We start from the raw sequence: 113,489 nt of genomic DNA, 5'->3' as shown, positions 1-113,489 counted from the left end.
GTCGGCAGCAAAAGTAACGGCATCTCACAGCGAACCGTTAGAACCAGGCAGACTGTTTCAAGCGCACCCGCGTGCCCGCACGCGTTTCGAGAGGACCAAAGACGTGACGACCCACCGTGCCAAGCCCCGCCGCAACCGACTCTTCCGAGCGACGACCGCGGTGGTCGGCGCACTCGCCGTGGCCCTCGGCCTCGCCACCGCACCCATGGCGACCGCTGCCCCGGCCGGCAACGTGGTGGTCATGGGTGACTCCTACGCGGCGAACCCGGACCAGTACTACAACACCCTGCGCGGCATCGACGGCTTCGTCCCCGACAACTACCCGGTCGGCGGCAACTGCCTGCAGGCGCCGAACAACTGGCCGCGGCTGATGCAGCAGCGCCACGGCCTGGCGGTGACCGACTGGTCCTGCTCCGGGATGACCTCCCACAGCGCCCTGGGCCGCATCGACCGCGCCGTCAACGCCGGCGACATCCACCGCGGCACCCGCACCGTGGTGCTGAACTACGGGATGAACAACTTCGGCCCCGGTGGCACCGACAACGGCGCCAACTTCCTGGACCCGGGCGACGTGCGCAACCGCTACCTCTCGGACGTGCGCGCCGCCGCGGCGAAGGTGCGTTCCGCCGCCCCGGGTGCGCGCATCGTGATGGCCGGGCAGATGGCGATCACCTCCAACGGCATGTTCTGCTTCGCCAACGTGGTCCCGAACTTCCCCGCCGGCCTGCCGATCCCGGTGCTCAGCGACGTGGAGATCTGGCTGCGCGGCAACCAGCAGGAGGCCGCCCGCCAGATCGGCGCGTCCTTCGTGGACCTGAAGACCGAGTCCGCCGGCAACGCGACCTGCTCCCCCGACCAGAACCGGTACGTGGCGGGCATCCTCGACACCACCACCCCGAACTACAACATGATGATCCACCCGTCGCTGAAGGGCTCCACCTTCATCGCCGACCGGATGTCCCGCGCCGTCTAGATGCCCTCGCTGGTCGAGGCCCGGCTGGTCGCGCAGGGGCTGCTCTCCCCCGCGGACTCCGCCGTCGACCTGCTGGAGGCCATGGGCCCGATGCAGGGCCAGGACCTCACCGGCGTGCTGGCGTCGTTGGCGCTGCGACTGCCGAAGAGCACGGACGTGCGCGCCGCCTTCGACGCCGGGGAGGTCGTCCGCGGCTACCCGATGCGTTCCACCGTATTCGCCCTGTCCGCCCGCGACGTCGGCTGGGTCACCGAACTGTGCGCCGGCCAGCAGCGCCGTGAGTCCGCCCGGCGCTGGGAGAAGGAGGGGTTCTCCCGGGCCGAGGTGACCCGCGCACACGACGTCTTCCTGGGCTCCCCGGGCCTCACCCGTGCCGGGCTGGGCGAGCTGTGGGCCCGCCACGGTTTCCCGGACGACCGGGGTTTCCGCTACCTGATGATCCGCGACATGATGCTGCACGGCACCGCCGTCTACGGACCGTTCGACGGCGCCGACCAGCTCATCGTCCCCGCCACGGCGGTGCCGTACACCGCGGACCGCTCCCCCGCCGCCGAGCTGCTGCTGCGCTACCTCACCGGCCACGGCCCGGCGGACCTGCGCGACTTCGCGTGGTGGACGAAGCTTTCCCAGCGGGTGGTGAAGGACGCCTTCGCCGAGATCGCCGGCGAGGTCGAGACCACCGACGGGCTCCACCACCGTCCGGGCCTGTACGACGAACTCGCCGCGGTCTCCCGCCGGGCCCACGGCACCTTCGCACTGCCCGCCTTCGACGAGGTGATGCTGGGGTACCGCGACCGGTTGTCCTTCCTGGCGTCCGACCACCACGAGCAGGTCGCCCCCGGCAACCGTGGGGTGTTCCGCCGGACGGTGGTGCGCGGCGGGAAGTTCATCGCGACCTGGTCGTCCTCGTCGTCTTCCGACGTGGCCCCCTTCCGGGAGCTCAGCGCGACGGCGCGACGCGACGTCAGCCGAGCGCTGCGCGCCTACCCCGCAACCCGTCGATGAAGGTGTCGATCAACCAGTCTGCCTGACCGGGCGCGAAGCGCTCGGCCTTCTCCGGCATGGGGCGTGACACCGCCGCCAGGCCGAGGTGGAAGCGCCACGGCGACAGGTCGTCCTCCACGAAACCGCTGGAGGCGGCGAGGTCGAGGATGGTGCGGTAGGCCGCCAGGAACTCCTCGCGCACGGGCTCGGTCTCGACCCAGACCCGGCCGTCCACCGGGATCACGGCGATGGAGCGTTCTGCCAGCGCGGCGACCTTCAGCGCGGCGATCTCGTGCACGAAGTTGCGCCACCCCTCCGACCCCCCGTCCCAGTCGGCGACATGGCGTTCGATGATGGCCAGGACGCGTCCGGCCATGTCCTCGATGAGCCCGACCATGAGGTCCTCCCGGGTCGGGAAGTGCCGGTAGAGCGTGGCGATGCCCACGTCGGCCCGTGCGGCCACGGTGCGCAGCGGCACCTCGGGCCCGTCCTCGGCGAATAGGTCCCAGGCGGCGGTGAGCAGGGCCGCCCGTTTCTCCCGTGCGTCGGCTCGCATCGGCTCTCCTCTTGCATCTCGGTAACCGGAGGATTACGCTCCACAAAAACGGAGCGCCTTGTTCCATTTATCACGCTACCATGCAGGAGTCCCTCATGAAGACCACGCTCAAGCTCGGCGGCATCATCCTCGGCCTCACGGCCGCGGTCACACTGATGCTGCTCGCCTTCCTCTCCCCGCAGATGCACTCCGGCCCGTACGACATCCCGATCGCCGTCTCCGCGCCCGACGCGGTCGTCAGCCAGCTCGACGAGAAGTTCGAGGTCACCACCTACGACGACCCGTCGGACGCCCGGAACGCCGTCCTCTCCCGCGACGCCGTCGGCGCCGTCACCGTCGCGGCGGACGGCGCGACGGTCTACACCGCCTCCGGCGCGGGCACCCCCTACACGCAGGTGCTCACCGGCGTCGCCGAGGGCATGGACGCCACGGTGGAGGACGTCGCACCGACCACGCAGGACGACCCGAGCGCCGGCGGGCTCAGCGCCCTGGCGCTGCCGCTGGCCTTCGGCGGCATGGTGTCGGCGGCCGTCCTGTCGCTCACCATGAAGAAGCGCTACGGCCTGCGCATCGTCGGATCGATGGTGTTCTCGCTGGCCGCGGGCCTGGCGGTGGGTGCGATCCTGCAGTTCGGTTTCGGCACCTTCGACGGCAACTACTGGGAGACCGCCGGGGTGCTCGCACTCGGCATCGCCGGTACGTCGCTGTTCGTCCTCGGCCTGGAGGCGCTCATCGGGGCCCCCGGCCTGGGCATCGGCGCGGTGCTGACCCTGTTCGTGTCCAACCCGCTGTCCGGCATCGCCACGGGCTGGCAGTGGCTCCCCTCCCCCTGGGGCGCGATCGGCCAGTACCTGCCGATCGGTGCGGCGGGCAACGCGACCCGCTCGGTGGCCTTCTTCGACGGTGCGGGCATCGCCCACTCCGTGTGGGTCCTGCTCGCCTGGGTCGCGATCGGCTGTGCGCTGGTCGGCGCGGCGGCACTCAAGAACCGCCGCACCGTCACCCCCGCCTGATCAGGCGTGCGCCCTCAGGTCAGCTCCCCTGGACGACAGCGGAGCCGGCCCCGCTGAGCTCTGCGGCCGAGGATCCGAGGTCGAGGACGCCGGAGCCGACGGCCAGTGAGCCGTCCCCGGAGAGCACGGTGGAGCCGAGCTCCAGCGCCGAGGAGCCGAAGGCGAAGACCGATTCGATGAGGGTGACGAGAGATTCCATGACGGACCTTTCCGTAGTGTGAGCGTCCTATGACGCGGTGACGGGGTTGACACTAGGCGAACGTTTCCCCAGGAAAGGGATATTGCTGAAAATCGTCCCGCCACCCCCACCTGATCAGTCCTGCGCCTCCAGGACCGAGGAGCCGGCGGTGCTCAGGTCGATCGCCGAGGAGCCGAGCTCCAGGGTGGAGGAGCCGATGCCGATCGGGTTGCCGGTGGCGATCGACGAGCCCAGGCCGACGGTGGAGCTGAGCAGGTTGAGGATGGGTTCGAACAGGGCGTCCATGAGGGGACCTTTCCGTTGGAGGGGTATGACAGCGACAAGCATAGCCGTGCAGGCTTCGTCGCCGTCAGGTAGAAAGGGAAGGTGAACTACACCCCCGATTTGCCACGGAAGGCAGTTTCACCATGAAGTCCATTCTCAAACGCACCTTCACCGCCGTCGCCGCAGGCGGCCTCCTCCTCGGAGCGGCGGCGTGCAGCGACGACGATTCCGACAGCGTCTCGGACGCCAGCTCGGCCGCGGAGAGCGGCGCCGCCGAGGCGTCCGACGCCATGGGCGGCTCCGAATCCACCGAGGCGGAGTCCACCGAGTCCGAGAGCGCCGAGGGCTCAGAGGGCTCAGGCGACACCGAGCTCCCCGAGGGCCTGCAGGCCGCCTACGACGAGGCAGGCGGCGAGCAGGGCGAGTGGGGCGCCGTGCAGAACGTGGAGAGCGCCGACGGCGCGACCCTGGCCACGTTCGACAACGGGTGGGCCGTGGAGAACGACAGCGGCGAAGTCACCCCGCTCATCGGCATGATCGGTGAGACCTGGGCGAACGACGGCGGCCTGGAAAACGAGATCGGTCTGCCCACCGCCCCGGAGTCCGGGGACGCGATGCAGGGCTGGACCCAGCAGTTCGAGAACGGCACGATCTCCTGGATGCAGGACGAGGACGGCACCTGGGACGCCGACGTGGAGGGCAACGAGTAACACCTCCCCCACACACGAAGGAACCCGCCGGACGACCGGCGGGTTCCTTGTCTGTGGAGCTATGGGGAATCGAACCCCAGACCTTCGCATTGCGAACGCGACGCTCTACCAACTGAGCTATAGCCCCGAAGTCTCACGTGGAGACAACACCGGATATCGTACACCCGGCCGGGCCGGAGCACATAACCGGCTGACCCCGGCTCACCCCAGGTCGACCCCGGCGACGGAACCGTCGCGTCGGTGGTCCGCAGCGCCGTCGACCTGGTCGTCCCGGAGACGGATCACGCTAAGTCCGGAGTCGAAGCGTCCGGCCTCCAGGTCGTGGCCCCATTCCTCCAGCAGCCCACGCATCTTCTTCTGCTCGGCACCTCCGCGCGCGGCGTACACGCTGTTGCGGTTGGTGGCGCCGAAGTTCGGCATGTCCACCGCGTCGACCGGTCGCAGGTTCCAGTCCACCATCGCCACCAGCGCCTTGACCACGTAGGACGGGATCTTGCGCCCGCCGGGCGAACCGAGGGCCATGACCGGCTCGTCCCCGTCGAAGACGAGCACCGGCGACATCATGGTGCGCGGGTGCGCACCGGGCTCGCGGTAGTTCGGGTCACCGGGGTCGGCGTCGGCGCTGAAATTGTCCAGCGAGTTGTTCAGGAAGTAGCCGTTCTCCTGCTTCCCGCTGCCGAAGCTGCGCTGCAGCGTGGTGGTCAGGGTTGCCATGCTGCCGGCGGAGTCACGCACGGTGACCTGGGAGGTCCCCTGGTCGTCGCTGTCCTCGTACTCGCCGGTGAGACCGTCCAGGTCCTGCGGCTCGAGCCCGCTGAGCGTGGTCTTCTGACGGATGGAGTCCGCGGCGTCGTCGAGGTGCCCGTCGTCGGTGACGATCTGGTCGACGTACCCCTCGGTACCGTCACCCATCCACGTGTTGGCGTCGGTGAACGCGATACGTTCGGCCTCCATCACGAGGTGCTGCGCGGTGGCCCGCGCCGTCCCCGCCACCGGCGTCAGCCGGGCCAGGTCCAGCCGGTCCAGGATGCCGAGCGCCTCGGCGACGACCATCATGCCCGTCGCCGTGGAGTGCGACCCGCACACCGAGTGCCCCTGGTAGTCCACGCACAGCGGGTCGGACGGCTCGATCGGCTCTTCGGTGGGCTCCAGTTCCATCAGGTACTCGGCGTAGTCCGGATTCGTGAGCACGTCCCCGGCGGCGGGGAGTTCCTCGAAGATCCCGTTGCGCGCGTCCATCGCCGCGGCGAGCCGTTCGGTGACGACGAACCCGTCGGACGCCAGCCTCCGCGCCGGCTCCGTGAGCTCCGCCAGGCTCTTCACACCATGTGCCCGGCGCAGGGAGTCCATGAGCCGGTCGGTCTGCGGCACCCCCACCGCATCGTCGGACGCATCGTCCTGCGGCGCGTACACGGTGCCGTCGAAGCTGGCGGTCTCCCCCGTCTGCGCGTCGTGGTAGATCACCAGGCCGCCCCCACCGGGGCCGGAGTAGTTCGGTTCGGGCAGGCCCAGGACGTACTGGGCGGCGACCACGGCGTCGGCGGCCGTCCCACCCTCGGCGAGGACGCTGCACGCCGCGCGCGTCGCGTCCGGGTCCGGGGTGGACACCATGCCACCGCGGGAGGCGCCACGCGCCTCGAGCCCGCCGTCGAGGCAGGCGTCCGGCGACGCGGTCGGCAGCGGCTCAGGTTCGGGCGTCGAACAGCCCGTGACCATCGCAAGAACGGAGACCGTGCCGACGGTGGCACCGGCCGCCCGGCGGCTCAGCCCCACACCATCACCGGCACCGCGACCGCGGCACAACCGGCGATCGACAGTCCCATGCCGGCCGACGTGCGCTTGAACCCGTACTGGACGAGGTCGTTGGCGATGATCGCCGGCAGCACGCAGAACACCACGTTCGTCGGACCGTCGAAACGCACACCCGTGAACGACGCCATGACCAGCTCGACCAGGGTGACCATCACGAACGAGACGGTGCAGAGGATCACGAAGCGGTCCTTGCCGAACAGCGGGACCTTGCGCGAGTACGGCACGTACACGCCGAGCACCAGCAGCGTGGCTGCGGCCAGCACGACGAGGTAGCCCGGGCTCGTCAGGACGCTGACGATGACGCCGGCGGTGACGTAGCCGCCGGTGCGCAGCTTGCGCGAGCGCACCGTCCCCTCCTGCACCAGCACGGCGAAGAGCACCGACAGGGCGCTCATGAGGAAGAGCATCGGCACGGGCCGGAGGTTGGTGTCGATGATGGTGTTCGCCAGCGACCCCGGCAGGAGGGTGGAGGTCAGCATGGTGATCGCGAGCCCGGCCAGACCCGCGGCCGGCACCATCCAGGCCAGCGGGACGACGGTGCGGACCACGCCCTGCTTGATCAGGGAGTTGCACAACATGCCGGGCACGATCACGCCGACCAGTGAGAGGCCGTCGAGGGAGAGACCGCCGAGGAGCCAGCTGGTCAGGGCCATCCACACCGCACCGCAGCCCACGCCCACACCCAGGCCGATGGCGAAGATCTGACGCGGACGCGGCAGGAAGATCTTCAGGATCACGAACTTGATGAGGACGTAGCCGAGGAGCGCGGCGACCAGCGTGGACAGCACGTTGAGCGGCATGTACAGCGAGGACGCCAGGTAACCGACGGCCAGCGAGCCGCCGACGGAGATCTGCCGGCGCCGGAAGTACAGGTAGCTGATGACCAGGCCGACGAGGAAGGTGACGTGCACGTAGTCCGTGAGGAACCCAGTGGACCCGATGATCTGGTAGGTCATGCCGCCACTGCCTCGATACGCTCCTCGGCAAGCTGACCGACGTAACGCTCCATGGCGGTCACGTGGTCGGTGTGGATGTTCACCATGCCGAAGATGGCGACGTCCTCACCCTCGAAACCTGCGCGGGCACGGGCGACGAGGTCGCGGCCGTCCGCACCCTGCTCACCGTCGAGGTCGGTGGTGGTGAGGATCATGTCGTCCTCCACACCGGCGTTGAGCAGCTTCTGACGGACCACGTCCTGGATCTCGCCGTAGAGCACGACCCGGTCGATGTCGTCGGCGAGGTCGGTGGCGACGAGGTCGACGAACATCGCCGCGCGGTCGGTACGGTCGGCGCGGTTGTTCAACGCCACCACCTTCCTGCAGGACGGGAGGTCGTCGTCGACGACGTCGTGGAAGACACGGGTGGTGGACTCCCAGTCGTTCACCGCGAACATCGGGACCCAGTAGAACGGTCCGGTCTCGGAGTCGCGGACGTGGGCGATGCGGGTGGTTCCCGGGTCCGGCTCGGCGGAGAGCATGCCGCGCACCGCGACGCCGGTGTCGATGCCGAGTTCGGCGGCGACGGCGAGGCAGACGGCCACGTTCTCTTCGAACTGGCGGTAGTCGAACCGGTTGCACAGGCTGCGGGAGAGCTCCGTCTCCTCGGCGACGACGAGGCGGGAGCCGCGGGCCTCGCAGTGCTCACGGATGATCTCGACGAGTTTCGGGTCGCGCTCGCCGGTGATGACCAGCCCGTTCTCCGGGACGGTGCAGCACAGCGACGCGGCGATCTCTTCGAGCGTGTCGCCCATGTCCTCCTGGTGGTCCAGCCGGACGTTGGTGAGCACGGTGATCGGCGAGCGCAGGATCACGTCCTGGCACAACGTCTGGTACTTCGGCTTCACCGCCATGCACTCCACGACCAGGGCCTCGACCGGGTCGTCGGCACCGTCCAGCCATTCCGCGAGGAAGCGGTACTGCTCGTTGATGTTCGCCGGCCCGGTGCGCTTGATCGGGCGCTCACCGGCCTGGCTGTCGATCACGCAGGCGTAGGTTCCGGTGGTCTTCGAGATCGTGGTCTTGCCCGACTCCCGCAGCACGCCGCCGATCATGCGGGTGACCGTGGACTTCCCCCGAATTCCGTTCACGTGCACGTTGATGTCGAGACCGCCCATCCGACGACGGTGACGCACTTCCTTACGATGAAAAGCCGCCATCCCGGTTGTCGCAGCAAGTGCGGACAGGGACAGAAAAGCGAGCATGGGTAATTCTCCTTCAGGTACCCGAAATGTTAGGGCTTCGGCAAGTTCCCCTGAGACATGCCAAGTCGATCCACAGAGGTGGATCGTGACAAAGATGCTGGTAGTTGCGCCCTCTACTCCGCACACTAATGCCGAATTAAGTGTTACACCAGCACTGTTTTCTCAGTTACGAAACGCGATTTATGGACCATTAGCCGGGCTTGTGGTCCGGGACCCGTGCCCAGGGAAAACACATGATTCGACGGATGCCCCCGACACCCCTACCCTGCTGCCCGTGCCGTCCCACCGGCACGTTCATCCGCTTCGGCGCGAAAATAGCGCCCTTCGCGGGAAATTACACTCAGCCCACTGTCGTGGCCCACACCAGGCTCCTCGATGTAAGTGGCGTCACGTCCCGTCGCGCCGTAATTCGGGGCGTCCACCGCGTCCCTCGCCGACATTCCCTCGTCGACGAACCCCACGATCGTCTTGATCACGTACGACGGAATTGCCCCGCCTCCGGGGCTGCCCAGGGCGAGAACGGGTTCCCCGTCCCCGAACACGATCACCGGGCTCATCGCCGTCTTGGGCCGGACCCCGGGGGCCCGCTGGTTGATCGACTTCGAGCCGGCGCTGAAGTTGTTCAGCGAGTTGTTCAGGAAGTAGCCGTCGCGCAGGACGCCGGACCCGAAGTGCTGGTGCAGGGTGGTGGTCACGCTGGCGATACTGCCGTGGCCGTCACGCACGGTGATCTGCGAGGTCCCTTCCTCCAGGTTCGGCAGGTAGGTGCCTTCGGTGCCGACCAGTGGGTCCGGCTCGATGTACCCCAGCGTCGCGTCCGGGTCGATCCGGTCGGCCTGCTGCTGCAGGTGCCCGGGATCGGTGACCAGGGAGTCCACGTAGGCCTCGGACAGCCCGGGGTCGACCTCCGGGTCCTGCATCCAGGTGTTCCCGTTGGCCAGGGCCAGCCGCTCGGCCTCGGTGACGACGTGCCTCAGGTCGTCGCCGACGTCGGCCCGGTCGAGGATGCCCAGCGCCTCACCGACGACCATCATGCCGGTACCGGTGGAGCCCGACCCGCAGACCTGGTGGTCCCGGTAGCCGGTGCACAGCGGTGCCTCGGGCTCGATACGCCCCGTGACGTCCAGGTCGCGGAGATAGGCGGCGTAGTCGGGGTTGGTCAGCACGTCCCCCGCACGCGGAAGGTCCTGGGCGTCCACCCCCGGCCACGGCATCCCGTCGAGGACGTCGACCCGCCGGTCGAGGGCCCCGGTCAGCCGACCGCTGGCGGCGAAACCGTCTTCCGCCAGCTCGGCGACGGAGGCGAGCACCGCATCGAAGTCCAGGACACCGTAGTCGTCCTGCATGGTGCGCATCAGCTGCGGTGTCTGGGGCACTCCCGTCAGGTTGCCGCCGTCCCGCGGCGCCGGGACCGCGGCGTTCCACCTCCGGACGTGGTCGGTCGCGGCATCGTAGTAGACGGCGACGGCCCCACCGCCCGGCCCGGAGGACTGGGGTTCGGTGAGACCGAGGGTGAACTGGGCCGCGACGACGGCATCCGCGGCGCTACCTCCGTCCGCCAGCACGCGGCAGGCGATGTCGGAGGCGTAGCGGTCCGGGGTGACGACCAGGCCGGCGTCCTCGTCCCCCTTCGCCGACCGCGCGTCGGTGACGCCCCTGGAACTGCCGCAGGACGCCCCGGGGCTGAAGGTCCGCTGGAAATTCGACGTCACGGTGACGGTGACGCCGGCGAGCACGATGAAGAGAATCGCCACGATTGCCATGGTGCGTAGACTCTTCACGTGGCACTCACTTTCCCGTCGGACAGTTCCCGGCCATTATCTATCCACGGTGAAGAAAATAGTGAGACCACTACCGAGCGGGGGTGGTTCTATTCTTAGGTCGGTATTCATCCTGCTTTTCTGTAGTACCCGTTCTATACTGTGCGCGGTGGGCGTGATGAACCCGCCGATGGCGCACCTGGCATGGTGCACTACCTTTCGCCGTAGGCGCGTACCCCCCGGGTGCGCGCCTACGTGGTGGTGCCCCACGGAACACAGAAAACGGGCACCCTCCGAATCATCGGATGGTGCCCGTCACTGCTGTTTCTCCAGTGGAGCTGAGGGGAATCGAACCCCTGACCTTCTGCTTGCAAAGCAGATGCTCTACCAATTGAGCTACAGCCCCGAGGGGTCTTACTGGTGGGCCTAGGAGGACTTGAACCTCCGACCTCTTCGTTATCAGCGAAGCGCTCTAACCGCCTGAGCTATAGGCCCTCGAACGAGACAGAACTTTACCCACACAGCCCTGAACACACAAACCGTGTGGTCAGGCTACGTTTTCAACGTCCTGCGGCTCGTTCACCGACTCCGGCTCGATCGTCACGCGCAACCCGCCCACGAGCCCGGTCGCCGCGTTGTAGAGCAACGCCGTGACGGGGGCGAAGAGCGTCACCACGACGAACTCCAGCAGCCCCACACCGGCGGCCACACCGAAGTACAGGCCGGCGGAGATACGGTCCGCCCCGATGAGGTCGGCCAGCAGGTTGTTCATCCGGTCCCACACACCGCCGAGGCCCAGGAAGATGTAGATCAGGGCTGCGGCGACCATCCAGGCGGCGAACACGCACGCGCTGAGGACCGCACCGATCTTCAGCGCGCTCAGCGGCGCGATCTCCCGGAGCGAGGCCCTCATGACTTCTCCGCCGTCTGGTTGACCGCTTCCTCACCCTCGTCCTCGACGTTGCGGTCGATGGCGAGCAGTTCCACACCCTTGGCCAGGTCGACCAGACGCACACCCATCGTGGCGCGCGAGGAGCTGCGGATCTGCTTCACCGGGGTACGGATCACCCCGCCGGCGGAGGTGATGGCGAAGACCTCGTCGTCGAGGCCCACCGTCACCGCGCCGATGAGCTTGCCGCGCTTCGGGTCGTACTTGAACGTCATCACGCCCAGGGTGCCGCGCCCCTTCACGGGGTACTCCTCCACCGCGGTGCGCTTGCCGTAGCCACCGGACGTGGCGACCAGGAGGTAGGAGTTGTCGTCGGCGACGGTGAGCGCCAGGAGCTGGTCGTCACCCTTGAAACGCATGCCCTTCACGCCGGCGGTGGCACGTCCCATGGGACGCAGCGTGTCGTCGTCTGCGGTGAAGCGCAGCGCCTGGCCCTCCTCGGAGACCAGCAGCAGGTCGTCCTCCCCGGTGCACAGGCGCGCACCGATGAGCTTGTCGCCCTCGTTGAGGTTGATGGCGATCAGGCCGCCGGAGCGGGCGGTGTCGTAGTCGGTGAGGTGCGACTTCTTCACGCGGCCCTGCTGCGTGGCGAGCACCAGGTAGGGGGCGTCCTCGAAGGACTGGATCTGGATGACCTGGGCGATCTGCTCACCCGGCTGGAACTCCAGCAGGTTCGCCACGTGCTGGCCGCGTGCGGTACGGCTGGCCTCGGGCAGCTCGTAGGCCTTGAGCCGGTAGACCCGTCCGTAGTTGGTGAGGAACAGGATGATGTCGTGGGTGGAGCACACGAAGAAGTGCCGGACGATGTCGTCCTGCTTCAGCTCGGCTCCGCGCACGCCCTTGCCGCCGCGGCGCTGCGAGCGGTAGGAGTCCACCTTCGTGCGCTTGGCGTAGCCGGTGGAGGTGATCGTGACGACCACGTTCTCCCGGGCGATGAGGTCCTCCTCGGAGACGTCGCCGGTGGCGCCGACGATCTCGGTGCGGCGCTCGTCGCCGAACTTCTCCACGATCTCGGCCAGCTCGTCGTGCACGATGGTGCGCTGACGGTCGGGGGACGCCAGGATGTCCTTGAGGTCCGCGATGGTCTCCTCGATCTCGGCGAGCTCGTCGATGATCTTCTGGCGCTCCAGGGCGGCCAGACGGCGCAGCTGCATCGCCAGGATGGCGTCCGCCTGCACGTCGTCGATGTCGAGCAGGTCGCGCAGGCCCTCGCGGGCGATGTCGACGGTCTGGGAGCGACGGATCAGCGCGATGACCTCGTCCAACGCGTCCAGCGCCTTGGCCAGGCCGCGCAGGATGTGGGCCCGCTTCTCTGCCTCGTCGAGCCGGTGCTGGGTGCGCCGGACGATGACCTCGATCTGGTGCTTCACGTAGTAGCGCAGCATCTGGTCCAGGCGCAGCGTGCGCGGCACGCCCTCGACGATGGAGAGCATGTTGGCGCCGAAGCTGGTCTGCAGCTGCGAGTGCTTGTACAGGTTGTTCAGCACCACGCGCGGCACGGAGTCGCGCTTCAGGGTGACGACGATGCGCATGCCCACGCGGTCGGACGACTCGTCGTCGATCTTGGCGATGCCGGCGATCTTGCCGTCGCGGACCTGCTCGGCGATCGAGGCGACGAGGTTGTCCGGGTTGACCTGGTAGGGCAGCTCGGTGATGACGATGATCTGCCGGTTGCCCTCCTCCTCGATGGTGGTCTTGCCGCGCATACGGATCGAGCCACGTCCGGTGGTGTAGGCGTCCTTGATGCCGGTGTCGCCGACGATCATGCCCGCGGTCGGGAAGTCCGGGCCCTTGACGCGCTCCATGCAGGCGTCCAACGCGGTCTGCTCGTCCGCCTCGAAGTTCTCCAGCAGCCAGAAGACGGCCTCGGCGAGCTCGTTGAGGTTGTGCGGCGGGATGTTCGTCGCCATGCCGACGGCAATGCCGCCGGAACCGTTCATGAGCAGGTTGGGCACGCGCGACGGCAGGACGTCCGGCTCGGTCGTCTTGCCGTCGTAGTTCGGGGAGAAGTCGACGGTGTTCTCGCGGATGTCGCGGACCATCTCCAGCGCCAGCGGGGTCAGCCGGCACTCGGTGTAACGCATGGCGGCGGGGCCGTCGTTGCCGCGGGAACCGAAGTTGCCCTGCCCGTCGACCAGCGGGTAACGCATCGACCAGGGCTGCGCCATACGCACGAGGGTGTCGTAGATGGCGGTGTCGCCGTGGGGGTGGTAGTTACCCATCGTCTCGGCGACCGGCTTCGCGGACTTGACGTAGCTGCGGTCCGGGCGGAAGCCGGAGTCGTACATCGCGTACAGGACGCGGCGGTGGACGGGCTTCAGCCCGTCCCGGACCTCGGGCAGCGCACGGCCGACGATGACGCTCATGGCGTAGTCGATGTAGCTGTTCCGCATCTCCTCATTGAGGTCAATGGGGGTGATGCGGTCGAACAGCGTCTCGCCGCCGCCGTAGTTGTCGTCGCTCACTTCGGTGCGATCCCTTCCAGAAGACTAGGTATAGACCTGGCAATCTTACCACCTCATGACCCATATCCGGGTCAGGTGCGTACCATGGTCGGCGACCACCGACACCGCAGTAGAAGGAAAGCCTGTCCATGCCCCGTCCCGCCCGTCCCGTTCACTCCGCCACCGTGACCGGTTCCTCCCGGATTTCCCGCGACATGGTGCGCGTCACGCTCGCGTGCGACTCCCTGCCCTACGCCGACCTGGAGCACACCGACCATTACGTGAAGCTGCTCTTCCCGCCGGAGGGGGCGTCCTACAGCTGGCCGTTCGACCCGGCGCAGGTACGCGAGGAGCTGCCGCGGGAGGAGTGGCCGGTGACGCGGACGTACACGCTGCGTTCCTGGGACGCCGGGGCACAGACCGTGGACATCGACTTCGTCTCCCACGGTGACTCAGGCCTGGCCGGACCGTGGGCGGACGCCGCCCGTCCGGGCGACGGCATCGGGTTCATGGGCCCCGGCGGCGCGTGGCACCCCGAGGGGGAGCACGTCGTCTTCGCCGGCGACGAAGCCGCCGCCCCGGCGATCTTCGCCGGTATCGAGGCGTTGCCGCAGGACGTCACGGCGGAGGCGTGGGTCGAGGTGTCGGACGCCGACGCGCACCTGCCCGCCCCGTCGCACCCGGGGACGACGATCCACTGGGTCGAGCGCGACGGCGCGACGCACGGCACGGAACTGGTCCGCGCCGTCGTCGCGGCGGGTGTACCGTCCGGCGAGACCCGGTGGTTCATCCACGGGGTGGCGGAGATGATCCGTGACCTGCGCCGTCACCTGTTCGTGGACAGCGGTGTCCCGAAGTCGGACGTCTCGATCTCCGGCTACTGGCGTCTCGGAATGGTCGAGGACGAGTGGCAGGCGAGCAAGCGGGAGTTCACCGAGGAGATCGAGGCGGACGAGGCTCAGGCGGCGGCGAACAGGTAGTCGCGCTGTTCCGGTGCGATGTCACCGGTACGACGTCCCGTGACGTGCATGAGGGCGACGGTGTGGTCGCCGGCGTCGAACTCCTGGTAGAGCCGGGCGGTGAGGTGCACCGCCGCGCCGTCGACGACGCCCGCACCATCCTCCGAGGACAGTGAGTGGGCGATGTTCGCCACTCCGATGGTCTGCAGCGGGTTGAGCACGGAGATGCCCAGACGGGGGGCGGTGCGCAGCTGGCGCCAGGTGAGGTCGTCAGAGGGGATGCGCACGGAGACGAGTCCGGGGGCCAGGCTCTCGTCGAAGTAGGAGTCGATGACCACGCACATCATGGTGCCGTTGACCTCTGCTGCCAGGACGGCCAGGGGAAGACGGGGTGCGGACACGGTGTCCGTGGGTGCTGTGATCATGGTGACCAGTAGACCAGTCTGTCTGCAAAAACGCAAGGGCCGCAATGCACCTGGAAGTCATTTGCGCAGGTCACACCATGAATATTATGCAGACCGAGCGGTCTATATTGCGGGTGCCCCCACTTCTGCCCCGCTGGAAGCTTATTCGAACACACTGTTGACCGTGTCCATGGGGTCAGGTAGAGTGTTCACCAACAAAGGAAAATACCTCCGGATCGCAGTTCGGGACAAGGGGTGGGGACCATGGCAGTTGACCTGGTGGAGATGCCGACGGACGCTGAACTACTGGTGTATCCCATCAACAGGGCCGAGATGACCCTAGTCGCCCACCTGTCCACCGTCGCCGCCGACCAACGCCACAGTACCGCACTGGCCCGCCGGGGACGGGGTCGCGGTGAAGCACGTCGTTTCGCTCACTCTGGCGAACGGGCGGTTCGTATGCCTGATCTCTTCACCATCGCCGGTGAGGACGGCCGGCTCAGCCTCGAACACCTGGATCTCGTGTGGTTGATCATCAACCGCCATCTCCGCCACCTCCCGTCCCGGGAGGCTGAGCCGGTACGCCGGGCACTGGACCTCGCCGTCGAGTGCGCGGTCGTCGAGTGGATCGACGGCATCACCTACCCCTCCCCCGTCCCACTTGAGGCCCTCGGGGATCTCGTCGAGGAGGTGATTCTCGCCCTGGACTCCGATCTCGTCACCGAGACCGAGGAGTTCGAGACCGGCCAGGCCCGCGTCTTCCGGCGGGACAACCGCATCGTGCTCGACTGCGGCAGCAAGGCGACCGCCACCCGCGTATGGGACGCCGTCAACAACGCCGGCTGGAAGATACTCCAGGACCTGAAGGAGACCACCGAGATCCCGGACGTCCGGGAAACCCTGTCAGCATGCCGTGCCAAGGTCATTCTCGAAGCACTCGGAGACGGGGCGAATAACATCACTGTGACGGTAAACCTCTACCGTCTGACCCAGGACGACCACACCGGCTACGGCCCCGGATTCATCCCCGGAGTCGGCTGGGTGTCCACCGCGGCGGCCGGGATGCTGGAGTCCCGGGCGTACTCCCCCCGACTCCTGACCGGAACCCTCGACCCGGTGGAGGCCTACACGTTTCCCGTGAAACACAAGGCGGCGATCATGGGGCGGGATTCGCACTGCCGCTTCCCCAACTGCACGGTGCCCGCATCCCAGTGCCAGTTCGACCACATCGAGAACAGTCCGCACACGGACCCCACGAGCAACGGTCCCACCTCCGTGGCGAAGGGCCAGCTACTCTGCCGCCACCACCACAAGTTGAAGACGCAGAGACGGTGGTCGTGCTCCACCGAGGACGACGGGGTCACCATCCACTGGATCGGCCCGGCCAACGACCACTACACCACCACCGCCGGCGGACCGGTCCTGAGAATCAGATCTGACTGACCGAGGATATGAGCTCGGTGACCTGGCGGCGAAGATCCACGATCTCCGGATTCGTCGACAGTTCCCGAAGGCGTGCCTGGATGGTTTCACGTGGAACATCTGCGTCCACATCCACCCGCAGCGATTCAGGGACCGCGACTTCCTCCAACACCCTGCCCGGACCTCCCGCCATCACGATCACCCGATGGCCCAACAAGAGCGCCTCCTCGACACTGTGCGTCACGAAGACGACGGAGGGAAACGCCGTGGCCCACACACGCAGTAGCTCAGCCTGCAACTGCTCGCGGGTGAAGGGATCCAGTGCGCCGAAAGGCTCATCCATCAACACATGCTCCGGTCCAGCCGCCAGAACCCGCGCAATCTGGGCTCGCTGCTGCATGCCACCGGACAGTTCATGAGGCAGACGATCGGCGGCATCCTCGAGACCGACGAGTGCGAGCAACTCATCGGCACGCGCGGACTGCTCCTCACTTCCTGAGTACCGGTGGGCCAGCCTCGTGTTCTCCCGCACGGAGTACCACGGGAACAACGTCGGCTGCTGGAAGACCACTGCCCTCTCCGTGCCCGGTCCACCGATCTTGCTCCCGTCGACCTCCACCAGCCCGGAACTCGGCTCCAGGAAGCCAGCCAGCAGTCGCAGCAACGTCGACTTCCCGCAGCCGGACGGCCCCACGAGGCAGACGATCTCGCCGTCCTCGAAGCGCAGCGAGATGTCACGCAGCGCCTCGACCTCTCCCCCACTCTGCGTCCGGTAGATCTCACCGACACTCTTCAACTCGATCATTTGCCGTCCTCCCACAGGTCTGTGCGGACCACGTCGGAGTAGTCCTGCTTCGCACTCGGTATGTCGCCCTGCTCCACGAGGAACTGCGCGGTGGAATGCAAGGCCTCGGCGACGTCGCCGAGGTATTCACTCTGCTCGTCCCCGCGGATGAACCGCTGACCGTCCACCTGGAGCTCCGCCGCCTCCTCGTCCATCCCGGACGCGGTGGCGTTCACCGACACGAAGTCATCCAGCTCCCCGGTCCGGTCGGCGATCCAGGACTCCAGTTCCAGCCATGTCGACAAGAGCTCCGGATTCGCCTCGGACCACGGGTTGGACGCCAGGGACACGTTGTAGGTCGCATGGCCCGCCGCCTGCTCCTCGGAGTCAGTGAGCACCGTACCGGGGGTCGTTCCACCGGTGCCGTCCTTCAACTCCTGCAAGGTCGGATCCCACACGTAGGCGGCGTCGATCCGGTCGGACTTCCACGCTGCGGGCAGCTTGTCCGGGGAGATGTTGGTGATCTCCACGTCCCGGGACGGGTCGAGTCCGGCGTCGATGAGAGCGTTGAGGAGCGAGTAGTGCGCCGGCGACGAGAAGGGTACGGCGATGCGGGCACCCTTCAGGTCCTTGATCGAGCTGGCGTCCTTCGCCACCAGAGCCTCGGTCGTTCCGATCACCGAGTTCGCCTGGACCACCGACACGTCCAGATCGAGCGGTTCACTGAGCGCCTTCGTGGTGGGGGTCGAACCCAGTGCGGCGAGGTCCACTGAACCGGCCGCGAAGCCCTGGACGATGTCCTGACCCGTCGGATAGCGTGTCCAGTCGATCTCCGCGTTCGGCAGGCACGCCTCGGCGAGACCCGTCGCCTCCGTGTAGAGGTCCGTGGCCGGACCGCCGAGGTAGCCGACGCGGACCGACCCGGAGGCCTCGGAAGGTTTCACGGGACACGTCGCGTCCTCTCCCCTGTCCTCCCATTCGCTCGCCGGCGGGCCCACACATCCGGCCACGGACGTGAGGAGGACCGCCGCGCACAGCGCGGCCGTTCTGCGGATGGTCACTGTTTTGTCCTCCAGGGTGAGTACCGGGCTTCGACGGCCAGGAGTAGTTTGTCCACGATCAGTGCCGCGACACCGATGACGATGATGCAGGCGATCGTCAGAGAGGTGTCGAGCTGGGTGCCCGAGATGTAGGCGAGCCCGCCGATGCCGGGAATACCGTCGTTCATCTCCGCAGCGACGATGGCGGACCAACACAGTCCGGCGGCCACGCGGGAGCCGCTGATGATCTCCGGGAGGGCGGCCGGCAGCAGCACGGTGCGGAACACCTGCACCCGGGAAGCGCCCAGCGACGTCGCCGCACGGATCCAGTCCTGGCGCACACCGGTGACGCCGAGCAGGGTGGCGACGGCCACGGTCGGGAATGCCGCGAGGAAGAGGAGGATCACCTTCGACTGGTCGCCGATCCCGAACCACACGATCAGCAGACCGATGTAACCCAGTGGCGGCAGCGCCCGGAGGAAGGAGAGGTACGGCTCCACGACACTGCGAACCGTCGCATTGGAACCGAGCCACCATCCCAGCAGGACACCAACGACGATTCCGGCGGTGAGGCCCACCGCGATACGTTGCAAGGTGGCGAGGAGATGCTGCCAGAGGAAGTAGTCCTGAACTCCACAGGTGCTTGTGCATAAGTTCGTGTCGACGAGTTGCCGGGCAACGTCGTCGGGGCCGGGCAGCAGGACCGGGTCGATTCCCGTGAAACGTGCGATAAGCCACCAGACGGCGAGAACTCCGGCGAATGTCAGGAGATGGAGAGGTAACCTCCTCATGCATCGAAATTCGTCACAGTGACGCCTCGGGCCCGGATGGCGGGGACGACCCCCTCCCCCACCTGATAGGCCTCCTCGAGATGCGGAACCCCGGAGAGGACGAAGTGGGACACACCGACGGCGCGGTAGTCGTCGATCCGCTCGGCGATCTCCTCGTAGGAACCGACGAGTGCCGTGCCGGCCCCGCCACGCACCAGACCGATCCCCGCCCACAGGTTCGGGGAGACCTCCAACGTCCGGGCGTCCTGCCCCGGGGCGAAGTCTGCGCCGCGGCCATGGAGCTCACTCATGCGCCGCTGCCCCTCGGACTGTGAGGTCGCGAGTCCCTCCTGTGCGGTACGCACACGTTCCGGATCCAGGGAGTCGAAGAGTCGCTGAGCCACCGACCACGCCTCCTCGGCGGTCGGCCGGGCGATCACATGGAGGCGCACACCGTACTCCAGCGTCCGCCCGTGGGCGGAGGCCCGTTCACGGACGCGCTCCAACTTCTCGCCCACCTGCTCCGGTGGTTCGCCCCAGGTGAGGTAGACGTCCGAACGTTTCGCCGCCACCTCGATCCCCTCGGGTGAGGACCCGCCGAAGTAGACGGGCGGTACCACCTCGGGACGCTGCTTCAGTGCCGCGTCGTCCACACTGAGATGTTTCCCGTGAAACGTCAACGGTTCATCGGACGTCCAGAGGTGGTCGGCGACGGCGAGGGTCTCGTCGGCGATGCCGTAGCGCTCCGCCTTGGTGGTGTAGTCGCCGAAGGCGCGTTGTTCGGAGTCCTCTCCCCCGACCACCACGTTGAGCAGCAGGCGTCCACCGGACAGCTCCTGGTAGGTCGCGGCCTGGTGCGCAGTGAGCGAGGGCCCGATGAGGCCCGGTCGGATGGCCACGAGGAACTTCAGACGGCTGGTGGTGGCCAACAGGGCCGCGGTAGTCACCCAGGCGTCCTGGCACCACCGACCGGTCGGGGTGAGCACGGACTCGAAGCCGTTGCGCTCGGCAGCGTGAGCCACCTCGGAGAGGTACTCCAGGTCGGCGGGTCGCTCGCCGCGTTCCGGGCCGGCACCGTGCCCGCCACCCACGATGTTCCGGGAATCGCCCGAGGTCGGCAGAAACCAGTGCAGTGTGATGTTCTGTGTCATGACCGCTGAGTAGACCATCCTGTCTGCAGCCACGGCGAACGTTTTGCTCAGCACGAATTAATAGACCGATCGGTCTGTCTTTTCAGCGTGATCTGAATTACGCTGAATGCCATGACCACCGTCCAACTCTCCCCGACTGCGCACTTCACCGCCCCTGCCACCGGCCCGGCGAAGTGCCTCCACCAGATCCGCACGTCCCCGGGAATCACCCGTGGACGCCTCCACGCGGACCTCGGCATGTCGCAGCCCACGGTCACACGCCACGTCAGCGCCCTCATCGACGCCGGGCTGGTCGAACAGGTCTCCCCCACCAGCGGCGGCGGAGTCGGACGTCCCGGCTCCACGCTGCAGCCCGACGGGCGCGACCTCACCGCGCTCGGCGCCCACGTGGGCCTGCGCAGCACTCAGCTGGTCGCCGTCGACGGCGTGGGCCGTCCCCTCCGCAAGCGGACGCTGCGGCTCCCGGTCGCCGAACTCAGCCCGGAGGACGCCATGGAGGCCGTGCACCACGCCCTGATGACACTGGGGCGGGACTTCCCCACCCCGGTCAGCCTCGGCATCGCCTTCTCCGCCCACGTGGACTACGCCGGACGCATCACCTCACCGTCCTACGGCTGGCAGGACGTCGACCCCGTCGCGCAGCTCGACACCGACATCCCCGTCGCAGTGTCCACCGGTGTCGGCGCGATGGCCGGCTCCGAGCTCAGCAGTTCCCCCCTCGCCCTCAGCCGCGACCCCCTGGCCTCCACGTTGTACGTCTACGCCCGCGAGCTCGTCGGACACGCGTGGATCGTGGGCAGTGCCGTGCACCAGCCGTACACGGGCTCGGCGCCGTCGGCGTTCAACGACATCGCCGCGTCCGGCAGTTTCTCTGACCGCCACGGGCACCCGTTGGGGTCGACAGCGGTGCTGGACGTCGCCCGGCGGCGCGGCCTGAACATCTCCACGGTGCCCGACCTGGTCGCGCTGGCCGAACGCAACCCCGTGGGCCGGGAGGTCCTGGACGAACGCGCCACGCTGCTCTCCCGGATCATCTCACTGGCCGTCGACGTGGTCGACCCGTCCACCGTGGTCTTCGCCGGAGAGACGTTCACCGCCGACCCGGGCACCGTGCGCATCATCGCCGAGGGGCTGCGCGGGACGGGACGCCAGCTCAGCATCCAGCGCGCCGGCGACGGCATCCTCTCGCGCGCCGCCGCGGTCACCGCCCTGCACCGCCTGTGGCAGGACCCGCTGGCCGCCCAGAGCGCCTAGAGCGCAGCGACGAAGCGCTCGAGGCGCTCGGCGACGTCATGCGGCTCCCGCGCCCACCGGTTGTGCCCGAGCGTGCCGGGGAACTCCTCCACCTGCGCCGGAAGCAGCTCCGCCAGCGCCTCGCAGGACGCGAGGGTGCAGTACGTGTCGTCGCTGTAGCGGGTGAGCAGCACGGGGACGTCCACGGTGCGCATCGCCGCCATGTAGTCCAGGTCGGCGCCACGCAGGTCGCGCAGCTGGTTGCTCCGCCCGAACCGGGCCCACTCCCCGATGTGGACGCCGGACTGGCGACCGTAGTTCGTGACGTCGAGGCGTCCGTCCGGCCAGTAGCCGAGCAGGCGGCTGACGCCCTCCATGAGGTAGCCGCCGAAGTGCAGGCGTGAGCGCTCGGGATTGTCGAACGTCCGGTAGTACGGCGAACCGCTGCCGACACCGAACATGCCGGTCACGTTGAGTTCGCGGGCCTCCGGGCGGGCCAGGAACAGCGATCCGATCTGTCCGCCCATCGAGTGCGTCAGCAGGACGGTGGGGTGCTCGACCGGCAGGCCGAGCGCCTCCTTCGCCGCGCGGATCGTCCGCGGGTAGTCGCCGGACGCCATGTCGTGGTAGCCCCAGCTCGCCGTCCGGCTCGCATGGGCGGTGCTGTCACCCTGGCCGCGCAGCTCGCCGACGGCGACGGGGAATCCGCGTGCCGCCAGGTCCTCGGCGATGGGGCGGTAGTAGCGTGCACCCATGCCGAGACCCGGCCAGACCATGACCAGGGCTCGGTCTGCACCGGGGAACAGCCGCACCGGGGAGGTGCTGCCGTCGGGCATCGCGACGTCAGACATCGAGGAACCGGACGTCCTTGGCGTTGCGGGTGATGAAGCTGCGGCGGGCGACGACGTCGTCGCCCATGAGGATGCTGAAGGTCTCGTCGGCGCTGGCGGCGTCCTCCAGGGTGACCTTCTTCAGGATGCGGTCGGTGGGGTCCATGGTGGTCTCCCACAGCTCCTTGGCGTTCATCTCGCCGAGGCCCTTGTAGCGCTGGATGCCGTCGTCCTTGTTGATCTTGCGGCCGTTGGCCAGGCCCTCCTGCAGCTGCCCGTCGCGCTCGGCGTCGGAGAAGGCGAAGCCGGGCTCGCCCTTGCCCCACTTCAGCTTGTACAGCGGCGGCTGCGCGAGGTACACGTGGCCCTCCTCGACGAGCGGGCGCATGAAGCGGAAGAGCAGGGTGAGCAGCAGCGTGGCGATGTGCTGGCCGTCCACGTCGGCGTCGGCCATCAGGACGATCTTGTGGTAGCGCAACTTCGTGATGTCGAACTCGTCGTGGATGCCGGTGCCCAGGGCGGTGATGATCGCCTGGACCTCGTTGTTCTTCAGCACCTTGTCCAGGCGTGCCTTCTCCACGTTGAGGATCTTGCCGCGCAACGGGAGGATCGCCTGGTACATCGAGTCGCGGCCGGACTTCGCCGAGCCGCCGGCGGAGTCGCCCTCCACGATGTAGAGCTCGGACTTCACCGGGTCCTTGGACCGGCAGTCGGCCAGCTTGCCGGGCAGTCCGCCGACGTCGGTGGCGGACTTGCGGCGCACCAGGTCGCGGGCCTTACGTGCGGCGTCGCGGGCCTGGGCGGAGGAGACGGCCTTGTTGATGATGGCCTTCGCCTCGGCCGGGTTCGCGTCGAACCAGCCGGAGACGTGCTCGTTGACCATCTTCTGCACGAAGCTCTTGATCTCGGTGTTGCCGAGCTTCGTCTTGGTCTGGCCCTCGAACTGCGGGTCGCCGACACGCACGGAGATCACCGCGGCGAGGCCCTCACGGCAGTCGTCGCCGGAGAGCTTGGTGTCCTTCTCCTTGAGCAGCTTGTGGTCGCGGGCGTACTTGTTCATCAGGTACGTCAGCGCGGCGCGGAAGCCCTCCTCGTGGGTGCCTCCCTCGATGGTGTTGATGGTGTTGGCGAAGGTGTGGACCGACTGGGAGTAGCCGGAGTTCCACTGCATCGCGATCTCGACCTCGTGGTCCTCGCCCTCGGCGTCGAAGCCGACGATGGAGGGGTGGATCGCGGTCTTCGTCCGGTTGAGGTGCGTGACGTAGTCCTTGAGGCCGTCCGGGTAGTGGAAGACCTTCTTGCGCTCCTTGGGGACGGGACGGTTGTCCTCGTCCGGCTTCGGTGCGGCGGCGTCCTCCACGGACTCCGCGGCGACCTCGGCCTCCACGTCCTGCTCGATGACCTTGACCCGCTCGTCGGTGAGCGTGATGGTCAGGCCCTTGTTCAGGAAGGCCATCTCCTGGAGTCGACGCGAGACCGTCTCGAAGTTGTAGTCGGTGGTCTCGAAGATGTCCGGGTCGGCCCAGAAACGCTGCCGGGTACCGGTGCCGCGGGCCTTCTTGACCTGCTCCAGTTCCTCGGGGACGGCGTGGTCGAACACCTGGCGCCACATGACGCCGTCGCGCGTGATCTGGGTCTCGACACGGGTCGACAGGGCGTTGACCACGGAGATGCCCACACCGTGCAGACCGCCGGAGACCGCGTAGGCCTGGGAGTCGAACTTACCGCCGGCGTGGAGCTCGGTCATCACGACCTGGACGGTGGGACGCCCGGTGGGGTGCATCTCCACGGGGATGCCGCGGCCGTTGTCCGTGACCTCCACGGAGCCGTCGTCGTGGAGGATGACCTCGACGTGGGTGGCGAAGCCGGCCATGGCCTCGTCCACGGAGTTGTCCACGACCTCCCAGATCAGGTGGTGCAGCCCTCGCTCACCGGTGGAGCCGATGTACATGCCGGGGCGCTTGCGGACAGCCTCCAGGCCCTCGAGGATGGTGATGGAGTCCGCGCCGTACTCTCCGTTGGCGGGGGTGTTCTCGGCGGGGATGTTATCGGCCTCGGCCACAGTCGCTTCAGCTCCTTCTCGGCAAATGGGTTAACCCCCACATTGTACCAGGTGAAAGGGCTCAGCCGTAGGTGTCCCGGGGGCCGCGTCCCTTCACGTGCAGCGGCCCGTGACGCCAGCTCGGGGCCTTCGGCCCGTAGATCTTGAGCTCCGCGACGACGTCCGGCCCGATGCGTGCCGCGATGGTCTTCAGGATCGTCGACTGCATCAGCCGCAGGTTCGTGGCCCAGGCCGTGGAGTCGCTCTCCACGTGCAGCTGACGCTTCTTCTCGTTGTACATCACCACGTGGGTGTGCCGGCCGATGTTCTCACCGACGATCTCGGGCCAGGCGCTGCGCAACGACCCTGCGGCGAAGTTGCGTCCCCAGCCGTTGCGCTTGATCTCGCGCTGCACCAGTTCGCTGAACTCGCCAGGGTCGCGGTAACTGCGGTCGAGGCGTCCGTCGTAGCGGGTCTTCATCGTGCGGGGACGACGCCCCTTGCGCCGGACAGGACGCCCGGGGCGTCCTGCCGCGGCGCGCAGCATCTCCATGCGCTCGGCGACGGGGTCACGCTCGGGCCCGGACTCGTCTCCGGTACCCTGCTCACTCACCGTCGAGCTCCGAGACCCGGCCGTCGTCGGTGTCGTGGGCGACGACGGTGTGCACCGCGGCGACCGAGCGCAGGTCGGCGGGGATGTCGTCCCCCACCGCCGCGGTGATGAGCACCTGCTCGGCCTCGGCGGCGAGGTCTACGAGGGCGGCCCGGCGGTGGCGGTCGAGTTCGGCGAAGACGTCGTCGAGGATCACGACGGGTTCCGTCCCGTCGGCGCGGTGCATGCGGTGCGCGGCGAGGCGCAGGGTGAGCGCGAAGGACCAGGACTCGCCGTGGCTGGCGAAGCCCTTCGCCGGTTGCGTGCCGAGCACGAGGGTGAGGTCGTCGCGGTGCGGGCCGGTCAGTGTGGTGCCGCGTTCGATCTCCGCGTCGCGTCGTCGGGCGAAGCCCTCCAGCAGGACGGCTTCCGCGACGTCCGGGTCGAGCAGTTGCGGACTGCCCGGCTCACCGAGGTCGACGCTGGTGGCGTAGGAGATGAGCGCAGGACGCGACCCGGGTGCGAGACGCGCGTAGGTCTCGCGCACGTGCGGTTCCAGGTCGTGGACGAGCTGCGCGCGGGCCGACATGATCTGGCCGCCGAGGGCGGCCAGGCGTGCGTCCCACACGTCGAGGGTGGGCAGGGTGTCGGAGTCGACGCCGTGGCGCAGCAGCGCGTTGCGCTGCTTGAGCGCCTTGTCGTAGTCCGTGCGGACGCCGGCGAGGCGCGGGTAGCGCGCGACCATGGTCTGGTCGAGGAAGGCGCGGCGCTGCTCGGGTTCCCCTCGCACCAGGGCGAGGTCCTCGGGGGCGAACAACGTGGTCCGCACGATGCCGGCGATGCCCCGCTGGTTCTTGACCTGCGTCCGGTTCACCGCCGCCTGGTTCGCCCCACGGGCGTTGAGGACGAGGTGGGCGGTGAGTTCGCGTCCGTGGTTCACCGCGGTGGCCGACAGACGGGCGGAGTCGCACCCCTCGCGGACGAGGGCGGCGTCCGAGCTGACGCGGTGGGAGCCCTGGTGGGCGAGGTAGCCGACGGCCTCGACGATGTTGGTCTTGCCGTTGCCGTTGGGGCCGGTGAAGACGGTGACCCCGGGGGTCAGCTCCAGGTCGAGCTGGCGCCACGACCGGAAGTCACCCAGGTGGAGCGAGCGGATGTACATCCGGTCAGCCCGGCAGGCGGACAGGCATCAGCAGGTAGGTGAAGGAGCTCTCCGGGGTGGGGAAGGTTCCGTCGGCGGAGGCCTCCGGCAGCTCGTCCGGCTCGGGGACGAGCACGGCGGAACGGGACGCCTGGTTGAAGCCGAAGACCACCCGGTCGGTGTGCACCGAGCCGAGGCCGTCCTTCAGGTACCCGGGGTGGAAGGCAATGACCAGGGGCTCGCCGGCGAAGGCGCAGGGCAGCTGTTCCTTGGCGACACCCAGGTCGCTGCCGCCGGCGGACAGGGTGAGGGTGCCTTCCTCGAAGTCCATCTTCACCGGGGAGTTGCCGTCGGTGACCAGGGAGACGCGGCGGATGGCGTCCAGCAGCGGCGCGATCTCCACGCTGGCCAGGGAGGTGTGGGTCTTCGGGAACAGCGACCGGAACTTCGGGAAGTCGGAGTCGATGAGCCGGGTGGTGGTCTTGCGGTCCGAGGTGGAGATGCCCAGCAGGCGGCCACCCTCCTGGTCCAGGGCGATCTCGACGGGCTCGCCGGTGGAGTCCAGTGAACGTGCGGTCTCGGCGAGGGTGCGTGCCGGGATGAGCAGCTCTGCGGAGATGTCGGCCCGGGCCGGGACCCAGTCCAGGGTGCGCACGGCGAAGCGGAAGCGGTCGGTGGCGGCGAGGACCAGGTGCTCGCCGTCGATCTCCATCCGAATACCGGTCAGCATGGGCAGGGTGTCGTCCCGGCTGGAGGCGATGGCGACCTGGCTGATGACCTCGGTGAACAGGTGCGGGTCCAGGGATCCGGCGACCTGCGGGAAGTCAGGGAGGACGGGGTAGTCGTCGATGGTCATGGCGGGGAGCTCGAAGTGCGAGCTGCCGCAGTTGACCAGGACCTTGGTGCCGTCGTAGTCCAGGCGGACGGGCTTGTCCGGGAGGGCGCCGATGATGTTGGACGCCAGACGTCCGGCGACGAGGACCTTGCCGGGCTCGGAGACGTCCGCCGAGACGCGGACCTTGGTGGAGACCTCACGGTCGAAGCCGGAGAGCTGGAGGCCGTCGTCGGTGGCCTCGATGAGCACGCCCCGGAGGATCGGCTGTGAGGCCTTGCTCGGCAAGGTGCGAGCGACCCAGGCCAGTGCCGAGGAGAAGTCGTCCTTGGACACGGTGAAACTGACGGACGGGTGGTCCACGCCTGGGATCCTTTCGCTGATGCGGGAGCTTGGTGAATCTAGGTCGTAACCCTAGCCGACACCGAGGTCGGACGGTACCGGTGCACACCTCCTCCGCCGGAGTCCCGGCGGACCGGTCGGTGAGGTTTGTGCACACCGGTTATTTCTTCTTTGAATTCTCCATGGATGGAACCGGTAGAAGCAGTAGGGGCTGTGCAGACTGTGGAGGAACGGCCGGCGGGGCGGTCGAGCGCTGGTCGGGGCCGTGGGCGACATTGTTGTAAGTTGTTCACAGCCGGTGGATGAATCTGTGGATAACTGTGGGTGGTTGTGGATAACTTTCCGTGGGTGTGAGTTGTCCACACTGGCCGCACCGCCACTCCCCCGCCCTGCGGCGGTTATCCACAGGAGCGACCTGGGGATTTGCGGAGACGTCGTTTCAAGGATGGCTCTCTGACCTGCGAAATGATAAGAGTGTAAGTCCCAGGTCGCGGAAAGTAACCGCAGGTGGAGGGACTCCCGAAAACGCCCGCGGGACCACGAATGTGATCAAGGTCACTGAATTACAAGACTGTAATTACACTGCTGTGGACAAGGCTGTGGAAACTGTGCACAACTTCCGTCCCCGGCTGGTGACGGGCCGACGGAGCTGTGTACTACTGCCTCGCGCGGGACTTGATGCGCTGGGTGAGCTCCTGGATCTGCTGGAAGGTCTTGCGGTCCTCCTGGATGGACTTACGGATCTTGCGCTCCGCGTACATCGCCGTGGTGTGGTCACGGCCACCGAAGACCTTGCCGATCTGGGGCAGCGAGAGCTCCGTGAGCTCACGGCACAGGTACATGGCGAACTGGCGCGCGGTGACCAGGCGGCGCACCTTGCCTTTACCCACCATTTCGTCGACGGTCACGTCGAAGTACCCGGTGATCACCTCGATGATGATCTGTGGGGTGATCTCCACGTCCTTGGGGTCCGGCATGATGTCGCGCAGCGCGATCTCGGCGGCCTGGCGGGTCACCGGCTCCTTGCTGAGTGAGCAGTAGGCGGTGACGCGGATCATCGCGCCCTCGAGCTCGCGGATGGAGGTCTCGTACCGGCTGGCGATGAGCTCCAGGACGTCGTCCGGCAGATAGGTCCCCTCCATCTGCGCCTTCTTGGAGAGGATCGCCATGCGGGTCTCCAGGTCAGGGGTCTGCACGTCGGTGATCAGCCCGCCCTCGAAGCGGGTGCGCAGGCGGTCCTCCAGCGTGGTCAACTGCTTCGGCGGGCGGTCGGAGGACAGCACGATCTGCCGGTGGTTCTGCTGCAGAGCGTTGAAGGTGTGGAAGAACTCCTCCTGGGTGCTCTCCTTGCCCTGGAGGAACTGGATGTCGTCCACGATCAGCATGTCGAGGTTGCGGTAGTGGCGCTTGAACTGCTCACCCCGGCCGTCACGCAGGGCGTTGACGAACTCGTTCGTCATCTCCTCACTGGAGATGTACCGCACCTTCATCCCGTGGCGCAGTTCCCGGGCGTAGTGGCCGATGGCGTGGAGCAGGTGGGTCTTCCCCAGGCCGGACTCCCCCCAGATGAACAGCGGGTTGTAGGCGTAGGCGGGTTTCTCGGCGACCGCGCGGCAGGCGGCGTTGGCGAACTGGTTGGACGACCCGGTGACGAAGGTGTCGAAGGTGTACTGGGGGTTCAGCCGGTTCTCGGTGGCGTCGTCCTGCGCCTTCTTCGGTGCCTCCGGCACCGTCTCCTTGCGCGCGGGGACCTGTCGCTGCTGGTAGCCGCCGCCGGTGAGGTCCTCCCAGTGCTGTCGCTGACGCTCGGGGGACGGCTCGGGGGACGGCTCGGGTGCCGGCGCCGGTGCTGGCGTGGGCGTGGCCTCGGCCTCCGTGACGGACTCGTCGACACTGAGGGACAACGAGACGCTGTGTCCGAGCTCCTCCTCCAGGACGTCGCAGATCAGACCGGAGAGGTTGTTCTCGGTCTCGGTGCGCGCCCACTTCGACGGGGTCTTCAGCACGGCGATGCCGTCGACCACGATCACGGGGCTGAGTTGGCGCAGCAGACTACGCGACCGGGAGCTCAAACGCGGGAATTCTGCGGAGTCCTCGTCGGCGTTGATCCACCTGTCGAGGAGTGAGCCCCAGACCTCCTTGAAGTCCACAGCATCGGGCATGGCGGGTCACCTTTCGGCGGGTGGGTCGGGTCTCGGAGTTCGCTTCGTGTTCATACGCAGGAATCTGACGTTCATGTGCACAACACCGTAGTGGCGGTGGCCTGCGTATCCACAGCGTTGTACACACCTGTGGATAACTCTGTCCTGCTAGTTGTCAACAGGTTACTGCAGTGCTGTGGACAACCCCAACATGTGTACACAGATCGCGTTGACCTGCGGGAACAGGGGTAAATCTACAGTCGAGGGTTCGGGGGTGGATAAAGTTGTCCACAGCCCCTCCCCGTGAACTGCAAGGATTCACAGCGACCTGGCAGTTCTCCTGTGGACAACCTTGTGCACCTTGCGCGGCGCCGTTCGATGTGCGTGTCCGTTGTTTGGGAGCTTGACCTGCACCGGGCCGGAGGTTGAATGACACGCCTGTGATGGACCGGGATTTTGATTTACCGGGCCGAGCACGTAGGCTCGTCACCGTCTTCGAGTGTCACTGAACCCGGATTCCGGCGTCTCTGGCACTCACCCCCGTCATAGAACGGATGGATGGCCCGGGATCACATGATCCTGTCCGGTCTTCCGACCCACCAGACCGCAGTCGCGGTGGATGGGCCGGGCCCGGTTCGCGGAGCGGACCGAACCCGGCCGACCGCGGCGTTGAACAAAGAAGGAGTGAGTACCGTGGCCAAGGGCAAGCGTACTTTCCAGCCCAACAACCGTCGTCGTTCGCGTAAGCACGGTTTCCGTGCCCGCATGAGCACCCGCGCCGGCCGCGCTATTGTGTCGGCCCGTCGTCGTAAGGGCCGTGACAGCGTCACCGCGTAACGCGTCGCGACACACGAACCACCACCGTGCTTCCCCCGGAACACCGGCTCCGGTCGACCTCACTCTTCGGTGAGACCGTCCGTCGAGGTCGGAAGAAGGGATCCCGCACGGTGGTGGTTTATTTGTATGCCCGGACGGACCAGGTGGTGACCGGCGGTCCCCGGATGGGCCTCGTGGTCTCCAAGGCCGTCGGCAACGCCGTCACGCGGCACGCCGTGTCGCGCCGGCTCCGGCACGTCACCGCCGACCTGCTCGGGGACGTCCCCCTGGAGCCGTGGCACACACTGGTGATCCGGGCGCTGCCCGCCTCGGGGGACGCCACGTCCGCGGAGTTGGCTTCTGATGTGCGACGAGCACTCCGACGCCTCACCGACTGACGCCTGGGACGTGTCCCGTGGGCGGGCACGGACGTTGCGCCGGTTCGTTCTGGGTTACCAGAACCATGTTTCACCCCTTAAACTGGGACCGTCCTGCCGTTTTGAGCCGTCGTGCAGCGCCTACTCGCTGATAGCCTTTTCTCGTCATGGCGTGGTGAAGGGTTTTTTGCTCAGCGTTGCCCGCCTCGCCAAATGCGGTCCCTGGCACCCCGGCGGCTGGGATCCGGTTCCCCCGCTCCGGTCACGGCCACGCAGGTGACCGTCCCCCTACAACAAGGAGATTGCACCACAAGTGCTTGACTTCATCTACTACCCCATCTCGGCGGTGTTGTGGTTCTGGCACAAAGTCTTCGGCTTTGTACTGAGTCCCGACTCCGGCCTGTCCTGGGCCCTGGCGATCATCTTCCTGGTCGTCACGATCCGCGGCCTCCTCGTCCGACCCACGATCAAGCAGCTACGCTCCAGTCGCAAGATGCAGGAGATGCAGCCCCGGATGCAGGAGATCCGGAAGAAGTACGCCAAGGACCAGCAGACGCAGGCCCTGGAGATGCGCAAGCTCCAGAAGGAGATGGGCGTCAACCCGCTGGCGAGCTGCCTGCCGATGCTGGTGCAGATCCCGATCTTCATCGGTCTGTTCCACGTGCTGCGGTCCTTCAACCGCACCGGCAGCGGCATGGGCCAGGGCGACGCCATGACGATCGAGCAGACGAGGAACACCCCGAACTACTTCTTCGGTGTGGACGAGGTCCAGTCCTTCCTGGACGCCCGTCTCTTCGGTACCCCGCTCTCCGCGTTCATCACCATGGAGAAGGACTCCTACGGTGCGTTCTCCGATGACGGAAACGTGGACTTCGCCCAGTGGAACATCGTCATCGTGGTGCTCCCGCTGATGCTCATCGCCTCGGTGCTCATGCACTTCAACGCCCGCATGTCGATGGACCGGCAGAAGAAGCGTCAGGCTGCGCAGCCGAAGAAGAAGAACGCGACTGCGCAGGAAGACATGATGCAGAACCAGATGATGATGATGCAGAAGCTCATGCTCTGGGTCATGCCGGTGATGATGTTCGCCGGTGGCTTCCTCTGGCAGGTCGGTCTCGCCGTGTACATGGCCGCGAACACCACCTGGATGTACGTCCAGCAGCGTCTCGTGTTCAACAAGATGGACCGCGAAGAGGAGGAGGAGAAGGCCGCCAAGATCGAGGCGAAGCGCTCCACCGCCCCCAAGCCCGGCGCCAAGCCGAAGAACCAGAAGAAGCGCGACGGGAACTAGTTCCCGCCCCGCCCGGCCCCGCTCCCTCCTCGAGGGTGCGGGGTCTTTTTCATGTCCGGGCGCTCGCTACACTGGGGGTGTGAGCCAGTCAGATGAGAAACTCCCGTCCAGTGACGTCCCCTCCCCTCCCCCGGAGGCGGAGGCGGTCTTCGGTGACCGCCTCGGCCTCGCCGTCGACTACGCCGGCTGGCTGGGCGATGCAGGTGTCGTCCGCGGCCTCATCGGCCCGCGTGAGGTCGGACGGCTCTGGGACCGCCACATCCTCAACAGTGCCGTTCTCGCGGAGGTCATCGACAACGGTCAGCGTGTCGTCGACGTCGGCTCCGGGGCGGGGCTGCCGGGTATCCCCCTGGCGATCGCGCGGCCCGATCTGCGGGTGCAGCTCGTCGAACCTCTTCTGCGTCGGGTGACCTTCCTGAACGAGGTCGTTGACGCGCTCGGACTGGAGAACGTCGAGGTCTTCCGCGGACGCGCTGAGGAGAAGGATATCCGCAAGGCCGTCGGTGGCGCCGATGTCGTCACCTCCCGCGCGGTGGCGCCGGTCGGCCGACTGATCAACTGGTCGCTGCCGTTGGCGCGCGTGGGAGGTCACGTGAAGGCCCTGAAGGGCTCCTCTGCGGGCGAGGAGCTCGTACGGGACGCCAAGGACCTCACACGGGCTGGAGGATCGCCTGGAGAGGTCCTGGAGGTCGGTTCCGAGGCTCTGGGGAACCCCACTTTCGTGGTGGCCGTCGAACGCCTACGCTGAATCACAACGATGTGATTCACCCCGGGGTTTCACGTGAAACCTCCGTTGTTACACGGACCCGGGGAGACTAAACTGACTGTGCAGGGTGATCCGCACAGTGTTTCACGTGAAACCCGCTCCGCCGCACCGCCCACTCCGTCATGCAAAGGAAGTACATGATTCCTCCCGAATGGGATGACACCCCTATCGCCGACGCGGCACGTCGCGCTGCGCGAATCCAGAACCCGGAGCGACTGTCCCTCCCCCGCCCGCCTCGGACGCGGCGGATCACGATCGCGAACCAGAAGGGCGGCGTCGGCAAAACCACCTCGGCAGTGAACCTTGCATGGGCTCTGGCGCTGCACGGGATGAAGGTTCTCGTGGTCGACCTCGACCCCCAGGGGAACTCGTCCACGGCCTGCGGGGCGGAGCACCGGATGGGCACACCCTCCAGCTATGAATTGCTCATCGGCGAGAAGTCGGCTTCCGAAGTGACCCAGCAGAATTCGGAGAACGAGAACCTCTTCTGCATCCCGGCCACGATCGACCTCGCCGGCGCGGAGATTGAACTGGTCTCCATGGTTCGACGGGAATACCGTCTCAGCGACGCGCTCAGCTCCGACTACCTGGCGAGCCAGGGATACGACTACGTCTTCATCGACTGTCCGCCGTCGCTCGGCCTGCTGACCATCAATGCGATGAACACGGTGTCCGAGGTCCTGATCCCCATCCAGTGCGAGTACTACGCCCTGGAAGGTGTCGGGCAGCTGCTCAACAACATCTCCATGATCAGGGAGCACCTGAACCCGGAGATCCACGTGTCCGCCGTCCTGCTCACCATGTACGACGCACGCACGAAGCTCTCGGAGCAGGTTGCCGGAGAGGTGCGCAACCACTTCGGCAGCGCTGTCTTGGACAACCAGATTCCCCGCAGCGTGAAGGTCTCCGAGGCTCCGGGCTACGGCAAGACCGTCCTCCAGTACGATCCGGGCTCCCGTGGGGCATTGGCCTACTTCGATGGCGCCGTGGAGTTCGCGAAACGTGGCGATTACCTCCCCCTCCCCGAGACCGCCCCGATCGGTGTGGCACCTGAATTCCGGACAGGAAGCAACAACTGATGTCAGAGAAGAAGCCGACCCTCCCCCAGCTCCCCCAGACCGAGACCCAACGAGGTGGCCTCGGCCGTGGTCTCGCCGCCCTCATCCCCACCAGTCCGTCGAAGCCGCGCCTCGGTGCCGGTGCGGCGGACGTGATCCTCGGTCCAGCCAGACAGCGTCCGAACGGTCCCGCGGACCAGCGTCACAGTGACGTAAAGGCCGAAGGGTCGAGTAAGGGCGCAGAGACCCCCCAGGAAAGTGTCGAGAGCGTCGGCGCGACCTATCAGGAACTGCCCCTCAACTCGATCACGCGGAACCAGAAGAACCCGCGAGAGAACTTCGAGGAGGAGCCCCTCAACGAACTCGTTCACTCGATCAAGGAGTTCGGCCTCCTCCAGCCGGTCGTCGTCCGTCCGCTCGGGAAGTCCTCCTATGAGTTGATCATGGGCGAGCGTCGTCTGCGTGCGTCCAAGCTCGCCGGTCTTGAGGTCATCCCCGCCATCGTCCGGGAGACCGACGACCAGGACATGCTCCGCGATGCCCTGCTGGAGAATATCCACCGGGTGCAGCTGAATCCCTTGGAGGAGGCGAACGCCTACCAGCAGCTGCTGGAGGAGTTCGATGTGACCCAGGCGGAGCTCGCCCGGCGGCTGGGGCGCTCCCGTCCGCTCATCACGAACATGATCCGCCTCCTGCAGCTCCCGGTCGGTGCCCAGCGAAAGGTTGCCGCCGGCGTGCTGAGCGCGGGCCACGCCCGGGCGCTCCTCGGCGTCAAGGCAGGTCACGAGGCCCAGGACCGCCTCGCCGAGCGCATCATCGCCGAGGGGCTCAGCGTGCGTGCCACCGAGGAAGCCGTCGTCCTGCTGAACCGTGGGGACGAGGTGGCCCCGAAAACCGCCCGCGCGCCGCGGGAGCAGCCTCAGGCGGTCACGCAGTGGGCCTCCTCCGCTGCAGACGCGCTGGACACACGGGTCACCGTGCAGATGGGTGCGAAGAAGGGAAAGATCGTCGTCGAGTTCGGCGACGAGGAGGACTTCTCCCGCATCACGGAACTGCTGAAGCTCCCGAAGGAGAGCTGACAGCGAAAGGTTTCACGTGAAACCTCGCCGGGTTACGCCGTAGCCCGGCGACCCAGGCGTCCGCGCGGTAGAATCGCCATCGACGAAGGAGGACATCGGTGGAGATCAGGTACAGCGCTCTGCGTCACGACAGCGGTGACGTGGTGGCGCCTTCTGCAGGTGGGGATATGTTCTGGGAGCTCTCACCGACGGTGACGAGCCCCGATTCGGCATTCGACAAGCAGATGTGGATACAGTCCGTCCTCTACCGCTGGGGTACCTGCGGCTACACCGCATTCGTCGGGACCGGGGACGAGGGCAGTGGCGAGCGGCCGGCCGCGACGGCGTTCTTCGCTCCCCCACCGAACTTCCCGGGCTCCGCGGCGATGCCCTCGGGGCCGGTCTCCGGGGACGCCATCCAGATCTCCACCGTCTTCGTGGAGCCGCCCTACATGGGCCTCTACCTGGAGCACAGTCTCATCGACACGATCCTTACCGAGGCGGAGCGCCGCGGCGTGGCTGCTGTCGAGGCCTACGGGCGCAATGACGAGGACGGGGCTCCGTCCGGTTACTTCCCGGAGGGCTACCACGGGTGGGAGGACCGCCCCGACGGTCCGGACGCCGACCTCGAGGCTGCGCCGGTGCTTTCCGCGGACATCCTCGAACAGCAGGGGTTCACCATCGTGGGCAAGCACCCCCGCTTCCCCCGGTACCGTAAGAAGCTCGCGGAGGGATCGTCCCTGTTCAGCAACTACGCGACCGACGCGCATGAGCTCATGAACGACAGAGGACCGCTGAGCACGGTGCTCGGCGGTCAGAAGGCCTGAATCACATCGCTGTGATTCAGGCCAGTTTCTCGGCCTCCAGGACGTCGGAGAACCGGAAGGTGCCGGTCGGAGCGGTGTCCGCGTCCAACAGGTAGAGCCGCTTCACCGCCACCACGAGGGCCTCGGCGATGGTGTCCCGGTTGTCCGGGTCGGTCAGCACCGCGACGTCGCCGTCGTTGGTGAGGTAGCCGGCCACGAACTGCACCGCCGGCATCTTCGTCATGCGCAAGAGGTCCCAGGTCCGTCGGTGGGCCCGGCAGTTCGTCAGCGGGGTGCGCGCGGTGACCTCACGCTGGATGAAGCCGGAGAGCTTCTCCCCCGTCACCGACGACGAGCCGGCCTCCGAACCGAAGTAGAACGAGGCGGCACCGTTGGCCAGCGCATTCGGGTACACGTCCGCACGCAACGAGATCACGAGGTCCGCGCCGAAGGCGTTGGCCAGGGAGGCGCGATCCAGGCTCGAGGGGTTACCGCTGCGCGGACGCGAGAGGATCGTCTCCATGCCCGCGGCGATCATCCGGCCCTCGGTACGGGTCGCCAGGTCCCAGAGGATCTCCTCCTCCGTGATGGTGCCGTACGGACCGCTCACGGTGCGTCCTGACACGTCCCCACCCAGACCCGGGTCGATGACGATGCGTTTGCCGGTCAGCTGCGGGCCGGCGGCGCGGATCTGCTCCTTCTCGCGCAGCGCCTGCGGAGACCCGCCGGTGATGCGCCGGCCCAGGTAGCTCAGCGCGCGCAGGGTGACGGGGCCGCAGACACCGTCGTTGGTGAGCCCGTAGTTGAGCTGGTACTTGCGGACCGCGTCGTGGGTGTGCGGCCCGAACTGCCCGTCCACACGGTCGGTGTAGAAACCGAGGTCGTGCAGCTGCCCCTGGAGCTCGGCTACGTCGTCACCGACGAAGAAATGCCCCGGGGGCTGCAGGGACAGCACACGGGCCCCGAGCGTGTAGGAGGCCTCCCTCAGCGCCCGCAGGGTGCCGTCGGTGATGTGTCCGTCGGCGATGATGCCGCGCCCCTGCTGGAACGCACGCAGGGCGATGTCCATGTGTGCGTCGAAGACCTCGTCCTCGGCGGTCCACCGCTGTCCGGCGTCCCCGGAGGTGTCCCCGGTGAATCCGTCGATGAAACCGAGCCGGGCGAGCGTTCCGCGGACCTCGGCCACACGTGGGCTCCGGTCGCCCATCTTCAGTGAACTACGGTGCACGTCATCCTCTCGTTGCCGGCTCAGGTCGGTTGTGGTTGATGGAGGTCACGCCGAGACGAGCGCGTCGAGAGCCTCGGAGAGGTCGGCCTCGGACTGGCGGCCGTGGAGCTCCACGACCTTGCGGCCTTCGTGGTAGATGAACAGGGCGGGGATCGACATCACCTGGAACATGGCCGCCAGGCCGCGTTCCTCCTCCACGTTCACCTTCGCCACGGTCACCGAGTCGCCGTACTTGTCGGCGATGTTGTTCAGCGCAGGTTCCATCTGGATGCACGGCTGGCACCAGCCCGCCCAGAAGTCCACGAGGACGGGGACGTCCGACTCGATGACGGTACTGCGGAACGTGTCCTGGGTGACGGTCACGGGGTCAGCCATGGTCGCAATCTCCTGGGGGTGGTGGGAGCTAGAGTGTCCACACCACAATACCCGCGGGAGTAGCAGCGCGGAAACATGCGCTGAACAGTCACGGAGCGGTCACGGAACGGTCACGTTCCGGATAAGGCGCAAACCGGTGCGCGCCTCAGAGCGCGGCCAGATAACCTTCAGCGTCCAGCGCGGCGCGGCAACCCGAACCGGCGGCGGTGATGGCCTGCTGATAATGGGAGTCCACCAGGTCACCGGCGGCGAAGACGCCGGGCAGGGAGGTGCGGGTGGACGGCTCGTCGACCTGCACGTAACCGTTGTCCTGCAAGGCGACCTGGCCGTCGAAGACGGCGGTGCGCGGGTCGTGGCCGATGGCCACGAACATCGCGTCCATCGGCACCTCACGGGTGTCCCCGGTGACGGTGTCCTCGAGCTTCAGCGCCTGCACGCTGCCCTCACCGAGGACCTCGACGACGCGGGAGTTCATGATCATGTCGATCTTCGGGTTGTTGCGGGCACGCTCCTCCATGATCGCCGAGGCGCGGAACTCGTCGCGACGGTGGATGATGGTCACCCGGTCACCGAACTTGGTCAGGAAGTCGGCCTCCTCCATGGCGGAGTCGCCGCCGCCGATCACGGCGATCTGCTTCTCCTTGAAGAAGAAGCCGTCGCAGGTGGCGCAGGCGGACACGCCGTGGCCCAGCAGGGCCTCCTCGCCCGGGACGCCGAGGTAGCGCGGCTCGGCGCCGGTCGCCAGGATCACGGTGCGGGCGAGGAACTCCTCCTCGTCGGTGACGACCTTCTTCAGGTCGCCGTCCAGCTCCACGCTTACGACGTCCTCCATGCGCAGGTCCGCACCGAAGCGCTCGGCCTGGTTGCGCATGTCGTCCATGAGCGCCGGGCCCATGATCGACTGCGGGAACCCGGGGTAGTTCTCGACCTCGGTGGTCTGCATCAGCAGTCCACCGAAGTCCATCCCCTCGAACACCAGGGGTTTGAGTTCGGCACGGGCGGCGTAGATGGCGGCGGTGTAGCCGGCGGGGCCGGAACCGATGATGACGACGTCGTGGACAGACTGGGTGGAATCACTCATGCCGACGATTCTAGCGACGCCCCGGACACCGCAGGTGCCACCCCGGCCTCTGCGAGACGCTCGCGCAGGTGACGGTGGGCCCGCGCCCGCCGCGACTTCACCGTCCCGGTCGGTATGCCCAGGTGGGCGGCGGTTTCGCTGAGCGACCAGTCACGGACGTCGGTGAGCACGATCACGTCGCGCAGGCCCGGGTGAAGTTGACTGACCGCCTCGCCCAGCAGGATGCGGTGGATCGTGCGGGCGGCGTCCACGTTGCGGTTGTCCGGGAGGGTGCGCAACCGCTCCCCCAGGTCGACGGAGCGGGCGAGCTCGTCGGTACGCCGACGGCTGTCACGCAAATGCGTCAGCGCGGTGTTGCGCATGATGGTGTGCAGCCAGGACGCCGCGGAGTCCTTCCCTCGGAACGAGCCGGCGGTGCGGTGCACCTTCAGCAGTCCGTCCTGCAGGACGTCCGGACGGTCCTCGAGCGGCACGCCCGCCTGGTGCAGTGCCCAGCCCAGCAGCCCGGAGTGCCGGGCGAGCAGGTCGGTGAAGGAGGTGCTGCAGCCGGCGAGGTGCCGGCGCAGAAGCTCGGCGTCCGACGGTGCGGTTTCTGGCGTGATTTCTGGCGCGGTCGATGTTGTCACGGAAAAGTCCCCCGGTGAATTGTGTCCCCTGGCCCCCTGCCGTCCCCGCGGAGGAAGCCTCTGTGCACAACCCTAGCCTGCCGCGCGCCCCGGCGGCAGGGTTGTGGACAACTCTCTGGGCGACGTCCTACTCCCGCACGCCGTGCACCACGACCTCGCCCACGGAGGCGGCGTCCGGCATCGGGAGCTCGGTGATCCACAGGAGCACCCGGTCGCCGGCCGGGGCGTCCTCACCGGTGAGCGTCAAGGTGTCACCGGAGGCGGTTTCGGCGTCCAGCACCTCGGTCTGGTCGATCGAGGTGATGTCGCCGGAGCCGGTGCGCAGCTCGATCCGCGTGCCCTCGGGCACACCCTCGAGATCCACCGAGGTCACCGACGTCTCGCCGTCCAGCGACAGCAGCAGGCCGATGCCCTGCTTCAGGGAGGACGGCCCGTCGCCCAGCTGGTCCAGGTACTGCGCGGAACTCCAGGTGGTGCCCGCGTCGCCGTCGATGACCAGCGGTGCGTCCTCCGGGTTGTCGAGGTTGTCGCCGTCGTCGGCGGTGGCCCACTCGGCGGCGTCGGTCACGCCGACGACCTCGGGCTCCGGGGCGGCCTGCGCACTGCTCGACTGGCTGCCACGGATCGAGTCCGTGGTCACCGGCGAGTCGGGCCGGTCGCCGCCGAAGTACGCCACCGCCGCGACGATCAGCGCGACGGCGAGGAGCAGCCCGCCGATCGTCAGGCCGACGGCCAGGGCCGTGCGCCCGGGCTTCTCCGGGGCGGCACCGAAACCGGCGCGCTGCTCCGGGTCAGGCGCCACGTCGGCACTGGTCACCAGGTCGGAGTCCGGGGACTCCGAGGTCGTCGCCGCACGCAGGCGCGCGGCGAGCTGCCGGGCGTCGACACCGTCGGCGCTGCGGGCGTCGTCCATGATCGTGCGCAGCTCCGCCGGGATCCGGTCGGACGGCACCGCCGCGAGCAGCATGTCCAGGGACACGACCACGGCGTGGACGTCCTGCCGGGCCGAACCGCCCGGCAGCACGCCCGGGAACGCCAGCACGGCGCGACCTTCGGAACTGATGCGCAGCCGGTTGCGGTGGTCGATGCCCAACGAGCCGCCGAGCTCGGCGACGTCCGCCGCAGCGTCCGCCAGGTCCGACATGGCGTAGCCGGCGGCCAACGGGTCCGGACCGGACTCCGCCACGCGCGTCAACGGCGCGCCCTCGGTCCAGTCGGCGACCACGACGACCAGCGTGCGGGCGTCGCAGATCTCGCGCACCCGGGCCACACCCGGGGACGAGACCTTCGCCAACGTCGCACTGCGGTCCAGCAGTTCGCGCGACCCGACCCCGGCGACCTGCGGGTCGAGGATGGTCAGGGCGACCAGGTCGCCGGACTCGTTGTCACGGGCCTGCCACAGGCGCGCGGCGGGCGAGCCGCCGTGGTCCGACAGCAGCCGGAAACGCCCCTGCAGGATCGGCGCACCGGGCACCAGGCGCGGCCCGCGCACCCGACCCGCCGACAGCGGCGGCATCGCGGGGCCCGCGACGTCCTGCCCGGTGATGCCGCCCATGCCGGCGATCGGCATCTCGGTGATGAGCGCCGACTGGCCGTCCTGCCCGTCCTCGGGCACGGCACCGGAGAAGAAGCGTCCGACGACGGGGAGGCGCGCGAAGGACGCGCCGACCGTCATCACCTCGGGGAGCTTGGACCGCGACATGATCAGCATCACGATGGCCAGGAAGACCACGCCGATGATCATGAGGCGCACGAGGTAGCCGAAGCGGAAGCCGTCGGGGATGAGGAAGCGGTCGAGCAGCACGTCCAGACGCCACACGATCAACGCCGCGACCGCGGAGGCCCCGGCCGTCCAGAGCGAGGTCTTCAGCACGCTGCGCATGCCCAGGTGCCCCAGCGAGCGGCGCAGCAGACGGTGACCGATGATCGCACCGGCCACGAAACCCATGCCGTTCGCCGCACCCAGCAGCACCACCACGAGGCGCGGCTCGCTGGCGATGTGCGGCGCCAGGTACGCCAGCGCGACCTTCGTGACCGTGATGCCGCCGATGATGAACGTCGGCGTCCAGACCTCCTCACGCGCGTAGAACACGCGCAGGTGCAGCAGCACGATCGCGTAGGGGATCAGCGTGAACGCCGAGAAGCTGATCGTCCAGCCCAGGACGTTCGCGTTGCCCATGTCGAACTGGCCGAAGGCGAACAGGGCCGGTGCGATGAGCGTGCCGAAGGCGGTGAAGAAGGCGATGACCGGGATCAACGCCAGCATCGTCAGCCGGGTGGCCATCGTCAGGTCCTTGACCACGGCCTTGTCGTCGCCGTCGGCGGCGTTGCGCGACAGGCGCGGCATGATCGCCGTCAGCAGGGTCACGCCGATCACGCCGTAGGGCACCTGCAGCAGCTGCCAGGCCTGCATGTAGATCGTCGGGCCCGGGCCGGACCCGGAGGCGATGCGGTTGTTCAGGATCCAGCCGATCTGGGAGATCAGCACGTACACCACGATCGCCAGCGCCATGCCGCCGAACTGCTTCAGCCGGTCGTCCAGGCCCCACAGCGGGCGGATGTCCACCCCGGCCTTACGCAGGTAGGGCACCATGATCAGTGCCTGGACCACCACACCCAGCGTGGTGCCCAGACCCAGCAGCATGATGTGCGGGTCGGTGATCGTGACGGTGTCGTTCGGACTGAGTTTCGTGTCCTGCGGCAGCGTGAAGTAGATGCCGAGCACAGCGAGGGTCACCAGGTTGTTGACCACCGGCGCCCACGCACCCGGCTTGAAGACGCCCTTCGTGTTCAGCACCGCCATCATCACGGCGAACATCGCGTAGAACACGATCTGCGGCAGCACCAGGTAGGCGAAGGCCGTGGACATGCCGATGTTGACCTTGCCGTCGGCGGCCAGCGAGATCCGGGTCAGCAGCGGCGCGGCGAAGACCGCGACGACCGTGACCGTCATCATCAGGGTGAAGGTGATGGTCAGCAGCCGTCTGATGAAGGCCGCGCCGCGGTCGGAGTCCTCCTTCTCGGCGCGCACCAGCAGCGGCACCACCAGACTGGTGAGCACCGCGCCGAGTACCAGCTCGGTGATGAGGTTCGGCAGCGTGTTCGCCGTGTTGAACGCACTGGCGACCGTGCCGCCCAGGGCGGAGCCGATCATCACGGTGCGCAGGAAGCCGGTGATGCGGCTCAGCAGGGTGGCGAAGGCCATCGACCCGGTGGCACGCACCACGTCGGCGTCGGAGGCGTTCGTCGCACCGGAGCCCTCGTTGCCATCGTCGCTGCCGTTGCCGCCGCCGTCCGTGGTGGTGGTCCTGACGCCGGACGTGCCGGACGCCCCGGACGCCTTCTTCTGCCGGGGGTCCGTCGCCGCCCGCTCGGCGGGCGAGAGGTTCAGCTTCGAGTGGTCGGTCCCGGAGTCGGTGCCGACGGCGTCGCCACCGTCCTGGGCGCGTGAGGGACGGGCGGACGGTGCCTTCGCCGGCGGGGTTGCGGCGCGGAACCGCCCCCGTTCGCCGCTATGGGCGGCGTCGCCGGAGTCTTCTCGAGAATCAGTCACCGCTCCATCTTCGTGCACTCCCCCGGCCGTTCGCTAACTGTCGGCGTCGTTTGACCGTCCGGATGACCGCGAACAGGCCGAACACGACCGCCACACCCACGGTCACGGCGAGCGCCCCGGAGCCCGGGCCGGAGGAGATTCTGATCGTCACCGGCTCGGATATCTGCTGGTTGTCCGGGGTTTCCAGGAACATGGTGAGGTCCGTGCCGGTCACCTCCTCGGGGAAGGTGGTCGTCATCTGGAGCGTCACACTGCCCTGTGCGGGAATCAGTTGCATCCCGGGCGTGTTGAGGGTGACCCCGTCCTGCGACTCGTAGTCCACGCTCACGCGCACGGGCAACGGCAGACCGTTGCGCGCCACCACGATCAGCGGCGAGGAGTCGCTGGTGCGGGTGAAGACGCTGCCCGGCGGCAGCAACGACACCGAGGCACGCAACTCGTCCGACAGGCCCCGGACGCGCCCACGACGCTGCTCCGAGGCGTCCCGCGCCCGGTCGGCCTCCACGGCGACGCGACGACGGTTGTCCGTGAACGACCGCAGCACGTCGTCGAACATCGGCCGGGTGAAGATCTCCGGGGTCAGCGCCACGTTGTCGTTGTCGACCATGATGCTGGTGAAGTTGTGCAGCTCCTCCACGAGCCCCTGCCCCGCCGCGACCTCGCCGTCGGACACCGGGACGGGGTCGGCGACCGGTCCGCGCAGCGTCCCCTCGGACGCCACACCGCCGAGCGCGGCACCGAAGGAGACCGCGCGCGCCGAACCGTCCTCCAGGCGTCCCGTGACGGCCTCGAGCCAGGTCTGCGCGTCCTCGCCGTCGACGGACCACTCCGCCGGCGGCACCGCGAGCACATTGCCGTCACCGGCGCTCAGCTCCAGGTCCAGGACGCCGACGGCGGCGGCCATGCGCTCGGCGGGACTGTCCTCGGCGAGGGGACGCCGCGAGGACGTCGCCCCGTAGGCCGCGGTCGTCGGCGCCTCGCCCGTCGCCGCGAGCGCGGCACCCAGGGCCGCGGGGAAACGCAGCGCGCGCGTGCCGCCCGGCAGCGTCGCCACGGTGCTCGTAGTGTTGTCTGTGTCGCTGGTGTCTGTGTCGCTGTTGTCTGTGTCCACGGTGTCGTCGGCGACGACGACGGTGGCCGGGGTCTCCCGGTCCGACTCGCCGAGACGCTGCAGCGTCTCCTCGCCGACGTAGCCGGAACCCGGGACCACGACACCCTCGGCGGTGTCGGTGTCCAGCACGTCCTCGATCGTCTCCACCCCGCGCGCCGCCAACTCCTCGACCCACGGGTCGTCCAGGGCGGTGACCGCGTCCACGTCCACCCCGGCGAAGGGCAGCGGGACGGTGCACTGGCCGTCGACGACCTCGCGCAGGTCGGCCAACCACGACGCCGCGTCGTCGGCACCGGTGCCCTCGACCGAGCGGTCGCTGCTGTCGTTCTGCGTCCACCGGTCGCGCAGCCGCACCGGCTCCTCCACCGGACTCGGCGCCTCGCCGACCCGGTAGCCCTGGCTCATCCGCGACACCGTCTCCAGCAGGTCCGGGTCGATGGCGATGCACGTCGCCTGCCGCAGGTCGTCGGAATCCCCCGCCGCCGTGCGGTAGGACGACACCAGGGCGCTCAGCCGGCCCTCCGGCTGCAGCTCCTCCGCCAGGGACTCGTCCGGCAGGTAGAGCTCATTGGGCTCCGGGGCGTCGCCGACCTGCCCGGCGGACACCGTCGCCGCCGACGACAGGGGCCACAGCACCGTCAGCCCGGACGGACGCTCGGCAGTGTCGTTGACCTCGTTGACCTCGTTGTCCTCGTTGTCCTCGTTGTCCTCGTTGTCCTCGTTGTCCTCGTTGTCCTCGTTGTCCTCGTTGTCCTCGTTGTTGTCGGCGTTCTCGCTCTCGCCGCTCACCGTGACCGTGGTGCGCGTCGCCGCCACGAAGGAGGTCCCGGCGTCCCCCAGGTCCGCGTTCAGGTTCAGCAGCAGCGGGTACACGCCGGGAGCGTCCAGACCCAGGCCGCTGAGACTGCCCGCCCGGCCGTCGACCGGCACCGTCAGCCGGAACTGCCGGTCCTCGCCCGGGGCGAGCCGGCCGTCCAACTGCTGGAACGGGCCGACCCACGGGTACTCGCCCTGGTTCGCGATCAGTGAGGTGGCGACGCCCTCCGGGGCGTCCACCGCATTCTGGTGCTGGGTGCGCAGCTGCAGGCCCGAGACGTCCTGGTCCGAGTTGTTCGTCACCCGGATGCGCAGGTCGAGGGCGCCGTCGCCGGTCACCGTGGCCGGCTGCTGGCCCAGGATCTCCAGCTCGACACCGCTGTCCGGGTCCGCCGAGCGCGCCTCCGGGTTCGACCACGCGGCGGGCTGGGTCCCCTGTGCGTCCGGTGCGTCCTGCCCAGCCGCCAGCGGCGCGGCGGCGAGACCCACCGCCGCCACAGCGACGCAGGCCAGCGTCCGGACCGCTCCCGAGAAACCCCCCATCGCTACCGCGGCGTACGCCGTCCGGCCTTCGCCTCGGCGCGGGCGAGGTCGGGCAGCCGGTCATGGGCCTGGCGGGCCAGTTTGCGCTCGTCGGCGTACGCCAGACGCTCCACCAGGTTGCTCACCGGCAGCCACGCCACCTCCGTGACCTCCGGGTCCTCGTCGTTGAGGTCGCCGTCGATGTAGCGCAGCAGGTGGTGGTGCACCGTCTTGTGGATGCGCCGGCCCTCCGAGACGAACCAGTAGTCGATCGTGCCGAGGTCGCTGACCACCTCGCCGCTGACACCGGTCTCCTCCCACACCTCACGCTCGGCGGTGGTGTGGTGCGACTCGTCCGGCTCGATGTGACCCTTCGGGATCGACCACAGCAACCGCCCACGACGGTCCAGCCGGCCGATCAGCGCCACGTACATGCGCGACAGGTCCACCGACCCGTCGCCGCGCACCGCCTCCGCCAGACCCGACAGGACCAGCCCGCCGGCGCTGGTCTCCACCGAGGTCGGCAGTTCACTGTGGTCACGCTGCTGAACGGAGCGTGCCGGAGACCGGCGCTGGTCCGGCCGTGAAGGGCTCCCGTTGGAGCGGCGACGCCGTTGGTTCATGGGGAACAAGGGTAGTGCCTGCGGGTCGGTTTGTGGGAACTGTAAAATCCGGGGGGTGACACAGGAGAACAAGGACGCCGCAACGATGCTCGCCACCGCGTGGTCGGCGGTGAAGGACGGCGACAGGACGGACCGGACGCTCACCGCGCTCGCCGGTGCCTTCGCCGCGCGCGGCCACAGCCTCTACCTCGTCGGCGGATCCGTCCGCGACGCCCTGCTCGGACGCCTCGGCGACGGCGCCGAGTTCGACCTCGACTTCACCACCGACGCCCGCCCCGACGTGGTCACCGGCATCCTCGAGGACGTCGCCGAGACCGTGTGGGACACCGGCATCGAGTTCGGCACCGTCTCTGCCATGTTCCACGGACTGGTCGTGGAGATCACCACCTTCCGCGCCGACTCCTACGACGGGGCGTCCCGCAACCCGCAGGTCACCTTCGGTGACACGCTGGACGGCGACCTGGTGCGCCGCGACTTCCGCTGCAACGCCATCGCCCTGGAACTCTCCGCCGACGGACACCACGACCTGCGCGACCCGCTCAACGGGCTCGACGACCTCGTCGCCGGCGTGCTCGACACCCCGGCCGCCCCCGAACAGTCCTTCCACGACGACCCGCTGCGCATGCTGCGCGCCTGCCGCTTCGCCTCCCAGCTGGGCTTCACCGTGGCCGAACGGGTGCGCGGGGCGATGACGGAGATGTCGGGTCAGATCGAGCGGATCACCGTGGAACGCGTCGCCACCGAACTCAACAAGCTGATGCTCGGCGCCGAACCGTGGACCGGCCTGGAGATGATGTCCGCCACCGGGCTGGCCGACCACGTGCTGCCCGAACTGCCCGCCCTGAAGCTCACGCAGGACGAGCACCGCCAGCACAAGGACGTCTACGCCCACTCCCTGCAGGTGCTGCGCAACGCCACCGAGCTGGAGGGGCGCATGGAGGACGCGACGCAGGACGACCGTCTCGTCCTGCGCTGGGCCGCCCTGCTGCACGACATCGGCAAGCCCGACACACGCGACTTCACCGACACCGGGGCGGTGACCTTCCACCACCACGAGGTCGTGGGTGCGCGCATGGCGCGCCGGCGGCTCAAGGCGCTGAAGTACCCCAAGCGGCAGATCCAGGACATCGGCCAGCTGGTGTTCCTGCACATGCGTTTCCACGGCTACGGCGAGGGAGCGTGGACGGACTCCGCCGTGCGCCGCTACGTCGCCGACGCCGGTGACCTGCTCCCCCAGCTGCAGGTCATCGTGCGTGCCGACTGCACCACCCGCAACAAGCGCAAGGCCGGACGCCTGGCGCGCGCCGTGGAGGACCTGGACTCGCGCATCGTCGAGCTCCGTGAGCAGGAGGACCTCGACGCGGTGCGTCCCGACCTCGACGGTAACGAGATCATGACCGTCCTCGGCCTGCGGCCCGGACCCGAGGTCGGCAAGGCCTGGGCGTTCCTCAAGGAACTGCGCCTGGACCGCGGCCCCATGGACCGCGACGAGGCCGTCGCCGAGCTGACCCGCTGGTGGGAGGCGCAGCAGTGAGCCCCACCGCCCCGGCGGAGTTCAGGAAAGGCATCCAGGACAGTTGGACGGTGGCGTTGGGGCTCGTCCCCCTGGGCCTCGCCTTCGGACTGCTGGTCACCCAGACCGGGTTCGCCTGGTGGTGGACGCCGGTGTTCAGCATCGTGCTCTACGCCGGATCCATGGAGTTCCTCGCGATCAGCCTGGTCACCGGGGGTGTCGCCCCGCTGTCCGCCGCCCTCTACGGCTTCCTGGTGAACTTCCGCCACGTGTTCTACGGCCTGAGCTACCCGGTGGACGCCGTGCGCTCCCCGGCGGCGAAGGCCTACGGCATCTACGCGCTGACCGACGAGACCTACGCGATCCTGTCGACGAAGAAGAAGTCCGTGTGGACGCAGCCGCGGGTCATGGCGGTGCAGATGTTCTGCCAGTCCGCCTGGGTGGTCTTCGGCGTGGTCGGCGCCCTGGTCGGCTCCGCGCTGCCCCTGGACCTCGTCGGGCTCGACTTCGCGCTGACCGCCCTGTTCGTGGTGCTGGCGATCGAGGCGCTGGACGTGAGCCGCGACGTGTGGCTGCCCGTGGTGGCCGTCGTCGCCGGTGCCGTGGGCTACGTGGTGAGCCGGGAGCAGATGCTGCTGGTCGGGTTGTCGCTGTACTTCGTGTACCTGGTCGCGCGGTTCCTGTGGGAGCAGCGGGGAGCCCGGGACGCCCGGGACGCCCGGGGTGGTCGCGATGTCTAGCGGCCTGCCCGCGGGTGTGGACCTGACCAACACCCTGCTCATCCTCGGTGCCGTGGGGCTGGTGACCCTGCTGCTGCGCGCCCTGCCGTTCGCCGCGATGCGCTATTTCCGTGAGTCTGCGCTGGTCGCGTGGCTGGGGATCGCCATGCCGGCCGGGGTGATGACGGTGCTGGTGATGTACACGCTGGCCGGCTCCACGGAGAACCCCGGTGGCGTGTGGGCCGCGCTGATCGCCGTGGTCGCCACCGCCGTCCTGCACCTGTGGCGACGCTCGGCCACGATGTCGATCCTCTTCGGCACGGTGGTCTACATGGTGCTGGTGAACCTGGTCTTCTGACCCCGGCGCACCCCTCGGGAGCGAAATAGTCGCCCTCCCAGGTAGGCAAAGAGCCCGAATCGCTACCTGGGAGGGTGATCGGGCTACATCGTCGTGGAGCGAGCAGTAGGTCAGCCCCCGCTCACGCCTCCCGCGCCGTCATCTCCCGCGCGCGGGCCTCGCAGGCCCGGCGCACCGCGGCGCGTAGCTGCTCCAGCAGTTCCGGCAGGTCGGCGAGCAGCATGCGGTTGACCCGTACCGCCTCCCACCCCACTCCCCTGAGCTTCTGGAACAGCGTGAAGTCGGTGTCGGTCTGGGCCAGCTCGTCGTGGTGCCGTCCGTCGTAGTACAACGCCACCCCGAGGGTCTCGCACGCCAGGTCAGGCACCGTGGAGCGCGCACCGCCACCTGCTCGCCAACTCCCGCCGTCCCCGCCGACCGTCCCGTCGGCGAGGTTGATCCGCACCTGCGAGGTCCACCGGTGATCGTCCGGCAGTTCGTCGCGGACGATCAGGCGCAGCACCGTCTCCATCGGTGACTGCGCTCCCTCGTCCGCCATCGCGAGCAGCCTGGTCAGCACCCGACGGTCCACGATCCCGTGGGCGGCGGCGAGGATCTGGCGCGCGGTCAGGAAGTTGCACTGGTACATCGCGTCGATGAGCTGCACCGCGCGCACGTGCTTCCCGTCCATGCCGGGCACGTGCGGGACGTGCCAGGTCTTCTTTCCCTGGAGGATCGTGGCGAGGCACTGGGCGGTGGCGGTCGCCGCGTCCAGCACCCTCATCTGCGGGAACAGTGGGTCGGCGCGGTCGGTCGGTGTGCCGGGCTTCAGGGTGCGGAAGACCGCTGTGGAGGGCCCGGTGGCGTTGCGACGGGTGCGCGAGGAGAGCAGGACGACCGGTTCGCTGTCCGCCCAGTACGGCAGTCCGTGCAGTGCGGCGGCCGCCCACCCGGCGACCACGGTGTGGGGGCTGATCAGCCAGGATGCGCGTAGCCGGGTGATGATGTCCCAGCGGTACGGGCCGTGTTCGTCGCCGTGGCCACCCGGGCCGAGGCGGATGTTCCCGCTGTAGTCGGGCGCCGGCGGCAGGACGACGCACCGCACGGGTGCCTCCCAGGTGTCCACGGCGGAGCGCGGGACGCCGCGGGCCAGGGCGTCCACCCGTAGCTCCGGTTTGCGTGTCGGCAGGACGCGGCGCGCGTACAGCGGTCCCCATCCCGGTGTGATGCGGTGCGCGCGTTGAGCCGCGTCCCAGTCGGGTCCCCCGAAATTCCCCATGCCCCCGATCAAACACGATCACCCACGCCGGCGCCGCCCTATTGAAGAGGATCACCCTCCCAGGTAGCGAATCGGGGTGATTCGCTGCCTGGGAGGGCGACTATTCCGCAGTGTGGGGAGCGCGGGAGCCTACTTCGCGGCGGCCTCGGCGAGCTTCGGCTCGAGCTGGCCCACGGCCCAGATCATCGCGTCCGGCGTGCCCACGGAGATGGCCTGGCTCAGCTCCTCGTCGGCGACGATTCCGCGGCCGTCCTGCACGGCACCGATGCGCTGCCAGGTGCTGTCCTCCTCGAACTCCTCGGTGGTGAAGCCGATCGGGAAGCCGACGACCACGTCGGCGTCCGCGCGGTCGATGTTCTCCTCGGAGACGTCGATGTAGAAGTTGCTGCCGTCGGCCATCTCGGCGACCTCGTCGGTCTGGGTGAAACCGAGCGCGACCAGCAGGTCCATGCGCGCGTCGCCCTCGGGGTAGATGCCCCAGCCGTCGCCGAACTTGGTGACCACGGAGGCGGTCTTGTCGCCCCACTCCGGGTTGGCGTCCTTGGCCTCGGTGATGCGGTCGTTGACCGAACCGATGAGCTCCTCGCCCTTGTCCTGCACGCCGAGGGCGGCGGCGATCATCTCGACCTGGGTGTCCCAGGAGGTGGTGAAGGAGTCGCCGCCCTCGGGCACGGAGACGGTGGGGGCGATGTCGGAGAGCTGGTCGTAGACGTCCTGCTCACCGGCGGAGCGGGTGTCGAGGATCAGGTCGGGGTCCAGGGCGGCGATCTTCTCGTACTCGACCTCGTCGGTGCCGAGGATCTCGGGCGACTCGTCGTAGGAGTTGTCGTTCCAGGGGCTCACTCCGTCGTCGCCGAAGCCGAGCCAGTCGGTGGCGCCGACGGGCTGGACGCCGAGGTCGAGGGCGATCTCGGCGTCGCCCCAGCCCAGGGCGACCACACGCTGCGGTGCCTCGTCGACGGTGATCTCGCCGAACTTCGTCTCCACGGAGGTCGGGAAGACCCCGTCGGACGCGGTGGCGCCCGTGCTGTCGCCGTCGTTGTCGTCGGAGGAGCAGGCGGTCAGGGCGATGCCCGTGGCCAGGGCTGTGGTGGCGGCGGCGATGCGCAGCAGTGAGCGTCTCATGGTGTAAAGATACCGTAAGCGCAACCCCATGAACAGCTTGAACAGCACGGAGAGCGCGTGGGTATTAGACTCCTCTCCCATGGGTACCCCCTCTTTTATCGTGGAGCTCCGCGAGCGGATCGGCCATGCGCCGCTGTGGCTGCCGGGCGTGACCGCCGTCGTGGTGCGTGACGTGCCGCAGGACGCCCCGGCGTACGCGACGCCGGACGTCCTGCTGGTCAGGCGCGCCGACGACGGCCGCTGGACGCCGGTGTGCGGAATCATCGACCCCGGCGAGGAGGTCGCCGAGGCCGCGGTGCGCGAGGTCGCCGAGGAGACGGGGCTGACCGTGGAGGTCGACGCGTTGATCGGCACCGGTGCCGTGGGGCCGGTGACCTACCCCAACGGCGACGAGTGCAGTTTCATGGACACCACGGTGCGCTGTGTGCTGACCGCGGACAGTGCCGTCGAGCCGCGGGTGAACGACGAGGAGTCGGTGGAGGTCGGCTGGTTCCCGGTGGCGCAGCTGCCGGCGATGGACCCGCGGTTCCGCCTGGTGGTGGCCGACTGCGTGGCGCAGCTCAAGCATCCGGCGGGCTTCCGGCCGCGGATGGGGTACGTCAAGCGGTCGCGTCCGGTCGCCGGGGACCTGCGCGGGATATAGTCTTTCGTTCATGGAACCCGCCGGTCGTCAGCGCGCACTGCCACGGGACGTGGCCGAGGCGTTGGACCGGATCCTGGACGGTGCGGTGGCCGACGACCTGGAGTCCGGCGTGCTGGACTTCAAGGAGGACCCGTCGCACACCCCCACCCGGCGTCCGGACGACAAGGCCGCGGACATGCTGGTCAAGACGGCGTGCTGTTTCGCCAACGGCTCCGCCGGACGCGGCTTCATCGTCTTCGGCATCGCCGACCGCACCCCGGGGCCGGACGCCTTCAACGGCACCGGGCGTGACCCGGCGCAGATCGCGCACCAGATCTTCGCGGCCACCCGCCCGCACCTGACGGTGGACGCCTGGGCGGCCTACGCGCACGGGGCGCGCATCGTGGTGATCCGGGTGCCCGCCGGCCTGGCGGTGTACACCGGCCCGGACCAGGTGGTGCGCCACCGCGTGGGGGACGCCTGCCTGCCGCTGGCCGGCGAGCCGCTGGCGGAGCTGGGCCGCGCCCGCGGCAACCCGGACGCCACGTCCGCGGCGTCCTGCGTGCCCGTGGAACGTTTCGACGCCGAGGCGCTGGACGCCGGACGCTCCCTGCTGGCCGCCGCGCAGCGCGCCGGCACGCTGCCGAACGGGGCGTCCGGCCCGGACCTGCTTCCCGCACTGGACCTGCTCACCGCCGACGGGCGTCCCAGCGTGGCCGCCGAGCTGCTGTTCCACCGGACGGCCGGGGTGCGTCACCTCTACCGCGCCGGGGCGACGGACGCGGCGAACCCGCCGACGGAGACCGTGCTGGACCTGCCCCTGGTGCTGCTGGCCGGGGGCCTGCGCGACCTGGTGCGCGCCCACGACGACTCCTCGGTGCCCGCCGCGGCCGCCGACGAGGCGATCACCAACGCCCTGGTGCACCGCGACTGGATGCGTCCGGAACCGGTGGTGGTCTTCCAGTCGCCGGACCTCATCCGCGTGCACTCCCCCGGCGGACTGCCCGACGGCACCGCCGCCGACCGGCTGCTGTCCGGGCCCTCGCAGCCGCGCAACCCGACGCTGCTCAACGCCATGCAGCTGCTGGGGCTGGAACGCTGGTCCTCGCGCGGTTTCGACCGGATGTGGCTGGCGATGCTGTCGTCCGGCTTCGAGCCGCCGGTGGTGGACGCCAAGGACGACGCGGTGGACGTGACCCTGTTCAACGGGGAGGCCGACATGGAGTTCGTCGGCCTGCTCACCGCGGTGCGCGCCGAGTACGGCCGCGGGGTCGCCCGGGACGCCGCGACGCTGGTCGTGCTGCGCCACCTGATGTCCGCCGGCACGGTGGACCTGCAGGTCGCGGCGATCCTGCAGCAGGCCAGCGAGCCGGACGCCCGCTCGCTGATGACGTGGCTGGCGCAGCGCGGCGTGCTGCAGCGCACCGCCCGTCGGCGCGACGAGTGGCGGTTCTCCGACCGCGTCGCCGCGCTCGTGCCAGGTACGGTCTAGCGGTCTACCAGGTGTTCTCGGGGCGTTTGGCGGCGTAGGTCGCCGCGCGCCCGGAGCAGATCATCAGCTGGACCTGGTGGAAGATCATCAGCGGCACGATCACCAGCCCCGCTCCCCCGCTGAACAGCACCGCGGCGATGGGCAGCCCGGAGGCCAGCGACTTCTTCGTGCCGCAGAACTGGATGGCCACCTGGTCGCCGTAGTCGAAGCCGAGGTGGCGGGCGGTGAAGGAGGTCAGCCAGAGCATGCCGTAGACGGCGACGACCGAGCCGACGCAGATGCCCACGATCGCCACCCACGACACCGAACTCCACACGCCCATCACGATCCCCTCGGAGAACGCCACGTACACGACCAGCCCGATGGAGATCTTGTCCACGTAACTGGTCGGCTTCGCGCCGGCGACCTTCGACACCCCGGGCACGTTGCGCAGCACCTGGCCGGCGACGAACGGGGCGAGCAGCTGCAGGGCGATGTTGACGAACACGGAGGTGTCGATGTGCAGGCCGCCGTCGGCACCGCTCATCAGCAGAAGGACCAGTACCGGGGTGGCGAAGACGCCGATGAGGTTCGACGCCGAGGCACTGACGATCGCGCCGGGGATGTTGCCGCGCGCGATGGAGGTGAACGCCACCGAGGACTGCACCGTGGACGGCACGAGGCACAGGAAGAGGATGCCCTGGTAGAGCTCGTCGCCGATGGCGTACTTCAGCGGGGTGAGCGCCAGCCCGATCAGCGGGAAGACCACGAAGGTGAACGCCAGGATCAGCAGGTGAAGGCGCCAGTGCTTCAGCCCGTTGAGCGCCTCGCGGGTCGACAGCCGTGCACCGTAGAGGAAGAACAGCAGGCCGATGGCGATCTTCACGACCCAGTCCATCACCTCGGCGAAACCGTCGCGCGCCGGGAAGATGAGGGCGAGCACCACACCGAGGACGATCAGCACGATCAACAGGTCCGGACGATATCCCACGATACGGTTGATGAAGTTCCTCATGGTGGGACAGTCTAGAGGACGGTCGCCCCGCGCACGGCGTCCCTCCCCGCGTAGGACGCCGCGGCACCGCGCGAGCGCACCGCCAGGCTGCCCGCCGCCGTGGCGACCGCCGCGGCGTCCGCCAACGACTCCCCCTCCGCCAACGCTGCGGCCAGCGTGCCGCAGAAGGCGTCGCCCGCACCGGTGGTGTCCACCACGTCCCCGGCCGGCACCGGCGCGACCTCGGTGCGTCCCGCGCCCTCGTGGAGCACCGCACCGCGGGCGCCGAGGGTGACCACCACCGAGCGGGCCAGGTCGCTGAGGTCGCCGAGCGCCTCCGCCTCGTACTCGTTGAGGACCAGCGGGTCCGCCGCGGCCAACAGGTCCCGGTCGCGGGTGGTGACCGGTGCGAGGTTCAGCACGAGCCGGGCGCCCAGGCGTTCGGCCAGGCCCGGCAGCGCCGCGGAGTGCTCCGGGGTGAGCTCCCCCTGGGCGAGCAGGACGTCCGCGGAGCCGTCGGCCTGCGCCGCAGGGTCGGTGAGCTCGTTGGCGCCCGAGGTCACCACGATGATGTTCTCCCCGTCGGGGTCGTTCATGATGAACGCCCGGCCCGTCGGCGCCTCCCCGGTGCGCGCGACCGCCGAGACGTCCACCCCGGCGTCGTCGAGGCCGGTGAGGGCGGTGTCGCCGTCGGCGTCCTGCCCCACGGTGGCCAGCAGGACGACCCGGGCGTCCTGCCCCTGCTGGTAGCGCGCGACCGCGACGGCCTGGTTCGCCCCCTTACCGCCCAGGGCCTGCCCGTTCGGCGCGGCGATCACCGTCTCCCCCGCCGACGGGAACCTGTCGACACCGACGAAGGTGTCCATGTTGACGCTGCCGCACACCACCACGGTGCCGGATGCTGTACCCAGTCTGTTCATGGGCACCGATCCTAACCGTGGTGGCCGCGGCAGGGTGTCACTCCTTGGTCATGTTGAGGATGATCGTGGAGTCCGACGGGACCGTGGTGCCGGGTGCGGGCTCGATCGAGGTGACGGTCCAGTTGTTGTACAGGACCGGCATGGCCCGCGAGGGGTCCACGGACGTGGGGTTGACCCCGGTGAAGCCGTCGCCGGTCAGTCGCTCGTAGGCGAGCTGGGCATTCATGCCCTCGAGCCCCTCGGGGATGACCAGGTCCTCCACCGGGGCGGCCTCCGAGGTGGCGGCAGGGACGTCGGCCTGTTCGACAGCGGGGGACGCTTCCTCGGGGGTCTGGGTGACGACCTGGGTGACCGTCTCCGGGGCGGCGGAGTCGTCGGAGCTGTCACCGCATGCGGTGAGTCCGAGGGTGGTGGCTGCGGCAACGGCGGTGGCGACGACGAACCGTGAACGAAGGGGCATGGTGGATTCTCCTGCCTCGAATGATTTCTGAATAGTAGGCGCAGGATCGAGACGGAAGGATATTTTGTTCGCAAATGGGAATGGGGGGCGTATAGCGGCAGCTCCGGAGTACCCCCGGGGGTGTGCAGAGGTCTGGTGTCCCCTGTGACGCAGCAACCCCCAGGTCGGTGCGACCGGCCTGGGGGGTGCTGCGTGAGTTTGTCGCCTGGGGCTGTTCGGCTAGCTGTCGTCGCGGGACGCCACGGCGCGGCGGGCCGCGTCCAGGTCCAGCTCGACCGGGACGGACGGCGCGGAGTCGTGGCCGCCGCATCCGCCGCCGCACCCATTGCCGCAGCCGTCTCCGCAGCCACCGGAGGTCTCGGCACCGTCGGCGCTGTCGGCGCTGTCCTTCTTGCCTGAGGAGCAGCAGCCCGCCGCAGCACGCGTCTGCTCGGCCTGCTGCGCCTTGGCGTGGTCGATCTTCGCCAGGGTCTGCGCGGCCAGTGCCGCGCCCACACCGATGAGGAACAGTGCGCCGACGACCAGCAGCGCCGTGACGGCCCACAGCCAGCCGCCCTGCAGGCTGACCACGCCCGCGGCGATCAGTGCCACGCCGGCTCCCGCCCAGGTGGGGCCGGCGATCCGGTGGCCGGTGTCCCACATCTCCCGGTTCTTGCGCACCTCCGGGATGCGCAGGCCCACCCACCGGTTGCCCGGCAGTTTCCCGGTGACGGCGAGCACACCGGTGACCAGCACGGCGACACCCAGGACGGACAGCAGGACAGAGAGAACGATCATGGTGACCAGTCTATTACAATGACTGGACATGACTAACTCCAGCGAGTCCACCTCCCACCGATACACCCCGCAACTCGCCGGCGACATCGAAAGTCGCTGGCAGGGGTACTGGCGGGACAACGGCACCTTCAACGCGCCGAACCCGGTAGGCGACCTCGCTGAGGAGGGCGCCGACCTGCAGGGGTCCGAGAAGCTCTTCGTCCAGGACATGTTCCCCTACCCCTCCGGCGTGGGCCTGCACGTCGGCCACCCGCTGGGCTACATCGCCACCGACGTCTACGCCCGGTTCAACCGGATGCTCGGACGCAACGTGCTGCACACCCTCGGCTACGACGCCTTCGGCCTGCCCGCCGAGCAGTACGCCGTGCAGACCGGCACGCACCCGCGCACCACCACCAGCGCGAACATCGACAACATGGAGCGTCAGCTGGGACGCCTCGGCCTGGGCCACGACCGCCGCCGCGTGGTCGCCACCACCGACACCGACTTCTACCGCTGGACCCAGTGGATCTTCCTGCAGATCTACAACTCCTGGTTCGACGTGGAGGCCCAGAAGGCCCGCCCCATCAGCGAACTCGAGGCGAAGCTCGCCGCCGAGCGGGACGACTGGGCCGACCTGGACGCCGCCGCGCAGCAAGCCGAACTCGACGCGCACCGCCTGGTCTACCGCTCCAACTCCACCGTGAACTGGTGTCCCGGGCTCGGCACCGTGCTCGCCAACGAGGAGGTCACCGCCGACGGACGCTCCGAGCGCGGTAACTTCCCCGTGTTCCGCAAGCGCCTGTCGCAGTGGATGATGCGCATCACCGCCTACTCCGACCGCCTGCTCGACGACCTCGAGGACCTCGACTGGCCCGACAAGGTCAAGTCCATGCAGCGCAACTGGATCGGACGCTCCCGCGGCGCCGAGGTCGACTTCGCCGTCTCCCTGGCCGGGCCGAAGTCCGAGGCCCGGATCCGCGTGTTCACCACCCGCCCCGACACGCTCTTCGGCGCGTCCTACATGGTGCTCGCCCCCGAGCACGAGCTCGTCGACGCGCTCGTCGCCGGGGCGTCCTACGCCGACGGCGTCGACCCGCGCTGGACGTACGGCGCGGCGACACCGGCGGACGCAGTGGCGTCCTACCGGGCCGCGATCGCGGCCAAGACCGACCTGGAACGCCAGGAGAGCAAGGAGAAGACCGGTGTCTTCACCGGCGCCTACGCCACCAACCCGGTCAACGGCGCGCAGGTCCCCGTGTTCATCGCCGACTACGTGCTCACCGGCTACGGCACCGGCGCGATCATGGCCGTGCCCGGCCACGACGAGCGCGACCACGAGTTCGCCACCGTCTTCGGCCTGCCCGTCACCGAGGTCGTCTCCGGCGGCGACGTCCCCGTCACAGAGGCCGCGTACACCGGCGACGGCACGCTGGTGAACTCCGCCAACGACGACGGCCTCGACCTCAACGGCCAGGACAAGGCCGCCGCCATCGAGACCACCATCGAGTGGCTCGCCGGCCGCGGCCTCGGCGAGGAGAAGATCCAGTACAAGCTGCGCGACTGGCTCTTCGCCCGCCAGCGCTACTGGGGCGAGCCCTTCCCCGTCGTCTACGACGCCGACGGAGTCGCCCACGCGCTGCCCGAGTCCATGCTGCCCGTCGAGCTCCCCGAGGTCGAGGACTACAAGCCCGTCAGCTTCGACCCCGACGACGCCTCCTCCGAGCCGCAGCCGCCGCTGGCCAAGGCCAAGGAATGGGTCGAGGTCACCCTGGACCTCGGCGACGGCGAGCAGACCTACTGGCGCGACACCAACGTGATGCCCCAGTGGGCCGGGTCCTCCTGGTACCAGCTGCGCTACATCGACCCGACGAACTCCGAGGCGCTCGTCGACATCGACAACGAGCGCTACTGGACGGGTCCGCGCGAGGGTGCGCCGTCCGGCGGCGTGGACCTCTACGTCGGTGGCGTCGAGCACGCCGTGCTGCACCTGCTCTACAGCCGTTTCTGGCACAAGGTGCTCTTCGACCTCGGCCACGTCTCGTCCTACGAGCCGTACCACCGGCTCTACAACCAGGGCTACATCCAGGCCTACGCCTACACCGACGCCCGCGGCGTGTACGTGCCCGCCGACGAGGTCGAGGAGAAGGACGGCACGTTCTACTTCAACGGCGAGGAGGTTACCCAGGAGTACGGCAAGATGGGCAAGTCCCTGAAGAACGCCGTCTCCCCCGACGAGATCTGCGACAACTACGGCGCCGACACCCTGCGCGTCTACGAGATGTCGATGGGTCCGCTGGACACCTCCCGTCCCTGGGCGACGAAGGACGTCGTCGGTGCGCAGCGCTTCCTGCAGCGCGCCTGGCGACTCGTGGTCGACGAGGCCACCGGCGAGTCCGCGGTGGCCGGTGACACCGTCTCCCTCACCGACGACGACCAGCGGGCCCTGCACCGCACCGTCGCCGGTGTGCACGACGACTACGCCAACCTGCGTGACAACACCGCCGTCGCCAAGCTCATCGAGTACGTCAACCACCTGACCAAGGCCTACACCGGGGCATCCGTCCCGCGGGCCGCCGTGGAACCGCTGGTGCTGATGATGGCGCCGGTGGCCCCGCACATCGCCGAGGAGATGTGGTCCCGGCTGGGCCACTCCACCTCCCTGTCGCACGCCGACTTCCCGTCCTGGGACGAGGCGTGGCTCGTGGACGACACCGTGGAGCTGCCCGTCCAGGTCATGGGCAAGGTGCGCGGCCGCGTGACCGTGGCCGCCGACGCCTCACGCGAGGACGTGGAGGCCGCCGCGCTGGCGGAACCGAACGTCGCCTCCCACGTGGAGGGCAAGACCGTGGCGAAGATCATCGTGGTGCCGGGCAAGATGGTGAACATCGTGGCGAAGTAGGCCCGCGGCTCGGGGGGTCGGGGGTTGGGGGTCCCCCGGGCACGATGCGGAAAAGTCGCCCGCCCAGGTAGCGAATCGGGCTGATTCGCTACCTGGGCGGGCGACTATTCTGATCCAGGCGACTCCGAACCTGGCTGCCCTGATCCTGGGGAGCGCCTGAGGCCGTGGCTCAGTGGTTGGTGATGAGGGGAACCGGGAGCGTGGTGAAGATGATCAGGAAGAACGGGATCAGCCACCACAGGGTGCCCATGAACGGCTGCCACCACTGGTAGCGGCGCCACTTGCGCAGCACCACGAGGCCCGCGACGATCGGGCCGAAGAGGGCGATGACCGTGGGGATGATGCGCGCGGCGGTGTCCCCCACCGTCTGGTCGAGGACGAACCAGGCGAGGATGGTGACCACCGGGAAGGCGATCGCCAGCTGCCAAGCCTGTTTCACCGACGTGCGCCGGTCCAGGTCCTCGAGGTGGTCGAGGGGGTCGGGCTTCTCGGGGTAACCGGAATTAGTGTGCTCAGCGGACATGATGCCCCCAAGTCTAGTCCCTGACGGGGTGAGGCCCGTCAGACGGGACTGACCAGCACCGGTGCCGGCGAGTGCGCCAGCAACTGGTTGGTCGACGGTCCGATGAAGACCCGGTTGAAGGCGCCGAGCACGGAGGACCCGACCACCAGGATCTCGCCCTTCTTCCAGTGCACGTCGTCCATCGCGCCGCTCCAGCCGGGGCCGGAACCGACCTCCACCGAGACCCGCAGGTCCGGGTGACGCTCCTCGGCACGTTCACGGCCACGTCCCAGGATGTCGAGCGCCTGGTTACGCCAGCGTTCATCGGCCTCGGCGGCGTCGGGGAACGGTGTGAGGGTGGGGTACATCGACGCCCCGGTCGGGCTGAAGGCGACCAGGCGCAGTGGCACGCCCCACCGGGAGGCGAGGTCGGCGGCCTTGCGCAGTGCCTGGTGGGACTGCTCGTTGTCCACGTAGGCGCAGCTGACACGGGTGACACCGTGCTTCGACAACGTCGGGGTGCGCGGGACCGTGAGCACCGGCAGCGGGGCGCAGTGCAGGAGCGCGTCCGTGGTGGATCCGGCCCGGAACCGGCCGACGGGGCCACCGGAGGTGCCGAAGCGCGACCCGACCACGATGAGGTCGGCACTGAACTCCTCCGCGGAGCGGATCAGTGCGGTGGTCTCGGAGTGGCTGTGGAGCAGCTCGTCGCTGTCGTCGATCATCGACTCCGGGACCCCGGCCTCGGTGAGGGCGGTACGGGCCGCCGCGTGGCACGCGGTGGACTCCGCCGCGGCCCATTCCTCGAACCGGCGGACGGCGTCGGCGTCTGCGGCATCCACCCGGTCGACCCCTTCGGGCCAGATCCGGGGGATCACCGTGACCGGCTTCACGCTGATCTCGGCGGTGCGGGACAGCCAGGAGACGAAGGACGCGGTGTCGGTACCGGTGCTCGTCGAGTCACCGTCGGGGTCGCCGTCCGGCCGCCAGGCCAGCAGCACGCGCAGCGGATCCACCGACTACTTCTCCCCCATGCGACGGGAGTCGAAGACCTCCATGCCGGCCTCCAGCGTGGGGATGAAGTCCTCCACACGCTCCAGCTGGTCGGGCTCGAGGACCGAGAGGATGTTCGCCATCTGCTTGTCCCGCTCGTCGCCGATGCGGGTCAGCTCGGTCCTGCCGAGGTCCGTGAGCTTCACGCGCACGCCGCGGCGGTCGCTCACGTCGCGGACGCGGGACACCAGGCCGAGCGACTCGAGGTGGTTGATCGCGTTGGATGCGGTGGGCATCCGGATCGACTCCAGGTCGGCGATCTGGCTGATGCGCAGGGCACCGTGGGTCTGGAGGTTCATCATGATGGAGAGTTGTGCAGTGCTGATGCTGGACTGCGTCGTCTGGCGGAAGTACAGGAGGTACATTCGCGTGACGACGGGCCGCAGGCGCTGCGCGACTTCAGACGGGGTAGCTGTCATGACACCAACCTACCGTGCTTTGCATCCGAAAGGTATACTGCTACCACCTTTAGGTTTGTGAACTTCCTTAACATGTTCAGCTCCGGGCAGGTCAGAGGGGCTACCGGGGACCCCTGAAATGGTGTGGTCACCCCTGCGAGATAAAGGTCTCGAGGTCTGCACGCCCCCGGTCGTCGGGCTGCTGGATACGCGGGGATTTCATCAGGTAGGTGGACGCGGGGTCGACGGGTCCGCCCAGGCCACGGTCCTTGGCGATCTTGGCGGCGCGCACGGCGTCGATGATGATGCCGGCGGAGTTCGGGGAGTCCCACACCTCCAGCTTGTACTCCAGGCTGATCGGCGCGTCGCCGAAGGCGCGGCCCTCCAGGCGGATGAACGCCCACTTGCGGTCGTCGAGCCACTGGACGTAGTCGGACGGGCCGATGTGCACGTTGCGGTCGTCGGTCTTGCCGGCGAGCGCGCCGGTGAGGTTCGACGTCACCGCCTGGGTCTTGGACACCTTCTTGGACTCGAGCCGGTCGCGTTCGAGCATGTTCTTGAAGTCCATGTTGCCGCCGACGTTGAGCTGGTAGGTGCGGTCGACGGTCACGCCGCGCTCCTCGAAGAGCCGGGCGAGGACGCGGTGGGTGATCGTCGCGCCGACCTGGCTCTTGATGTCGTCGCCGACGATCGGGACGCCGGCGTCCTCGAACTTCTTCGCCCACTCCGGGTCGCTGGCGATGAAGACCGGCAGGGCGTTGACGAAGGCGACGCCGGCGTCGATGGCGCACTGGGCGTAGAACTTGTCGGCCTCGTCGGAGCCGACCGGCAGGTAGGACACGAGGACGTCCGCGCCGGTCTCGCGCAGGTGCGCGACGACCTCGTCGTGGGTGGCGTCCGGCTCGGCCGACTCCTCGATGGTCTCGCGGTAGTACTTGCCGAGGCCGTCGGCGGTGTGGCCGCGGCGCACGGTGATGCCCAGTTCCGGGAGGTCGCAGATCTTGATCGTGCAGTTCTGGCCGGACTCGGTGGCAGCGGCGACGTCCTTGCCGACCTTGTCGGCGTCCACGTCGTAGGCGGCGACCAGTTCGATGTCACGCACGTGGTAGTCGCCGAAGCGGACGTGCATGAGCCCGGGGACGGTGTCGTCGTCGGGGGTGTCCTTGTAGAACTCGAGGCCCTGGAGCAGGGATGTCGCGCAGTTGCCGATGCCGGCGATGGCCAGCTTGATGGTGTTGGTGTCCTGAGAACTCATGGGTCCGGACGTTAGCCCTGCCGCTCGGGAAAAACACTGCCTGACGTGGGATGCAGTGGTACTTGACCGGTCAACACCGGGTCTTGACCGATTCACCTCGTCGGGCACGCCGTGTCCGCGGCACGGGATAGGATGGCCCCATCATGTCGACCACCGTGCAGCCCGTCCACACCGTCTCCCACGACCTGGACCGCCGTAGGACGCTCCGCGCCCTGCGTCGCGGCGAACGTCGTCGCGCCGACGTCTGCGACGCCGACCGGGGCCTGCGGTCCTCCGCCGAGGTCCTCGGCGTACGTGCCGGCCGGCCGTGCCCGGTCTGCGGTGCCGAGGATCTGCGCGAGAGCATGTGGGTCCACGGTGCGGCAATGGGGGAAAAGTCCGGAACGGCGCGTAGTCTTTCGGAGATCAGCGCTATCCTCGCTACCCTGTTTCCTGACGGCGTCGCGCGGTCTGCTAAGGACCGTGCCGACGCGGACCCTGCCGGAGGATCCGGGAGCGGGGTGGCCGTCCACACGGTGGAGGTCTGCCTGCGCTGCGGATGGAACCATCTGATCAGGGAAGACATGTACGGTGCCGGTAATTCCAGTACGGAGAGAACAGCCACGTGACTAACGACTCGACCACCCCCAACGACTCCACGAAGCGTCAGCGCACCCGCACACGCAAGCCGGTGTGGGGCCGTCTCTTCGCCTCCGTGGCGGCAGTCCTGGCCGTGCTCATCGTGGTACCGCTGGTGACGTTCTTCGCCGCCTACTCGGTGACGAAGGTGCCGCAGCCCGAGGAGCTGGTGAACAACCAGATCTCCCAGATCTTCGCCAACGACGGCACCACCGAGCTGGCGCGTATCGTCCCGCCGGAGGGCAACCGCCAGAACGTGGACATCGAGGAGATCCCGGAGCACGTGCGGGACGCCGTCCTCGCCGCGGAGGACCGCGACTTCTACGACAACCCCGGCTTCTCCGTCACCGGCTTCGGGCGTGCCGCCCTCGGCCAGCTCACCGGTGAGGACGCCGGCGGTGGTTCCACCATCACGCAGCAGTACGTGAAGAACGCCGTCGTCGGTGACGAGCGCAGCCTGGTCCGTAAGGGCAAGGAGCTGGTGATCTCGTCGAAGATGTCGCGCGAGTGGTCGAAGGACGAGATCCTCGAGGCCTACCTCAACACCATCTACTTCGGACGCAACGCCTACGGCATCTCCGCGGCGTCGCGCGCCTACTTCAACAAGCCGATCCAGGAGCTCTCCCCCGCCGAGGGTGCGGTGCTCGCCGCGTCGATCCAGCGGCCCAGCCAGCTGGACCCGTGGACCAACCGTCCCGAGGCCGAGGAGCGGTGGAACTACGTCGCCGACGGCCTGGTCAACATGGACACCATCTCCCAGCAGGAACGCGACGAGATGGTCTCCCCCGAGGTCATCGACCCCGCCCAGGTGGACTCCGGTTCCGTGGCGGAGGGCACCAACGGTCTGATCAAGAGCCAGGTGCTCGCCGAGCTCAACGCCAACGGCATCACCGAGGAGGCCGTGAACACCGGCGGGCTGAAGATCACCACGACGATCGACGCCAACCACCAGAGCGCGATGGTGGAGAACGTGCACAGCGCGATGGAGGCGCAGGCCGACACCGTGCGTTCGGCCGGCGTCTCGATCGACCCGAACACCGGTGGTGTGCGCGCCTACTACGGTGGCGACGACCCCACGGGACTCGACTGGGCGAACGCGGGTCTGCAGACCGGTTCGACCTTCAAGATCTTCACCATGGCAGCCGCGGTCGAGCAGGGCATCCCCACCTCGACGAACTACGACTCCTCCCCCGTCACCACCGGCGCGACCGAGGTGAACAACGTGGAGGGTGCGTCCTGCGGTAGCTGCTCGATGGCAGAGGCGCTCAAGCGCTCCCTCAACACCTCCTTCATCCGCGTGGCCCGCGACCTGGACAACGGTCCGCAGGACGTCGCGGACATGGCGCACCGCCTCGGTGTCGCCGAGGAGCTGCCGGGCATCGGCGAGACGCTCCGCGAGAACGGTGACACGCCGTACGAGGGCATCACCCTGGGGCAGTACCAGTCCCGTCCGATCGACATGGCGTCGGCGCTGGCGACCCTGACCAACCACGGTCAGTACATCCCCGCCCACTTCGTCTGGAAGGTCGAGACCTCCGAGGACGAGATGCTGCTGGACAACACGAACATGGAGTCCACCCAGGTCGTCCAGCCCGAGGTCGCCGACGAGGTGATCGCGGCCATGGGCCCGATCGCCGCCTACTCCAACAACCACTCCCTCGCCGGTGGTCGTCCCAGCGCGGCGAAGACCGGTACCGCCCAGCTGGGCGACACCGGGCAGAACAAGGACGCCTGGATGATCGGTTCGACGCCGCAGCTGGCGACGGCCGTGTGGATCGGCGACACCGACGGCCAGCCCCTGGTCGACGCACGCTACGGCGGTTCGATGTACGGCTCGCAGTCGCCGTCGGACATCTGGCAGGGCTACATGGACGAGGCGCTCGTGAACGAGCCGATCGAGCAGTTCGACGGCTCCGTCCCGGTCGTCCAGGACCCGCAGGCCGGTTCCTCGGGAACCGGTGGCGGCGAGTCCTCCGCGGGTGACGAGGCCTCCGCGGGCACCGGCGGCGGCGACGACGAGGACTCCGCCGACACCGCACCGGAGAGCGGCGGTGGCACGGGTACCGGCGACGGCCAGGACACCGACATCGGCCGGATGATCGACGACTTCCTCAACAACCTCTGATGACCAGCACCGAGCTGCTGGTCACCATGGGCAGCGTCTTCATCGGGTTCCTCCTGTTCGGCGGATCCTTCGCCAGCTTCATGGCGAAGCGCCGTCCTGCGGTGGTGTGGGGGTTGTTCGGCGCCGCGATCGTGTTCATCACCCTGATCCCGGTGTTGATCGCCGTGTTCTGGGCCACGGCGGGCCCAGCCTGACTTGGGCAAACAGGGTGTGGCGTGTATCCTGAGCAGGTTGCTGACGCAACGAACCCTCCTGCCGCATCCATTCCCGGATACGGCCGAAAAAACACTAGACCACAGGAGGTGATGAGGTCCGTGCGTCAATACGAGATGATGATTATCATCGACCCGTCACAGGATGAGCGCACCGTTTCCCCGTCCCTGGACAAGTTCCTCGAGACGGTCCGCAAGGAGAACGGTACGGTCGACAAGGTTGATATCTGGGGCAAGCGTCGCCTGGAGTACCCGATCAACAAGCAGGAAGAGGGCATCTACGCTGTCGTCGACCTGAACTGTGAGTCGGCCACCGTCCAGGAGCTCGACCGCGTTCTGAACCTGAACGAGATCATCATGCGCACGAAGGTTCTGCGCAAGGACGCCAAGTAGGCGTCTTCACGACATCTGCATCAACGTCGAACCGACACCGACTGACACAGACTGACAGGAGAAACTGACATGGCACAGGGAGACACCCCGATCACCGTCGTCGGAAATCTCGTCGCGGACCCCGAGCTGAGGTACACCCCCAGCGGATCCGCCGTCGCGAACTTCCGAGTGGCCTCCACGCCGCGCCGGTATGATTCCCAGTCGAACCAGTGGGTGGACGGCGAAGCGCTGTTCCTCCAATGCAACGTGTGGCGCCAGGCGGCCGAGAACGTGGCGAACTCGCTCACCAAGGGTGACCGGGTCATCGTCAACGGCCGTCTGCGGCAGCGCTCCTACGAGACCCGCGAGGGCGAGAAGCGCACCGTGTTCGAGGTCGAGGCCGACGAGGTCGGCCCGTCCCTGAAGTACGCCACGACCCAGGTCACCAAGACCCCCCGTCAGGGTGGGAACTTCGGTGGCCAGCAGGCCCCGCAGGGCGGCGGCCAGGCCGGTAACCAGGGTGGCTTCGGTGGTAACCGTGGCCAGGGTGGTTTCGGTGGTCAGCAGGGAAACCAGGGTGGTCAACCCAACCAGGGCTACGGCGGCGGTAACGCCGGTGGCCAGGGTGGGTTCGGCGGGCGTAACGCCGCGTCGGACGATGACCCGTGGAACTCCGCTCCGCAGTCCGGTTTCGACGGCGGCGACGAACCGCCGTTCTGATCTGTCGTGTGAGTCAACCCCAGATCCTCCCGGATCTACCGAAACCATGAAAGGCTACGGATCATGAAGCTGATCCTCACCGCCGCCGTCGACAACCTCGGTGTCCCTGGTGACATCGTCGAGGTCAAGGCCGGCTACGGACGCAACTTCCTGCTGCCGCGCGGCTACGCCATCACCGCCACCCGTGGCGCTGAGCGTCAGGTGGAGAACATCCGCCGTGCACAGCAGGACAAGGTCATCCGCGACCTGGACCACGCTCGCGAGGTCAAGGACGAGATCGACCGCCTGAACAACGTCACGGTCACCGTGCGCACCTCGGACAAGGGCAAGCTGTTCGGCTCTGTCACCGCCGAGGACGTCGCCGCCGCCGTGAAGGCTGCCGGCGGACGCGATCTCGACAAGCGCTCCATCGTCCTCGATCAGGGTGACGTCAAGGCGACCGGTTCCTACAACGTCGACGTGAAGCTGCACTCGCAGGTTGTCGCGTCGCTGAACTTCAAGGTCGTCGCAGAGAAGTAGTTCTCCGCTCGCCACAGCGCTGCAGAAGCCCCGAGAGGATCTGTGGACACCCCCGGCCTAGACACCCGGGGTTCGCCGGCTTAGACACCCGGTTCCCGTGTCCGCGACATCCTGGCTTCCCCGCGGCTCAGGCGACGAACGCCACCATCTGTAAGACAACAGCACAGTCTGAAGGGCCCGCGCCCGGTCGTCACGACCGGTCGACGGGCCCTTCGGCATGTCCGGGGCCGGTGGGGGCGGTTCCCGGGACGACCCGCACGACGGACCGCGGGGATTGTGCACAGGACTTCCGGGCCCTGTGGACAACTGTGGATAACTTGGTCGAAACATGTGCTAAATATGGCCCCATCGGCCATCGCGCTGACCTCGGGTTATGCTCTGAGGCGCTCCGCTGGCCTGCGGCAACCGGAGTTGTCCACTGGAAGTCGACGGCCATAATGCGGACCAAGAGCCCTGTGACCGGCATGAACGCGAATACTCGCAGGTCAGCGCAATCCTTGTCCACAAGTTGTCCACAGGGCCAACAGGCAATTCCCCCACAGGTGCACATTCAGTGCACAAGTGATCCACACGGCCTGTGGACAACTCTGTGGAGACGGTCCCGCCACCGCCCCCACGTGGGCGTCCGTGGGCGTTGTGCACAGGTCGGAGCACGCCCTCGGGGAATGTCGCCTGAGGGGGTTAGAATCATGGGCATGAGTACACCGGAGCGGGCACGCGACAGTTTCGCCGACGACGCAGGGGCCGTGCCGCTGCCGCCGGAGCCCGACCAGTGGGACGGGCCTGCAACGCAGGACGCCCCGGGCGCGGGGCGTGGCAGCGCCCCGGGAGGAGGACAGGGAGGGGGACAGGGCGGCTACCGCCGCCGCGGCGGAGCGTCCAACGAGGGGGGCGCCTTCGCCGAGCCGCGGCAGATGCCGCAGAACACCGAGGCGGAGATGGGCGTCCTCGGCGGCATGATGCTGAGCAAGGACGCCATCGCCGACGTCGTCGAGCGGCTGCGTCCGGACGACTTCTACCGTCCCGCCCACCGGACGATCTACGAGACGATGCTCGAGCTGTACGGCGAGGGCATGGAGGTCGACCCGGTGATCCTCGCCGGGCGTCTGGACAACAACGCCATCCTGGACAGCGTGGGCGGGGCTCCGTACCTGCACGAGCTGTCGTCGAAGGTGCCCACCGCGGCGAACGCGGGCTACTACGCCGACCTGGTCTCGGAGAAGGCCGTCCTGCGCCGCCTGGTGTCCGCCGGCACGAGGATCGTGCAGTACGGCTACTCCGGCCTGGAGGGCAACGAGCTGGAGAGCGTGGTGGACCGCGCGCAGCAGGAGATGTTCAACATCACCAACGAGTCCGCCTCGGAGGACTACATGGTGCTCCAGGACCTGCTGGAGTCCACCATGGACGAACTGGACGCCCTGGAAAACGGGGACGGTCAGGGCGAGGGTGTGATGACCGGGTTCAGCGAGCTCGACGAGATGACCAACGGCCTGCGTGGCGGGCAGATGATCATCGTCGCGGCCCGTCCCGGTGTGGGCAAGTCCACGCTGGCCATGGACTTCATGCGCTCGGTGTCGGTCCAGCAGAACCGTGCCTCGGTGCTGTTCTCGCTGGAGATGAGCAAGTCCGAGGTGATGATGCGCGTGTTCTCCGCGGAGGCGGAGGTGCCGTTGTCCGTGATGCGCGGCGGCAAGATGGTCGACTCGCAGTGGGACAAGCTGACCCAGCGGGTCACCGCGATCGAGAACGCCCCGATCTACATCGACGACTCGCCGAACCTCACGATGACGGAGATCCGGGCGAAGGCCCGCCGGCTCAAGCAGAAGCACGACCTGGGGCTCATCGTGGTCGACTACCTGCAGCTGATGAGTTCGGGCAAGAAGGTCGAGTCACGTCAGCAGGAGGTGTCGGAGTTCTCCCGTCAGCTGAAGCTGCTGGCCAAGGAGGTCGACGTCCCCCTGGTCGCGATCTCGCAGCTGAACCGTGGTGTGGAGTCCCGTGGCGACGACGCGTTGCCGCGCGTGTCCGACCTGCGTGAGTCCGGTTCGCTGGAGCAGGACGCCGACATCGTGCTGCTGATCAACCGTCCGGACGCGCAGAACCGTGACCATGAGCGTGCTGGCGAGGCCGACCTGATCCTGGCGAAGCACCGTGGTGGTCCGATCGGCACCGTGCAGGTCGCCCACCAGCTGCACTACTCGAAGTTCTCCGACCTGAGCAGGGGAGTCTAGGGGGCCGGACTACTCCTCGAACTGGCCGGCGAGGGTGCTCAGGATCCCGTCCAGGGTCTCGGCCTGCTCGTCGCTGAGTACGTCGAACATGAGACGCCGCACCGAGGCGACGTGGGACGGGGCGGCATCGCGGATGGTGGACAGGCCCTGGTCGGTGAGCACGACGAAGGCGCCGCGTCCGTCGGAGTTGCAGGTCTCCTTCGCCAGCAGGCCCCGGTTCATCATGCGGGTGATCTGGTGGGAGAGGCGTGAACGGTCCCAGGTCAGCCGGTCGGCGAGCAGCGCCATGCGCATCTTGTGCTCGGGGGCCTCGGACAGGTTCACCAGTACCTCGTAGTCGGCCATGGACAGGCCGGTGTCGCGTTGCAGGTCACGTGCCAGTGCGGAGTCCATGCGCCGTGCCACGGACAGCCACGAGCGCCACAGGTGCTGTTCGGACTCGGAGAGCCAGGGGGCGGTCGGTGCGGTCTTGCCGTTCGTCATGGTGACCATTGAACCACAATCGGCGGGTAGTTGACACATCAACTACATCGGCCTACGCTGGCGTCCGTAACGCACCCCACCAAGGAGAAAATCATCATGAGCAGCGTCAACGACTTCGCCGGCAGCTACACCATCGACCCGGCACACTCCGAGATCGGCTTCACCGCCCGTCACGCGATGGTCACCAAGGTCCGCGGTTCCTTCACCGACTTCACCGGTTCCGCCACCACGGAGGAGGGGCTGGGCAATGCCTCGATCTCCGTGGAGATCCAGGCCGGTTCGCTGGACACCCGCAACGCCGACCGCGACGGCCACGTGAAGTCCGCGGACTTCTTCGACGTGGAGACCTACCCCACGATCACCTTCACCTCCACCGGGGTCGAGGCCGAGGGCGACGACCACCTCCTGGTCACCGGTGACCTCACCATCAAGGACGTCACCAAGTCGGTCACCGTGGACTTCGAGTTCGACGGCGAGGTCACCGATCCCTGGGGCAACAGCCGCGTGGGCTTCGAGGGTTCCACCGAGATCAACCGCAGCGACTTCGGCCTGACCTGGAACGCCCCCCTGAAGAGCGACGGCGTGCTGGTCTCCGAGAAGATCAAGCTGAACTTCGACGTCTCGGCCACGAAGAACGCGTGACCGCCTGACGAATCGTCCGCGGTGGCCTAGCATCGCGGACATGACTTCTGTGACGTCCGGCCCGACCTCGGGCCACGGTGCGCGCACCGCCGGCCTCCTCGTCTTCGCCGGGGGAGCGGCGGGCGCGTTCCTGCGGTGGACGTTCACCGTGGACACCGGTGTGACCGGATCCCTGTGGCCCCTCCTGGTCGTGAACCAGGTAGGGGCCTTCGTCATGGGCATGCTCGTCGGGGCGCTGCCGTTCGTCCGGGACGTCGGACGCAACGGCGCCCCCGGGCGTCGCGAGCGCCTGCGGCTCACGCTCGGCACCGGCCTGCTCGGCGGGTTCACGTCCTACTCGGCGATCGCCGCGGCGACCGTACAGGACGCCGGGGGCCTGCTCGGGCCGGTCGTCTACCTGGTCGGCACGGTCGTCCTGGGGCTGCTGCTCGCCCGCGCGGGGCTGTGGTGCGGGGAACGCCTCGTGCCCGGTGAGGGGAGGGCGGCGGCATGACCGGGGAGGTGTCCCTCGTCGCGGCATTGCTCGTCGCCCTCGGCGGCGGGTCCGGGGCGTGGCTGCGGTGGCGGTTGGACGCGGCGATCTCGCGTCGCTCCCGCGGCGACCTGCTCCTCGGGCTGCTGGTGGTCAACACCGCCGGCTCGTTGGCGCTGGGTGCGCTCTACGGACTGAGCGACAGCTGGTGGCTGATCGCCCTGGTGGGCACCGGACTCTGCGGCGGTTTCACCACCTTCTCCAGTGCCTCGGTGGACGCGGTGGGGTTGCTGCGTGGCGGCCGCGTGCTGCCGGCGGTGGTGTCGGTGGTGGCCATGGCGGTCCTGGCCGTGGTGGCCTTCCTGCTCGGCCACTGGCTCACGGACTGGTGATCAGCCCTTCTTCGCTGACACCCACACGTCGATCTGGGCGTGGACGGGCTCGTTGCCGGCGTCGTCGATCAGCGCGATGTCCACGGTCACGAGCTGTCCGCCGGTCTCACGGGTGATGGTGGAGAAGTCGGGGAAGTCCGCGGTGGCGGTCACGGTGAGCCCGCCGGAGGACTTGGCGGGGTAGTCGGCGCGCATGCCGCGCGGCAGCCACCGGTGCGTGGTGGGGACGCTGGACTCGCAGAGCATTCCCATGGCCGCCTCCGCCCCGTTGAGCGCGGCGATGACGTGGTAGGTGCCGATGTGGTTGCGCACGCCCCACCAGTCACCGATACGGACCACGGCTCGTCCGGGCTCGGCCACGCGGATACGCGGGAAGACGGTGCGGAAGTAGGGTGCCTTCAGGCTGAACCCGAGGGAGAAGAGCCCGCGGCCCGGTGCGCTGCCGTTGAGCTTCTTCCACAGCTTGTAGGTGCCGGTGGCGTGTGTAGTCATGTTCCCAGACATTATCGGAACGCCGGGGCCGCCGCAGGCGGTTGACCGGAGCCGTGACGCCACGTCGCGGTCCCCGGTACCGTGGGGCGGTGAACCCACGCCGGGGAATACGTCCCGCCGCACGTGACGTTGAACCCGTGTAGACAGATTCGACGACAGACACGCGTCAGTAAGGAAGGTACGGCAATGGCCACCACCACGATCACGAACGAGAACTTCCAGGACACCATCCAGGGCGACGGCATCGTGCTGCTCGACTTCTGGGCCGAATGGTGCGGTCCCTGCAAGCGTTTCGGCCCGGTCTACGAGAACGTGTCCGAGAAGTACCCGGACTACACCTTCGGCAAGATCGACACCGAGGCGAACCAGGACATCGCCGCCGCACTGCAGATCCAGTCGATCCCCACGCTGATGGCGTTCCGTGACGGCATCCTGGTCTACCGCGAGGCCGGCGCGCTGCCGCCCAAGGCCCTTACCGACCTGATCACCGAGGTCGAGGGCCTGGACATGGACGACGTTCGCCAGAAGGTCGCCGAGCAGCAGCAGAACGGCTAGCGGTACCTCCCGCCGGTCCGTCCGCTCAGATGGTGCGGGCGTCGACGACGGCGCGGTAGCGCACCTGTGACCCCAGGACGCGCCGGTAGGCTTCGTTGACGTTGTCGGCGGAGACCAGCTCGATGTCGGCGGTGATGCCGTGTTCGGCGCAGAAGTCGATCATCTCCTGGGTCTCGGCGATGCCGCCGATGTTGGAGCCGGCGACGCTGCGCCGCCGTCCGGCGAGCTGGCCGGTGCGGATGTTCATGCCCTCCGGGGGGAGACCGAGCATGACCAGGGTGCCGTCCACGGCAAGCATGCTGATGTAGCGGTGGATCGGCAGGACGGCGGAGACGGTGTTCAGGATCAGGTCGAACTCGTCGGCGTGGTCCTTGTGGAAGGTGTCGGCGGCGTCCCCGCCGGTCGCGACGTAGGAGGACGCGCCGAACTTCAGGCCGTCCTCCTTCTTCGACAGGCCGTGGGAGAAGACGGTGACCTCGGCGCCGAGGGCGACGGCGATCTTCACGGCCACGTGGCCGAGTCCGCCCATGCCCACCACCGCGACGCGGGACCCGGGGCCCACGCCCCAGTGCTTCAGGGGGGAGTAGGTGGTGATGCCGGCGCAGAGCAGCGGGGTCATCGCGGCCATGGTGTCGCCGTCGATGCCGCCGGGGAGCTCGGGGATGCGGATGAGGAAGTCGTCGCGGCACACGATGTGGGTGGAGTAGCCGCCCTGGGTGATGCTGCCGTCGTGCCGGTCGACACCGTTGTAGGTGCCGGTCAGGCCCTCGAGACAGTAGTTCTCCTCACCGTCGGCGCAGGACGCGCACTCGCCGCAGGAGTCGACCATGCAGCCGATGCCGACGATGTCGCCGACGGCGAACTTCGTGACGTCGGCACCGGTCTCCAGGACGGTGCCGATGATCTCGTGTCCGGGTGACAGGGGGAAGTTCTCGTGGGGCCAGTCCCCGTTGACGGTGTGGATGTCGGAGTGGCAGATGCCGGACCAGCGGATCTCGAGCAGGCAGTCGTCCGCGCGCAGGTCGCGGCGGGTGACGGTGCCCTTCGTGAGGTCGGCCCCGGCGGAGGTGGCTTCGATGCAGGCGGCGGTTGTAGTCATGGTCACCGATGGTAACCGTCCTTCGGGACGGACAGACGGAAAACCCTTTATGCTGGGGATGGACCGGACACGCGCCGTGCGAAGACAACGAAGACAGTGAAGACCGCGGAAGACAACGTTAGGAGTGCCGCCATGGCGAATCCCTTCTCGAAGGGTTGGAAGTACCTGATGCAGTCCCTCGACACCACCATCGAGGAGAACGCCGACCCGAAGGTCCAGATCCAGCAGGCCACCGAGGCGGCGAAGAAGCAGCACCGTGAGGTCACCGAGTCCGCCGCCCGGATCATCGGCAACCGAAACCAGCTGGAGATGACCCTGAACCGGCTGGTCAAGGACCAGGAGAAGCTGCAGAACAACGCGCGCACCGCCCTCCAGCAGGCCGACAAGGCCACGTCCGAGGGGGACTCCGCCGCCGCCGGCGAGTACACCAACACCGCGGAGATCTTCGCCACCCAGCTCGTCACCGTGGAGCAGGAGATCGAGGACACCAAGAAGATGCACGCCCAGGCCACCCAGGCCGCGGAGCAGGCACAGCAGCAGCAGAAGCAGTCGGAGGTCCGGCTCAAGGAGCAGATGGGCCAGATCGACCAGCTGCGCGCCCAGGTCGACCAGGCGAAGATGCAGGAGAGCTCCAACCAGGCGCTGGAGTCGATGCAGGGTATCCAGGCCGACGACAGTGTGCCCACGCTCGACAGCGTCCGCGACAAGATCGAGTCGCGTTACGCCAACGCGCTCGGCGCCCAGGAGCTCACCGAGAACAGTGTGCGCGGGCGCATGGCCGAGATCGAGACCAGTGGGCGCGACATGGCCGCGGCCTCGCGTCTGGAGCAGATCCGTGCGGAGCTCGGCGGCGGGTCCGCCGGAGAAATCACCCCCGGAGAGGGTTCCGGGGAGGGTGACGCGAAGAGCATCGAGGACGCCGCATCCGAGGCGTCCGAGCCGTCCGACGCCGAGGCCACGGACGGTTCCACGACCGAACGCTGACCTACGTCATGTGTGGTCAGACCCAGGTTGCACGGGTCCCCGACCCCCTCTAAGATGGCAGGGCTAGTGCACGGGTGCGGTGTATTTCGTCGCCACAGAGCCCGACGTCCCGGATAACGCATACGAGACCTCCGATCGCAAGGGGGTCTTTTTGCTTGCCTTATGACCCGTGCAGAGTGCTGTGGCGTGTGATTCGCCGCCGCAGCCCACCGACGACGGATCCCACACCACCTGTGTGAGGCCTCGTCGTGCAGTACCCCGGGAGGAACCCCATGGCACACACCGATCCACATTCAGGACCAGACTCAGGAGCCCCGTCCGCGGCGCAGAACACGGGCACCCGTCCCGCCAACGAGGGCGTGAACGTCGGGCTGCTCATCGGCATCCTCGTGGCCGCGGCCTTCGTGGCGATTCTCAACGAGACCGCCCTGTCGAACGCACTGCCCACGCTGATGCGTGAGTTCGACATCACCGAGGACGTCGCCCAGTGGTTGACGACGGTGTTCATGCTGACCATGGCGGTCGTCATCCCGACCACCGGTTACCTGATGCAGAGGCTGACACTGCGGGCGATCTACATCATCGCCCTGTCGCTGTTCCTCGCCGGCACCGTCCTCGCCGCCGCGGCCCCGGCGTTCGCCATCCTGCTGGTGGGACGCGTCCTCCAGGCTGCCGGCACCGCCCTGATCATGCCCTTGCTGATGACGACCATCATGATCCTGATCCCGGTGGAGCGCCGCGGCTCGGTCTTCGGCCTGGTGACCATCGTCATCGCCGTGGGCCCGGCCCTCGGCCCCACGTTCGCCGGCCTCATCCTGGAGCTGCTGAACTGGCGCTGGATCTTCATCGTCATGATCCCGCTGGCCGTGCTCGCACTGCTGATGGGTGTCTGGCAGATCCGCAACTTCCAGGAGCCCAGCCGCCCGCCGTTCGACCTGCTGTCCGTGGGTCTGTCCGCGGTCGGTTTCGCCGCGACGATCTACGGCCTGTCCGGCCTGTCTGCGGCGGCCGAGGGCTTCCCGACCGTCGCCGTGGTCTGCCTGGTCGTCGGCGCGTTGGTCCTGACCGTCTTCTTCCGTCGTCAGGGCATGCTGATGCGCGCCCAGGCAGCAGGGGAGCACCGCGCCCCCCTGATGAACACCGAGCCCCTGCGCATCCGCGAGTTCATCCTGTCGATGGCACTGATGCTGCTGTCCTTCGGTTCGCTGTTCGGCTTCATCATCATCATGCCGATCTTCGGGCAGACCGTGCTGGGCCTGTCTGAGCTGCAGACCGGCCTGGTCACGCTGCCGGGCGGCATCATCATGGGTGCGATGGGCCCGATCGTCGGACGTCTCTACGACCGCGTGGGTACCCGGCCCCTGATCATCCCGGGCGGTGCCCTGCTGGTCGCCGCGATGGTCATGCTGCTGATGCTCGACGAGAACAAGACGTTCTGGTACCTCGCCGCAGTCGCGGTGGTGCTGAACATCGGGCTGTCGCTGATGATGACCCCGCTGATGTCGAACGCGCTTGCCGCCGTGCCGGACAAGATCTCCTCCCACGGTTCGGCGATCCTGAACACGCTGCAGCAGCTCGCCGCCGCGGCGGGTACCGCGCTGTTCATCGCCGTGATGGGCATCGGCTCCTCGCGATCGTCCGCGGGTGATCCGGTGGGTGCCCTGGTGGACGGTGTCCACATCGCGTTCTTCTTTGGCGCGGGCATCGCCGTGCTTGTGTTCGTCCTGGCCCTGGTGCTGCGCATCGACGCGCGGGACATGGGCAAGGACACGGCCGAGTCGTCGGCCGGTTCGCCGGCTGGGGCCGAGGATGCCCGGGACGCCTGACCGCCGGGTCGTCCTCACCGCCGTCACCGTGATCGCCCTGGTCGCGGTGGTCGGCGTTGTGGCGTTGTGGTGGTTCCTGCAGAGCTACCAGACGCTCGCCGGCGGGCTGGGGGAGTCCGGGGCACGGGAACACTGCGGTGAGGAGGTCCGCTGGGAGACCGGTTTCGGGCAGGACGCCGAGCTCGACCTGTGGGACGCCCGACCGGACACGGACGCCGACCGGTGGGTCGTCGACGGGCAGGTGTTCAGCGAGCACGTCGAGGGCGTCGAGGTGACCCACGGGGCACGGGACGACGGCATGCAGTTCCGCTGCCTGGTGTCGGAGGACCGTGTCACCGTGGAGATGCTGGACTGACGGGGGGCGACGGTCAGCCCACGCCGCCGACGTAGCCGAAGGCGCGCAGGCCAGCGTCACGGTAGTTCTTCAGCGCGCGCAGGTAGTGCGGGTCGGAGGTCACCACGATCGTGGTCCCACCGAGTTTCTCGATCGTCCCGGCGGTGTTCTCCACGTTCTGCAGGGTGTTCCACGAGTCCTCCTCGAGGATGATGTCGTTGTCGACACCGCGGTCCTCCAGGCCGGCCTCCATGACGGCCGCCTCGCTCGGGCAGTCCTCGACGGTGACTCCGCCGGTGAGGATCGCCGGGTTCTCCGGGTGGTCCTTCAGCAGCCGTGCCGCGGCGTCCAGCCGGTCCTCGAGGACCGGCGGTGCCGAGCAGTCGTCCTGCAGCTGCGCGCCCAGGACCACCACCGGGGCGGCGGTGCGCCCGAGGATCTCGTTCGCCAGGGGAGTGCGAACGAACTCGGAGTCGGTGATGTTGTAGACCTGCTGCTTGGCGTCGGCGACGAGGTCGTCCACCACCGATACCGAACCAGACACCGAGCCGCCGGCGGACCCCGTGCCTGAGCCGGGGAGGCCGGGGTCGGCGAACGCCGGGGCGGCACCGACGGCTCCTGCGGTCAGGGCGGCGGCGAGGCCGGTGGCGACGAGCCCTCGGCCCCGCACGGGGCGGTGGTGGTGGGACGGCACAGCTGGACTCCTTGCGAGATCGGGGATTGGGCGCCGGGCGCTCAATAGTGCTGAAAGCATAACTGCTCTCGCCGCGAGCCGAAACCCCCGAACTCCAGGAGGGAGCTACCGCTCCAGGTTCGCCAGGGCGTAGTCCGCCTCCTCGACGGTGAACTTCTCGCCGTACTCGGACACGAGCTGCTCGTGGATCATGGTCGGGGACATCGCCATGGTGTCCTGGTAGGTCCGCGCCTTCTCCAGGGCGTTGGCGTTCCAGTCGGCCTCCACGTTGTCCACGGCGTACTGGGCGGCCTCCGCGGAGAACCCCTCGCCGTACTCCGAGGTCAGCTGGTCGAAGACGCCGGCCTTGGACATGTGCATCATGTCTGAGTACGTCGTCGCCTTACGCAGTGCCGAGCTGTACTCGCGCGGGACGTCCCCACCGGCGTCCTGTGCGGTGTCCTCCTCGACCGCCTCCTCCACGACGGGTTCCTCGGCTTCCTGTGCGGCTTCCTGTGCGGCGGCCTCGTCGACCACCTCGTCGACCAACGGCTCCTCCGCGACCGGGGTCACCTCGGTGGTCTCGGTGGCGCCTGCGGTGGCGGTCTCGTCGTCCTCACCGGTGACGGCCACGGCCACGCCGATCACCAGGACCACGGCGAGGGCGATGAACCAGATCCTCTTGTAGAAGGGCTTCTTGGCGGGCTGCTCAGGCTGGAAGGGCTCGGGCTGGAACGGCTGGGGCTGAAAGTTCGTGGTCACGGTGAAACGTCTCTCTGTCTCGGTGGGGGCGTCCTCTCCTCGAAGGACTGGACAGATCATCGCACCGGCCACGGACGTGAAAATTTCGGTGTTCGAACAAAGGTGTCGAACACGCGGCGGCCTCAGCTGGGCGCGCGGGCCTGCCGCGAGGAGGCCACGTCGTCCACGATCTCCACGATGTGCTGCAGGCCGGTGATCATCGTGCCGTACACCGGCCAGTGGATGGTCGGCAGGTTCTCGTCGTTCGAGAGCTGCTCGGTGAGGTTCTCCAGGCGCGTTGACAGGGGCTCGACCTCGGCGTCCGGGTTGGCCACGGCCCGTCCGGAGTCGCGCGCGACCGAGGCCCACTCCTCACGGAAGCGGGTGTCCCACTCACCGTCGGCGTAGGACGCCTCACGCAGCGTCCGGGCGAGGTTGCGCAGGTGCGAGACGCCTTCACCGGCGCGCCGCAGGATGTCCTCCCAGCTGGCGTCCTCCGGGTCGGGGGTCTGCTGCCCGCGGGCGCGGGCCCGGCGTAGCTGGTCCAGGTAGGACCGCGGGTTGGCGCGCCGGCTCTCCCGGGCGAACCGCACCACCGACCAGGCGGAGTTGAGCTCCTCGTTGATCGAGTCGGTCTCCCGGATCCAGTCGTCGGCGTGGTCGGTGTCCCAGGACGAGGCGAACTCCTCGCCCATGTTCTCCAGCACCGAGCCCATCCGGCGGTTCACGCTGTCCACGTAGCGCGACGCCTGACGGTCCCGCAGCGGGGGCAGGACCAGCAGGTTCACCACCACACCGACGACGATGCCCACCGCGATCTCCATCATGCGGTCGCCGAACTGCTGTTGCTGCTCGGAGAAACCGTCGCTGAGGATGAAGATCGACATGGTCGCGACCGTGACACCCTCGTCGCGGATCCACGGCAGACGCGCCAGCACCAGCCCCACCAGCAGCGCCAGGGCGTACGTCCACACGGAGACGCCGAGCAGGTGGCCGACGAGGAAGGCCACGCCGATGCCCAGCAGCGAGGCGATCGTGGACTGCACCCCGCGCGACAGGGTGCGGTAGGCGGTCGCGTCGATGGTCAGCAGCGCCACCCACGGGGCGAGGAAGGGGAAGCTGGTGTCGAGGAAGGTCACCGAGATCCACCAGGCCCCGGTCGCGGCGATCACGCACTTGGCGATCTGCAGTGCGGCCGTGGAGCCTTCCGGGCTGGTGAACTGTCTCCAGAGCCGGGTGACGAAGCCCGGCTCGTCCTGGGTCATCCGTTCAACTCCGAGCTTCCCAGTTCCTCGGGTGCCTCGAAGCGCAGGACGGCGGCGATGCCGTCGGTGACCTCCGCGTCGATCAGGGCGGCGTCGGCGTCGACCTGCGCGCAGCTGACCACGATCTCGCTCTCCCCGGTGGTCGGGACGTCGTAGTTGAGCAGCAGTGTCTCCACCGCGCCCATGCCTGCGGCCTGGAGCACGGCGTGCACGCCCTCGGCGGTGCGGCCGCGGGCCCGTGCCTCCTCGAAACGTTCGGTCTGTGCCAGGGCGTGGCCTGCGGCGACGTCGCTGGCGATGGTGCCGACGGCACGGTCGAGGGCCTCGCCGGCGTTGTCGCCGGACGCCTCGGTGAGTCCGCCCTCGTCGGTCTCCTGCACGGTCGCGGCGAGTTCGGTGCCCAGTTCGCCGCGTACGGCGGCGCGCCCCTGCGTCTCACCGGCCAGCACCAGGACGTCCGGACGCCAGGCGCGTGCCGTGGCCTCCAGGTGGTCGGCGACGCCACGGGCGTTCTGCTTGACGGCCTCGTCGGCGCGGCGCTGGATCTGGTTGTGTGACAACGCCCCTTGCCGGGGCTTGCGGACGGGCTCGTCGCTGCTGGCGTCGACGACGTCGTGACCGCTCTCGTCGAGGTTGCGGTCCTCGGTGGCCACGAGGCGCCGGACCACGGCACCCGTCTGGTCGACGACGGCGAGCAGGACGCGCACCGCGCGTGCACGTTCACGCACGTAGGCGGACAGTTCGGGGATGTCGCCGAAGGCGGAGTCGTCGCCGGTGCCGGCGCGGGCGTCCCACGCCTCGTCGAGCAGGACACCGCCCGGGTGTGCGACGATCACGCGACCGTCGGTCTGCACCTCGGTGGCGTCGGGGGTGGACAGGGCGTCGTCGATCGCGGCGAGCGTCTCCTCTCCGGCACCGTCGTCGGCGAGCGAGGAACGCTGGGCGTCCCACCGCAGGCGTAGTTCATTCGCCGCGTCCTCGGAGGCGGCACGTCCCTCCAGGTAGAGGGTCGCGAAGGGGCCCTGCGCATCGCTGAGGCCGCGGACTGTGTCGAGTTTCATCGTTCGGGTCCTTTCGTGTGGTTGTGCGTCACGGGGTCATCTGTCCGCCGTTGACGTGGATGGTGGAACCGACCACGTAACTGGACTCCTGCGAGGTCAGGAACACGTAGGCGGGTGCGAGCTCGACCGGTTGGCCGGAGCGTCCCAGCGGGGTCCGTGGCCGAAGCCCGGCAACGCGTCCTGCGGCTGGCCGTCGGAGACCTGCAGCGGCGTCCACACCGGCCCCGGGGCCACGGCGTTGACGCGGATCCCCTTCGGGGCCAGCTGGGTGGCCAGACTCTTGGTGAGGTTGTTGATCGCCGCCTTGGTCGAGGCGTAGTCCATGATGTGGTCCGAGGGGTCGTAGGCCTGGATCGACGTGGAGTTCACGATCGTCGCCCCGGGCCCGAGGTGCGGCAGCGCCGCCCTGGTCACCCGGACCATGGCGTGGACGTTCACGTCGTACGTCCTCGTCCACTGCTCGTCGGTGACCTCCTCGAAGGAGGGCACGGTGATCTGGCGTCCGGCGTTGTTCACCAGGGCGTCCAGCCCGCCGAGGCCGGCCACGGCCTGTTCCACGAGGTCGGTGCAGTACGCCTTGTCGCCCAGGTCGCCGGGCAGCAGGACGGCGCGACGCCCCTCGGCCTCGACGAGGTCGGCGACGCGCCGGGCGTCCTGCTCCTCCTCGGGGAGGTACGCCAGGGCGACGTCGGCACCCTCGCGGGCGAAGGCGACGGCGGTGGCCGCACCGATGCCGGAGTCGGCGCCGGTGACCAGCGCCTTACGGCCCTCCAGGCGTCCGGTGCCGCGGTAGCCCGTGGCGCCGATGTCGGCGGCGGGGACGAGGTCGGCGTCCAGTCCGGGTTCGGGCTGATGCTGCTTCGGCGGCTCGATCCTGGGGTGGCGGGTGACGGGGTTGGTGAACGTGAGTTGGTCGGTCATGGTTCGTACTCCCATCTGTCGTTCCAAAGTCCCACGACCCTACCTGCATCTTGAACAGCACAAAGCGGGGCCACCCGGAGGGGTGGCCCCGCGAGGGGAGCGTGCGACGGGACGGTTCTGACGACCGGTCAGATGATCAGGTGGACCAGCATCACCACGGCCAGGGCGACCACGGAGAGGATCGTCTCCATCAACGACCAGGTCTTCAGCGTCTGCGGCACGGTCATGCCGAAGTACTCCTTGACGAGCCAGAAGCCGGCGTCGTTGACGTGGGAGAAGAACACCGAACCCGCGCCGACGGCCAGGACCAGCAGGGCGACCTCGGTGGAGCCCATGCCGGCGGCGACCGGTGCCATGATCCCGGCCGCGGTGACGGTGGCCACCGTCGCCGAACCCGTGGCCAGGCGGATGAACACCGCGACCAGCCAGCCGGCGATCAGCGGGGAGACCGGGGCGGCCTGCACCCACTGGCCGACCACGTCGGCGACCCCGGTGTTGACCAGGGTCTGCTTGAATCCGCCGCCGGCACCGACGATGAGGATCACCCCGGCGATCGGGCCGAAGGCGCCGCCGACCTGGTCGGAGACCTCCTGGCGGGTGCGTCCCACACCGAAGCCGAGGAAGAACATCGCCACCAGCACGGTGGCGAGCAGGGCCACGATCGGCTCGCCGAGGAACTCGAAGGTCTTGTAGACCACGGAATCCTCGGAGACCTGCAGCGACTCGACCACGGTGCGCGAGAGCATCATGACCACCGGCAGCAGCACCACGGTGAGGCCGCGTCCCACGGACGGACGGTCCTCGTCGGAGACGACGGTGACGTCCTGCCCGGAGATGGAGGTCGGGGCCTCGATCGGCACCCACCGTGCCATCACCTTCGCCGACAGCGGGCCGGCGATCGCCACGACGGGGATCGCGACCAGCAGGCCCAGGGCCAGGGTGAGGCCCAGGTTCGCGCCCAGGGCGTTCACCGCGATCAGCGGGCCCGGGTGCGGCGGCACCAGGGCGTGCAGGGCGGACAGGCCGGCCAGGGCCGGGATACCCAGCAGCATCACCGGCAGCTGGGACCGGCGCGCTGCCAGCATGACCACCGGGATCAGCAGGACGATGCCGACCTCGAAGAACAGCGGGATGCCCAGCAGCATCGCCAGCCCGGCGATGACCCAGGGGCGCAGCGCGGGTCTGGTGCGGTCCAGGAAGGCGTCGACGATGCTGTCGGCGGCGCCGGACTTCACCAGGAACTGGCCGATCACCGCACCCAGGGCGATGAGCACGCCGACGTCGCCGACGGTGCCGCCGAAGCCCTCGGTGAAGCTGCCGAACGCCTCGACCAGCGGGGTGCCGGCGACGAGCGCCAGCACCGCCGAACCGATCATCAACGACAGGAAGGGGTTCAGCTTCGCCCAGACGATCAGCACGATGATCAGGGCGATGCCGACGACGGCGGCGGCGACCAGCTGGCCCTCGCCGGCGGTCGAAGCTGTGGCGTCGGCGGCGTCGGCGGCGAGCAGGAGGGGACCGTCCGCCGCGGGTGTCACGGTCGGCCACCCTCGTGGGCGAGTGTGGCCAACGCGCTGAGTGCCAGCACCTCGTCGGCGAGGGCCTCGGGGGTGTCGGTGGCGTCCACGGTGAGGCCGTTCTCGTCGTCGGCGAGGCCCTCGAGGGTGTCCAGCTGCGAGCGCAGCAGCGAGGCCGGCATGAAGTGGCCCTTGCGGACCTCCATGCGCGCGGCGAGCACGTCCTCCGGGGCGTCGAGCAGGACGAAGAACTCGTCGCCGACGGCCTCGCGGAGCACGTCACGGTAGGACTTCTTCAACGCCGAGCAGGTCACGATGGTGGAGTGGCCCTTCTCCGCCTGGGAGGTCATCCAGTCGCGCAGTTCGTGGAGCCAGGGCCAACGGTCGTCGTCGTTGAGGGGCTGGCCGGAGCCCATCTTCTTCTTGTTCGCCTCGGGGTGGAACACGTCTGCCTCGGCGTAGGGGACGCCGGTGCGCAGCTCGAGCTGTTCGGCGATGGTTGTCTTGCCGCTTCCGCTGACGCCCATGATGACGAGGTGGACGGGGCGGGGACGGGGTGTGTCGGACATGGCACTCGTTTCTGGTTGGACGGGTGGTCTTGCCGAGACTGTACCCCTGACGACCCCGCCGCGGAAGGTTCCGATTATGGCCGTCTCTGTGTCTTCGCCTGTCTTCATGCCCCTTCATGTTGATTTCCCCGGAGGGGCGAGTGGCCCGCACCACATCCGGTGAAGATTCCCCGTACAAAGGACCCATGAGCCACCACACCACCGATGCTCCCGACGTATCAGCACTGCCCCTCGCCGACCGGGCCGCCCTGGGATCGGGCCGCAACTTCTGGCAGACCAGGGAGGTGGACGGAGCGCAGGGCACCATCCCCTCCGTCACCCTCACCGACGGCCCGCACGGCCTGCGCAAGCAGACCGGCGGGGTGGACCACCTGGGCCTGGCCGGCAGCGTGCCGGCCACGTGCTTCCCGCCGGCGGCCGGCCTCGGCCAGAGCTGGGATCCGGAACTCCTCGAACGCGTGGGCGCCGCCCTGGCCGCCGAGGCCCGCGCCGAGGACGTCCAGGTGCTGCTCGGCCCCGGCGTGAACATCAAACGATCGCCCCTGGGCGGGCGCAACTTCGAGTACTACTCCGAGGACCCTCACCTGTCCGGCGTGCTCGGCTCCGCCTGGGTCACCGGCCTGCAGGGTGGGGGAGTGGGTGCGAGCCTGAAGCACTTCGCGCTGAACAACCAGGAGCACGACCGGATGCGCGCCAGCTCCGACGTGGACCCCCGGCCGCTGCGCGAGGTCTACCTGCGCGTCTTCCGCAGGATCGTGGAGGACGCCCGCCCCTGGACGGTCATGTGCTCCTACAACGCCGTCAACGGGGTGCCGGTGCGCCACCGCCGCGACCTGCTCACCGACGTCCTTCGCGGCGAGTGGGGTTTCGACGGGGTCGTCGTCAGTGACTGGGGCGCCGTCGGTGGCCGGGTGGCCGCCGTCGCGGCGGGTCTGGACCTGCAGATGCCCTCGGACGGTGGGGCGTCCGACGACGAGGTCGTCGCCGCCGTCGAGGCCGGTGAGCTCGACGAGGACGTCGTCACCACCGCCGCAGGACGCGTCGCGCGCCTGGCTGCCCGGGCGCGCCGGGCACAGGAGGCACAGGAGGCGTCCGGCGGTGACGGGGCCGCGGTGGACGCCGAGGCACACCACGCCCTTGCCCGCGAGGCAGCCGCGGCGTCCATCGTCCTGCTCAAGAACGACGACGCCGACGGCCGCCACATCCTGCCCATCGCCGCGTCCGGCGTGACCGGCTCCGTCGCCGTCATCGGCGCCTTCGCCGCGGAGCCGCGCTACCAGGGGGCGGGCAGCTCGCACGTGAACCCGACCCGGGTCGACTCGCCGTTGGAGCTGTTCAAGGAGCGGATCGCCGCGCCGGTGACCTACGCCGCCGGGTTCACCACGGACGGCTCGGGACGCCACGCCGGGCTGCTCGCCGAGGCCGTGGAGGACGCCGCCAACGCCGACGTCGCCGTGGTCTTCCTCGGCCTGTCGCCCGACCAGGAGACCGAGGGGCTCGACCGCACCGACCTCGGCCTGCCCGCCGAACAGCTCGGACTGCTGCGGGCGGTGCGCGCCGTACAGGACCGGGTGGTGGTCGTGCTGTCGCACGGCGGTGCCCTGGAGCTCGGGGAGGTCAGCGACCTCGCGCCGGCCATCCTGGACGCCAACCTGCTCGGCCAGGGCGGCGGGGCGGCCATCGCCGACGTGCTCACCGGGACGGTCAACCCCTCCGGAAAACTCACCGAGACGCTGCCCACCCGGCTCGCCGACAACCCGTCCTACCTGGACTTCCCCGGGGAGCACGGCCACGTGCGCTACAGCGAGGGCCTGTTCGTGGGCTACCGCTGGTACGACGCCCGCAACCTGCGCGTCACCTACCCCTTCGGCCACGGGCTGTCCTACACCACCTTCCGCTACGACGACGTCTACGGGCAGCCCGACGACGACGGGGACGGCATCACCGTCACGGTCACGGTGACCAACACGGGACGCCGCGCGGGACGTGAGGTCGTCCAGGCCTACGTCGCCGTCCCGGACTCCTCGCAGGTCAGGGTGGAGCGGGCGCTGGCAGGCTTCGGGTCGGTGACCCTGGAACCCGGTGCGAGCGAGGAGATCGAGATCCACCTGGACCGCCGTGACCTGGAGTACTGGGACGTGCGGGTCGACCGCTTCGTGCTGGAACCGGGCCGATACGTGGTGCACCTGGGATCCTCCAGCCGGGACCTGCGCGGATCCGTGGAGGTCGACCTCGAGGGTGAGGAGGTCCGCGTGCCGCTCACGTTGGAGTCCACCCTCGGCGAGGCGCTGGCGGTGCCGTCGGTGGCGGAGTCGCTGGGCAACGTCTTCGGCGGGGACGGTGAATCCGGTGGGGACGGGTTAGGCGTCGACGTGGTGACGTTGATGTCGTCGATCCCCCTGGACCGCGTCGCGGGACTGAGCGGCGGCTCGGTGACGCGTGAACAGCTCGAGGAACTGCTCGAGCGGGCGAATCACGGTTAATCACGGGTAATCACGGTTAAGACGGGGCGGCGGCGGAGCGCACCTGCGACACTGGGGGAGTCACCGCCCGCCGACCTGCCCGCCGACCCGTGAGGAAAACTGTGCCCACTGTGCCCACTCTTGCCCGCCGCGACGACGTCTTCGTCCTCGACCTCGGCGACACCGAGAACCGCTTCCACCCGAGCTGGGTCGAGGAGGTCACCGCCCTGCTCGACGAGGTGGGCGCCGCCACCGGGCCCCGTGCCCTGGTCACCACCGCCACCGGCAAGTTCTTCTCCAACGGCCTGGACCTGGAGTGGCTCGAGGACCACCAGGACCAGCGCGCCGACTACCTCGACAGCGTGGAGGCCCTCTACGCCCGGATCCTGTCGCTGCCGGTGGTCACCGTCGCCGCCGTGCAGGGGCACGCCTACGCCGCCGGCGCGATGCTCACCCTGGCCCACGACCTGCGGGTCATGCGTGCCGACCGTGGGTTCTGGTGCCTGCCGGAGGCAGACATCGGCATCCCCTTCACCGACGGTATGTCGTCGCTGGTGCGCGAGCGGCTGGACCGCCAGGTCGCACACCGGGCCATGGTCACCTCCGAGCGTTTCGGCGGGGTGGGCGCCGCGGCGTCCGGAGTGGTCGACCGCGCCGTCGACGAACAGGACGTGCTGCCCACCGCCGTGGACCTCGCCGCCGCGCAGACGGGCAAGGCGGGGGACACCCTGGCGACGATCAAGGCGCGGATGTACGCTCCGCTGCTCGAGGAACTGCGCGGTTAGGAGGCGGGTGCCGTCTCAGGACGCTCAAGTCAGAGCGCGCGCAGCAGCACGGCGCTGCCCTGACCGCCGCCACCGCAGGCCGCGGCGGCACCGAGGGAGCCGGGGCCGGCGTCCTTAAGCTCGCGGGCGAGGGTGCCGATGATGCGGGCGCCGGTGGCGCCCAGCGGGTGGCCCAGGCCGAGCGCACCACCGTGCGGGTTCACGACCTCGGGGGCCAGGCCCAGGTCACGGGCCGACTGCAGGCCGACGAGGGCGAAGGGCTCGTTGATCTCGGCGGCGACGAGCTCGTCCGGGGTGGCGCCGATCTTCTCCAGGGCGGCGGAGATGGCGTGGGACGGCTGGGAGTGCAGGTAGGTGTTGTCCTCGGGGCCGGCGACGAAGGCGGTCGCCTCGATGCGGGCGATCGGGGTCATGCCGTACTTCTCGGCGGCCTCCTCGCTGACGATCACGAGTGCGCCGGCACCGTTGGCCAGCGGACCGGTGTTCCCGGGGGTGATGGTGTCCTTCTCGCCACCGAGCAGCGGGCGCAGCTTCGCCAGGCCCTCCATGGTGGTCCCCGCGTGACCGCTGTTGTCCGAGGCCAGGTCGCCGCCGTCCTTCGCGGCGCCGGGGAAGGGCGCGATCTCCTCGTTGCGCCAGTCGGCGAACTCGGCCACACGGCGCTGCGACTCCACGGTGTAGGCGTCCTGTTCCTCACGGGAGACGCCGAGTTCCTTGTTGCCCTGCTCGGTGAGCTGGACCATGTTGATGTTGTAGAACATGTCCTGCAGGCCGTCGAGGTCGATGAGGTCCACGAGGGTGGCGTCGCCGCGTCCGGCTGAGGCACGCAGGTTGATCACGTGCGGCACCTGGGAGTGCGACTCCTGGCCACCGGCCAGGACGATCTCCGCCTCGCCGGCGTTGATCAGGCGTGCGGCCTGGGCGACGGCCTCGAGGCCGGACAGGCAGACGGCGTTCAGGGTGATGGCGGGGACCGTCTTCGGCACGCCTGCCCCGGCGGCGGTCTGGCGGGCGGGGTTCTCGCCCGCGCCGGCTTGCATGACCTGCCCGAAGACCACCTGGTCGATCTGGTCGGGGGTGATGCCGGCGCGTTCGATCGCGGCCTTCGCGGCGTGCGAGCCCAACGCGGTGGCGGGCTGGTCGGCGAGAAGGTCGTGGGGCTGCCCCGTGAACTTGGTGAACGGGGTGCGGGCGTAGCTCGCGATCAAAGCGGTCATGACTGGTGCTCCTCCGGATATGAGGTGAGTGTTCGTGCACGGTCACCCGGGGTGCCCCGCGCCCCCTCCAGTGTTCTCTTGTGCCGCAGGTCAGGCATGGGTTCGGGGGTGAAGGGGGTGCAATGCAATCAGCATCTTTCTACTCCCATAAACCACCTTGGCCGGTTGCTGGACCTCCCGCAGGTCGCCCGCAAAGAGATTTTGTGAGGTAGATAATCTCCTTGACATATATGAGACCTGTGACACATAATACTCGGGAGTACTGCAGGTAAACGCGATAAGGAGCAACCGTGAACTTTGAAGGACAAGTAGCCGTGATCACCGGTGCCGGCGGAGGTCTGGGCAGGTCCCATGCCCTCGACCTGGCGTCCCGGGGAGTCAAGGTCGTGGTCAACGACCTCGGTGCCGCCGACGCAGTCGTCGCCGAGATCGCCGCAGCCGGAGGAGAGGCCGTCGCCTCGTCCGCTGATGTCTCGGATGCGACGGCGGCCGCCGCGATGGTCGACGAGGCCGTACAGCGATGGGGCCGGGTCGACATCCTCGTCAACAACGCTGGCATCTTGCGCGACAAGACGTTCGCGAAGATGGACCTCGACGATTTCCGCAAGGTCGTTGATGTTCACCTCATGGGTTCCGTGAACTGCACGAAGGCCGCCTGGCCGCACATGGTCAAGCAGGGCTACGGGCGCATCCTGATGACAACCTCGGCTTCCGGAATCTACGGGAACTTCGGCCAGGCGAACTACGGTGCGGCGAAGTCCGCACTCGTCGGACTCGCCAACGTCCTGGCCATCGAGGGAGAGCGAAAGGGAATCCGGGTCAACGCGCTCGCTCCTACCGCCGCAACCCGGATGACAGCGGGCTTGATCGAGGAGGACGCTGCAGCGCAGCTCGGCCCAGAGACGGTCGCTCCCGGTGCCGTTTTCCTCGTCTCGCCGGACGCCCCGACCGGGGTGATCCTTGGTGCCGGTGCCGGTGTCTTCGCGGTCTCCCGCATGGTCGAGGCAGAGCCGGTGGCCCTGCCAGCGGAGGAGTGCACGGCCGAAGGCGTTGCTGCCAACTGGGACAGGATCTCCGATCTCGGGGACCCGCACACCCTCGGGTCCGCATTCGACCAGACGGCACTGTATGTGCAGTTGGCCAAGGAAGCTTCGGGCTCCGTGACCGCAGGCGCAGCCGCCGGACTGGGGAGGTGAGCACGATGTCGATCAAGAATCCTCCGGCAGTCCGAGAGCCCAGCCGAGGCGACAAGTCCACTGGTGGCATCCACGCACTGGCCACGAGGAAGGCTATGCTCCGGCTGCTGCCCATCCTGTGCCTCGCCTACTTCATGTCCTATGTGGACCGCACCAATATCGCGATGGCGAAGACGCACCTGCAGGCGGATGTCGGCATCAGTGTCGCCGCATTCGGTCTGGGAGCCGGACTGTTCTTCATCACCTACGCTTTCCTCGAGGTTCCCAGCAACCTCATCATGTACCGCGTCGGGCCTCGTCGGTGGATCTTCCGCATCGCGGCGAGCTGGGGAACGGTCACCGCACTGATGATGTTCGTGACCAACGACTTCACCTTCTACCTCTTGCGCATGCTCCTTGGTGCGGCTGAGGCGGGTCTGTTCCCGGCGATGATGTTCATGATCACGCAGTGGTTCGCGCAGAAGGACCGCGCGACCGCAATCGGGTACACCTATCTTGCCGCTACCCTTGGGATGTTCTTCGGAGCTCCCTTGGGCGGTGCCCTGATGGGTATGCAGGACACGGCGGGGCTCCATGGTTGGCAGTGGATGTTCCTCGTCGAGGGCCTGCTGACCATCCTCGTGGGGCTAGTCGTCCTGTTCATGCTGCCGGACAAGCCTCAGAAAGCGGACTGGCTGAGTCAGGAGGAGGCCGATGCTCTCACGGAGGCGGCGACCGGCGGTGATGAGGCGCATGAACGGCATTCGCTCAGAGGCAATTTCAAAGTCGCCTTCGGGCGCCCGTTCATCCTGCTCGTGGGGCTCATCTACTTCCTCAATCAGGTCACGAACAACGGTGTGACTTTCAACGTCCCCTCCATCATCGAGGAGATGAACATCAGCAGCAGCTTCACCATCGGTCTACTCAGTGGAGTTACTGGAATCGGTGGCACGGTGGGTGTCCTCGTGATTCCCCGAATCGCGAAGCGATACACCAACGAGTCCGCCATCATCGGAATCCTCGCCATTGGCTGTGCCGTCGCCGCAGCGGCATTTCTAATGACCTCCTCGCCCGTGCTTCGGATCATCCTGATCGGTGTTCTCGGCTTTCTGTTCATCGGAACTCTCCCGCTTTTCTGGTCTGTGGCGATGCCGCGGATGACCGGCCTCATGGCAGCGGCCGGCCTGGCGTTCATCAACACCGTCGGGCTCACCGGAGGATTCGTCGGACCCTACGTCTTTGGTCTGGCGGAGACCGCGTCGGGTACTCCGACCACCGGGTTCTGGATCATCATCGGAGTCTCCATAGTCGGTGGCCTGCTGTCTATCGCACTCGGACGGGCCCTGAAGAAGGAGGACCAGGTGATGGCAAAGGAGGCCGCCCAGGCGGCGAAGACCGGGACGACGTTCCGGCAGGCGGACGTGAACGATCGGCTCGTCCGTGACGGCGAGATCCTCGAGGAGGACAAATGAGTGACATGACCAGAGAACCCGAGCTCGGCTTTCCGCTGTCGGCGATCCCCGGCTTCTACGCCGCGGAAATGCCCGACACGGTCGTGGTGGAGGCGGGCGGACGCTCGCTTACCTGGCAAGAGCTGGAGGAGGGGAGCAACCGGGCTGCCCGTGGCCTCACAGCACGCGGGGCGGAACCGGGACGTATCGTCTCTATCCTTCTGCCGAACTCCACTGACCTCATTCTCGCAGTGTTCGCCTGCTACAAGGCCGGGGCTAGCCCACAGGTGCTCTCACCGAGGATGACAGCGCGTGAGCTGTCCGCAATTCTCGACCTCGGGGAACCGGCTGCGGTCATCGTTCCCGAAGGAGCGGGAGCTCTCGCCGGGGCCAGTGCAGTTGCCACCCTTGCCGAACTGTCCACGGCATGGTCGGCAGAGGCAGTTGAGGCGCAGACCGCGAAGTCCTGGAAGGCCCCGGTCTCCGGAGGCTCCACCGGGCGTCCGAAGATCATCATGTCCGGTCGCGAGGCGGTGACCGCGGAGGCCGACCAGACCTTCTGGGGAGTCGGACCGCGCGAGCGATCGTTGATCACCGCCCCGCTGTTCCACAACGCCCCATTGAGCGTGACACTGTGCACGGTCTTCCGCGGTGGAACCGTCTGCCTGCTGGATCGGTTCGACGCCGAGGGGACGCTGGCGGAGAGTGACCGGTTCGCCGCCACCTGGATCTACCTGGTCCCGACCATGATGCGCCGTATCCTCGCCTTGCCCGTGGACATCCGCGAGTCCTACTCGCTGTCGTCGGTGAGGTCATTCTGGCACTGTGCCGAGCCGTGCCCGGCCTGGCTGAAGCGGGAGTGGATCGAGTGGCTCGGTGCCGAGCGCCTCTGGGAACTCTACGCTGGTACCGAGGCGGAGGCTGGATGCACGATCCGTGGTGACGAATGGCTCAACCATCCTGGGTCAATCGGGCAGGTGACCTGGGGTCGAATGGTCCTGCTGGACGACGACGGCAACCAGATCCAGGACCCCGGAGTGCCCGGCGAAGTGTACATGCGTCCCGAGGACGGCATGCCGGCGACGTACCGCTACATCGGTGCGGAACCGAGGACGCACAACGGTTGGTCGTCCCTGGGCGACGTCGGGCACTTCGATGAGGACGGATACTTGTACCTGCACGACAGGCGGTCCGACATGGTCACCGTCGGTGGAGTGAACATCTACCCCGCCGAGGTTGAGGCGGCCATGATGGAGCACCCGGACGTGCTGACTGCCGTGGTTATCGGCTTGCCCGATGACCGCGCGGGCAACCGGCTGCACGCCATCATGAACACCACGGGGACACGGATCGATGACGAGCAGCTGCTCGGGTTCCTGACGTCCCGGTTGTCACGTAACAAGGTCCCGCGGACATTCGAGACCGTCGGTGAACAGCTTCGTGACGACGCAGGGAAGGTTCGGCGTCCGGCGCTGCGCTCCGCACGGCTCGCCGCAGTGTCCGTCGGCGCCGCTGGGACGGAGGGATTGGCGTCATGACCGCCTCCGAGCTCTTCGACATCTCCGACCGGACCATCCTGGTCACCGGTGGTGCACGCGGCATCGGCAGGATGCTCGCGGAAGGACTGCTGCTCGCCGGTGCGACCGTCCTGATATCCACCCGTAAGGCGGACGCTGCGGAGGAGGCGGGGCAGGCCCTCGGCGATTTCGGCGACGTCCACGCCATCGCCGCGGACATCTCTACCGAGGACGGGTGCCGCGACCTCGCCGAGCAGGTCGCCAGCATCACCGATCACCTCGACGGTTTGGTCAACAATGCTGGTGCCACGTGGGGTGCCCCCTTCGATGACTTTCCGGCCCACGCCTGGGACAAGGTCATGGGCGTGAACGTCAAGGCCCCATTTTTGCTTGCGCAGCAGCTGCGTCCGCTACTGGAGGCCAGCAGAAAGGGCCCCTCGCGCATCATCAACATCGGGTCGATCGATGGCCTCGCCGTACCGAATTACGAGAACTACGCCTACTCCGCGTCCAAGGCCGCTGTGCATCACCTCACCAAACACATGGCGGCAACGCTGGCGCCGTCAATTCTGGTGAACTCCATCGCGCCGGGCCCCTTCCCCACGAAGATGATGAAGTGGGTGCTCGACGACCACGGCGAGGAGATGCGCAACGCCAATCCGCTCGGCAGGATCGGCCGGGCGGAGGACATCACTGCCCTGGCGACGTTCCTCCTCGCACCAGCGAGTTCCTTCATCACCGGCACCACCATTCCGCTCGACGGCGGGCTGACGTCCACCATGTCCGTCGCCATGTACAGCCCCGAGAACACCGATATCCAGGAGAACTAGACCATGAGAGAAGCAGTGGTGGTCTCGACCGCCCGAACCCCCATCGGCCGTGCCTATAAGGGCGCCTTCCACGACACCCAGGGCCAGGAGCTCGCGGGGCTGGCGATCGCCGAGGCGGTGGAGCGTGCCGGTCTCGATCCGTCGGACGTCGAGGAGGTCATCCTCGGCTGCGCGATGCAGGAGGGATCCACCGGGTACAACGTCGCACGTCAGGCCGCCTTGCGTGCCGGGCTACCGGTAACGGTGCCTGGGATGACCGTAGATCGGCAGTGTGCGTCCGGCCTGATGGCGGTAGCTACTGCTGCCAAGGAAATCATGGTCGACGGTCTGCAGGTCGCCGTCGGTGGTGGGGTGGAGTCGATCAGCCTGGTGCAGAACGAGCACCGCAACACCTACCGTGCGGTCGACCCGTGGCTCCGGGAGAACGGTCACGACGTCTACATCTCCATGCTCGAAACCGCCGAGAATGTCGCGGAGCGGTTCGGGGTCTCCCGGGAGGAACAGGACGAGTACGCGCTGGAGTCGCAGCGTCGGACCGCCGCCGCCCAGGAGGCTGGCATCTTCGACGAGGAGATCGTGCCCGCTGGCGGGCTTTCCCTCGACGAAGGCAACCGGCCCACCACCACGGCCGAGGGCCTGGCGAAGCTCAAGGCGGTGCTCCCTGACCGCGACGGCCACGCTGCCACCATCTCGGCGGGCAACGCCTCCCAACTCTCGGACGGTGCGGCCGCGGTGGTGCTCATGGAGAAGGACGAGGCGGCGCGCCGCGGGCTGGAGCCCTTGGGCACCTACCGTGGCATCGCCGTCGCAGGCTGTGAACCCGACGAGATGGGCATCGGCCCCGTGTTCGCCGTCCCCAGGCTGCTCGAGCAGCACGGGCTCAGCGTTGACGACATCGACCTGTGGGAGCTCAACGAGGCTTTCGCGTCCCAGGCGGTGTACTGCCGTGACCGGCTGGGCATTGACCCGGGGAAGTACAACGTCAACGGCGGGGCCATCGCCATCGGTCACCCCTACGGCATGAGCGGTGCGCGCATGGTGGGACATGTCCTGCGTGAGGGCCGTCGGCGCGGAGCGCGGTACGTGGTCGTGACCATGTGCATCGGCGGCGGCATGGGTGCGGCGGGGCTCCTCGAATTAGAGGGGTGAGCGGCTCAGGGAACGTATAGGGTGGAAACCATTATGACTTCGGACACCTTCGGCGTCGACTCCGTCGCCCACGACTCTTCGCGGCGCGAGATCCTCGACGCCGCTGCGGACGTCTTCGAGAGCAAAGGTTTCGACCGGGCGACGATCGACGACATCGCCGACGAGATCGGTGCGACCAAGGGCCGGGTGTACTACTACTTCCGCTCCAAGTTCGACATCTACCTCGCCGTCTACGAGAACGGGATGCGCGACGTCCGTCGCACCGTGGAGCCTTACGCCGCCACACCCGGGACCGGCGGGGAGCGTTTGACGGCGATGTGTGTGGCCCACTTGGTGAACCTCATGGAGCACCTTGGCTACCACAACGCCATTCACCAGGGAGTCCCCGGTCAGCGATTCGCCGCGTTGAAGGAACGCCAGCGTGATCTGCTCGGCACGTTGAACGGACTACGCGAGGAGTATGAGTTGATGTTTCGCCGGGTCGTCGAGGAGGGTGTGGCAGATGGTTCATTGCGCGCGGAGGACTCGCGGCTGGTCACCCGTGTGCTGCTGAGCAGCCTGAACAGCACGGCGATGTGGTTCCATCTGCGGGAGGGGCAGGATCCGGCGGAGGTTCGCGGGCTCGCGGACAAGATCGTGGCGCAGGTTCTCGTCGGCGTCGTGGTGCGGGGCTGACGGGGATGCGTAGGACGCTCGGGGCGCTGCTCGTCCTCGCCCTGGGGATGACCGCCGCGCCGGCGTGCGCCGGCACCGCCCAGCAGGACGCGCCGGTCAGGGCCCCGGTCACTGCACCGGCGGAGATCCCCACGGTGCAGGACGACGCGTCCTTCTTCAACCTGCCGGATGCCGCCACAGCTGGCGCGGCGTACGCGCCCGGTGCCCCGCTGAAGCAGCGCACCGTCCCGGCCACCACGGAGGAGTTCGACGCCCCCTTGCAGGTCACGCAGGTGCAGTACCGCACCACCGACACCCTCGGCGACCCCGCCGCCGCGGTGACCAGCGTGATCCACCCGCCGGCGTCCGTCGAACCGTCCGGCGACACGGTCATGTACGCCAGCTTCTACGATTCGATGCGTCCGTCCGACGGGCCGTCGCGTGTGCTGTCGGGCACGGTGGGCGAGGGCGGGGTGATCGTCCTTGCCGAGATCGCCTTCATCGCACCGCTGCTCGCCGCCGGGCACACCGTGGTCATGCCCGACATCCAGGGGGAACGCGGCATCTTCGCAGCCGGCCCGGAGTACGGGCAGATCATCCTCGACGGGATGCGCGCGGCGTACCGCACGCCGGACGCCGAGGTCGCCGCCGACGCCCCGCTGGCGCTCACCGGCTACTCCGGGGGGTCCATCGGTGCAGGCTGGGCGGCGATCATGGCGCAGGACTACGCCCCGGACGTCGCGGAGAACATCGTGGGCGTGGCCCAGGGCGGCACGATGGTGCGTCCCGAGCACAACCTGCGCTACGCCGGGGAGGGCAGCGGCTGGTCCGGCGTGGTCGGCATGGCGATGGTGGGACTGGCACGCGCCTACGACGTGGACATGGAGCCCTACCTCACGGACCTCGGGCGCGAGGTCTTCGAGGACCTGGACCGGGTGGCCATCGGCGAGGCGTCCGACTCCTACGAGCACCTGCGCTGGGACGAGATGATCCTGCCCGAGTACCCCGACCCCGACGCCATCCCCGAGGTCCGCCACCTGCTCGACGACACCAACATGGGTCTGCGCGACACCCCGGCGTTCCCCCAGCTGCTGGTGCAGGCCGGCGGCGGGGAGGCGGAGGACACCCCGCCGCACCCCGAGCTCGGTGACGGCGACGGGGTGATGCTCCTCGGCGATACCCGCTCACTCGCCCGGCAGTACTGCGACGACGGCACGGTGGTCGACTACCGTGAGCTGCCCCTCGGCGGGCACGGCCCCGGCGGTGTCGCCTGGGCCGCGCAGATGGTGCCGTGGGTCAACGCCCGTTTCGACGGCGTGGAGCCGACCGGCACCTGCGGGGAGGTTCCCGAGGGAAACCCGCTGGTGTGAGGCCCGCTCAGCTGGCGAGGCTGGAGTGGAAGCCGCGCAGCCGCAGCGAGTTGGAGACCACGAAGACCGAGGAGAACGCCATCGCCACCCCGGCGAGCATCGGGTTGAGCAACCCGAAGGCGGCGACGGGGATCAACGCCACGTTGTAGGCGAACGCCCAGAACAGGTTCCCGCGGATCGTGCGCAGGGTGCGCCGCGACAGGCGGATCGCGTCGACCGCGGAGCGCAGGTCGTTGTTCATCAGGGTGATGTCGGACGCCTCGATCGCCACGTCCGTGCCCGCGCCCATCGCCAGGCCCAGTTCGGCGACCGCCAGGGCGGCGGCGTCGTTGACCCCGTCACCGACCATGGCGACGTTGCGTCCCTCGGCCTGCAGCCTCTCGATGTGCCGGACCTTCTCGTCGGGCATGACCCCGGAGATGACGTTGTCCGGGTCGATGCCGACCTCCGCGGCGACGGCCTTCGCCGCCCCCTCGTTGTCGCCGGTGAGCAGCACCGGGGTGAGACCGAGCTCCTTGAGTCCGGCGACAGCCTCGGCGGAGGTCGGCTTCACCGTGTCGCGCACGGTGACGACGCCGACGACGGTGCCGTCGATCTTGACGACGACGGGCGTGCCGCCGTCCTGCTGCGCCCGCTCCACGGCGAGACGCAGTTCGTCGGGCAGGGCGTCGGACGGACGGGCGACGGTGACCGTCGAACCGTCCACCGTGCCGGTCACGCCGTGGCCGGCGGTGGTGGCGAAGTCCGTGACGGACGGGACCTCCGCGATCTCACCGTCCTGCACGGCCTGCTCGGCCGCACGGACGATCGCGCGGGCGATCGGGTGCTCCGAACCGGACTCCACCGCAGCCGCCGCGGCGAGCACGTCCGTCGTGCCGTTGGCACCGGTGGTGGTGACGTCGGAGACCGACATGACACCGGAGGTGACCGTGCCCGTCTTGTCCATCACCACCGTGTCCACGCGCCGGGTCGACTCCAGCACCTCCGGGCCCTTGATCAGCAGCCCGAGCTGAGCGCCGCGTCCGGTGCCCACCAGCAGGGCGGTGGGTGTGGCCAGTCCGAGGGCGCAGGGGCAGGCGATGATCAGCACCGCCACCGCGGCGGTGAACGCCGTGGCCACACCGTGGCCGAGTGCGATGTGCACGATCAGCGTTGCCACGGCGATGAGAATCACCGCCGGCACGAAGACCTGCGAGATCCGGTCGACCAGGCGCTGCACCGGGGCCTTCTTGGACTGTGCGTCGGTGACCAGCTTCGCCATCTGCGACAGCGTGCTGTCCTCACCGAGGCGGGTGACCTTGACGAGCAGGCGACCGGAGGTGTTGATCGTGGCGCCGGTGACGGTGGAGCCGACGGTGGCCTCCACCGGCACGGACTCGCCGGTGAGCATCGACTCGTCCACCGCCGATGTGCCGTCGGTGACGACACCGTCCGCCGCGATCTTCTCGCCGGGGCGCACCACGACCAGGTCACCGACCGCGAGCTCCTTGACGTTGACGCGGACCTCGGCGCCGTCGCGCAGCACCGTGGCGTCCTTCGCCCCCATGTTCAGCAGGGAGCGCAGCGCCTCGGAGGAACGCCCCTTCGCCCGGGTCTCGAACCAGCGTCCGAGCAGCAGGAACGTGATGACCACGGCGACGGACTCGAGGTAGATCTCGTCCATCGTGGAGTCCGAGGGCAGCAGGTGCATCTGCATGGTCATGCCGGGCATGCCGGCGTTGCCGAGGAACAGCGCCCACAGCGACCACAGGTAGGCGGCCGTGGTGCCCAGGCTGACCAGGGTGTCCATGGTGAATGCGCCGTGGCGCAGGTTTACCAGGGTGGCGCGGTGGAAGGGGGCGCCGCCCCAGAAGTAGACGGGCGTGACCATGGTGAGCACCGCCCACTGCCAGTTGTCGAACTGCAGTGCCGGCACCATGCTGAGCAGGACGACGGGCACGGTGATCAGCGCCGAGACGATCGTGCGCTTCTTCAGGTCCGCGGCCTCGTCGTCGCGGGCGGCCTCGGTGCGGTCGGCGGACCCGCCACCGCCGGGGCCGTCACTGTCGTCGGCACCGGCGTCCGCACTGCCCTCGTCGTTCATGGCGAAGGCGTCGTAGCCGGCGCCGCGCACCGTGTCGATGAGTGTGGTGGTGTCGGCCTTGGACGGGTCGTAGTCGACGGAGGCGGATTCGGTGGCGAAGTTGACCGTGGCGTCCACCCCGTCGAGTTTGTTGAGCTTGCGTTCCACCCGACCCGAGCAGGATGTGCAGGTCATGCCGGTCACGCCGAGGTCGAGGTGGATCACGTCGACTGGCGTGGTCTGGACTGGGTGGTTCTCGACTGGGGTGGTCATGGCTATGCCTTCACGGTGTAGCCGGCCTCGGCGACGGCGGCGGCGACCGCGTCGTCCGTCACGTCCTCGCCGGTGACGCTGACCGCGCCGGTGGGCAGGTCGACCTCGACGGAGGTGACGCCGGCGATGTCGCCGACCTCCTCCTCCACGGAGGCCTTGCAGTGACCGCAGGTCATGCCTTCGACGGTGTAGTTCTTGGTGACGGTGGCCATGGTGTTCTCCTTGCCTTCAATGTTTCTGACATCTTCGACTGTATACCCCTATGGGGTATCCGGCAAGGGGTGTGTCCGGGATCATCCGGGAATACCGCCGCCGCACACCAGGTTGACCGGACGTGACTTCGACATCAACGACTGCAACGACCGCAACTGAAACCACCGTGAACTCCCTCTTCGACCCGCTGGACGCCGGCGCACTGCACCTGAACAACCGGGTGACCATGGCCGCGCTGACCCGCCAGCGTGCCGGGGAGGACGGCAACCCCACCGACCTGCACGTGGAGTACTACCGCCAGCGTGCCAGCGCGGGACTGGTGCTCACCGAGGGCACCTTCCCCGCCTTCAGTAACCGCTCCTTCCCCGGTCAGGCCGGCATCGCCACCGACGAGCACCGCGACGGGTGGGCCCGGGTGGCCGACGCCGTCCACGCCGATGGCGGCACCCTGGTCATGCAGATCATGCACGGCGGGCGCACGTCCCACCCTGACCTGCTGCGCGGCGGCGAGCCGGAGGCACCGAGCGCACTTGGCACCGGTGGTCCGGTCCGCGGTTTCTCCGGCAAGCTCGACGGTGTGGTGCCGCGCGCCCTGGCCACCGACGAGATCCCGCGCATCATCCAGGAGTTCGTGGACGGTGCACGTCGCGCGGTGGACGCCGGCGTCGACGCCGTGGAGATCCACGGCGCGAACGGCTACCTGCTGCACGAGTTCACCGCCGCGTCCTCGAACCACCGGGAGGACGCTTACGGCGGGTCGCCGGAGAACCGGGCGCGACTGACCGTGGAGGTCGTGCGTGCGGTCGCCGAGGAGATCGGCGCGGACCGTACGGCGCTGCGCATCTCCCCGGAGCACGGTGTGCAGGGCGTGCCGGAGGACGACCGGGAGGACGTCCTGGCCACCTACGGTGCCCTGCTCGAGGGCATCCGCGACGTGGGGATCGCCTACCTGTCGGTGCTGCACGCCGACATCGACGGTGACCTGGTCGCTGAGCTGCGCGCGCGTTTCGGCGGGGCGTTCCTGCTCAACAGCGGGTTCGGACAGGTGACCCAGTTCGACGAGGCACGCCACATCGTCGAGGACGACCTGGCGGATGCGGCGGTTGTGGGCCGTCAGCTCATCGCCAACCCGGACCTCGTCCGGCGCTGGAAGGACGGACTGGAGCTCAACGAGCCGGACTCCTCGACGTTCTACGTGGGCGGTGCCCACGGGTACACCGACTACCCGTTCGTGGGGTAGCGCTCAGGCGGGCCCGGAATGATCTCGGTGACCCCGTGGATCATTCTGACGACCGGGTAGGGCCGGCACATTGATGTCGGGCGCCATCGACATCAAGTTGAGCCGCCCGACGCCATGCCGTGCTGCGCGCTCTACAGCGGCAGTCGGCGCACCACTGCCTGCGGCAGGTTCTTCAGGATCATCATGATCGGACGGAACAGCGGGTGGATCCAGATCACCGGCTTGCCACCGTCCACACCCGCGGCGACGGCCTTGGCGGCGTCGGTCTTGTCGACCGTCAGCGGGGCGTCGTCCAAGGCGGCGGTCATGTTCGTGCGCACCTGGCCCGGGCGCACGGTCAGCACCTTCACCCCGGTGCCACGCAGCGCCTCGCCGAGCATGCGGTAGAAACCGTCCACTCCGGCCTTGGTGGAGCCGTAGACGAAGTTCGAACGGCGCACCATCTCACCGGCGACGGAGGAGAACACCACGATCTGACCGTGGCCCTGCGCCTTCATGTGGTTGGACAGCAGCACGCCCACCGACACCGCGCCGGTGTAGTTGACCTGCGCGGCCAGCACGGCCTGCTTCTGGTCGTTCCACTGCACCTCGTTGTCGCCGAGCACACCGAAGGCCACCACGGCCAGGTCGATGTCCCCACCGGCCCAGATCTCGTCGAAGACCCCCGGGTGGGAGTCGAAGTCGGTGGCGTCGAAGTCGACGGTCTCCACGGAGGAGGCACCGGCGGACTCCATGCGTCCCACGGCCGAGGACAGCTCCTCGCCCGGGCGTGCGGCCAGCACCACGCGTGCCGGACCGCGGGTGAGGAACTCCTCGACCACGGCCAGGCCCATGTCGGACGCGCCGCCGAGCAGCAGGATGGACTGGGGTTTACCCACAGCGTTGATCATTGAAATCTCCTAGTTCAGCTCGAGGCGGCGGGACATGTCGGAGGCGAAGACACCGGTCGGGTCGATCTCCCGACGGGTCTTCAGCCAGCCGGACAGGCCGGGGTACATCTTGTGGAAGTTCTCCGCGGACGTGCGGGACTCCTTGGCCAGGTACAGCCGGCCACCGAACTCCATGACCCGCTGGTCGAGCTTGTCCAGGAAGTCGCCCAGGCCCGGACGGATCGGGAAGTCCACGCACACGTTCCAGCCCGGCATCGGGTAGCTCAGCGGTGCACGGTTGCCCTCGCCGAAGAGCTTGAACACGTTGAGCGCCGAGTAGTGGCCGGACTTCTGGATGTCGCGGATGATGTCCTTGAACGGCTCCACGGCCTCGGTCGGCACCACGAACTGGTACTGCAGGAAGCCCTTCGGGCCGTAGCCACGGTTCCACTCGCCGATGAGGTCCAGCGGCTGGTAGAACTGCGTGAGGTTCTTGATCTGGTTCTTCGCCGGTGCGCCCATGGTGTAGTACGCCAGGCCCACGGCCGACAGGGTCAGCTTGTTCAGGGTGAAGGACGGGAAGACGTCCGGCACGGTCATCAGCTGCGGGGCGTTGAACTTCAGCGGGTCCGCCGCCAGCTTCGGGGCGTACTCCTTGAGCTGGTCCAGGGTGGCCAGGGAGCCACGGGAGATCGTGGCGCGGCCCAGCTTCGGGGCCGGGGAGATGCAGTCGAACCACGCCGAGGAGTAGGTGTAGTTGACCTCGGAGCCGTCGGAGTGCGCGGCGATGGTCTCGTCGAGGGTGTCCGTCCGGTCGGTGTCCGCCAGGAAGTAGGCGGTCTCGGTCTTGGTCATCCGGATGGTGGCGCGCAGGATGATGCCGGTCAGGCCCATGCCACCCACGGTGGCCCAGAACAGGGTGCCGTCCGGGTCGTCCGCGGAGCCCTCGGGCTCGATGTGCAGCACGCGACCGTCGGCGACGAGCAGTTCCATGGACACCACGTGGTCGCCGAAGGAGCCGGCGGAGTGGTGGTTCTTGCCGTGGATGTCCGGGCCGATGGCGCCGCCGATGGTGACCTGGCGGGTGCCGGGCAGGACCGGGACCCACAGGCCGGACGGCAGGGCCGCCTTCATCAGCTGGTCGAGGGTCACGCCGGCGTCCACGTCGACCAGGGCGGTGTCCGGGTCGATGGAGTGGATGCGGTTGAGCTGCTGCATGTCGATGACCAGCCCACCGCCGTTCATGGCGGGGTCGCCGTAGGACCGGCCCATGCCGCGGGCGATGACGCCGCGCTTGAGGTGGTCGGGCTTGTCGGCGTTGTCGTCGGCGACCTGCGCGACGGCTGCGGAGATGATGTCGACATCAGGGGTGGCGAGGACCTCGGCCGAGGTGGGCGCGGTTCGTCCCCACCCGGTGAGCGTCCGGGTGTGCGTCTTCAGTTCCATGATGACCACCCTACCGCCGGGGGAGGCCGATCCATGTCATAGTTGGGGCATGGGTCGGCTCGAAGGTACACAGGGTGTGGCGTGGGTCGCACAGGAGTGGGAGTCTGCGCGGGGTATGCATTCCCGCGGTGAACTGGGGGAAGAGCCCTACCTGCGCAGGTGTGGGGAACTGTCGGATTCCCTGGGAAGTTCCCGTGAAGATGAGGAGCTGCGCTACCGGATTGACCTGCTGCGTTGTCTGGAGGGGGAGGCGCTGGACCGGCGCGACACCGTGGACCTGCTCCCGGCGCTGTGGACGATGTACCGCAACGACCCCGCGCGTTTCCCCTCCCACCCGGACGCGACGGGTGGCGGCACAGACGGCACAGGCGACACGGACGGCCTGCCGAACCTCTTCGAACTGCTCTGGCAGGAGGTCGTGCTCAGCGCCGCGCAGCGTCCCGACGTCGACCGGGAGCACCTCGATCACCTCGCCGGACTGGCGGTGGACGCCCTGCGTGAGCTGGGAAGTTCGCCGGAGGACGTCGCCGAGGCGTCGGTGCGTGTCCTGCTTTCCCTCGGCCGGTTGGACGAGGCGCAGGCGTTGCTCGACGACCTGCCGGAGCCCGTGCTGCCCGCGGAGCCGACGTGGGCCCAGGCGCACCGGCACCAGCGCGACCTCGACGTGCGCGGCATGGTGGCGTTGCAGCGCGGTGAGCTGGACGTCGCCGCGGCGATCGTCGAGGCGATGGAGAACGCCCCCGAGGCGCACGTGCAGCCCACGGTGATGCTGGCGGAGTCGCTGATCCCCCTGTCCGGGGTGGTCGCCCCGGAGGTCACCGCCGCCCGCGCGGCGTTCGTCGCCGACCGGTCGGTGGGTTCCCCGGAGCTGTCGGACGCGCTGCTGCAGGTCGCCGAGTACCTCGCGGTCTTCGGTCACGAGGCCCACGCCCTGGGACTGCTGGACCGCATGCTGCCGACGCTGGCGCTGCACCGTCGGGACCCGGAGGCCGACGTTCACCTGCTCGAGGGCCTGCACACGGTGTACGCCGCGGCGGCGGCCGCCGGCCACGGGTCGGTGCGTCCGCAGTTCGCCGGGCTGCCGGCGGTGGTGGACTGGCTGGCCGTTGCCGGGGAGCGGGCCGGCGGCGGCACGGTCGCGGGCCTGGCGCGCTGGACGGGGGAACGGGCACGCCGCGCTGCGTCCGCCCTGGACGCCCGCAACGGCAACGACGTGGAAACGACGGTGGGTCTGGGCCTGCACCGGGTACCGGAGGGTGCCGCCGCTCAGCCCCAGCCGCTGCCGGCGTCCGCCGCCCTGTCGGTGACACCGGCGGTGGTCCCCTCGCAGGAGGCGGCGTTGCCGTCGTGGGTGGAGGACGCCTGGCTGCACCTGCCGCGGGAGGTCGCCGACTGGCGCGGCGAGGTCAGCGGGGTGTTCTCCCCGGAGATCCCCGTCGCCGGCCCGGTGGACCTCGAGTCCCTGGGCGCCGGCGACACGGTCGCGGCGTTGATGCTCTACTCGATGCTGGGTCTGGAGGAGGCGGTGCAGGCCGCGGTCGACCGGTTGGCCGAACTCGCCGACGGGCTGGACCCGCGCTTCGACCTGGGTGTGCACCGGGACCTGGTGGAGGAGCTGCTGCGCCGTTACGACGCCCGCGTGCTCGAGGAGTACGGGGACGACGAAGACGACGATGTAGACGACGGAGACGACGGAGACGACGAAGAGTACGACGCCGAGGCGTCCGACGCGTCCGACACCCCTGCGGCGCTGAGGGAGCTGGACGAGCTGCTGCGTGCGCGCCAGCGCACCCAGGACGAGGTGGAGGACTCCGGTGCAGACCCGGTCACCATCCTCGCCGCCCGGGTGGGCACCGTCGCCGGGCTGTGGCAGGGCTCCGGCCCGCTGGTGCGCCGGGTGATCGAGCAGGACGTCCTGATGGGTGGGGTGTACCCCGACCAGGTGGCGCTGCGCCTGGCGCTGCGCGCCGTCCGGCAGGTCACGCGCCTGGTGCCCCGGTCACTGCCGGAGGTCGGTTCCGCACTGCTCGCCGGCATCGCCGAGCAGGCGGGTCAGGACGGGCAGGACGATCCGGGCGTTCCGGCGCTCGTGGCACAGGTGGCGCACTACGTCGCCGGGGTGGCGTTGAGCCTGCCTGCCCCGCCAGTCGGGCCAACGGCGATGCTCGCCGGGGAGGAGGCGCCGGAGCTGCTCGACGAACTGCTGTCCCTGGGTGTCGCGTTGTCCGGACACGGTGCGTTCCACGAGGCGCTGGCCGTGTACGAGCGGTGCCTCCGTGCCGTCACCGGTGGCGAACACGGTGAACACGGTGCTGCGCCCGAGGACGCCGCGACGATGCGCATCCACCTCCTCGCCGCCCGCGGGGAGACCCTCGCCAAGCTCGGCAACCACCGGGCCGCGGCCGGGGCCTTCGCCGAGGCGTCCGACAGCGCCCAGTTCCGGGAGCAGTGGGAGGCCGCCGCGGAGTACCAGGTCAACTGCGTGTCCTCGCTGCTCGACGACCGTGACTACCCGCGCGCCGCCTTCGTGCTGGAGAGCGTCGACGACATCGAGGGGCTGGACTGGATGCGTTTCCCCCACGCCTCCTTCCGCCGCGAGGTCGAGGCCACCCGGCTGGCCAGCGCGCTGGTCGGGGAGAACTTCGCCCGCGACTGGCCGGGCCAGGTCGAGCGGCTGAAGGACGCCTACCGCGCCTTCCACGCGGCGGCGAGTGCCGGCGGTGCCGGGGCGTCCGACGCCTCGCAGGAGGGCCAGGACGGGCCGGGGATGTCGCCGCAGGAACTGGGCCTGCGCGCCGCCGGTGACCTCGTCGACCAGGTGCTGGCGGTCAACCGGGGTCTGGTGCACACCGACCGGGTGGACGAGGCGCTGGCGCTCACCGCGTGGGCGGCCGGGGAGGCCAAGGACGCCGAAGGGCGGTTCGTGCAGGCCCGGGCGTCGGCACGGGTGCAGGCACACTCGGACAGTGCGGTGGAGTCCGCGCGTCTGGAGGCGTTGACCGAGGAGGCGCTGCTGCTGCACGTCGCCGGACGTGACGACGAGGCGCTGCTGGTCTTCGAGTCCGTGGCCCAGCAGGCGCGCCGGGCGGGGGCGGACTGGCTGCTCGCCGCGGTCACCCACCGGCTCGAGGCCGCCGCACACTACGGCGGGGACACCGGGGTGCGTGAGCGCTACTCCGCGCTGCTCGCCGACGTCACGGGTGCAGGTGCCGGAGCCTAGAGTTCCATGACCTCGCGCACGGTCTCGGGCAGTTCGGCGACGCAGGTGATCGTCGGCCCGTCGTAGTCGCGCAGCTCCTGGTTGATGATGCGCCGGCTGGTGGAGTCCAGCACGGGCATCTCCTGGGCGAGCAGACGCACCATGAACTCGTTCAGCGGCGCCTCGGAGTGGCTGGCGGCCTCGTAGCTGTCGTCGGCACCGGTGCCGCCGACCACGCTGGTCTGGGCGCGCGACCCCTTGGTCCCGGCGGGCTGGCCGTCGGTGGCTTTGGCGATGTTGCGCCGCATCTGGGTCTTCGCGCGGTCTCTTCCGAACATGGGCCCAGCGTACCGCGCCGCCCGCCGCAGGCCCTGAGCGTGGCCAGTGTGTGGCGAGTGTGTGGCCGGAGTGTGGCTGGAGCGTGCCGTTCATGTCCGGGTGCTGTTCTACACTCGGTGCCAGGAACGTACCCGCGAAAAGTAGAGCGCGTAAGAGCGAAGGAGCACCATGGGCAGGTCAGCACGGCCACTGTCGTCGAGGGAATTCCGGATCGTCGCCGCCACCACACTGGGCTACTACCTGGTGCGCGACGTGGTGAAGCGCACCTGGCCCCGCCGGATCGGGCAGGCGGCGGTCGTGGCCACCGGCGCCGGTCTGATTCTGGCCGAGGAATGGGAGGCCCTGTCGGACGCCGAGCGCGAGCAGCTCGCCACCGGTGTTGCTGACCTGCGCGGGTCGTTGGACGCCGGCCCGGTGCCCGGCACCGTCACGTTGGTGGCGGGCAGCACCGTGGCCGTCGGCGTTGGCGCCTGGGTGAACGGCAAACTGGACGCCGCGGGCGCGGCGGTGGTCACCGCCGTGGGCGGACGGATCCCGCTGGTGGGCGGACTGTTCCGTGCCCTGCCGTCGACGACCTACGGTGCCGCGCAGCTCGGCGTCCTGTACGTCCTGAACGAGCGGGCGCGCGGATGACGGCCGCGACGGGGACGTCACAGTCGGGGCAGGCCGGCGGCACGCGTGCGCAGGATCCGCCGGTGATGGTCGCCGCGACGGTCGGCGAGGTCACCGCGGTGTGGCAGGTGGAGGTCGACGCCCGGGTGCTGCTCGGCGACTTCAGCGGCGCGTGGCTGGTGGACTCCGACGGGGTGCAGGGTTTCGCCGCGGACGCCGACTGGATCGAGGGCCGCGACGACCGGGACACGGTGCTCTCCCTGTTGCTGCGCCACCCGGTGTTCCTGGCCGAGGGGACAGCGCTGGACGGTGCTGACGGTGTGCGCACCGTGGACGTCGAGGCGACCGTGCAGGCGGTGCGCGCCGGGGTGGAGCGCAACCGTGCGGACTTCGCCGAGGCGAACCCGGGGAAGCGTCAGCCGTCCTGGGGCGACGCCGACGACATCGTCTTCGAGGTCACCGAGTCGCACGCAGTCCCCGGGGCGGCCCTGCCGCAGGGCCTCGAGGGCGACGCGGCCACGGCGGTCGTGCGCTGCATGGCCACCGCCCGGGCGGTGCGCGGGCTCGTCCGCAGCTGGAACAGTGTGGAGAAGCTGCGCGTGCAGCGTCTCGGCGGGGAGTTGCGGGCCCTGCCGCTCGTGCTGAACTGACCCCATTACTCCGGCGGCAGAGCGTCGGCAACGTCGCTACCCTTGGGTGGCATGAACGCACGGCATGCTCCCCGGACGGACCGCACACGCGGCCCGGCGGCCGGTGACGGCCTTGCCGCGGTCCTGCGTCTGCCCACCCTCCCGCTGCTGGACGATGAGCCCGCCGAACCGACCACCCTGCTCATCCTGGCGGAGTACCACCGCCCGTCGGCGGGTTTCCACACCCGGGCGTTGGGGCTGAACGACCGGCTGTCCGTCGCTGAGACGGTGCGCGCCGTCCTCGTCGCCTTCGACTGGCCGGGTGCCACCGGGATGCTCGACGACCCGGACGCCGGACCGGCATGGTCGCTGCAGGCGCGCCGCAGTGACCGGCTGCGTGTCTACAGCCGGACCGCCGGGCCGATCGGCACGCCGCTGGGTGAGGCGCTGGGGCGTGACGGCACCGCGACCCTGCTCGCCGACGACGTGGTGCTCACCCTCACCACCGCCGGGGCGATGACCCGCGACGAGCACACGCCCGACGCGGTCTGCCTCGCCGGCGACTTCGTGCCCGAGTCGCGCGGTGACCCGGGCGGGGTGGGGCGCACGGTCGCCGCGGACGCACTGGTCTTCGACACCACCTCCGAGTCGACGGAGGGCCCGGGTTTCCCACGCGACGTGGACCTCGCCGCGGTCAACGTCGCGCTGACCGGGGAGGAGACCGTTGAGGAGATCCTCGACGGGCTGGCCCCGGAGCTCCGTGAGCTGCTGCTGGCGGGGGACCTCTACGAGTTCACGCCCCTGCTGCAGGCCCTGGACCTGGGGCGTCCGGCGCAGGTGCCGGAGTTCGCCAGGGCCGCGTTGGACGGGGTGCCCGCCGAGTCGACGCCCGTGGGACGGGCCGCGGCGTGGGCCAGGATCGTGGCGCTGTCGACGTTGTCCGACCGGGCGACCGCCGGGGAGATCTCCGAGATGCTCATGGCGGCCCTGGGGTTCACCCGCGCCGACGCCGACATCGCGCCGGGCGGTGGCCGGCTGTCCACCGACCCGCTGAATGCGGCGGAGATCAGGACGCTGTCCGCGGCGACGGGATGGACGTTGGCGTCCTGTGGTGCCGGGGCCGGGGAGGACTCCCGTGCGGTGGTGACACCGCTGGTGCCACGCCGCAGCCTGCTGGAACGTCTCGAGATGTACCGCTACCTCCTGCAGCGTCACGAGGGTTGAGCCGACACGGCGGGGGTGTCGGTGAGGTTTCGCAAATCACCGCTGTGCCAGTAGCGTATGTCCGATAAGTCTCCGAACACATGAACAGAGAGGACGCCCGTCGTGACCGACGCCATCGCCGAACAGCCGGGCTCCGCCGCGGACGAGCCGGGTGAGCCGGGAGGGTCGGGCAACGGCACTGGCCGGCTGTCCACCGCCGACCGCTACCGGCGCCTCCTCCGGCAGTTCCTGAAGTTCGGCATCGTCGGGGCGTCCGGCGTGGTGGTGAACTCGGCGGTGGTCGTGGTGCTGAACAAGACCACCCAGTGGCTGTGGGACTTCGACGGCCACCACGCCTTCGCCAACCTCTTCGGCACCCAGTTCCACATCCGCTGGTACCACGTGTTCTCGGTCCTGGCGTTCATCGTCGCCAACCTGTGGAACTTCAACCTGAACCGCCGGTGGACGTTCCGCACGTCCGGCAAGTCGAACTGGTTCCGCGAACTGGTGCCGTTCATGCTCGTCGGATTGGGTGGACTGCTGGTCTCCCTGCTGGTGCAGACGGCGCTGATCAACCCGGAGTCGCCGGTGGCGTTGTCCCGGGAGATCTGGGACGGTTCCACGGGACTGCGTGACCCGATCTACTGGGGCAACCTGCTGGGCGTGTGCTTCGCCATCCCGGTGAACTTCCTGGTCAACAAGCTGTGGACCTTCCGGGCCGCGCGTGAGCACTACATACCGACGCAGGTGACGCCGCTGCCGGGAAAGGACGAGAAGTGACGGAGAAGCAGGAAGTCCCGGTGCCCGGGGAGGTCGAGCGTCTGACGTTGAAGACCCAGCTGTTCCGGTTCATCATGACCGGTGTGGTCGGCGCGGTCGTCGACTTCGGCAGCACCTACCTGCTCTACCTGCTGGGCCTGGGGGACGGTACGTCGAAGACCGTCGGTTTCGTGCTGGGCACGCTCACCGCGTACCTGATCAACCGCCGGTGGACCTTCCAGGCGGAGCCGTCGGTGAAGCGGTTCGTGGTCACGATGATCGCCTACCTGGCGACCTATGCGGTGCAGGTCAGCCTGTACACGCTGAGCATCCCGTGGCTGGAGGACATGGACCTGGACCGGTTCTGGGTGCGTGCGATCAGCTTCGTGATCGCGCAGGGCACCGCCACGGTGCTGAACTTCATCATCCAGCGTTGGGTGATCTTTCGTAGCTGAGCGGACGGTCGGCTTCGCCACTGGGGGGGGGGGGGGGGCACTGCGAAGAGGAGGTCGTGGCGATTTCCGTGCCGAAGGATGCTCATAGTGAAGTAAAGAATGCTGTTGGCTATGCTATCTGGGGAGTAGTTGTGGTCCGAGACGTGAAACTATTCTCGGCCGGCCAAATAGAAATGGAGTCACTAAATAATGGGTAAAGTAACTTATTCCGACATGTTCGATGTCCCCGCTTCTCCTTGTGGTGACTCTCGTATTGATGAGATTGAAAAGAATATCGGGAGACGACTACCGAAATCGTACCGGGAGCTGATCAAATCGACCGGTGGGGGCATCGTCAGCAGCGAAGCGGCAAAGTTGCCGATGAGGAGCGTCAGGGATCCTGACGAGGACGCCTGGTTTCTTGACCGGATCTACGGGAATGGCTCCCTCCGGGACGGAGACGGTGAGGACATCGCACTGGATTCACCGTACCTGCGTGGCCTTATCCATGAGTACGGAATTAGTGACAAGCTTCTTGTGTTCTGTGAGCTGGAAGGCGGTCTCGACGAGTGCTTGGCCATCAACTACGGCATGCTGCGATATCCACCGCATTCCATTATCCTCGTCGATTCGGAGGTAGGTAAGACCAAGCTTGTGGCACGGTCTTTCTCCTCATTTCTCAACCGACTCCGCGAAGAGGAGGAACCAGAATGGCTAATACGAAGTAAACTGAGGGCTAAGTCCGGCGAGTTCTCTGAAGAGTTGCGTCAGGTTATGGACGTATCATGCCTTACGAGCGAGGTTCTCCGTGAGCAAGCGCGACGCGTTGTTAAGGAGCAAGATAACTTTGTCCTTCGAGGGGAGGATGAAGGTTATGTCATGCGGGATATTCTCTTTCTTGGCATGTCACAGTTTCGGCAGATATGCGATAAAAAAGACTACGTCGAAGATCCCGTGGAGGGCCCGAGCTACATCAGTATGTTCGGCCTGGTCGGCGAGGAGGACGACGACGAACGTTTTGGGCCCGGAATCTGTAGCCCGCTTTTCGAGTACAAGTGGTGGGATAAGAGGGCTGAGGAGGGAAAGATCGTCTCCACGGAGCACGGATACAAGTTCGCTGACTGGTACGAGGCCGAGGTAGTGATGAAGGTAGATGAGTTGTCAGGAAAGTAGTTCCACCGTCAACTACCCCTGAACGAAGCGCACGGTAATTACTCGGAAGGTCATTGATGTTCGGATTCGGTAAGAAGAAGTCACAGTCAAGCACAAGCCAGGAACCGGCCCCGCGCCCGGCACAGTCAACCGCGGAGCCGGTCGGTGATGTCACCCCGGGTGCTGTTGATGCTGCTGCTGCAACGAAGGCTGTTCAGCTCGTCGCTTCTGGTGCGGGCCTGACCGCCGTGAGTGACGGAACCACCAGACTGTGGTTGCAGTCAGCGGCTCTCGGGCTGGATGAGCTGGACCTGGGTGGCATCGACCTGCGCATCGATGTCTCTGGTTCGTCAGAGTCTCCGCTGGCCCATGATGCGGTGATGGATTGGCACGGCACCCTCGATGATCTGGATCCGATTGATATCCAGCGGGTGGTCAACACGTGGAATGACAGTTTCGTGGCCCCGCGGGTGTTCTCCTACGAGGACAGCCAGGGCCACACTCGGGTGCGCGGTGAGATGATCACGAACTGGTGGGAGGGGCACACCGTCGCCCAGCTCGACGAGTACCTGCGTGCCGTCGTTTTCGGTGCGATGAACCTGAACCAGTGGCTCGACGAGCAGTGGCCTGACGCTGTCCGGCAGCTACCCGACACCGAAGCTAGCCCCGGAGGGGTAGCACTGACTGGGCAACCCCAGGATATCGCTGCCACAGAGAAGATGGCCGCCCAGTTCATCATTCCTGGCAACGCCTTCGGGTTCGTCTTTGGTGACACTGCACCGGTGACGCCGCAGCGTATCACCGAAGACTTCGCGTCGCGGTCCGGGCAGCTTTCACGGGTCGATGAGGACGGGGTGCTGCGGATCCGCTGGGGTCAGCCGGCGGTGGATATTGCCGTCAACGGTGACGTGCTCAGTGTGTCGTCCAGTGCTGAGGTGATGCTCGCCGACCCGGAGAACGCGGATCCGCTGTTACCGGTGGCGTGGAGGTGGTCGACGAACCGGGCGGGTGCGGTGGTCGTCGTGCATCGCAATGCGGATGGGTCGACCTCGGTGATTTACGCGCTGCATCAGTTTGTTGGTGCGGGGATGACCGACCGGCAGTTGTCGGCGACGATGTCTCAGACCTGCGAGTTGGTTGCGGACTGCATGATGGGGCTGGCCGACGAGATCACTGGCTGATTTCATTCCTGCATTCACAGGAGAGGGTCCCATGCCTCCGGAGCTGAACCCCGGGTACGGCAGTTTGTAGAGGGGAATGCAGCGTGGCGGATGGGCTACGGCCGGCGTGGTGGACCGCGACCGGCGGACGGCGTCGCGGACGCCGTGCTCGGTCAGGAAGGGGGTGCTGACGAGGACGGAGGTTCTGTCGTACGGCAGATCTCTTCCCAGTCCTGGGGATAGGCGAGCGTCTGGTCGCCGCTCTTATGGGGTTTGCCGACCACAATTTGGCCGGCGGAGTCACTGATCCTGGAACGAGTGGACTCGGCATTCCGGAATTGAGTGTTGGAGTCTGCATCGCTGAGTTCTGGTGTGACCGTGATCTTTGAGTCCGGGTCTGTGGTCGTGGTGCCGACCTCTGAAACATCCCAGGAAACAGGCTCGGACGGTGCCGGGTCCCCGAGTACGAAAGTGAATGCGCCGGAGGCCGGTTCCGCAGGCGTGTACTCGGCGATGGTGGTGCCGTCCGAGGCTACGGTGACCCCCTCGATCTCCTCGCCGCAGGTATTGACGAAGACGGTCAGCCGCCCTGATTCGTCCTCCATCGTCCCGGAATCCCCAACGAAGGTCGATTGGCCGCATGCTGCCAGCGGGAGAAGCGCAAGCGTGGGAACGAGGAGTTTCCTGCGGTACACGGGTGATCATCCTTGATTCGGGTTGACACTGTTTCTGTCCACCGTACGGTGTCGAACGCCGCGTGGCGGCGAGACTGTGGCGGGCAGCCTACGGCCGGAAGAACTTCTCCCCGCGACCCTTCGCCTGCAGTGCCAGCCAGTCGCGGAAGCCCTTCACGTCGCGTCGCTGCACCAGGAAGAACCAGCCGAAGCGTGCGTATTCCTGCGGCAGCAGCCGGCGCATGCCGGGCTGGTTCATCAGGAAACCGCGGTTGCGGTAGGTGAAGTAGCGCTTCGTGTCGTTGTCCGGGTACTGGGTGTGCATCCGTCCGCCGAGGATCGGCTTGAACTCGTCGGCGCCGTCGGGGTGCAGGTAGGACGTCGTCAGGCAGGTGCCGAACGGCAGGCCCGAGCGCACCAGCCGACGGTGGTACTCGACCTCGTCGCCGCGGATGAACAGGCGGTAGTCGGGCACACCGATGACCTTCATCGTCTCGGCGCTCACCAGTGCACCGTTGAAGAGGCTCGCGATGCCGGGCAGGAAGTCGCCCTGCAGTTCGTGCAGGTAGCGTCGCCACACCACGCCCTGGCGCAGGGGGAAGGCCAGTCGTTCCGGCTCGTCGATGTTGCACACGGCGGGGGAGACCTCGGCCAGCCCGTGGGACTCGGCGACGTCGTAGAGGTTCTCCAGGACGTGGTCGTCGGCGGGACGCCCGTCGTCGTCGGCGCACCACACGGCGTCCACGCCGAGGGAGAGGGCGGTGAGGAAGCCCAGGGCGAAGCCGCCGGCGCCGCCGAGGTTCGTCTTCGAGGGGACGTACACGGCGCGGTCGCCGGCGAGCTCCTCGAGCAGGACGCGCACCTCGTCCTGGTCGCCGTTGTCGACGACGATGACCTTGTCGACCGGGTGCGTCTGCCCGCAGACGATGGCGAGGGAGTTGCGCAGGAGCGCGACGCGTCGGTGGGTGACGATGACTGCTGCGGTGGTCCCGTCGCGGTGGAGCTGAGCTGCTGACGGCATGGGGGTCTGCATGGATGTCATTGTGCCACGCGGTCGCCGTCGAACCGGGGTCGGCGCGGTCGGAAGAAAATAGCTAACCTGGTTGAACTAACCACGACCGGCAGATCCACCGCACCACTGACCCGGTGCAGGACAGGAAGTGACCCCATGGACCCCACGGAACCTATGGACACGTTGGACCCCGCCGCGACGCGACCACGCATCGCCGTGGTCGGCGCGGGCGTCAGCGGACTGACCGCCGCCCACGAACTGTCCACCCGAGCGCAGGTCACCCTGTACGACGCCGACGACCGGGCCGGCGGCCACGCCGACACGACCACGGTCACCACCGCCGGTGGCGAGGTGAACGTGGACACCGGCTTCATCGTCCACAACGACCGCACCTACCCGGTGCTGACCCGGCTCTTCGACGAGCTGGGGGTGCGCACCCGGCCGGCGGAGATGTCCCTGTCGGTGCGGGCCGACGACGCGCACGGTGGCGCGGGGCTGGAGTACGCCGGCGCCCGCGGCGCCGCCGGGCTCTTCGGCGACCGGCGCAACCTGCTGCGTCCGGCGTACCTCCGGATGCTCGGGGAGGTCCTGCGTTTCCACCGCCGGGCCCGCCGGCTGCTGGCGGTGGACGCAGGGACCTCAGAGGAACAGACCCTGACCCAGTTCCTGCACGAGGGCGGTTTCTCCGACTACTTCGTGCGGCACTTCATGACGCCGCTGGTGGCCACGGTGTGGTCCTGCGACCCGGACACCGCGGGCAGCTACCCGGCGCGGTACCTGTTCACCTTCCTCGACCACCACGGCATGCTGCAGGTGTTCGG

General features: G+C 68.3%; 106 protein-coding genes, 3 tRNA genes and 3 pseudogenes (1 of these 112 only partly in view). 54 read left to right on the top strand and 58 right to left on the bottom strand.

The window, feature by feature from the left end; translation table 11 throughout:
- Positions 1–103 precede the first annotated feature (103 nt).
- Both ACT3TD_RS02005 and ACT3TD_RS02000 read left to right on the top strand, forming a co-directional pair.
- Positions 104–973: a GDSL-type esterase/lipase family protein gene (locus ACT3TD_RS02005; RefSeq protein WP_301441801.1), complete on the top strand. Its 870-nt coding sequence runs from the start codon at positions 104–106 to the stop codon at positions 971–973.
- Complete coding sequence (locus ACT3TD_RS02000; protein ID WP_301441802.1) at positions 974–1,978, top strand: DNA glycosylase AlkZ-like family protein; 1,005 nt, start codon at positions 974–976, stop codon at positions 1,976–1,978. It abuts the gene before it with no gap.
- Here the strand turns inward: ACT3TD_RS02000 and ACT3TD_RS01995 are convergent.
- Entirely contained in the window at positions 1,938–2,513 is a 576-nt protein-coding gene (locus ACT3TD_RS01995) for a TetR/AcrR family transcriptional regulator (RefSeq protein WP_301441803.1), read from the bottom strand. The two genes, ACT3TD_RS02000 and ACT3TD_RS01995, sit on opposite strands and share 41 nt — an antisense overlap.
- Positions 2,514–2,608: 95 nt before the next feature.
- Here ACT3TD_RS01995 and ACT3TD_RS01990 point away from each other — a divergent pair, with 95 nt between their 5' ends.
- Positions 2,609–3,526 (top strand): ABC transporter permease, encoded by a 918-nt coding sequence (locus ACT3TD_RS01990; RefSeq protein ID WP_301441804.1) that lies wholly within the window; start codon positions 2,609–2,611, stop codon positions 3,524–3,526.
- Between the two features lie 19 nt (positions 3,527–3,545).
- Here ACT3TD_RS01990 and ACT3TD_RS01985 read toward each other — a convergent pair whose 3' ends face one another.
- Both ACT3TD_RS01985 and ACT3TD_RS01980 read right to left on the bottom strand, forming a co-directional pair.
- On the bottom strand, positions 3,546–3,725 hold the full coding sequence (locus ACT3TD_RS01985; protein ID WP_301441805.1) for a hypothetical protein: 180 nt from the start codon (positions 3,723–3,725) through the stop codon (positions 3,546–3,548).
- Positions 3,726–3,839: 114 nt separating this feature from the next.
- Positions 3,840–4,010, bottom strand: coding sequence for a hypothetical protein (locus ACT3TD_RS01980; protein WP_301441806.1), 171 nt, complete (start codon positions 4,008–4,010; stop codon positions 3,840–3,842).
- 122 nt (positions 4,011–4,132) lie between these two features.
- Between ACT3TD_RS01980 and ACT3TD_RS01975 the strand changes: the two genes are divergently transcribed.
- Positions 4,133–4,699, top strand: a complete 567-nt coding sequence (locus ACT3TD_RS01975) for an LGFP repeat-containing protein (RefSeq protein WP_301441807.1) — start codon at positions 4,133–4,135, stop codon at positions 4,697–4,699.
- Between the two features lie 54 nt (positions 4,700–4,753).
- On the opposite strand, the gene ACT3TD_RS01970 is transcribed toward ACT3TD_RS01975, so the two are convergent.
- From ACT3TD_RS01970 to gyrA, 9 genes are all read right to left on the bottom strand, one after another.
- Positions 4,754–4,826 (bottom strand) — tRNA-Ala (locus tag ACT3TD_RS01970).
- 74 nt (positions 4,827–4,900) lie between these two features.
- Positions 4,901–6,472 (bottom strand): gamma-glutamyltransferase, encoded by a 1,572-nt coding sequence (locus ACT3TD_RS01965; protein WP_441578823.1) that lies wholly within the window; start codon positions 6,470–6,472, stop codon positions 4,901–4,903.
- Positions 6,463–7,467, bottom strand: a complete 1,005-nt coding sequence (locus ACT3TD_RS01960) for a poly-gamma-glutamate biosynthesis protein PgsC/CapC (RefSeq protein ID WP_301441809.1) — start codon at positions 7,465–7,467, stop codon at positions 6,463–6,465. Before ACT3TD_RS01960 ends, ACT3TD_RS01965 begins: the two co-directional genes overlap by 10 nt.
- Positions 7,464–8,624, bottom strand: a complete 1,161-nt coding sequence (gene pgsB / locus ACT3TD_RS01955) for a poly-gamma-glutamate synthase PgsB (RefSeq protein WP_301441810.1) — start codon at positions 8,622–8,624, stop codon at positions 7,464–7,466. Before pgsB ends, ACT3TD_RS01960 begins: the two co-directional genes overlap by 4 nt.
- Before the next feature lie 347 nt (positions 8,625–8,971).
- Entirely contained in the window at positions 8,972–10,465 is a 1,494-nt protein-coding gene (locus tag ACT3TD_RS01950; RefSeq protein ID WP_301441811.1) for a gamma-glutamyltransferase, read from the bottom strand.
- Positions 10,466–10,804: 339 nt separating this feature from the next.
- Positions 10,805–10,877: transfer RNA gene (locus tag ACT3TD_RS01945), tRNA-Ala, on the bottom strand.
- Between the two features lie 12 nt (positions 10,878–10,889).
- Positions 10,890–10,966, bottom strand: a tRNA-Ile gene (locus tag ACT3TD_RS01940).
- A 52-nt stretch (positions 10,967–11,018) separates the two neighbouring features.
- Positions 11,019–11,384: a DUF3566 domain-containing protein gene (locus ACT3TD_RS01935; protein ID WP_441588239.1), complete on the bottom strand. Its 366-nt coding sequence runs from the start codon at positions 11,382–11,384 to the stop codon at positions 11,019–11,021.
- Entirely contained in the window at positions 11,381–13,885 is a 2,505-nt protein-coding gene (gyrA, locus tag ACT3TD_RS01930; RefSeq protein WP_441588238.1) for a DNA gyrase subunit A, read from the bottom strand. The genes ACT3TD_RS01935 and gyrA overlap by 4 nt, the downstream gene beginning before the upstream one ends.
- Before the next feature lie 128 nt (positions 13,886–14,013).
- On the opposite strand from gyrA, the gene ACT3TD_RS01925 reads away from it, so the two are divergent.
- Entirely contained in the window at positions 14,014–14,844 is an 831-nt protein-coding gene (locus tag ACT3TD_RS01925; protein ID WP_301442183.1) for a siderophore-interacting protein, read from the top strand.
- Here ACT3TD_RS01925 and ACT3TD_RS01920 read toward each other — a convergent pair.
- Complete coding sequence (locus tag ACT3TD_RS01920; protein ID WP_301442184.1) at positions 14,823–15,248, bottom strand: flavin reductase; 426 nt, start codon at positions 15,246–15,248, stop codon at positions 14,823–14,825. The genes ACT3TD_RS01925 and ACT3TD_RS01920 overlap by 22 nt on opposite strands.
- 438 nt (positions 15,249–15,686) lie before the next feature.
- Between ACT3TD_RS01920 and ACT3TD_RS01915 the strand changes: the two genes are divergently transcribed.
- Positions 15,687–16,670: an HNH endonuclease signature motif containing protein gene (locus tag ACT3TD_RS01915; protein ID WP_301442185.1), complete on the top strand. Its 984-nt coding sequence runs from the start codon at positions 15,687–15,689 to the stop codon at positions 16,668–16,670.
- On the opposite strand, the gene ACT3TD_RS01910 is transcribed toward ACT3TD_RS01915, so the two are convergent.
- The 4 genes from ACT3TD_RS01910 to ACT3TD_RS01895 form a co-directional block, all read right to left on the bottom strand.
- A complete protein-coding gene (locus ACT3TD_RS01910; protein ID WP_301442186.1) occupies positions 16,657–17,454 on the bottom strand; it encodes an ABC transporter ATP-binding protein in 798 nt (265 codons plus the stop codon). The two genes, ACT3TD_RS01915 and ACT3TD_RS01910, sit on opposite strands and share 14 nt — an antisense overlap.
- A complete protein-coding gene (locus ACT3TD_RS01905) occupies positions 17,451–18,377 on the bottom strand; it encodes a taurine ABC transporter substrate-binding protein (protein ID WP_441578826.1) in 927 nt (308 codons plus the stop codon). The genes ACT3TD_RS01910 and ACT3TD_RS01905 overlap by 4 nt, the downstream gene beginning before the upstream one ends.
- 113 nt (positions 18,378–18,490) lie before the next feature.
- On the bottom strand, positions 18,491–19,264 hold the full coding sequence (locus tag ACT3TD_RS01900) for an ABC transporter permease (RefSeq protein ID WP_301442188.1): 774 nt from the start codon (positions 19,262–19,264) through the stop codon (positions 18,491–18,493).
- The gene (locus tag ACT3TD_RS01895; RefSeq protein WP_301442189.1) at positions 19,261–20,394 is read right to left on the bottom strand and encodes an LLM class flavin-dependent oxidoreductase; all 1,134 of its coding nucleotides are present in this window, start codon (positions 20,392–20,394) and stop codon (positions 19,261–19,263) included. Before ACT3TD_RS01895 ends, ACT3TD_RS01900 begins: the two co-directional genes overlap by 4 nt.
- A gap of 111 nt (positions 20,395–20,505) precedes the next feature.
- Here ACT3TD_RS01895 and ACT3TD_RS01890 point away from each other — a divergent pair, with 111 nt between their 5' ends.
- Complete coding sequence (locus ACT3TD_RS01890) at positions 20,506–21,648, top strand: ArsR family transcriptional regulator (RefSeq protein ID WP_441578827.1); 1,143 nt, start codon at positions 20,506–20,508, stop codon at positions 21,646–21,648.
- Here ACT3TD_RS01890 and ACT3TD_RS01885 read toward each other — a convergent pair.
- The 6 genes from ACT3TD_RS01885 to dnaA all read right to left on the bottom strand — a co-directional run bounded on the left by ACT3TD_RS01885 (position 21,645) and on the right by dnaA (position 29,567).
- Entirely contained in the window at positions 21,645–22,478 is an 834-nt protein-coding gene (locus tag ACT3TD_RS01885; RefSeq protein WP_301442191.1) for an alpha/beta fold hydrolase, read from the bottom strand. The genes ACT3TD_RS01890 and ACT3TD_RS01885 overlap by 4 nt on opposite strands.
- Positions 22,471–24,519: a DNA topoisomerase (ATP-hydrolyzing) subunit B gene (gene gyrB / locus ACT3TD_RS01880; RefSeq protein WP_301442192.1), complete on the bottom strand. Its 2,049-nt coding sequence runs from the start codon at positions 24,517–24,519 to the stop codon at positions 22,471–22,473. Before gyrB ends, ACT3TD_RS01885 begins: the two co-directional genes overlap by 8 nt.
- Before the next feature lie 61 nt (positions 24,520–24,580).
- Complete coding sequence (locus ACT3TD_RS01875; RefSeq protein WP_301442201.1) at positions 24,581–25,051, bottom strand: DciA family protein; 471 nt, start codon at positions 25,049–25,051, stop codon at positions 24,581–24,583.
- A gap of 52 nt (positions 25,052–25,103) precedes the next feature.
- On the bottom strand, positions 25,104–26,252 hold the full coding sequence (gene recF, locus ACT3TD_RS01870; protein WP_301442193.1) for a DNA replication/repair protein RecF: 1,149 nt from the start codon (positions 26,250–26,252) through the stop codon (positions 25,104–25,106).
- Positions 26,253–26,256: 4 nt separating this feature from the next.
- On the bottom strand, positions 26,257–27,426 hold the full coding sequence (gene dnaN / locus ACT3TD_RS01865; protein WP_301442194.1) for a DNA polymerase III subunit beta: 1,170 nt from the start codon (positions 27,424–27,426) through the stop codon (positions 26,257–26,259).
- 635 nt (positions 27,427–28,061) lie between these two features.
- Positions 28,062–29,567, bottom strand: a complete 1,506-nt coding sequence (gene dnaA / locus ACT3TD_RS01860; protein ID WP_441578828.1) for a chromosomal replication initiator protein DnaA — start codon at positions 29,565–29,567, stop codon at positions 28,062–28,064.
- A gap of 672 nt (positions 29,568–30,239) precedes the next feature.
- Here dnaA and rpmH point away from each other — a divergent pair.
- The 8 genes from rpmH to ACT3TD_RS01820 all read left to right on the top strand — a co-directional run bounded on the left by rpmH (position 30,240) and on the right by ACT3TD_RS01820 (position 35,739).
- Positions 30,240–30,383, top strand: a complete 144-nt coding sequence (gene rpmH / locus ACT3TD_RS01855) for a 50S ribosomal protein L34 (RefSeq protein WP_075811958.1) — start codon at positions 30,240–30,242, stop codon at positions 30,381–30,383.
- Positions 30,384–30,409: 26 nt separating this feature from the next.
- Positions 30,410–30,760 (top strand): ribonuclease P protein component, encoded by a 351-nt coding sequence (gene rnpA, locus ACT3TD_RS01850; RefSeq protein ID WP_301442196.1) that lies wholly within the window; start codon positions 30,410–30,412, stop codon positions 30,758–30,760.
- Positions 30,726–31,019, top strand: a complete 294-nt coding sequence (gene yidD, locus ACT3TD_RS01845) for a membrane protein insertion efficiency factor YidD (RefSeq protein WP_301442197.1) — start codon at positions 30,726–30,728, stop codon at positions 31,017–31,019. Before rnpA ends, yidD begins: the two co-directional genes overlap by 35 nt.
- A 33-nt stretch (positions 31,020–31,052) precedes the next feature.
- Positions 31,053–32,030: a membrane protein insertase YidC gene (yidC, locus tag ACT3TD_RS01840; RefSeq protein ID WP_301442198.1), complete on the top strand. Its 978-nt coding sequence runs from the start codon at positions 31,053–31,055 to the stop codon at positions 32,028–32,030.
- 79 nt (positions 32,031–32,109) lie between these two features.
- Positions 32,110–32,778, top strand: coding sequence for a 16S rRNA (guanine(527)-N(7))-methyltransferase RsmG (rsmG, locus tag ACT3TD_RS01835; protein WP_301442199.1), 669 nt, complete (start codon positions 32,110–32,112; stop codon positions 32,776–32,778).
- Positions 32,779–32,933: 155 nt separating this feature from the next.
- Positions 32,934–33,875, top strand: a complete 942-nt coding sequence (locus tag ACT3TD_RS01830; RefSeq protein ID WP_301442200.1) for a ParA family protein — start codon at positions 32,934–32,936, stop codon at positions 33,873–33,875.
- Complete coding sequence (locus ACT3TD_RS01825; protein WP_441578829.1) at positions 33,875–34,933, top strand: ParB/RepB/Spo0J family partition protein; 1,059 nt, start codon at positions 33,875–33,877, stop codon at positions 34,931–34,933. Before ACT3TD_RS01830 ends, ACT3TD_RS01825 begins: the two co-directional genes overlap by 1 nt.
- Positions 34,934–35,031: 98 nt before the next feature.
- On the top strand, positions 35,032–35,739 hold the full coding sequence (locus ACT3TD_RS01820) for a hypothetical protein (protein WP_441578830.1): 708 nt from the start codon (positions 35,032–35,034) through the stop codon (positions 35,737–35,739).
- Between the two features lie 16 nt (positions 35,740–35,755).
- Here the strand turns inward: ACT3TD_RS01820 and ACT3TD_RS01815 are convergent, their stop codons facing one another.
- The 7 genes and pseudogenes from ACT3TD_RS01815 to ACT3TD_RS01785 all read right to left on the bottom strand — a co-directional run.
- Positions 35,756–36,925 (bottom strand): N-acetylmuramoyl-L-alanine amidase, encoded by a 1,170-nt coding sequence (locus ACT3TD_RS01815; RefSeq protein ID WP_301442284.1) that lies wholly within the window; start codon positions 36,923–36,925, stop codon positions 35,756–35,758.
- Positions 36,926–36,991: 66 nt separating this feature from the next.
- Entirely contained in the window at positions 36,992–37,321 is a 330-nt protein-coding gene (locus ACT3TD_RS01810; RefSeq protein WP_301442271.1) for a thioredoxin family protein, read from the bottom strand.
- Between the two features lie 145 nt (positions 37,322–37,466).
- Positions 37,467–38,402 carry a thioredoxin-disulfide reductase gene (trxB, locus tag ACT3TD_RS01805; protein ID WP_301442272.1) on the bottom strand — a complete coding sequence of 312 codons (936 nt, stop codon included), beginning with the start codon at positions 38,400–38,402 and terminating at the stop codon, positions 37,467–37,469.
- Positions 38,399–39,028 (bottom strand): RNA polymerase sigma factor, encoded by a 630-nt coding sequence (locus tag ACT3TD_RS01800; protein ID WP_301442273.1) that lies wholly within the window; start codon positions 39,026–39,028, stop codon positions 38,399–38,401. Before ACT3TD_RS01800 ends, trxB begins: the two co-directional genes overlap by 4 nt.
- A gap of 127 nt (positions 39,029–39,155) precedes the next feature.
- A complete protein-coding gene (locus ACT3TD_RS01795) occupies positions 39,156–42,581 on the bottom strand; it encodes a murein biosynthesis integral membrane protein MurJ (protein WP_301442274.1) in 3,426 nt (1,141 codons plus the stop codon).
- Positions 42,574–45,006: a hypothetical protein gene (locus tag ACT3TD_RS01790; RefSeq protein ID WP_444637939.1), complete on the bottom strand. Its 2,433-nt coding sequence runs from the start codon at positions 45,004–45,006 to the stop codon at positions 42,574–42,576. The genes ACT3TD_RS01795 and ACT3TD_RS01790 overlap by 8 nt, the downstream gene beginning before the upstream one ends.
- A gap of 47 nt (positions 45,007–45,053) precedes the next feature.
- Positions 45,054–45,551 (bottom strand): annotated as a pseudogene (locus ACT3TD_RS01785) (NUDIX hydrolase); the annotation flags it as partial.
- Between the two features lie 187 nt (positions 45,552–45,738).
- Between ACT3TD_RS01785 and ACT3TD_RS01780 the strand changes: the two are divergent.
- The 3 genes from ACT3TD_RS01780 to ACT3TD_RS01770 are packed head-to-tail and all read left to right on the top strand — an operon-like array spanning position 45,739 to position 48,243.
- Complete coding sequence (locus ACT3TD_RS01780; protein WP_301442285.1) at positions 45,739–47,187, top strand: CCA tRNA nucleotidyltransferase; 1,449 nt, start codon at positions 45,739–45,741, stop codon at positions 47,185–47,187.
- Complete coding sequence (locus ACT3TD_RS01775) at positions 47,184–47,906, top strand: AzlC family ABC transporter permease (RefSeq protein WP_301442277.1); 723 nt, start codon at positions 47,184–47,186, stop codon at positions 47,904–47,906. The genes ACT3TD_RS01780 and ACT3TD_RS01775 overlap by 4 nt, the downstream gene beginning before the upstream one ends.
- Positions 47,899–48,243, top strand: coding sequence for a branched-chain amino acid transporter permease (locus tag ACT3TD_RS01770; RefSeq protein ID WP_301442278.1), 345 nt, complete (start codon positions 47,899–47,901; stop codon positions 48,241–48,243). Before ACT3TD_RS01775 ends, ACT3TD_RS01770 begins: the two co-directional genes overlap by 8 nt.
- 121 nt (positions 48,244–48,364) lie before the next feature.
- On the opposite strand, the gene ACT3TD_RS01765 is transcribed toward ACT3TD_RS01770, so the two are convergent.
- The gene (locus tag ACT3TD_RS01765; RefSeq protein WP_301442279.1) at positions 48,365–49,501 is read right to left on the bottom strand and encodes a hypothetical protein; all 1,137 of its coding nucleotides are present in this window, start codon (positions 49,499–49,501) and stop codon (positions 48,365–48,367) included.
- Positions 49,502–49,630: 129 nt separating this feature from the next.
- Positions 49,631–50,626: an iron-siderophore ABC transporter substrate-binding protein gene (locus ACT3TD_RS01760; protein WP_301442280.1), complete on the bottom strand. Its 996-nt coding sequence runs from the start codon at positions 50,624–50,626 to the stop codon at positions 49,631–49,633.
- 79 nt (positions 50,627–50,705) lie between these two features.
- On the opposite strand from ACT3TD_RS01760, the gene ACT3TD_RS01755 reads away from it, so the two are divergent.
- Both ACT3TD_RS01755 and ACT3TD_RS01750 read left to right on the top strand, forming a co-directional pair.
- A complete protein-coding gene (locus tag ACT3TD_RS01755) occupies positions 50,706–51,269 on the top strand; it encodes an NUDIX hydrolase (protein WP_301442281.1) in 564 nt (187 codons plus the stop codon).
- A 10-nt stretch (positions 51,270–51,279) separates the two neighbouring features.
- Complete coding sequence (locus tag ACT3TD_RS01750) at positions 51,280–52,740, top strand: RNA-binding domain-containing protein (protein WP_301442282.1); 1,461 nt, start codon at positions 51,280–51,282, stop codon at positions 52,738–52,740.
- 4 nt (positions 52,741–52,744) lie between these two features.
- Here ACT3TD_RS01750 and ACT3TD_RS01745 read toward each other — a convergent pair whose 3' ends face one another.
- The 4 genes from ACT3TD_RS01745 to ACT3TD_RS01730 form a co-directional block, all read right to left on the bottom strand.
- Positions 52,745–53,734, bottom strand: a complete 990-nt coding sequence (locus ACT3TD_RS01745; RefSeq protein ID WP_441578833.1) for a bile acid:sodium symporter family protein — start codon at positions 53,732–53,734, stop codon at positions 52,745–52,747.
- Between the two features lie 11 nt (positions 53,735–53,745).
- Positions 53,746–54,633 (bottom strand): ribokinase, encoded by an 888-nt coding sequence (locus ACT3TD_RS01740; protein ID WP_301443063.1) that lies wholly within the window; start codon positions 54,631–54,633, stop codon positions 53,746–53,748.
- Positions 54,634–54,670: 37 nt separating this feature from the next.
- Positions 54,671–55,093, bottom strand: coding sequence for a hypothetical protein (locus tag ACT3TD_RS01735; protein ID WP_301443062.1), 423 nt, complete (start codon positions 55,091–55,093; stop codon positions 54,671–54,673).
- 219 nt (positions 55,094–55,312) lie between these two features.
- Complete coding sequence (locus ACT3TD_RS01730) at positions 55,313–55,870, bottom strand: SdpI family protein (protein ID WP_301443061.1); 558 nt, start codon at positions 55,868–55,870, stop codon at positions 55,313–55,315.
- 28 nt (positions 55,871–55,898) lie between these two features.
- On the opposite strand from ACT3TD_RS01730, the gene leuS reads away from it, so the two are divergent.
- Complete coding sequence (gene leuS / locus ACT3TD_RS01725) at positions 55,899–58,751, top strand: leucine--tRNA ligase (RefSeq protein WP_301443060.1); 2,853 nt, start codon at positions 55,899–55,901, stop codon at positions 58,749–58,751.
- A gap of 169 nt (positions 58,752–58,920) precedes the next feature.
- Here leuS and ACT3TD_RS01720 read toward each other — a convergent pair whose 3' ends face one another.
- The 4 genes from ACT3TD_RS01720 to ACT3TD_RS01705 form a co-directional block, all read right to left on the bottom strand.
- Complete coding sequence (locus ACT3TD_RS01720; protein ID WP_301443059.1) at positions 58,921–59,274, bottom strand: hypothetical protein; 354 nt, start codon at positions 59,272–59,274, stop codon at positions 58,921–58,923.
- A 38-nt stretch (positions 59,275–59,312) separates the two neighbouring features.
- The gene (locus ACT3TD_RS01715) at positions 59,313–60,269 is read right to left on the bottom strand and encodes a universal stress protein (RefSeq protein WP_301443058.1); all 957 of its coding nucleotides are present in this window, start codon (positions 60,267–60,269) and stop codon (positions 59,313–59,315) included.
- Between the two features lie 3 nt (positions 60,270–60,272).
- A complete protein-coding gene (locus tag ACT3TD_RS01710; protein WP_301443057.1) occupies positions 60,273–60,725 on the bottom strand; it encodes a MarR family winged helix-turn-helix transcriptional regulator in 453 nt (150 codons plus the stop codon).
- A gap of 127 nt (positions 60,726–60,852) precedes the next feature.
- Positions 60,853–61,959, bottom strand: coding sequence for an inositol-3-phosphate synthase (locus ACT3TD_RS01705; RefSeq protein WP_301443056.1), 1,107 nt, complete (start codon positions 61,957–61,959; stop codon positions 60,853–60,855).
- 143 nt (positions 61,960–62,102) lie between these two features.
- Between ACT3TD_RS01705 and ACT3TD_RS01700 the strand changes: the two genes are divergently transcribed.
- From ACT3TD_RS01700 to dnaB, 7 genes are all read left to right on the top strand, one after another.
- On the top strand, positions 62,103–62,567 hold the full coding sequence (locus tag ACT3TD_RS01700) for a DUF5318 family protein (protein ID WP_301443055.1): 465 nt from the start codon (positions 62,103–62,105) through the stop codon (positions 62,565–62,567).
- Positions 62,564–64,702, top strand: a complete 2,139-nt coding sequence (locus ACT3TD_RS01695) for a transglycosylase domain-containing protein (protein WP_444614753.1) — start codon at positions 62,564–62,566, stop codon at positions 64,700–64,702. The genes ACT3TD_RS01700 and ACT3TD_RS01695 overlap by 4 nt, the downstream gene beginning before the upstream one ends.
- Positions 64,702–64,896 (top strand): hypothetical protein, encoded by a 195-nt coding sequence (locus ACT3TD_RS01690; protein WP_301442408.1) that lies wholly within the window; start codon positions 64,702–64,704, stop codon positions 64,894–64,896. Before ACT3TD_RS01695 ends, ACT3TD_RS01690 begins: the two co-directional genes overlap by 1 nt.
- Positions 64,897–65,007: 111 nt before the next feature.
- Positions 65,008–65,307 (top strand): 30S ribosomal protein S6, encoded by a 300-nt coding sequence (gene rpsF / locus ACT3TD_RS01685; RefSeq protein ID WP_301442409.1) that lies wholly within the window; start codon positions 65,008–65,010, stop codon positions 65,305–65,307.
- Between the two features lie 69 nt (positions 65,308–65,376).
- Positions 65,377–66,006, top strand: a complete 630-nt coding sequence (locus ACT3TD_RS01680; RefSeq protein ID WP_301442410.1) for a single-stranded DNA-binding protein — start codon at positions 65,377–65,379, stop codon at positions 66,004–66,006.
- Between the two features lie 63 nt (positions 66,007–66,069).
- Positions 66,070–66,525: a 50S ribosomal protein L9 gene (rplI, locus tag ACT3TD_RS01675; RefSeq protein ID WP_301442411.1), complete on the top strand. Its 456-nt coding sequence runs from the start codon at positions 66,070–66,072 to the stop codon at positions 66,523–66,525.
- A 695-nt stretch (positions 66,526–67,220) separates the two neighbouring features.
- On the top strand, positions 67,221–68,756 hold the full coding sequence (gene dnaB, locus ACT3TD_RS01670; protein ID WP_301442412.1) for a replicative DNA helicase: 1,536 nt from the start codon (positions 67,221–67,223) through the stop codon (positions 68,754–68,756).
- 9 nt (positions 68,757–68,765) lie between these two features.
- Here dnaB and ACT3TD_RS01665 read toward each other — a convergent pair whose 3' ends face one another.
- Complete coding sequence (locus tag ACT3TD_RS01665) at positions 68,766–69,239, bottom strand: MarR family winged helix-turn-helix transcriptional regulator (RefSeq protein ID WP_301442413.1); 474 nt, start codon at positions 69,237–69,239, stop codon at positions 68,766–68,768.
- 96 nt (positions 69,240–69,335) lie between these two features.
- Between ACT3TD_RS01665 and ACT3TD_RS01660 the strand changes: the two genes are divergently transcribed.
- From ACT3TD_RS01660 to ACT3TD_RS01650, 3 genes are read left to right on the top strand one after another with little or no spacing between them, the layout of a single operon-like run.
- A complete protein-coding gene (locus ACT3TD_RS01660; RefSeq protein WP_301442414.1) occupies positions 69,336–69,881 on the top strand; it encodes a YceI family protein in 546 nt (181 codons plus the stop codon).
- Positions 69,882–69,921: 40 nt separating this feature from the next.
- Entirely contained in the window at positions 69,922–70,374 is a 453-nt protein-coding gene (locus tag ACT3TD_RS01655; protein ID WP_301442415.1) for a CrcB family protein, read from the top strand.
- Complete coding sequence (locus ACT3TD_RS01650) at positions 70,371–70,745, top strand: fluoride efflux transporter FluC (protein ID WP_301442416.1); 375 nt, start codon at positions 70,371–70,373, stop codon at positions 70,743–70,745. Before ACT3TD_RS01655 ends, ACT3TD_RS01650 begins: the two co-directional genes overlap by 4 nt.
- On the opposite strand, the gene ACT3TD_RS01645 is transcribed toward ACT3TD_RS01650, so the two are convergent.
- Entirely contained in the window at positions 70,746–71,237 is a 492-nt protein-coding gene (locus ACT3TD_RS01645) for a hotdog fold domain-containing protein (protein ID WP_301442417.1), read from the bottom strand.
- 186 nt (positions 71,238–71,423) lie between these two features.
- Here ACT3TD_RS01645 and trxA point away from each other — a divergent pair, with 186 nt between their 5' ends.
- Positions 71,424–71,792: a thioredoxin gene (trxA, locus tag ACT3TD_RS01640; RefSeq protein ID WP_301442418.1), complete on the top strand. Its 369-nt coding sequence runs from the start codon at positions 71,424–71,426 to the stop codon at positions 71,790–71,792.
- A 25-nt stretch (positions 71,793–71,817) separates the two neighbouring features.
- Here the strand turns inward: trxA and ACT3TD_RS01635 are convergent, their stop codons facing one another.
- Positions 71,818–72,891 (bottom strand): NAD(P)-dependent alcohol dehydrogenase, encoded by a 1,074-nt coding sequence (locus ACT3TD_RS01635; RefSeq protein WP_301442419.1) that lies wholly within the window; start codon positions 72,889–72,891, stop codon positions 71,818–71,820.
- Positions 72,892–73,023: 132 nt separating this feature from the next.
- Between ACT3TD_RS01635 and ACT3TD_RS01630 the strand changes: the two genes are divergently transcribed.
- The 3 genes from ACT3TD_RS01630 to ACT3TD_RS01620 all read left to right on the top strand — a co-directional run bounded on the left by ACT3TD_RS01630 (position 73,024) and on the right by ACT3TD_RS01620 (position 76,056).
- Complete coding sequence (locus ACT3TD_RS01630) at positions 73,024–73,875, top strand: PspA/IM30 family protein (RefSeq protein WP_301442420.1); 852 nt, start codon at positions 73,024–73,026, stop codon at positions 73,873–73,875.
- A gap of 272 nt (positions 73,876–74,147) precedes the next feature.
- Positions 74,148–75,701 (top strand): DHA2 family efflux MFS transporter permease subunit, encoded by a 1,554-nt coding sequence (locus ACT3TD_RS01625; RefSeq protein WP_301442421.1) that lies wholly within the window; start codon positions 74,148–74,150, stop codon positions 75,699–75,701.
- Entirely contained in the window at positions 75,685–76,056 is a 372-nt protein-coding gene (locus ACT3TD_RS01620) for a hypothetical protein (RefSeq protein WP_301442422.1), read from the top strand. The genes ACT3TD_RS01625 and ACT3TD_RS01620 overlap by 17 nt, the downstream gene beginning before the upstream one ends.
- 13 nt (positions 76,057–76,069) lie before the next feature.
- Here ACT3TD_RS01620 and ACT3TD_RS01615 read toward each other — a convergent pair whose 3' ends face one another.
- The 7 genes and pseudogenes from ACT3TD_RS01615 to ACT3TD_RS01585 all read right to left on the bottom strand — a co-directional run bounded on the left by ACT3TD_RS01615 (position 76,070) and on the right by ACT3TD_RS01585 (position 82,782).
- Positions 76,070–76,729: a YdcF family protein gene (locus ACT3TD_RS01615; RefSeq protein ID WP_301442423.1), complete on the bottom strand. Its 660-nt coding sequence runs from the start codon at positions 76,727–76,729 to the stop codon at positions 76,070–76,072.
- A gap of 105 nt (positions 76,730–76,834) precedes the next feature.
- Positions 76,835–77,470, bottom strand: coding sequence for an Ltp family lipoprotein (locus ACT3TD_RS01610; RefSeq protein ID WP_301442424.1), 636 nt, complete (start codon positions 77,468–77,470; stop codon positions 76,835–76,837).
- 122 nt (positions 77,471–77,592) lie between these two features.
- On the bottom strand, positions 77,593–78,714 hold the full coding sequence (locus ACT3TD_RS01605) for an FUSC family protein (RefSeq protein WP_301442425.1): 1,122 nt from the start codon (positions 78,712–78,714) through the stop codon (positions 77,593–77,595).
- Positions 78,711–79,775: a baeRF2 domain-containing protein gene (locus tag ACT3TD_RS01600; protein WP_301442426.1), complete on the bottom strand. Its 1,065-nt coding sequence runs from the start codon at positions 79,773–79,775 to the stop codon at positions 78,711–78,713. The genes ACT3TD_RS01605 and ACT3TD_RS01600 overlap by 4 nt, the downstream gene beginning before the upstream one ends.
- A 28-nt stretch (positions 79,776–79,803) precedes the next feature.
- A pseudogene (locus ACT3TD_RS01595) lies at positions 79,804–80,711 on the bottom strand (SDR family oxidoreductase).
- Between the two features lie 113 nt (positions 80,712–80,824).
- Complete coding sequence (locus tag ACT3TD_RS01590; RefSeq protein ID WP_301443081.1) at positions 80,825–82,207, bottom strand: GntP family permease; 1,383 nt, start codon at positions 82,205–82,207, stop codon at positions 80,825–80,827.
- Positions 82,208–82,230: 23 nt separating this feature from the next.
- Positions 82,231–82,782, bottom strand: coding sequence for a gluconokinase (locus ACT3TD_RS01585; RefSeq protein WP_441578804.1), 552 nt, complete (start codon positions 82,780–82,782; stop codon positions 82,231–82,233).
- A gap of 185 nt (positions 82,783–82,967) precedes the next feature.
- On the opposite strand from ACT3TD_RS01585, the gene ACT3TD_RS01580 reads away from it, so the two are divergent.
- Complete coding sequence (locus ACT3TD_RS01580; RefSeq protein ID WP_441578803.1) at positions 82,968–85,265, top strand: glycoside hydrolase family 3 C-terminal domain-containing protein; 2,298 nt, start codon at positions 82,968–82,970, stop codon at positions 85,263–85,265.
- Positions 85,266–85,375: 110 nt separating this feature from the next.
- Positions 85,376–86,029 (top strand): enoyl-CoA hydratase-related protein, encoded by a 654-nt coding sequence (locus tag ACT3TD_RS01575; RefSeq protein WP_301443076.1) that lies wholly within the window; start codon positions 85,376–85,378, stop codon positions 86,027–86,029.
- Positions 86,030–86,058: 29 nt separating this feature from the next.
- On the opposite strand, the gene ACT3TD_RS01570 is transcribed toward ACT3TD_RS01575, so the two are convergent.
- Positions 86,059–87,246 carry an acetyl-CoA C-acyltransferase gene (locus ACT3TD_RS01570; RefSeq protein ID WP_301443077.1) on the bottom strand — a complete coding sequence of 396 codons (1,188 nt, stop codon included), beginning with the start codon at positions 87,244–87,246 and terminating at the stop codon, positions 86,059–86,061.
- A gap of 290 nt (positions 87,247–87,536) precedes the next feature.
- Here ACT3TD_RS01570 and ACT3TD_RS01565 point away from each other — a divergent pair, with 290 nt between their 5' ends.
- The 7 genes from ACT3TD_RS01565 to ACT3TD_RS01535 are packed head-to-tail and all read left to right on the top strand — an operon-like array spanning position 87,537 to position 95,392.
- On the top strand, positions 87,537–88,442 hold the full coding sequence (locus ACT3TD_RS01565; protein ID WP_441578802.1) for an SDR family NAD(P)-dependent oxidoreductase: 906 nt from the start codon (positions 87,537–87,539) through the stop codon (positions 88,440–88,442).
- 5 nt (positions 88,443–88,447) lie between these two features.
- On the top strand, positions 88,448–89,893 hold the full coding sequence (locus tag ACT3TD_RS01560; RefSeq protein WP_301443079.1) for an MFS transporter: 1,446 nt from the start codon (positions 88,448–88,450) through the stop codon (positions 89,891–89,893).
- 5 nt (positions 89,894–89,898) lie between these two features.
- Positions 89,899–91,410 carry an AMP-binding protein gene (locus tag ACT3TD_RS01555; protein ID WP_441578801.1) on the top strand — a complete coding sequence of 504 codons (1,512 nt, stop codon included), beginning with the start codon at positions 89,899–89,901 and terminating at the stop codon, positions 91,408–91,410.
- Positions 91,407–92,219, top strand: coding sequence for an SDR family oxidoreductase (locus tag ACT3TD_RS01550; RefSeq protein ID WP_441578800.1), 813 nt, complete (start codon positions 91,407–91,409; stop codon positions 92,217–92,219). Before ACT3TD_RS01555 ends, ACT3TD_RS01550 begins: the two co-directional genes overlap by 4 nt.
- Positions 92,220–92,222: 3 nt before the next feature.
- Positions 92,223–93,368, top strand: a complete 1,146-nt coding sequence (locus ACT3TD_RS01545; protein ID WP_301443043.1) for an acetyl-CoA C-acyltransferase — start codon at positions 92,223–92,225, stop codon at positions 93,366–93,368.
- Between the two features lie 33 nt (positions 93,369–93,401).
- Positions 93,402–94,043: a TetR/AcrR family transcriptional regulator gene (locus ACT3TD_RS01540; protein WP_301443042.1), complete on the top strand. Its 642-nt coding sequence runs from the start codon at positions 93,402–93,404 to the stop codon at positions 94,041–94,043.
- 5 nt (positions 94,044–94,048) lie between these two features.
- A complete protein-coding gene (locus ACT3TD_RS01535; protein ID WP_444614754.1) occupies positions 94,049–95,392 on the top strand; it encodes a lipase family protein in 1,344 nt (447 codons plus the stop codon).
- 7 nt (positions 95,393–95,399) lie between these two features.
- On the opposite strand, the gene ACT3TD_RS01530 is transcribed toward ACT3TD_RS01535, so the two are convergent.
- Together ACT3TD_RS01530 and ACT3TD_RS01525 are read right to left on the bottom strand one after the other, a co-directional pair.
- A complete protein-coding gene (locus ACT3TD_RS01530; protein ID WP_301443040.1) occupies positions 95,400–97,727 on the bottom strand; it encodes a heavy metal translocating P-type ATPase in 2,328 nt (775 codons plus the stop codon).
- A gap of 2 nt (positions 97,728–97,729) precedes the next feature.
- Positions 97,730–97,939 carry a cation transporter gene (locus ACT3TD_RS01525; RefSeq protein WP_301443039.1) on the bottom strand — a complete coding sequence of 70 codons (210 nt, stop codon included), beginning with the start codon at positions 97,937–97,939 and terminating at the stop codon, positions 97,730–97,732.
- A 167-nt stretch (positions 97,940–98,106) separates the two neighbouring features.
- On the opposite strand from ACT3TD_RS01525, the gene ACT3TD_RS01520 reads away from it, so the two are divergent.
- A complete protein-coding gene (locus tag ACT3TD_RS01520) occupies positions 98,107–99,180 on the top strand; it encodes an alkene reductase (protein WP_301443046.1) in 1,074 nt (357 codons plus the stop codon).
- A gap of 131 nt (positions 99,181–99,311) precedes the next feature.
- On the opposite strand, the gene ACT3TD_RS01515 is transcribed toward ACT3TD_RS01520, so the two are convergent.
- Both ACT3TD_RS01515 and ACT3TD_RS01510 read right to left on the bottom strand, forming a co-directional pair.
- Positions 99,312–100,070 carry a decaprenylphospho-beta-D-erythro-pentofuranosid-2-ulose 2-reductase gene (locus ACT3TD_RS01515; RefSeq protein ID WP_441578797.1) on the bottom strand — a complete coding sequence of 253 codons (759 nt, stop codon included), beginning with the start codon at positions 100,068–100,070 and terminating at the stop codon, positions 99,312–99,314.
- Positions 100,071–100,079: 9 nt separating this feature from the next.
- Entirely contained in the window at positions 100,080–101,495 is a 1,416-nt protein-coding gene (locus ACT3TD_RS01510) for an FAD-binding oxidoreductase (protein ID WP_301442635.1), read from the bottom strand.
- 115 nt (positions 101,496–101,610) lie between these two features.
- Between ACT3TD_RS01510 and ACT3TD_RS01505 the strand changes: the two genes are divergently transcribed.
- Entirely contained in the window at positions 101,611–104,715 is a 3,105-nt protein-coding gene (locus ACT3TD_RS01505; protein ID WP_441582254.1) for a hypothetical protein, read from the top strand.
- Here the strand turns inward: ACT3TD_RS01505 and ACT3TD_RS01500 are convergent.
- Positions 104,712–105,032 (bottom strand): hypothetical protein, encoded by a 321-nt coding sequence (locus ACT3TD_RS01500; RefSeq protein ID WP_301442633.1) that lies wholly within the window; start codon positions 105,030–105,032, stop codon positions 104,712–104,714. The genes ACT3TD_RS01505 and ACT3TD_RS01500 overlap by 4 nt on opposite strands.
- A 169-nt stretch (positions 105,033–105,201) precedes the next feature.
- On the opposite strand from ACT3TD_RS01500, the gene ACT3TD_RS01495 reads away from it, so the two are divergent.
- The 7 genes from ACT3TD_RS01495 (at position 105,202) to ACT3TD_RS01465 (ending at position 111,003) form a co-directional block, all read left to right on the top strand.
- Positions 105,202–105,666 (top strand): hypothetical protein, encoded by a 465-nt coding sequence (locus ACT3TD_RS01495; protein ID WP_301442632.1) that lies wholly within the window; start codon positions 105,202–105,204, stop codon positions 105,664–105,666.
- Positions 105,663–106,295, top strand: coding sequence for an N-acetylglucosamine-6-phosphate deacetylase (locus tag ACT3TD_RS01490; RefSeq protein WP_301442631.1), 633 nt, complete (start codon positions 105,663–105,665; stop codon positions 106,293–106,295). Before ACT3TD_RS01495 ends, ACT3TD_RS01490 begins: the two co-directional genes overlap by 4 nt.
- Positions 106,296–106,346: 51 nt before the next feature.
- Positions 106,347–107,498, top strand: coding sequence for a hypothetical protein (locus ACT3TD_RS01485; protein ID WP_301442630.1), 1,152 nt, complete (start codon positions 106,347–106,349; stop codon positions 107,496–107,498).
- Between the two features lie 102 nt (positions 107,499–107,600).
- Positions 107,601–108,257: a GtrA family protein gene (locus ACT3TD_RS01480; protein ID WP_441588291.1), complete on the top strand. Its 657-nt coding sequence runs from the start codon at positions 107,601–107,603 to the stop codon at positions 108,255–108,257.
- Complete coding sequence (locus ACT3TD_RS01475) at positions 108,254–108,691, top strand: GtrA family protein (RefSeq protein ID WP_301442629.1); 438 nt, start codon at positions 108,254–108,256, stop codon at positions 108,689–108,691. The genes ACT3TD_RS01480 and ACT3TD_RS01475 overlap by 4 nt, the downstream gene beginning before the upstream one ends.
- A 213-nt stretch (positions 108,692–108,904) precedes the next feature.
- Positions 108,905–109,843, top strand: coding sequence for an SMI1/KNR4 family protein (locus ACT3TD_RS01470; protein WP_441578795.1), 939 nt, complete (start codon positions 108,905–108,907; stop codon positions 109,841–109,843).
- Positions 109,844–109,899: 56 nt separating this feature from the next.
- The gene (locus tag ACT3TD_RS01465) at positions 109,900–111,003 is read left to right on the top strand and encodes a hypothetical protein (RefSeq protein WP_301442627.1); all 1,104 of its coding nucleotides are present in this window, start codon (positions 109,900–109,902) and stop codon (positions 111,001–111,003) included.
- Positions 111,004–111,155: 152 nt separating this feature from the next.
- Here the strand turns inward: ACT3TD_RS01465 and ACT3TD_RS01460 are convergent, their stop codons facing one another.
- A complete protein-coding gene (locus ACT3TD_RS01460) occupies positions 111,156–111,587 on the bottom strand; it encodes a hypothetical protein (RefSeq protein WP_301442626.1) in 432 nt (143 codons plus the stop codon).
- 178 nt (positions 111,588–111,765) lie between these two features.
- Positions 111,766–112,689 carry a galactofuranosyltransferase GlfT1 gene (gene glfT1, locus ACT3TD_RS01455; RefSeq protein WP_441578794.1) on the bottom strand — a complete coding sequence of 308 codons (924 nt, stop codon included), beginning with the start codon at positions 112,687–112,689 and terminating at the stop codon, positions 111,766–111,768.
- Between the two features lie 153 nt (positions 112,690–112,842).
- Between glfT1 and ACT3TD_RS01450 the strand changes: the two are divergent.
- A pseudogene (locus ACT3TD_RS01450) lies at positions 112,843–113,489 on the top strand (NAD(P)/FAD-dependent oxidoreductase) (its annotated part continues 667 nt past the right edge of the window); the annotation flags it as partial.

The sequence above is a fragment of the Corynebacterium sp. AOP36-E1-14 genome, from assembly GCF_052377495.1.
Classification (GTDB): domain Bacteria; phylum Actinomycetota; class Actinomycetes; order Mycobacteriales; family Mycobacteriaceae; genus Corynebacterium.
Note: the sequence above shows the minus strand (reverse complement) of the source record. Positions and strands in the feature narration are given on the sequence as shown.

Bases quoted from the DNA above. Each gene is read 5' to 3' on its own strand.
- ACT3TD_RS01745 (WP_441578833.1), bottom strand. From the start codon at position 53,734: ATGAGGAACTTCATCAACCGTATCGTGGGATATCGTCCGGACCTGTTG.
- ACT3TD_RS01925 (WP_301442183.1), top strand. From the start codon at position 14,014: ATGCCCCGTCCCGCCCGTCCCGTTCACTCCGCCACCGTGACCGGTTCC.
- ACT3TD_RS01490 (WP_301442631.1), top strand. From the start codon at position 105,663: ATGACGGCCGCGACGGGGACGTCACAGTCGGGGCAGGCCGGCGGCACG.
- ACT3TD_RS01580 (WP_441578803.1), top strand. From the start codon at position 82,968: ATGAGCCACCACACCACCGATGCTCCCGACGTATCAGCACTGCCCCTC.
- ACT3TD_RS01645 (WP_301442417.1), bottom strand. From the start codon at position 71,237: ATGACTACACACGCCACCGGCACCTACAAGCTGTGGAAGAAGCTCAAC.
- rplI (WP_301442411.1), top strand. From the start codon at position 66,070: ATGAAGCTGATCCTCACCGCCGCCGTCGACAACCTCGGTGTCCCTGGT.
- ACT3TD_RS01720 (WP_301443059.1), bottom strand. From the start codon at position 59,274: ATGTCCGCTGAGCACACTAATTCCGGTTACCCCGAGAAGCCCGACCCC.
- ACT3TD_RS01500 (WP_301442633.1), bottom strand. From the start codon at position 105,032: ATGTTCGGAAGAGACCGCGCGAAGACCCAGATGCGGCGCAACATCGCC.
- ACT3TD_RS01560 (WP_301443079.1), top strand. From the start codon at position 88,448: ATGTCGATCAAGAATCCTCCGGCAGTCCGAGAGCCCAGCCGAGGCGAC.
- ACT3TD_RS01825 (WP_441578829.1), top strand. From the start codon at position 33,875: ATGTCAGAGAAGAAGCCGACCCTCCCCCAGCTCCCCCAGACCGAGACC.
- trxA (WP_301442418.1), top strand. From the start codon at position 71,424: ATGGCCACCACCACGATCACGAACGAGAACTTCCAGGACACCATCCAG.
- ACT3TD_RS01980 (WP_301441806.1), bottom strand. From the start codon at position 4,010: ATGGACGCCCTGTTCGAACCCATCCTCAACCTGCTCAGCTCCACCGTC.
- ACT3TD_RS01705 (WP_301443056.1), bottom strand. From the start codon at position 61,959: ATGAGTTCTCAGGACACCAACACCATCAAGCTGGCCATCGCCGGCATC.
- ACT3TD_RS01655 (WP_301442415.1), top strand. From the start codon at position 69,922: ATGACTTCTGTGACGTCCGGCCCGACCTCGGGCCACGGTGCGCGCACC.
- dnaA (WP_441578828.1), bottom strand. From the start codon at position 29,567: ATGCCCGATGCTGTGGACTTCAAGGAGGTCTGGGGCTCACTCCTCGAC.
- ACT3TD_RS01875 (WP_301442201.1), bottom strand. From the start codon at position 25,051: ATGGAGATGCTGCGCGCCGCGGCAGGACGCCCCGGGCGTCCTGTCCGG.
- ACT3TD_RS01985 (WP_301441805.1), bottom strand. From the start codon at position 3,725: ATGGAATCTCTCGTCACCCTCATCGAATCGGTCTTCGCCTTCGGCTCC.
- ACT3TD_RS01755 (WP_301442281.1), top strand. From the start codon at position 50,706: ATGGGTACCCCCTCTTTTATCGTGGAGCTCCGCGAGCGGATCGGCCAT.
- ACT3TD_RS01900 (WP_301442188.1), bottom strand. From the start codon at position 19,264: ATGAGGAGGTTACCTCTCCATCTCCTGACATTCGCCGGAGTTCTCGCC.
- ACT3TD_RS01815 (WP_301442284.1), bottom strand. From the start codon at position 36,925: ATGGGCGACCGGAGCCCACGTGTGGCCGAGGTCCGCGGAACGCTCGCC.
- ACT3TD_RS02000 (WP_301441802.1), top strand. From the start codon at position 974: ATGCCCTCGCTGGTCGAGGCCCGGCTGGTCGCGCAGGGGCTGCTCTCC.
- ACT3TD_RS01585 (WP_441578804.1), bottom strand. From the start codon at position 82,782: ATGTCCGACACACCCCGTCCCCGCCCCGTCCACCTCGTCATCATGGGC.
- ACT3TD_RS01995 (WP_301441803.1), bottom strand. From the start codon at position 2,513: ATGCGAGCCGACGCACGGGAGAAACGGGCGGCCCTGCTCACCGCCGCC.
- ACT3TD_RS01605 (WP_301442425.1), bottom strand. From the start codon at position 78,714: ATGACCCAGGACGAGCCGGGCTTCGTCACCCGGCTCTGGAGACAGTTC.
- ACT3TD_RS01915 (WP_301442185.1), top strand. From the start codon at position 15,687: ATGCCTGATCTCTTCACCATCGCCGGTGAGGACGGCCGGCTCAGCCTC.
- ACT3TD_RS01510 (WP_301442635.1), bottom strand. From the start codon at position 101,495: ATGGAACTGAAGACGCACACCCGGACGCTCACCGGGTGGGGACGAACC.
- ACT3TD_RS01710 (WP_301443057.1), bottom strand. From the start codon at position 60,725: ATGACAGCTACCCCGTCTGAAGTCGCGCAGCGCCTGCGGCCCGTCGTC.
- ACT3TD_RS01530 (WP_301443040.1), bottom strand. From the start codon at position 97,727: ATGACCACCCCAGTCGAGAACCACCCAGTCCAGACCACGCCAGTCGAC.
- ACT3TD_RS01555 (WP_441578801.1), top strand. From the start codon at position 89,899: ATGACCAGAGAACCCGAGCTCGGCTTTCCGCTGTCGGCGATCCCCGGC.
- ACT3TD_RS01570 (WP_301443077.1), bottom strand. From the start codon at position 87,246: ATGACCGCTTTGATCGCGAGCTACGCCCGCACCCCGTTCACCAAGTTC.
- ACT3TD_RS01545 (WP_301443043.1), top strand. From the start codon at position 92,223: ATGAGAGAAGCAGTGGTGGTCTCGACCGCCCGAACCCCCATCGGCCGT.
- pgsB (WP_301441810.1), bottom strand. From the start codon at position 8,624: ATGGGCGGTCTCGACATCAACGTGCACGTGAACGGAATTCGGGGGAAG.
- ACT3TD_RS01735 (WP_301443062.1), bottom strand. From the start codon at position 55,093: ATGCCCCTTCGTTCACGGTTCGTCGTCGCCACCGCCGTTGCCGCAGCC.
- ACT3TD_RS01550 (WP_441578800.1), top strand. From the start codon at position 91,407: ATGACCGCCTCCGAGCTCTTCGACATCTCCGACCGGACCATCCTGGTC.
- ACT3TD_RS01750 (WP_301442282.1), top strand. From the start codon at position 51,280: ATGGAACCCGCCGGTCGTCAGCGCGCACTGCCACGGGACGTGGCCGAG.
- ACT3TD_RS01960 (WP_301441809.1), bottom strand. From the start codon at position 7,467: ATGACCTACCAGATCATCGGGTCCACTGGGTTCCTCACGGACTACGTG.
- ACT3TD_RS01690 (WP_301442408.1), top strand. From the start codon at position 64,702: ATGACCAGCACCGAGCTGCTGGTCACCATGGGCAGCGTCTTCATCGGG.
- ACT3TD_RS01810 (WP_301442271.1), bottom strand. From the start codon at position 37,321: ATGGCTGACCCCGTGACCGTCACCCAGGACACGTTCCGCAGTACCGTC.
- ACT3TD_RS01765 (WP_301442279.1), bottom strand. From the start codon at position 49,501: ATGGGGAATTTCGGGGGACCCGACTGGGACGCGGCTCAACGCGCGCAC.
- ACT3TD_RS01910 (WP_301442186.1), bottom strand. From the start codon at position 17,454: ATGATCGAGTTGAAGAGTGTCGGTGAGATCTACCGGACGCAGAGTGGG.
- ACT3TD_RS01935 (WP_441588239.1), bottom strand. From the start codon at position 11,384: ATGAGGGCCTCGCTCCGGGAGATCGCGCCGCTGAGCGCGCTGAAGATC.
- ACT3TD_RS01635 (WP_301442419.1), bottom strand. From the start codon at position 72,891: ATGACTACAACCGCCGCCTGCATCGAAGCCACCTCCGCCGGGGCCGAC.
- ACT3TD_RS01730 (WP_301443061.1), bottom strand. From the start codon at position 55,870: ATGATCGTTCTCTCTGTCCTGCTGTCCGTCCTGGGTGTCGCCGTGCTG.
- ACT3TD_RS01620 (WP_301442422.1), top strand. From the start codon at position 75,685: ATGCCCGGGACGCCTGACCGCCGGGTCGTCCTCACCGCCGTCACCGTG.
- ACT3TD_RS01830 (WP_301442200.1), top strand. From the start codon at position 32,934: ATGATTCCTCCCGAATGGGATGACACCCCTATCGCCGACGCGGCACGT.
- ACT3TD_RS01780 (WP_301442285.1), top strand. From the start codon at position 45,739: ATGCTCGCCACCGCGTGGTCGGCGGTGAAGGACGGCGACAGGACGGAC.
- ACT3TD_RS01885 (WP_301442191.1), bottom strand. From the start codon at position 22,478: ATGTCTGACGTCGCGATGCCCGACGGCAGCACCTCCCCGGTGCGGCTG.
- ACT3TD_RS01515 (WP_441578797.1), bottom strand. From the start codon at position 100,070: ATGATCAACGCTGTGGGTAAACCCCAGTCCATCCTGCTGCTCGGCGGC.
- glfT1 (WP_441578794.1), bottom strand. From the start codon at position 112,689: ATGCAGACCCCCATGCCGTCAGCAGCTCAGCTCCACCGCGACGGGACC.
- ACT3TD_RS01505 (WP_441582254.1), top strand. From the start codon at position 101,611: ATGCATTCCCGCGGTGAACTGGGGGAAGAGCCCTACCTGCGCAGGTGT.
- ACT3TD_RS01470 (WP_441578795.1), top strand. From the start codon at position 108,905: ATGTTCGATGTCCCCGCTTCTCCTTGTGGTGACTCTCGTATTGATGAG.
- ACT3TD_RS01495 (WP_301442632.1), top strand. From the start codon at position 105,202: ATGGGCAGGTCAGCACGGCCACTGTCGTCGAGGGAATTCCGGATCGTC.
- ACT3TD_RS01975 (WP_301441807.1), top strand. From the start codon at position 4,133: ATGAAGTCCATTCTCAAACGCACCTTCACCGCCGTCGCCGCAGGCGGC.
- ACT3TD_RS01460 (WP_301442626.1), bottom strand. From the start codon at position 111,587: ATGGAGGACGAATCAGGGCGGCTGACCGTCTTCGTCAATACCTGCGGC.
- ACT3TD_RS01760 (WP_301442280.1), bottom strand. From the start codon at position 50,626: ATGAGACGCTCACTGCTGCGCATCGCCGCCGCCACCACAGCCCTGGCC.
- ACT3TD_RS01535 (WP_444614754.1), top strand. From the start codon at position 94,049: ATGCGTAGGACGCTCGGGGCGCTGCTCGTCCTCGCCCTGGGGATGACC.
- ACT3TD_RS01740 (WP_301443063.1), bottom strand. From the start codon at position 54,633: ATGAACAGACTGGGTACAGCATCCGGCACCGTGGTGGTGTGCGGCAGC.
- ACT3TD_RS01650 (WP_301442416.1), top strand. From the start codon at position 70,371: ATGACCGGGGAGGTGTCCCTCGTCGCGGCATTGCTCGTCGCCCTCGGC.
- dnaB (WP_301442412.1), top strand. From the start codon at position 67,221: ATGAGTACACCGGAGCGGGCACGCGACAGTTTCGCCGACGACGCAGGG.
- ACT3TD_RS01665 (WP_301442413.1), bottom strand. From the start codon at position 69,239: ATGACGAACGGCAAGACCGCACCGACCGCCCCCTGGCTCTCCGAGTCC.
- ACT3TD_RS01465 (WP_301442627.1), top strand. From the start codon at position 109,900: ATGTTCGGATTCGGTAAGAAGAAGTCACAGTCAAGCACAAGCCAGGAA.
- ACT3TD_RS01770 (WP_301442278.1), top strand. From the start codon at position 47,899: ATGTCTAGCGGCCTGCCCGCGGGTGTGGACCTGACCAACACCCTGCTC.
- ACT3TD_RS01485 (WP_301442630.1), top strand. From the start codon at position 106,347: ATGAACGCACGGCATGCTCCCCGGACGGACCGCACACGCGGCCCGGCG.
- ACT3TD_RS01680 (WP_301442410.1), top strand. From the start codon at position 65,377: ATGGCACAGGGAGACACCCCGATCACCGTCGTCGGAAATCTCGTCGCG.
- yidD (WP_301442197.1), top strand. From the start codon at position 30,726: ATGTGCGACGAGCACTCCGACGCCTCACCGACTGACGCCTGGGACGTG.
- ACT3TD_RS01625 (WP_301442421.1), top strand. From the start codon at position 74,148: ATGGCACACACCGATCCACATTCAGGACCAGACTCAGGAGCCCCGTCC.
- ACT3TD_RS01525 (WP_301443039.1), bottom strand. From the start codon at position 97,939: ATGGCCACCGTCACCAAGAACTACACCGTCGAAGGCATGACCTGCGGT.
- leuS (WP_301443060.1), top strand. From the start codon at position 55,899: ATGACTAACTCCAGCGAGTCCACCTCCCACCGATACACCCCGCAACTC.
- ACT3TD_RS01920 (WP_301442184.1), bottom strand. From the start codon at position 15,248: ATGATCACAGCACCCACGGACACCGTGTCCGCACCCCGTCTTCCCCTG.
- ACT3TD_RS01660 (WP_301442414.1), top strand. From the start codon at position 69,336: ATGAGCAGCGTCAACGACTTCGCCGGCAGCTACACCATCGACCCGGCA.
- trxB (WP_301442272.1), bottom strand. From the start codon at position 38,402: ATGAGTGATTCCACCCAGTCTGTCCACGACGTCGTCATCATCGGTTCC.
- ACT3TD_RS01630 (WP_301442420.1), top strand. From the start codon at position 73,024: ATGGCGAATCCCTTCTCGAAGGGTTGGAAGTACCTGATGCAGTCCCTC.
- ACT3TD_RS01540 (WP_301443042.1), top strand. From the start codon at position 93,402: ATGACTTCGGACACCTTCGGCGTCGACTCCGTCGCCCACGACTCTTCG.
- ACT3TD_RS01700 (WP_301443055.1), top strand. From the start codon at position 62,103: ATGTCGACCACCGTGCAGCCCGTCCACACCGTCTCCCACGACCTGGAC.
- ACT3TD_RS01895 (WP_301442189.1), bottom strand. From the start codon at position 20,394: ATGACACAGAACATCACACTGCACTGGTTTCTGCCGACCTCGGGCGAT.
- rpsF (WP_301442409.1), top strand. From the start codon at position 65,008: ATGAGGTCCGTGCGTCAATACGAGATGATGATTATCATCGACCCGTCA.
- recF (WP_301442193.1), bottom strand. From the start codon at position 26,252: ATGTACATCCGCTCGCTCCACCTGGGTGACTTCCGGTCGTGGCGCCAG.
- ACT3TD_RS01890 (WP_441578827.1), top strand. From the start codon at position 20,506: ATGACCACCGTCCAACTCTCCCCGACTGCGCACTTCACCGCCCCTGCC.
- ACT3TD_RS01990 (WP_301441804.1), top strand. From the start codon at position 2,609: ATGAAGACCACGCTCAAGCTCGGCGGCATCATCCTCGGCCTCACGGCC.
- ACT3TD_RS01600 (WP_301442426.1), bottom strand. From the start codon at position 79,775: ATGAAACTCGACACAGTCCGCGGCCTCAGCGATGCGCAGGGCCCCTTC.